The sequence below is a fragment of the Glycomyces tenuis DSM 44171 genome, from assembly GCF_000427885.1.
GTDB classification, from domain to species: domain Bacteria; phylum Actinomycetota; class Actinomycetes; order Mycobacteriales; family Micromonosporaceae; genus Glycomyces; species Glycomyces tenuis.
In genome coordinates this window covers 173,015-257,913 of sequence record NZ_ATYW01000010.1, presented here as the reverse complement: position 1 = coordinate 257,913, position 84,899 = coordinate 173,015, and the positions used below count along the sequence as shown (strand labels likewise).

Sequence of the window (84,899 nt, the reverse complement as noted above, 5' to 3'; positions counted from 1 at the left end):
CCCCGCGCACCGAGGACGACGAAGGGGTGTGGGTCTCGGCCGCGGCGTGCATGCGCAACTACCTGATCCTGCGCGAGAAGGTGCGGGCGTTCCGGGCCGATGCGGCGGTGCAGGAGGCATTGAAGGCCGCGCGGGTCGACCAGCTCGCGATCCCGACCCTGGCCGCAGGGGAGACCTGGGCCGAGGTCAAGGACGTCGAGGTCGACATCGACGGCCTCGCCGCCAAGGGCATGGCCTTCGAAGCGCTCGACCAACTCGCCCTCGAACACCTCTACGGCGTCCGCTGACAACCTGTCCCATCGAACGGCATGACGGCCTTGGAGCGCTCGCTCCAAGGCCGTCATGCCGTAAAGCGGCGCTCAACTGAAACCGGGACTGACGACCGGCAGGCCGTGCGCCGCCGCCACTTCGATCAGCCGTTTGTCATAGGTCACGAATGCCTCAAGCGCAGAGGACATCTCAAGGGCGGCGGCGAGATGGGGCGCATCGAGTGAACGCAGCCTGGGCGCGGCGGTGGGGCGCCCTGCCGAGTCGCACAGCCCCGGGGCGAGCCTGATCAGTGCCGTGTGGTCGGATCCAGAGCTCCGCACGGTGGCAGTCGTCTTCGGAGACCTCGACGGCCTGGAGCGTTCGGCGCAGCTCAGTACGCGTGAGATCGGAAGTGACCGGGCGGCCGCTGGGGTGCGCGGCCAGCCATTCGTCGAAGGACACCGAGTGATCCTCTTTCCGGAAGAGCTTTACCGCCGCGCTGGTGTCGATGTAGGTCCAGCGGATCACCGATCGTCCTCCGCTTCTCGGAGTTCCAGGAGAGCCTCGGTCAGCGACGGCCCGTCGGTACTGCGAGACTCCGGCGAGAACTCCTGGAGCATGTCCGCGTCGGTGTCGGGCTCGGTGAGCGCTCGCGGGACGAGGACGCCTGCCGCGATGGCGGCGTTGATCTGCTCCTCCGCCGGATCGGGCGGAAGGATCCGGGCGATGGTGCGGCCGTGTTTGGTGACGTAGATCTGCCCGTTAGCCTCGACTTTCTCGAGCACGTCACTGGTGTGGCGTTGCAGCTCTCGAATGGTCACCCGCTTGGTGGTGGCCTCGGGAGTCTCGGTTGTGTGGTCTGTTTCCACAAGAACCATGTTAGGAGAATGTCAGACTTATCACCAGGGAAAATGACGACACGCCGCGGGTGACTGTCGGGTAGCTGACGCTTTAAACGGCCACGGCCGCCGTCCGGCTCGACCGACGGCAGGGCCCGGGACGGTCCGTCCCGGGCCCTGCCGTTACCCCACACCCATCATTCAGACGAAGCAATGTCCCTTCGCTCGTGTCACCCCTCAGAGAGAAAGTTTTGGAGAGCGAATGTCGAGCCGGTGCCTGCCCTCGTTCGCTCTTGACGGGAACACTACGAACGCAGGGTCTGTATTCCAGGCGAAAACCATCAGAGGTTCATTGGAACCGGATGGGAGAGCCGAGGGCCGCACTTCGGCTCAAGACGCGCCCGCGGTGAAGGCCGATCCGACCTCGTCGAGATGCCCGGCCCACCAGCGGATGAGGCGCTCTCGGGGCTCCAGCAGATAGTCGCAGTTGAAGACCGCGCGGTCGTAGTGCAGCCCGAAAATCCAGAAGCCGGTGAGATGGTGCCACCACAGTCGGTGCGCCGCATCGGCCATGGCGCTCGCACTGATCGCGATGACGCCGCGGTAGCCCTTCATGAACACCGCGACCCGTTCCAAATCCATCCGTCCGTCGTCGGACTTGAAGTGCAGGACGGCGGCCCGGGCCACCTCCTCACCGAACGGGCGCACCTGCAGGCGGTCCCAGTCGAGGATGCCCGCGACGCGACCGCCGTGCCACAGCAGATTGGTGCTGTGGAAGTCGCCGTGGACCCACCCCGAAAGGCGGTCCGCGACGGCACCGTTTGGCCGCGATCCGCCGTGGGCGTCGAGCAGGACGCGGCGCTGCCGCAAGGCCTCGACCGCCGCCTCGTCGAAGGCGCTTTGAGACTCTCGGCGCTCGATCACGTCCAGGAACCGTTCGAGCTTGGCGCGGGCCTCGGAAGCGGTGACCGCCGGAAACGAGACGGGCTCGTCCCGCGGCAAGCCGAGTGAAGGCTCGTTGAGCTGCAAGTGAAGCCGCCCAAGCAGTGCGCCCAGGTCCTCGACCTGCCCCATGGTCAGCTCCGTACCGGGTATGCGGGCTCCCTCGAGCCAGGGCATGAGGTAGAAGGCCCGGCCGCCGTGCTCGACCACCGGATCGCCGTCGGCGGCGGTGACCGCAATGGGGACCGGCAGACCGGCCGCCGCCAAGGGCGCGAGGACCGCGAGGTTCCTGCGGGCCGTGGCCGCGGTGACATCCCTGAGCTCCTTGAGTGCGAACGGCCCCTCGCCGGTGTCGATCCGCCAGTTCCGGTTCATCAGACCTTCGGAGAGGTACCGGCTCTCGCAGTCCGGGCCCAGCCCGAAGGCGCGGAACACCCTCGGAAATTCCGGTGAAGTCTCCATCGCGACATCGCCTGCCTAGTACCAGGCCCAGATGGAGACGTCGAACTCTATCCACAACCAGTCGGACGAGGTCTCCGGTTCGACCGAGGTGACCTCGGCGAGCACGATCTGCTCGTAATCGGTGTAGAGGCACAGGACCATGCCGGTCTCGAACGAGGATTCCTCGGGTGCCCAGGTGTCGATGCCCCAGTCCAGCTCCGGGTAGTCGGCGTCGATCTCGTTCCAGCACTCCGCGGCAGTGAGCCAGGAGTCGTAGAAGGCGCCGTACGCGGTCGGGGAGGTGTACAGGTAGTTGGTGGAGCCGGACTGCGCCTCCATGTCGGTGCCGGTGCACGGGTCCCAGACCAGGTCCGTGTAGCTCGCGATGGATTCGCTGGTAGGGCGCTCCACGTAGATCGAGCCGCCGTCGATGTCGTCGAAGTCGACCATCTTGTACTCGCACGTGTCGCTGTCATCGGTGGAGAACCCGAAGCCGATGCCGAGCCCGCTGTGCTCCTCGTTCCACTGCGGGGCGGCCTCTTCGGTCTCCTCCTCGACCTCGTATGCGTCGGTGGTCTCCTCCTCGGTCCAGGCGTCCTCCTCTTCGGCAGTGGTCTCGGATTCCGTCGGGTCGTCGATGGTGCCCGTCGGGTCGCTCTCGTCATTGAGCATGGGCCACGCGATCGCCGCGATGATGCCGAGGCATATGAGGACGGCGACCGTCGTGGCGGCCGAGGAGCGGGGGGCGGTGGTCGGCCGCACCGGAGGCGGTGCGATCGGTCGAACGGCCGGGCCCGTGCCCGCCGCCCGCGCGTCCCGCCCCGGGGCCCCGCCGCCCGCGTCCCCCGGACTCCCCGCGGGCGGAGTCGGCGGCGGTGCCGCGGGAGGCGCGCTCACCCAGGTGGCTCGGTTCGGGTCGGTGACCATGGTCTGGCCGGTGTCGATGAGGGTGGTGTCCTCCCCGGCGCTGTCCAGAAGGCTCGCGAGTTCGCGGTGCTGCCGGTCCGCCATGGCCGACACGGCCTCGGGCCACGGCCGGGAACTCGGCGCGACCGGCCCGATGAGCGCCAGCACCTCGGCCGGGCTCGGCCGTTCGGCGGCTTCGCGGACCAGGCACCGCTCCGCGACCCGGCGGACCCGTTCGGGCACCCCGGCCAGGTCGGGTTCGGCGCGGACCACGTTGTTCAAGGTGCGCAGGGTGGAGGCGGCCGCGAACGGGCTGGACCCGGTGCAGGCCATGACGAGCACCGAGCCGAGCGAGAACATGTCCGAGGCGGCCGTGAGCGGCTCGGAGTCCGCCTGCTCGGGGGACATGAACCCCGGCGTGCCGACGACGCCGCCGGTGCGCGTGAGGTCGGTGCCGGTGCGGTCGGCGGCCCGAGCGATGCCGAAGTCGATGACGCGCGGCCCGTCGGCGGCCAGGATCACGTTTCCGGGCTTGAGGTCCCGGTGGATCACGCCGGCACGGTGAACGGACGCCAGGGCCGAGGCGAGCCCGGCCGCCAGGCGCAGGACCGTCTCTTCGGGAAGCGGACCGGCGGCGTCGACCGCCGATCGCAGGGTCGGCCCGGGGAGGAACTCGGAGGCGAGCCAGGGGACCGGGTCGTCGGGGCCGGCGTCGAGCACCGCGGCGGTGTAGGCCCCCGACACCCGCTGCGAGGCGGTCACCTCGCGGCGGAACCGGGCCCGGAACTCGTCGTCCTCGGTCAGCCACTCGCGGATCAACTTGACGGCGACCGGCCGCCCGTCCGGGCCGATGCCGAGCAGCACCCGCCCCATCGCGCCGCGGCCCAGCTCGGCGATGACCCGGTAGGGGCCGACCGATCTGGGCTCGTTGGGCGGCAAGGGCTGCATGGGGCCTCCGGGAGTGAGGGTTTCGGGGCGATTCCGGATCGGGTGATGGAGGCCATGGTATGGCCCCGCTTCCATATCGCGTCGCGGTGGGGCGGCGAACGCTTTGGCGCGCAAGCGCTCAGCTTCGCGAGTCGGTCACTCCACCGGGAGCGTCGGCCGCGGCGGGTCGTCGAGGCTCCCCAGTTCGCGCTGCCAGATGCCCACGTCGTGCCAGGCGCCGTGCTTGTAGCCCGCGTCGCGGATGGTGCCGACCCGCTCGAACCCGGAGGCGGCGTGCAAGGCCTCACTGCCCGGGTTCGGGCGCGTCACCTGCGCCATCACGCTGCGGAAACCCTGCTGCTCGAGGCGCTTGAACAGCTCGTCGTAGAGGAGCGAGCCGATCCGTTTCCCGCGGTGGCCGTCGGCGACGTACACCGTCGCCTCCGCGGTCCAGGCGTAGGCGTCCCGCGGGTTCCACGGCCCGGCGTAGGCCAGCCCGGCCACCTCGCCGCCGGATTCGGCCACCAGCCACGGGTACCGCTCGGAATGGGTCTCGAGCAGCGCCGTCCACTCATCGACGCGGTACGGCTCGGTCCGGAAGTTCGACGTGCTGTGCGCGATGTAGTGGTTGATGATCGCGCAGACGGCGGGCACGTCCTCGGGCCGGGCGATGCGCACGGTGACAGCCTCGGTGTTGCTCATGAGGAGCAAGCTTAGCGGGGCAAACGCCTGCCCGCCCGCGTCACCAGATCGTGCTGGGCCGCCACGCCACGAGCGCCGGGCGCAGCCCGCCGGTGGCCCGGAAGTCCTCGACCGCGCGAGCCAGCGTGCTCAGGGCGAGGTGGGAGTCCGAAGGGAAGACGCTGGCGGAGTCCGTGTCGCGGTAGAGCTTGACCTCGGGGTGATGCTCGACCGAGGAGTAGGAGACCCAGGCGCCCGGCCCGTAGTCCTCGCCGCCGGGGCCGTAGTAGGCCAGGGCGCCGATCTCCTTCACCGGGTCGATGGCCATCTTGAGCCCGTGGTCGGGGCGGCCGCCCGGCTCGTACCCGGGCCGGTCGCGCACGAGTACGGTGGGGACCTGCGCCAGCTCGGTGGCCATGATGGTCGCGATGGCGGCGGCGACGCCGTCGGGGTCGCACGCGAGCAGGATCTGCGGGCCTTTGCCGGTCTTCTGGAGCCTGAACTCGGCGCAATAGCTCGCGATGTGGGCGTTCGTCGGTCCAGTGCTCATCGGCGGTTCTCCTTCCTCGAGCGTGGCGATCGGCGCGAGGGAGTGGGGATCAAGTCGGACAACCATGGCGGACACCGCACCTCACCGTCTCTGGGTTTGGAGACGACAGTACGTGCGCCAACGGTCCATATGAGCGATGAGTCGGGAAATTGACACTTATGCGCAGATTCGTTGCGGCAACCTGTCGATGCAAATAGCAGATTCCAATAGGGAGCGTCTCGGCATCGGCGAGTGCCGAGAATGATCGTCATCACCATTGCGCGCCTTGCGCTTCATTCCAGTCTCGTCGAAAGGCGACTCGAGGCGAACCGCCAGAGCGCGCACTCGGCCCCTCACTCATTGTCCGATTGACGACACGGCCGCGAATCGTCCTCGGCGAATCACTGCGGCGGTGGCTTCGACCTACCGCTGAACGCCCTTCAGGCAAGATTGGAGCATGCGTGTAGACCTGCTCGGCCCCCTCCGCGTCACCGACGACGCAGGAGCAGAGGTCGCCGTGCCCGCGGGACGACAGCGCGCCCTGCTCACCCGCCTCGCCCTCGAGCCCGGCCGGCTCGTCGCCGCCTCCGCCCTCGCCGACGCCCTCTGGCCGGGCGAAGCGCCCGCCAACACCCCCGGCGCGCTCCAGACCCAGGTCTCGCGCCTCAGGCGCCTGATCGGCGACCGCCTCCGCTCCGACTCCGGCGGCTACCGCCTCACCGGCGCCGTCACTGACATCGCCGACTTCGAGCGGCTCGCGGCCGAAGCCGAGGCGGCCTCCCGGAGCGGCGCCGCCGCCACCGCCAGGCGCCACTGCGAGCAGGCCCTCGCGCTGTGGCGCGGCCCCGCGCTGACCGACACCGCCGAATCCGGCTTCGCCGACGCCGAGATCACCAGACTCACCGCCCGCCGCGAGGCCGTCGCCTCCATCCTCGTGGAGGCCCGCCTCGAACTCGAGGGCGCGGAGTCCGTCCTCGCCGAACTCGCGGCCCGTCACGCCGCCGACCCGCTCTCCGAGAGCGACGCCGGACGCTACATGCGCGCGCTGGCCGCCGGAGGCCGCCAGGCCGAGGCGCTGGCCGTGTACGAGAAGACCCGCTCCCGCCTCGCCGACGAGCTCGGCGTCGACCCCTCGCCCGCCCTGACCGCCGCCCACCTGGACGTCCTGCGCGGCGTCGACGCCGCACCGGCCCCGCCGCACGAGAGCCGCCTCCCCGAGCCGCTCACCGCCTGCATCGGGCGCGAACGCGACCTCGCCGCCGTCCTCGCGCAGATCGAATCCGGTCGGCTCGTCACCCTCACCGGCCCCGGCGGCACGGGCAAGACCCGGCTCGCCCTCGAGGCCGCCCACCGGGCCGAGGACCGCGGCGAGACGGTCCGGCTCGTCGAACTGGCGCCGCTCGGCGACTCGCACCAGCTCCCCGAGCTGGTCTACGAATCGCTGCGGATCGGCGAGTCGCTCCTCTCCCGCCGCCCCGACGACGCCCGCGACCGGCTCGTCGAAGCGCTGCGCAACCGCGAGCTGCTCCTCGTCGTCGATAACTGCGAGCACCTCATCGGGCCGGTCGCCGAGCTCATCGCCCACCTGCTGGCCCGCGTCCCCGGGCTGCGCGTGCTCGGCACCAGCCGCGAGGCCCTCGGCATCACCGGCGAGACGGTGTACCCGCTGGGCCCCCTCGCCCTTCCGGAGGCCGAGGCGGACGCCGCGGAGCTGGAGGCGTCCTCGGCGGTCCGTCTGTTCACCGACCGAGCCCGCCGGTCCGACCCGTCATTCGAGCTCACCGACGCGAACGCCGCGCTGGTCGTCCGCACCTGCGCCGCTCTCGACGGCCTGCCGCTCGCCATCGAACTCGCCGCCGCCCAGCTGCGCTCCATGACGCTCGACGACCTCGCCGCCCGCCTCGACGACCGGTTCAACCTCCTCACCAGGGGCGACCGCACCGCCGCCCCCAGGCAGCGCACGCTCCGCGGCGTGGTCGACTGGAGCTGGGACCTGCTCGAGCCCGAGGAGCGAAGCGTCCTGGCCCGCCTCTCGGTGTTCAACGGCGGAGCGGACCTCGCGGCGGTCGTCGAAGTGTGCTCGACCTCGGTCGACGTGGTCGCCGGGCTCGTCGACAAGTCGCTCGTCCAGCGGCTCCCCTCCGGCCGGTACCGGCTGCTCGAGACCGTCCGCGAGTACGCCGCCGAGCGCCTCGCCGAGGCCGGGGAGACCGCTGAGATGTACCTCGCCCACTGCGAGCACTACGCCGAGCGCGCCGTCGAGGCCGGACCGCATTTCGCGGCGGTCGAGCAGGTCGAATGGCTCGAACGCCTCGGCGTCGAGCACGGCAACGTGACCGCCGCCATCCGCCGCATGATCGCCGCGGGGAACGCCGCCGCCGCGCACCGCATCATGGCCCCCCTCGCCTGGTACTGGTGGATGCGCGGCTACCGCAAGGAAGGCCAGGAACTGGCGTTCCAGGTGCGCGCCATGGAAGGGGAGGTCGACCCCATGGACCGGGCCCTGGTCTGCATGTCGGGCACCTGGGGCCTGTGGGCCGGGGAGCTCGACCCGTCCGACATCACCGCGGGTTGGGAGGAGGCCGTGAGACTCGCCGAGGAGCACGACCTGTTCGAGGCCTTCCCGACGCTGAAGTTGGCCCCCGCGCTGCTGGGCGTCCTCGCGAGCGACGAGGAGGCCGTGCGCCGCACCCTCGACGGGCTCGACGGGGAAGGCCCGGAGGAACTCCAGGCCAGGGGCATGGCCCTGCTGTTCTGCTCCGGCTTCTCCGAGCGGGCCGGTGACCTCGACCGCTCGGCGGCCGAGCTGACCGAGTGCAACGCCATCTTCGAGGCGCTCGGGGAGCGCTTCGGCCTCCTGATGTCGCTCCAGGGCCTGGCGGGGCTCAGCGAGCGGAACGGCGACTACGACGAGGCCCGCCGCCTGCTGTCCCGCGCGCTGCGGATCGAGTCCGAGCTCGGCGCCGACCTCGCCGACTCGGTCATCGCCGAGGGCCTGTGGCGCCTCGACGCGGCGCACGGCGACGACCCGGAGGCCACACTCGCCTTCCTTCGAGGCGAGCAGGCCCGCGCGGACCGCGCGGGGAGCTCCGAGAACGTGATGGCGGCACGCGTCTCCGCCGCCGTGTGCCTGCGCCGCCTGGGACGCCTCGAGGAGGCCCGTGACGAGCTGCTCTCCGCCGCGGCCGACCGCCCGAGGTACATCCAGTTCTCCGAGGTCTCGATGTGGCTGTACCGGCAGCTCGCCAAGGTGGCGAACGAACTCGGCGACCGCGACTTGGAGCGTCGGGCCGCCGAGATGAACCGTGGCGAAGGCTGGCCGTTCAGTTCGTGAGCTTGCGCCGGTAGGCCCGCAGCGACAGCGGCACGAACACCGCCACCGCTCCGGCGCACCAGCCCAGCAGCGCCAGGAAGTAGCCTCCCGGTGCATCGCCGTTGAGCAGGTCCCGGACGGTCTCCGACAGGGCCGTCAGCGGGTTGATCTCGGCGAGCCATTGGATCGCGCCGGGCAGCGTCTCCACCTCGATGAACGCCGTCGACGTGTACGACAGCGGCATGAGCAGGGCGATCATCCACGTCTGGATCTGGTCCTCGGTCTTGGCGGTCAGGCCCACCAGCACCATCGACCACGAGACGCTGAACATGAACAGCAGCACCACGCCCACGGCGGCGAGGACGCCGAGGACGCCGCCGTCGGCCCGGTAGCCGATGGCGAAGGCGACGCCGCCGACGACGAGCAGCGCCCAGGTGTGCTTGACCATGTCGGCGCCCACGCGGCCGCCCAGCAGCGCGAAGCGGGACACCGGCATCGCGGTCAGCCGGTCGAACACCCCGGATTTGAGGTCGGCGAACAGGCTCAGGCCGGTGGAGGGGATCGCGAAGAACAGGCCCATGACGATGATCGTCGGCCCTGCGTACTGCAGGAAGTCCTGCCAGCTGCCCATCATCTGGCCGCCCATGAAGAAGGTGATGGACAGCAGGATCATCAGCGGGATCATGAAGAACTCGATGAGCGTCGCCGGGTTGTTCTTGATCGAGGCGAGCGAGCGCGCCGCCATCGACGCCGACTGCGCGAGCGTGCCGCGCCTCGTGGTCCAAGTCGTAGTCGTCATGCCGTGACCTCCTCTTCGGTCGCCGACTCGGCCCGGTGGCCGGTCAGGGTCAGGAACACCTCGTCGAGTGTGGGCTCGTCGAGCCCGAACGAGACCAGGTCGATCCCGGCCTGCGTCACGCGCGACATCACCGCCGTGGCCTCCCCGGCGTGGGCGACCGGCACGATCGCCTCGCCCTCCTCGAGCTTGGCCCGGGCCCCGATGGTCCAGTTGGCGAGGTCGGCCAGCTGCGTCATGGCCTCGGGCCGCACCGGCCGCATGCGCAGCACCAGGCCGCCGACCATCTGCTTGAGCTCGGTCGGTGCGCCGGAGGCGATGACTCGCCCGGCGTCGATGACGGCGATGGAGTCGGCCAACTGGTCGGCCTCCTCCAGGTACTGGGTGGTCAGCAGCACCGTGGTGCCCTCGGCGACCAGATCGCGGACGACGTCCCACAGCCCGTTGCGGCTCTTCGGGTCCAATCCTGTGGTCGGCTCGTCGAGGAACAGGACCTCGGGGCGGCGGACGATGGACGCGGCCAGGTCGAGGCGGCGGCGCATGCCGCCGGAGTACTTGCCCGCCGCCCGGCTCGCCGCGTGGACGAGGTCGAAGCGTTCGAGCAGCTCGGCGGCCCGCGCCTTCGCCTGGGCCCGGGAGGCGCCGAGCATGCGGGCGAGGAGCACGAGGTTCTGCTCGCCGGTCAGGTCGTGGTCCAGGCCGGCGTACTGGCCGGTCAGGCCGATGCGGTGGCGGACCTCGCCGGCCTGGGCGACCACGTCGAGTCCCAGGACGCGGGCGGTGCCGCCGTCGGGGACGGTGAGGGTGCTCAGGACGCGGACCGCGGTGGTCTTGCCGGCTCCGTTGGGTCCGAGGACCCCCAGGACGGAGCCGGCCGGGGCGGTGAGGTCCACGCCGTCGAGGGCGCGGACGTTGCCGAACGCCTTCGTCAGCCCTCTGACCTCGATCGCATGTTGCATGACATGCCTTTCTGCTTCGTCTTGCTAGGACGAGACCAGCATGCGGCGACCCTCTTGCACCGGTCTTGCAGTGGACTTGCACCGCCCCTTGCGCGGCTTTCACGGGCTTGCACGCAGACGAAAGGGCCGCATCCCCGGTCGAGGATGCGGCCCTGTGATCGAAGGCGGAGGATCAACCCTTCATGGCGACGCTTGCGAGCCGTAAATCAGCCCTTGATGGCGCCGGTGATGACGGCCTTGGTGAAGTGCTTCTGGATGAACGGGTACATGATCACGATCGGCACGATCGTGCAGACCACGACGGCCATCTTGAGGGCGGCGGTGGGGGCGGCGGCGGTCGACTGGTACTGCGCGGCGTTGGAGGCCGCCCCCGGCAGGCCCTGCGTCGACATGAGCATCCGCTGGAGGACCACCTGGATCGGCTGCGTGTCGAGGCCCGGCGTGTAGAGCACGGCCTGGAAGTAGATGTTCCAGTACATGACCGCGTAGAACAGCGCGATGACCGCCAGGATCGCCTTCGACATCGGCAGCACCAGCTTGAACAGGATCCGGAACTCCCCGGCGCCGTCCATCTTGGCCGCGTCGATGAGTTCGGTGGGCACGCTGTTCATGAAGAACGATCGCAGCACGATGAGGTTGAAGGCGTTGAGCGCCATCGGCAGGATCAGCGACCAGTAGCTGTCGAACAGGCCGAGTTTCTGCACCACCAGGAAGCTCGGGTACATGCCGGGGGCGAACAGGAAGGTGAACAGGATCAGCATCAGCAGGGGACGGTGCGCCAGCGATCCGGGACGCGAGAGCCCGTAGGCCGCGCCGATGGTGAGGACCATGCTGATCGCGGTGCCGCCGGCGGTGAGGATGATCGTCAGGATCAGCGAGTCGGTGAGGGCGCCGCCGCTGAAGATCTCCTCATAGGCCCGGAGGCTCAGCTCGGTCGGCAGAAGCAGCAGGTTCCCGCCGGCCTTGTTGAGCGCCTCCTCGCTGGCGAAGCTGGTGGCCACGACCGCCCACAGGGGGATGATGATGGCCGCCGCGTAGCAGATCAGGAAGGCGGCCTTGGTCAACTTCCCGAGGAGCGACGGTTCATCGTCCCAGGAAGGGCGCCTGTTCTTGACGCGCGGCTTTCTGGAGCGGATATCGGTGGTGCTCATGACTTCTGATAGATCCCTTGCTCTCCGAGGCGGTGCGCGACGTTGTTGGCGACGAGAACCAGGACCAGGCCGATCACGCCCTTGAACAGGCCCGCCGCCGTGCCGAAGGACTCGCCCTCGGTGCCGATGATGCTCCGGTAGTAGACGAAGGTGTCGAGCACTTCGGTGGTCTGGTAGCCGACGGCCTCACGTTGGAGCTGGTACTGCTCGAAGCCGACGGTGAGGATGGTGCCGATCTGGAGGATGAGCAGCAGCACGATGACCGGCCTGATGCCGGGGAGGGTGATGTGCCACATGCGGCGCCAGCGACTCGCCCCGTCGACGGCGGCGGCTTCGTACAGGCTGGGGTTGATCGACGAGAGCGCGGCCAGGAAGATGATCATGCCCCAGCCGGCGTCCTTCCACGACCACTGCATCCACGCCAGGAACATGAAACTGTCGGGGTCCGCGGTGACGTCGATCCTGTCGCCGCCGAAGCCCAGCAGCCAGTTGCTGACCAGGCCGTCGGAGCCGAGCATCTGGACGAACACGGTGACGACCAGGACCCAGGAGAAGAAGTACGGCAGGTAGACGATCGACTGAAAGACGCTGCGGACCCTGGTCGAGATGACACTGTGCATGACCAGGGCCAGGACGATCGACAGCGGGAAGACGAACAGCAGTTGCGCGAACGCGAACTGCAGCGTGTTGACCAGCGCGGGCATGAAGTACGGGTCGGAGAACAGCCGCTCGAACCAGGCGAAGCCCACGAAGGGGTTCTCCCAGAAGGACCGGTACGGGCTGTAGTCCATGAACGCGATGATGTTCCACGACGAGGGCCAGTAGAAGAACACCGCGAGCTGGGCCAGCGCCGGGAGGGTGAGGACCAGCAGCGGCCAGTCGTGGCGAAGCCGCTGCCGCACCGTCTGCTTTCGGCCGATGCGGGGCCGCTCCGGGGCCCGACCCGCGGCCGGGAGCGCTGAGGTCTTGAGTGCTGCCATTGCTTGTGCGAATCCAGTCGTGAGGTCCGATGCGTTGGGACGGCGGAGGCCGGGCGGTCCGCGGACCGCCCGGCCTGCCGCCTACTCGCCGTGGAGCGTGTTGTACGCGGTCGTGTAGTGCTCGCGGGCGGCCTCGCCGCCGTTGTTGAGGAACGTCTCGACCATGTCCGGGATCGACGAGAGCTCGGCGCGGCCGTAGGCGATGTCGTCCTGCTGGTCGATCAGGGTCTGCCCGGCGGTCTTGAAGTCGGCCGGGCCCTCGACCCGCATGCCCTCCCAGATGTTGACCTCGGCGTAGTCCTTGACCGACGCGTTGTAGTCGAACTTCGCCTGGACGAAGTCGGGGGCGCCGGTGAGGAAGGTCTGCACCTGGCCCGAGAAGGTCTTGAAGTTGACCGGGGCCTGGACGACGTCGGTGCCGACCTCGGTGTGGACCGGGGCGCCGTCCTCGCCGTACTCGAACTGCTCGCCCTCGACACCGAACCACAGCATCTCGTACTCCTTGGTGCCGTACGGGGCCGAGCACCAGTTGGCGACGTCGAGGATCTCCTCGACCTGCTCCTGCTCGAGGTCCTTGCTGAGGAACAGCCAGCCCTCCACGCCGATCCCGACGTGGACCAGCGGGGTCCGGCCGTTCGCGGCGAGCGCGCCGACCGGGGCGATCGCGCCCTCGACCTGGCCGCCGGCGGCCTGGGTGGCGTAGTCCTGCCACCACGACATGTTGTCCTGCTGGAACAGGATGGTGCCGGCCTTGTGCAGTTCCTTGCCGTCGAGCGTGCCGCTGGGGGCGTCGGGGTGGACGAGCTTCTCGTCCCAGGCGGTGCGGCGGAACTCCAGCCACTCGGTGTACTCGGGCCGCTCGCTGTTGTGGACGAGCTTGCCCTGCTCCTCGTCCCAGATCCAGCCGTCGCCGCTGGCGAGGCCGAACCACTGGGGGGAGATGTAGTCGAGGCCGAGGAAGGCCCAGCGGCCTCCGGCGTCGTCGGACCAGGCGCGGGCGACGTCGAGGAGCTCTTCGACCGAGGTCGGCATGGCCAGACCGTCGGCCTCGAGCAGGTCGGTGCGGGCGAGCAGGCCGTTGTTGGGCCCGCCCCAGACGCTGCCGGGGATGCCGAAGATGCGGGCGGTCTCGGGGTCCTCCGGGTCGGTGGACCACACCGATTGCCCCCAAGCGGCGGTCTCGCGCCCGGCCAGCAGCGGCCAGCGGTCGGAGATGTCGCCCGAGAGGATGTCGGTCAGGTCGTAGAAGGTGTTGACGACCGTCTCGCGGAAGTTGCTCTGCGCATCGAGCATCCAGCTGAACATGTAGATGCCGTTGCCGAACTCGCCCGCCTGGAGCCACTGCGCGGACGTCTCCGCGTAGGTGTTGCCGTCGGCCTGGCGCAGGTTGATCACGGTGCCGCCCCATGCCTCGTGGAGGGCCGCGTAGTACGGGTCGTCCGAGGAGGGGACCGTGCCCCAGACCGGCATGGTGATCTCATAGGTGCCGCTGCCCGAGGGGAGTTCGGTGACGGCCTGGACCGGCTCGGGGTAGGAGGTGAATCCCGAGGGGTGGTTCGGGGGCTCGCCGATCAGGTCGGGCTCGAACGGCAGGGGCCATTCCTTGTACGTGGGCAGGAAGTCGAAGCCTTCCGTGGCCTGGGAGGTGCCGCCGCCGGACTCGATGTCGCTGCAAGCGGAGATGAGAGGCAGTCCAGCGGCCCCCGCGGCGCCGAGACCGGCCGCCTTGAAGAGGGACCGGCGCTTGAACGGCGACCTGTCGGAGGGAGTAGCCACGTTGCTGTCCTTTCGGTCAAGTATTCGTGAGGGTTTGAGAGGTGCGAGTGCCGGGAGTTAGTTCGGCTGCTCGATAAACTAAAGTAGCGCACGGTTGACGATCACTACAAGCGAGGGGTCGGGCGAAACCATCGCGGATTGATCACGATTCGGGAAAGGGGTCGCCCGCCGGGGCCTCGTGATGACCGGTTGTCGCCATCGAAGAGAATGCAAATCTACGGCTCGCGAGCGTTGCCGTGGAGGGCCACAAGTTCAGCAGGAGGCAACACACATGGCGATGCGCATAGCGGCGAAGGCCGCCGGCCCGAGCGGCGGCGAGCCCGGCAACGGCCGGGCCAGACGCGCGGACTTCACCGACGTGCGCGCCAACAACCTGGGCTACGTCCTGCGCCAAGTCCGCGCCGAGGGGCGGTGCTCCCGCGCCGACCTGGCGGCCAAGACCGGGCTGAACAAGGCCACCGTCTCCAGCCTCGTCGCCGAGCTCATCGATCGTCGCGTCCTGCGCGAATCGGGCTCGGTCATCGGCAACATCGGACGGCCCGCCGTCCTATTGAGTGTGGACACCGGCTATTACGCCTCCCTCGGCGTTGAAGTCAATGTGGATTACATGACGCTCGTCGCGGTCGATCTGGGCGGCAACCGGCTCCTCAGCTGGCGGCGCGCCCACGACGGCGCCGGCTCCACCGCGGGCAAGTCGGTCTCGGCCCTGGCCGGCCTCGCCAAGCGCGCCGTGGACAAGATGGACTCCGAGGGCCGCCAGATCCTCGGCCTCGCCGTCGCCGTGCCCGGCATGATCGACAACGACGGCGTCGTCCAGCGCGCCCCCATGCTCGGCTGGACCGACTTCGACCTCACCGTCCGCCTCCACGCGGCCATGCGCGACCCGAAGTACGCCGTCTCGGTCGACAACGACGCCAACCTCGGCGCCGTCGCCGAGCAGCGCTTCGGCGCCTATGCCGGGGTCGGCAACATGCTCTACCTGACCGGCGAGATCGGACTCGGGAGCGGGCTCATCGTCGACGGCGCGCTGCGGCGCGGTGCCACGGGCTTCGCCGGGGAGATCGGCAACCTCCTCATCGAGATCGACGGCCGCACCGGCCGCGTCGAGGACCTCGCGAGCATCCGCACCGTCCTGGCCGAGCTCGCCGAGGCCGAGCAGATCGCCGGCACCGAGGTCGAGGCCGAGGTCGAGGACATCGTCACCCGCGCCCGCGCCGGCGAGGCCCGCGTCGTCGGGACGCTCGAGCGGATCGGCCGTGCCCTCGGCGCGGGCATCGCGCTGGCCGTGGACCTGCTCAACCCCGAGGCGGTCGTCCTGGGCGGCCATTACCAGGCCCTGAGCCCGTGGATCGTGCCCGCCGCCGAGACCGAGCTGGCCGCGCGCACCCACGCCTCGGGCGCCGGAGGCGCCGAGATCGTCGTCTCCGCCCTCGGCCACGAGGCCCCCGCCCTCGGCGCCGCGACCGGCATCCTCAACGACATCGACGCCGGCCTCATGCCCACCCCGCTCGGCTCCTTACCCCGCTTCGTTTCGCAACTGTTACATCGGCCGTCGCCGCAGCTCACGGGCTCGCGGCGGCCGCCGGGATCGCGCGCTCCCTCCTCCGGGCCGCCCTCGGCCTTGACGGGCGAGGCGGCGGCGGTGTAGAACACTTACATTCCTTAATCGAAGCGCTTCGAAAGGCGCCGAGGCGCGATGTTCCGGCAATCGAAGCGCTTCGACAAGACAGCGACGTCCAAGCTAGGAAGCCAGCATGACCCACACCGCTGACCAGCCCGCGTTCCGCGACTCCGGCCTCCCGCGCTCCGAGCGCGTCGCCGACCTGCTCGACCGCCTCACTCTCGACGAGAAGGTCGGCCTGCTCCACCAGTACCACCGCCCCGTCGAACGGCTCGGGCTCGGCGCGTTCAAGACCGGCACCGAGGCCCTCCACGGCCTCGCCTGGCTCGGCGAGGCCACCGTCTTCCCGCAGGTCGTCGCCCTCGGCGCCACCTGGAATCCCGAGCTGGTGGAGGCCGTCGGCGCCGCCGCCGCGGACGAGGTCATCGCCTACCACCACCGCGACCCGGCGAAGGCCGGCCGCAACGTGTGGGCCCCCACCGTCAACCCGCTGCGCGACCCGCGCTGGGGCCGCAACGAGGAGGGCTACTCCGAGGACGCCTGGATGACCGGCCTCATGGGCGCCGCCTACGCCCGCGGCCTCAAAGGCGGCGGCGAGGTCTGGAAGACCGCACCCACCGTCAAGCACTTCCTGGCCTACGGCAACGAGGCCGATCGCTGCACCACCTCGTCCAACATGCCTCCCCGCGTGCTGCGCGAATACGAGTTCGCCGCCCACCGCCCGGCACTGGCGAGCGGCGACGCCGTGGCGGTCATGCTGTCGTACAACCTCGTCAACGGCCGTCCCGCGCACGTCTCCCCACTGGTGAACACCGAGCTGCGCACCTGGACTCCCGGCGAGGTCCTCATCGTCTCGGACGCCTACGCCCCGAACAACCTCACCGGCCTCCAGGGCTACTTCGACGACCTGCCCACCGCCTACGCCCACGCGATCCGGGCCGGGCTGGACTCCTTCACCCAGGACGACGACAAGCCCGAGGCCGTCCTCGGCCACATCCAGGCCGCCCTCGAACGCGGCCTGCTCGACGAGGCGGACATCGACGCCGCCGTGAGCCGCAACCTCACCGTCCGCTTCGGACTCGGCGAGTTCGACTCCGAGGACCCGTACGCGGGCATCGGCGACGAGGCGGTCGACTCCGAGGCGCACCGGGCCCTCGCTCGCGAGGCCGCCGCCCAGTCCATCACCGTCCTCAAGAACGACGGCGTCCTCCCGCTGAAGAGCCCCCGGACGATCGCCGTCATCGGCCCGCTCGCCGACGTCCAGTTCGAGGACTGGTACTCCGGCACCCTGCCCTACGCCGTCACCGCCCGCGCCGGGCTCGCCGAGCGCGCCGAAGTGCGCTACAGCGAAGGCGTCGACCGCATCCGCCTGCGCCACAAGAGCGGCTACGTCACTGCCGCCGAAGACGGCTCGGCCCTGACGATCACCGACACCACCGGAGTGGCGGCCCAGTTCGACCTCTTCGACTGGGGCGGCTGGTCCTACGCGGCCCGCAACGCCGCCACCGGCAAGTTCATCGCCGGCCGGCCCGACGGCACCGTCACCGCCGACTCCAAGGGCCCCAGCGAATGGGACGTCATCGAGACCTTCAAGATCGTCGAGGTCGAGGGCGGCAAGGTCGCTCTCCGCCAGATCCACAAGGAGGAGACCGCCGAGACCGGCAAGTGGTTCGCCGTCGGCCAGGACGGCCGCCTGACGCTCAGCGCCGACGCCGCCGAGGCGGCCGCGTTCGACTTCGAATTCGTCACCAAGGGCCACGAGGCCGCCGCGGCGCTCGCCGCCGAGGCCGACATCGCCGTCGTGGTCCTGGGCGACCACCCGCTGGTCAACGGCCGCGAGACCGAGGACCGGACCGATCTCAACCTGCCAGCCGCACAGGAGCACGTCCTCCAGCGAGTCCACGAAGCGAACCCGAATACCATTCTGGTCATGTCCTCGTCCTACCCCTACAGTCCCGTCTGGGCCGGCAAGCACGCGCCCGCGGTGGTGTGGTCGGGTCACGGCGGGCAGGAGTGGGGCCACGCGCTGGCCGACGTCCTCTTCGGCGACCGCGACGCCGAGGGCCGTCTGCCGCAGACGTGGTACACCGACGCCGCCGAGCTGCCGGCGATGCTCGACTACGACATCATCGCCTCCGACGCGACCTACATGTACTACCTCGGCCAGCCGTTGTTCCCGTTCGGCCACGGCCTGTCCTACGCCGACTTCTCCTACGCGAACCTGACCGTCGACCGGGCCCTGGCCGCCGCCGGCGACGAGCTCACCGTCACCGTCGAGGTCGCCAACGTCTCCGACCGCGACGGCGTCGAAGTCGTCCAGCTCTACTCCCACCAGTGCGGCTCGCGCGTCAAGCAGCCGCTGCGCCAGCTGCGCGGCTTCGAGAAGGTCCGGCTGGCCGCCGGCGAGACGAGGACCGTGTCCTTCACCGTCGCCGTCGACGACCTCGCGCACTGGGACAACGTCACCGGCCGCATGATCGTCGAGAAGAGCCGCCAGCGGCTCATGATCGGCCGCTCGGCCACCGACATCGTCCTCTCTGCCTCGGTCCGCATCGACGGCGAGGTCGTCGGCCCCCGCGACCTCTCGGCCCCGCTCGCCGCGTCCGCCAACGACGCCTACTCCGGTGTGCTGTGGCGCGACGAGAACCGGGTCTCCGGCGACGTCATCGCCGCCGAGGAGGCCGGCGGCTGGATCATGCTCGGCGACTGCGACTTCGGCGGAGCCGAACAGAAGTACAGCGGCGGAGCCGAACAGGGACACAACAGGGAGCACACGTACACGACCGTGACCGCGCGCGTCGCCGGTCAGTCCTCTCAGCTGACGCTGCGCGTCGACGACCCGCTCGACGGCGACGTCCTCGCCAAGATCGACACCCCGGCCACGAACGGCGTCTACGACTACACCGACGTCACCGTCGAGCTCGGGCGGGTCGACGGAGTCAAAGACCTCTACGTCAGCTTCGAGAGCGGCCCGGTCCGCCTGGCGTCGCTGCGCTTCGGGCGGGCTGAGCGATGAACGCCTCCCGCGGCGTCACCATCGCCGACGTGGCGGCGCGGGCCGGGGTGGCCGCGAGCACCGTCTCGTACGTGCTGAGCGGGAAGCGGTCGATCTCGCCGGCCACCGCCCAGCGCGTCATGGACGCGGTGGCCGAGCTCGGCTACCACCCGCACGCCGGGGCCCGCTCGCTCGCGTCCCGCCGCGCCGGCGTCATCGCCATGATGCTGCCGCTGCGCGACGGCATGCACCTGCCGGTGCTGATGCAGTTCGCCTCCGGCGCGGTCACCGAGGCGCGGCGCCACGACCAGGACGTGCTGCTCATGACCGCCGACGAGGGGCCGGCCGGGCTCGCGCGCGTGGCCGCCTCCTCGATCGTCGACGGACTCATCCTCATGGACGTCGAGGTCCGCGACCCGCGCGTGGAGGCCCTGCGCAGGCTCGGCCTGCCGAGCGTCCTCATCGGCTTCCCCGCCGACGCGGCCGGCCTGACGTGCGTCGACCTCGACTTCACCGCCGCCGGCAGAGAGTGCGCGAGCTACCTGATCGGGCGCGGCTGCCGCGACATCGCGCTCCTGGGCGCCTCCGAGGTCGTCTACGAGCGGCGCACCGGCTTCGCCGAGCGCGTCCGCGGCGGCTTCCTCGCCCGCGGGGAGGCCTGCGACCACGCCGAGGCGCGACCGTGCCCCGACGACGACCCGGTCTCGGTGCAGCGCACCGTCAAGGAGCTCCTGGCCGCCCGGCCCGAGCTGACCGGTCTGGCCGTCCACAACGAGCCGGCCGTCCCGCACGTCATGCACGCGCTCGCCGACGCCGGGAAGCTCGTGGGGGAGGACTTCCACGTCGTCGTCATCGGCCCCGACGAGGTCGGGGAGCGGGTCCACCCGCGGCTGCCCTCGGTGCTGGTCCCCGCCGAGCGGCTCGCCGAGATCGCCGTGGGCCACCTGATGCGCAAGCTCGACGGCTTCGACGTCCCCGACTCGACCCTCGTCGAACCGCAGCTCACCGTGCGGTGAAGACGAACGGACGGCCCCGGAGCGAACGCTCCGGGGCCGCCGTCCTGTCGTCGCGGTTCAGTCCTCGTCGTTCTCGGCGGGCACGACGCCCTGCTCCTCCAGCCACGGAAGCGGGTCGACCTGCTCGCCGTCGATGCGCACCTCGAAGTGCAGGTGCGGGCCGGTCGAGTTGCCGGTGTTGCCGGTCAGGAGCACCTCCTCGCCGGGGTCGGTGTCCTCGCCGACGTCGACGAGGATCTCGCTGCCGTGCCCGTAGGCGGTCTCGACGCCGTTGCCGTGGTCGATCACGACGAGGTTGCCGTAGCCGGCCATCCAGCCCGCATAGGTGACCGTGCCGTCGCCGACGGCCACGATCGGCTCGCCGAGCTCGTTGGCGAAGTCGACCCCGGCGTGGAGCCGGCCCCAGCGCTGGCCGAATGTGGAGGAGATGTGGTCGTCGGAGGGGGAGACCCAGTCCGGTTTCGCCGCCTCGGCCTCGGCTTGAGCCTCGGCCGCCGCGGCCTCTTCGGCGGCCACCCGCTCGGCCTCGGCCTGCGCTTCGGCCTGGGCCTCGTCGAGCGCCTGCTTGTCGGCCTCGGCGTCCACGCCGAGGTCCAGCGCCGACTGCGCCGTGTCGCGCTGGACGGCGGTCTCCTCGACCACCGTGTCGGCCGGCCAGGAGACCTGGGTGAGGTCGAACGATTCGGTGGCCCGGTCGGCCTTGGCCTCGGAGACCTGACCGGTCACGGCCGCCAGGACCGCGCCGGTGGTGACGGCGGTGATCAGACCCGCGGTCGCGAGACGCCGGGTGTGACGTTCACGACGCATGCGCTGGATCCGGCGCATGCGCCTGATGGCCTGAACGCGGCGGCTCGAACCCTCGTGGTCGAGGTGCTTGTCAGAATGATCGTGTTTGCCCATAGCGCGGGGAAACCTACCTGGTCCGATCCGGACAACAGGCCCATGACCAGGCGATACAACGCTCGAAGTGGTCCTCTTTCGGCGCATTTAGGACTTCGCGGTCTTGCGGCGGTCCTACGAACGGACGAGGGCGTTCACGTTCGGTGACCGAGCACGTTCGAACAGTGGCATGGGCGATATCGGGATGACCGTGACGCACGCCGCCGCCTAGACTTGACGGGTCTGCCCATCGGGCAAGCCATCCAGTCTGAAGGAGTGCCATGATCACCGCCACCGGTCTCGAGCTGCGCGCCGGTTCGCGCATCCTCCTGTCCGGGGCCGATCTGCGAGTGGGGCCCGGCGACCGGATCGGCCTCGTCGGCCGCAACGGCGCGGGCAAGACCACGACGATGAACGTCCTCGCCGGTCTCGCCCAGCCCTACAGCGGCCGCATCGAGAGCAACGGGCCGTTCGGCTACCTGCCGCAGGACCCGCGCTTCGCCGACCTCGGCCAGACCGCCTCCAACCGCGTCCTGTCCGCCCGCGGCCTCGACCAGCTGCTCGCCGACCTCCAGAAGACCGAGGTCGAGCTCGCCGAGGCCGCCGACGACGCCCAGCGCGACAAGCTCGTGCGCCGCTACTCCCGCCTCGAGGAGCAGTTCGCGGCCCGCGGTGGCTACGCCGCCGAGTCCGAGGCCGCCCGCATCTGCTCGAACCTCGGGCTCGAGGACCGCATCCTCGCCCAGGCCCTGGCGACCCTCTCGGGCGGCCAGCGGCGCCGCGTCGAGCTCGCGCGCATCCTGTTCGCCGACGACGGCGACGGCATCCTCCTGCTCGACGAGCCCACCAACCACCTCGACGCCGACTCCGTGGGCTGGCTGCGCGGCTTCCTCGCCGCCCACAAGGGCGGCCTCGTGCTCATCACGCACGACGTCGAACTGCTCGACGAGGTCGTCAACAAGGTGTGGTTCCTCGACCCGACCCGCTCGGTCATCGACGCCTACAACCTCGGCTGGACGGCCTACCAGCGCCAGCGGGCCGAGGACGCCGAACGGCGCCGCCGCGAGCGGTCCAATGCCGAGAAGAAGGCCGCCACGCTCACCAAGCAGGCCGCCAAGCTCGGCGCCAAGGCCACCAAGGCCCGGGCCGCCAAGAACATGCTGCGCCGCGCCGAGGCCATGATCGACGGCCTCGAAGAGGACCTGCTGGAGGAGAAGGTCGCCGACGTGCGCCTGCCGCAGCCCGCCTCGTGCGGGAAGGTCCCCCTCACCGCCTCCGGCCTGTCGAAGCACTACGGCTCGCTGGAGGTCTTCTCCGGCGTCGACCTCGCGATCGACCGCGGCTCCCGCGTGGTCATCCTCGGCCTCAACGGCGCGGGCAAGACCACGCTGCTGCGCATCCTGGCCGGCTCGCTCGAAAGCGACACCGGCGAGGTGACCCCGGGGCACGGCCTGCGCATCGGCTACTTCGCGCAGGAGCACGACACGCTCGACCACACCGGCACCGTCCTGGAGCAGATGCAGTCGGCCGCCTCGTCCTCCGGCGCCGACCTGCCCGACTCGGAGCTGCGCAAGATCCTCGGCGCGTTCCTGTTCCCCGGCGAGGACGTCTACAAGCCCGTGCAGGTCCTCTCCGGCGGCGAGAAGACCCGACTCGCGCTGGCCAGCCTGGTCTGCTCGGGCGCGAACGTGCTGCTGCTCGACGAGCCGACGAACAACCTCGACCCGGCCAGCCGCCAGCAGGTGCTCGACGCCGTCGACGGCTTCACCGGAGCGATCGTCATGGTCACCCACGACCCGGGCGCGGTGGAGGCCCTCAGGCCCGAGCGGGCGATCCTGCTGCCCGACGGCGACGAGGACCTCTGGTCCGACGACCTGATGGAACTGGTCGAACTGGCCTGAGGCGCGCTCAGCCGGAGTACATCATGACGATCGCGGCGCACGCCCCGGCGGCGGCCGACGCCAGCGGCGCCCTGACCGACCGCCCGCGCCCGCCCCGCGCGCCCGGCCGCGGCCAGGAGGCGGTGACCGCCACGACCAGCCACGGGCACAGCGCCACCCAGCCGTACTCGGGCCGCTCGGGGTTCGCGCCGCTCAGCGGCGCCAGCAGCAGCGCCAGGAGCGGCCCGGTCATGAGCGGCCAGGCCGAACCCGAGCCGAGGCGCCGCAGGCTCTCCACGATCGCCGGGCCGCACGCCGTGCACACCAGCGCGGGCATGAGCAGCAGCCACCACAGCTGACCCGGGTTCGCCGCGACCTCGCCGATCGCCGCGTTGTACGTGTCGACCAGCCCCGCCGGCCACGAGCTGCCGAACGCCGCCGCGACCGCCAGCACGCTCAGGGCCGCCGCGGCGGAGGTGAGGATGTGCCACGGGCGGCGGCGCGCGAAGTACAGGCACAGCAGGGAGACGGCGAACCACGCCGCCCCGTAGGACAGCAGCGCCGCGACCCCGAGCAGGCCGCCGGTGGCCGCCGCGCCCCAGAACGCCTGGAAACCCTTGACGTGCCGCTCGGAGGCCATCGCGCCGGCGGCGAGGACGGCGGCGCACGCGGCGGCGGCGATGCCGTCCATGCCGAGCGTCGTCCAGGCCGCCCAGGGGCCGAGGACGAGCACCGGCGCCAGCGCTCGGGCGGCGACCGGGCCGCACACCGACTTGACCGCGACGAGCGTCAGCGGCACCGCCAGGCACGAGATCGCGGTGACGGTGATGGCCAGGCCCGCCTGTGAACCGGTGTAGTCGACCAGCAGGCCGATGGTGCCGATCGAGCCGGGCGTGTCCGTGGGGGTCGGGGTGGGGTCGACGTTGGTGTGCAGTGCGCCGGACCAGGTCAGTGATGCCAGGTAGGACAGCACCAGCAGGTTGTGCCACGGCATCCGCGCCGCCGCGGGGCGGTTCGCGGCCCACAGCACCGCCGCGGCCGTCAGCGGCGCGACCACCATGCCGACCGTGACGTGCAGCGACAGGTTCTGGGCGGGCCACCAGGGGAGCGTGGACGGGCCCACGATGTCGGAGACGGACACCGCCACCGAGGTCAGCGCCAAGGTCATGACCAGCAGGGCCAACCAGATCACGATGTCGCGCCACTGGTGGGGGCGCACCCGGCCTTCGGCCAGGGTGTCCACCGAACCGGTGAACGGAGTCTGCGGTGCGGTCACGTCACGAAACTATCGGGTATCCGACAGAAAGGACCGCCGGGCAGCGGAACTCCGGCAAACTTCACAAGACACGTTGATCACCGTCCGTGCTCAAGGAAGGACAAATGGACCCCGACGCTCCCGCACCCCGCAGTGCCCTCGACTCAGGCACTGCCTCAGGCTCCTCGAAAACCGATCCGAACCGGCAAGTGCGCGGCGAAGAACGCCGTGAGCTGACGGAGTATGTCACCGGCGAATACCTGAAAGGGCAGAGCATCCGGGACATCGCTTCAACCATAGGACGCTCCTACGGCTTCGTGCACCGCCTCCTCAACGAAGGTGGCGTCAAGCTCAGAACTCGCGGCGGCGCCCGCAAGGCCGGCGGGCGCTGACCACCGCCCGGACCCGGGCGAACGCCGCCCCGCGCCCCTCCCGCGGGGTCCGCCCGTCTCCCGGGCCGCACCGGCCGCGTCCGCGCCGTCCCGCGAGGCCGCCGCCCTCCGATCCGAGCCGCCGCTCGCGCCCGCCGCGCACGGGCCCGGCGTCGCCGCCCTGCACGCCCGTCCGGCCCACGTCACCCGCGACCGCGCCGAAATAAACGCCGCGCCTCCCCACGTTGATAATCAGCGTTCAGTCATGTTCAGCACGATGAAGCCCAAGCCCAGCCACCGCCGACTCTTGGGCGCCTGACGTTCGGGAGGCCCAGTGGCATCGATGGGAGCAGCGGGATGGGACGCCATGCGTTCCCTCCGGCGAAGCGACGACATCAAGGGCGTCACGCTCACGCGCGGCGTCAAACGCCGCATCATCCGCTTCGCCAGGCCCTACGCCCGCGACATCACCGTCTTCCTGCTCCTGGTCACCGCCATAGCCGCCATCGGCGTCGCCACGCCCGTCCTGGCCGGCGACATCGTCAACGAGCTCACCGCCGCCGGCGGCACACAGCGCGGCGTGCTGACCCTCGCCGCCGTCATCGCCGGTCTGGCCGTCGTCGAAGGCGTCATCTCGCTGATCATGCGCTGGTACGGCGCGAAACTCGGCGAAGGCATCATCCTCGACCTGCGCCGCGCCGTGTTCGACCACGTCCAGTCCATGCCGGTCGCCTTCTTCACCCGCTCCCAGACCGGCGCGCTCGTCTCCCGGCTCAACAACGACGTCATGGGCGCCCAGCGGGCCTTCACCAGCACCCTCTCGGGCCTGGTCTCCAACGGCATCGCCGTCACGCTCACCTTGGGCGTCATGTTCTTCCAGTCCTGGCAGATCACCTTGCTCTCACTGGTGCTGGTGCCGGTGTTCATCATTCCCGCCAAATGGGTCGGCAGGCGGCTCGCGGCGCTCACCAAGGAGAGCTTCGACCTCAACGCCGCCATGAACACCCAGATGACCGAGCGGTTCAACGTGGGCGGCGCGATGCTCGTCAAGCTCTTCGGCCGCCCCGAGACCGAGTCCGACGAGTTCGGCCGGAAGGCCGACCGGGTGCGCTCCATCGGCATCACCACCGCGATGTACGCCCGCACCTTCATCGTGGCGCTCACGCTCGTCGCCGGACTCTCCCAGGCCCTCGCCTACGGCCTGGGCGGCTCGCTCGTCTTCGGCGGCACACTGACGGCCGGAACGGTCGTCACCCTCGCGCTGCTGCTCACCCGCCTCTACGGGCCGCTGACGGCCCTGTCGAACGTCCGCGTCGACGTCATGAGCGCGCTGGTGAGCTTCCAGCGGGTCTTCGAGGTCCTCGACCTCAAGCCGCTGATCCAGGAGGCGGAGGACGCCAAGGAGCTGCCGGACGGCGCCTCGTCGATCGTGTTCCGCGACGTGGAGTTCCGCTACCCGGGCGCCGACGAGGTCTCGCTCGCCAGCCTGGAGGACCTGGCCCGGCCCGACCACAGCGACAACGGGCGCACCGTCCTGCACGAGGTGTCGTTCGCCGTGGCGCCGGGGGAGCTGGTGGCGCTCGTCGGGCACTCGGGGTCCGGGAAGACCACGACGGCGAGCCTGGTGCCGCGCCTGTACGACGTCACCGGCGGCGCGGTCGAGGTCGGCGGCATCGATGTGCGCGAACTCAGGCAGGCGTCACTGGCCGCGCACATCGGGATGGTCACCCAGGACGCGCACCTGTTCCACGACACGGTCCGAGAGAATCTGCGCTACGCCAGCCCAGAGGCGAGCGACGACGAGATCTGGGAGGCGCTGGACCGCGCCCAGATCGGCGACGTGGTGCGGCGCCTGGAGTCCGGCCTCGACACGGTGGTGGGGGAGCGGGGCTACCGGTTCTCCGGCGGCGAGAAGCAGCGCCTGGCGATCGCGAGGGTGCTGCTGAAGGCCCCGCCGATCGTGATCCTCGACGAGGCGACGGCGCACTTGGACTCTGAATCCGAAGCGGCCGTGCAGAACGCGCTCGACACGGCGCTGGAGGGCCGGACGTCCCTGGTGATCGCCCACCGGCTGTCGACGGTGCGGCGGGCGGACAAGATCCTGGTGCTGGAGAACGGCCGGGTGGCCGAGATGGGCGCGCACGAGGACCTCGTCGCACGTGGCGGCCTCTACGCCGAGCTCTACCGGACGCAGTTCGCGGAACGAAGTGGAGCGGACCGGGGGCCCAGTGCGGAGCGAAGTGGAGCGGACCGGGGATCCAGTGCCGAGCGAAGTGGAGCGGACCGGGGATCCAGTGCGGAGCGAAGTGGAGCGGACCGGGGATCCAGTGCGGAGCGAAGTGGAGCGGACCGGGGATCCAGTGCCGAGCGAAGCGAAGCGGGCCGAGAGCCCGGCAACGAGCCGAGCGAAGCGGATCCGGTGCCGAGCGTCTGACGGACCGCGCGGCCTGAGCGGCCGACGCCGGCGCGCCGGCCAGACGGGCCGGGCTCCCGCCACCTCTCCGCCCTCCGATCATCCCTGAGGCGGAAGGTTCGCGAGTCGTGCAGGGAGACGGGCTCGGCTCCGAGAGCCGAACCGGGCGCGGTGCAAATCACCACAAAACACTCCAGTTTCAGTGAGTTGGACCATATCAGCTGGAAGCAAACACGGATAAGCCCAGCTCAGCCCACCTGATGCGAGGATTTTTTCGCGATGCCCGGTTACATGGAGGCGAAAGTGCTGTAGGGTCCAATAGCCACCCCGGTCAGGTAACTGTCGGGTTGGTGAAGCGCCAGTAATGGCGGCACATCTCGGATCGAACAACGGCAGGTTCCATCAGGTCTTCAAACCCCTGAGACGACCGACCGTCGATCTGAAAATCAACATCGCAAGGATAGTAAGTAATGGCGCAAGGCACCGTGAAGTGGTTCAACTCTGAGAAGGGCTTCGGCTTCATCGCTCCCGATGGAAACGGCCCGGACGTTTTCGTCCACTTCTCCGCTATCAGCGGAAACGGCTACCGTTCCCTGGAAGAGAACCAGCGGGTGGAATTCGACGTCGAACAGGGCAAGAAGGGTCCGCAGGCCGCTAACCTGCGCACCATCTAGTTCTGTTTCTGAGAACACGAAGCCGCTGCCCTTCATCGCGAAGGACAGCGGCTTCTATTGTGCCCGCCGTTCGTTCCGCGCACGTACGGCCGGCGCGGGTCACACCCTGTGGTGCACGTAGCTCTCCCCGCTCGGATAGGTGAGCGTGAGGGTGTCGGCCTCGGGGTCGAAACCGAACTCCACGACGATCTCGTCCTGCGTCTCGCTCTCGACGCCTTCGAACCGGTGCGGATCCTGCGAACCGAGGATGATCTCGCCCTCATAGGGGCCGTGCTGGTTCGCGAACGACCGGAGCGTGGCAGTGCCGTCCTCCTCGATCGTCAGGCTCGAGCCGTGAGGGCCGACGTCCTCGTACTCCGCCTCCCAGGTGCCGACGATGGCCTCCAGTCGCGGATCGATGTCCGCCTCCTCGGTCTCCTGGGGCGACGTCGAGTCGTCGTCCGCAGCGGAACTCGTCTCATCACCCGGCCCCTCGGTCGCGTCGTCCTCGACGGATTCGCCCTCGGTGGGGGCGCCTTCGGTCGGATCCTCGGACGCCGTCGGCGAAGGCGAGGTCGTCACGGTCACCGGGTCGTCGATCGGCGGCGCGGGATCCTCTCGCTCGCCGGGCATCGACAACGCCGCTGCCGCCATGCCGGTGACCGCGAGTCCGGCGACGGCGCCGATCGTCCCGGCGGCGAGGCGCCGCCTGCCGATGGCACGTGACCGCTTGATCGCGCCCGCGGTCAGGTCCCCGGCGGGAACGCCCGCCTCGGACGCCCGCTGCCGCAGCAGCTCGCGAAGCGAATCAGGCATGGGACTCTCCTTTCAAAGCGTTGAACCCGAGTTCGGCCTGGGCCGAAGGGAACTCGGTGAACTCGAGTTCGGGGAAGCCCTGGCGCAACCGCCGCAGGCCCCGCCGTACGCGGGCCCGGAGCGTCGAGACCGGGCAGCCGAGCATCTCGGCGGCGGCGGGCTCGGTCAGGTCTTCGAAGTAGCGCAGCACGATCGCCGCCCGCTGCGTGGCCGGCAGCGACAGGAGCGCGGCGTGGACGGCCAGCCGCAGCGCAGTGTCCGGGGCCCTCCCCGGCCGCTCTGGCGGGGCCTCGGTCGTGATCTCGGCGATCCTGGTCCGGCGCCAGCGGCTCACGTGCAGGTGGTACATGGTGCGGCGGGTGTAGGCCTCGGCGTTCCGGGCATGGTGCAGGCGCTTCCAGGCCCGCCACGTCCGGGCCAGCGCTTCCTGGACGAGGTCCTCGGCGAGTCCGCGGTCACCGGTGAGCAGAAACGCCGAAGCGCACAACGCTCCGGACCTCGCCTTGACGAAGTCCTCGAACTCGGCGAGCGGCGGCCCGCCCGATCGGGCGGTCGGTTCGGTCACGGTCGGATTCCGTTCTGTCGATGGGGCTGCTTCATTCACCCAGACGGGCATATCGGTGCGAAAGCGCATCGGCCGAACGGTCGGCCGATGCGGGCCGTACGGGCGATCCGGAAATCCGCTTGAGCGGCGTCGCGATTTCCGACCACACTGAACACCATGCAGACAACCGAGTTCGACGCGTCCTTCCCCGGGCTGATAGCGGGATCCTTCGACGTGCTCACCGCCGCCCACACCGCCGACACACCGGAGAACCCGATCCCGGTGCGGCGCTTCTTCGAGACCACGTTCACCCATCAGTGGCCCGGCCGCCGCAGGCGGTGGTTCGCCGTCGAGCATGACGGCCGCGTCGTCGGCCACATGAACCTCACCTTCTACCTCGACTCGAATCCTCATCTCGCGCAACTCCGCGTGTTCGTCCATCCCGAGCACCGCCGGAGAGGCGTCGGCTCGGCGCTGCTCGACCGGGCCGTCGAGATCACGCTCGAAGCGGGTCGCACCACCCTCAACACCGAGGCCGCGCTCTTCTGGGAAGGCGGCCCGGCCCGCACCGAGGCGGGTGCGGGCTTCCTCGAGAAGCGAGGATTCTCGCGGGCGCTCACCTGCGTCAACCGCCGCTGCATGGTGGACGCGATCGAACCATCCGAAGAGGACCGCATGTTCGCCGAGACGCTCGCCGCCGCGGGCGACGACTACGAACTGCGCCAGTGGGTCGGACGCGTCCCCGACGATCTCGTGGTCTCCCTGTGCCGCATGGAGTCCATGATCGTCAGTGAGATCCCGCTCGGCGAACTCGACGTGGAGCCCGAGGAGTCCGACGACGAGAAACTCCGCGCCGCCGAAGCCGTCAACGAAGCCGAGGGATACATCAAGGTCACCAGCGTCGCGGTCCACAAGGCCACCGGTGAGATCGTCGCCTGGAGCGACATCGGCGTGGACGACGGCCCGTACACCGCCGCGCACCAGGGCATCACGATCGTCGACCCCGCCCACCGCGGCCACCGCCTCGGCCTGCTGACCAAGCTCGCCAACCTCCGCCAACTGCGCGAGCACTTCGGTCACGTCAAGGAGATCTGGACCGACAACGCCGACGTCAACGCCCACATGATCGCCATCAACGAGCGCCTCGGCTACGAGACCGTCGACGCCTACGGCGAGTACCAGCGCAAGCTCGAAGCCTGAGGAACGCACATGGAGATCCATCGCCTCAACCCGACCGACGCCGACCAGGTCGACCGCGCCTGGACGCTGCTGGAGCTCGCCAACCGCACCGAGACGCCCGAGCTGCCCATGGGTCCCAAACACTTCTTCACCGGCGAGTTCATCCACCCCCTGCCGCACACCGAACTGCGCGGCCACCTCGCGGTCGACGGCGATGAAACGCTCGGCTACCTGCGCCTCTACCTGCCGATGAAGAGCAACGACCACTACGCCGAAGCCGAGATCACCGTCCACCCCGGGCATCGCCGCCGCGGTGTCGGCACGGCGCTGCTCGAGCACCTGCTGGCGACCGCCCGCGCCGAGGCCCGCACCGAAATCGTCGTCCTCGCCCGCGTCACCTGGGAGGACGGTCCGGTGCGTCCGACCGCCGGACCGGAGTTCCTGGAGCAGCGCGGCTTCACCGCCGCGCTCACCGAAGTCGACCGGCGGCTGGAGGTCGCCGCCCTCGACGCCGAGACCGAGCGGCGGCTCCGATCCGAGGCCGAGGCGGGCGCCGGCGACGACTACGAGCTCGTGCAGTGGACCGGACACACCCCCGAGGAGTACCTGGAGCCGCTGGGTCGCATCGAATCCATGATCTTCGACGAGATCCCGCTCGGCGATGTGGACCTGCACCGCCGAGAGATCGACGTCGACTACATCCGCGCCAGGGACGAGCGCACCGAGACCCTCGGGGCGACGCGCCCGTGCGCCGCGGCCTTCCACAAGGGCAGCGGCGTCATGGCCGCGTACACGTCGATCCACGTCTTCGCGGACGACGCGCAAGCCCACCAGGCGATCACGATCGTCGACCCCGCGCACCGCGGCCACCGCCTCGGCCTGCTGGTCAAACTCGCCAACCTGCGGCAGCTGCGCGACCGCTTCGGGCACGTCAAGGAGATCTGGGCCGGCAACGCGGACACCAACGCCCACATGGTCGCCATCAACGAGCGCCTCGGCTTCGAAACCGTCGACGCTCGCGTCTCCTACAAGCTCACATTGGAGCGTCGACCGCCTGGAAGCGACCGGTTAATTCGATTGCCGCCGTGACTCCGACCGCCCACACTGATCCCATGGAGATCATCGAACTCGACCCAGCGGACGGCGCCCTCGTATCCGGCGCCTTCGAGGTCCTGTGCGCCGCCCACGCGGTCGACGACCCCGAGAGCCCGCCGCCCCACGAGGGCGTGTTCGTCAAGGCCCTCGCCCACCCCGCTCCCGACGAGGACGAGGTCGACTTCGTCGCCGTCGACGACGGCGCCGTCGTCGGCAGGCTGAGCATCGGCCTCCCCAAACGGGACAACCTGCACTTCGCCGGGGCCGACCTGATGGTCCACCCCGACCACCGCCGCCGCGGCATCGGCACCGCACTGCTCGACAAGTTCATCGACTACGCCCGCGCCGACAAGCGCACCGAACTGAGCCTCACCACACGCATGACCTGGGAAGACGGCCCCCAACGCAGCGAAGCGGGCCGGCGGTTCCTCGAGAAGCGCGGCTTCAAGCTGGCACTGACCTGCGTCAACCGCCGCTGCGCGAGCGACGCGATGAGCCCTGAGGCCGAGCAGGCCCTCCTCGACAAGGCCGTCGCCGCAGCCGGCGACGAGTACGAGGTCATCTCCTGGCTCGGCCGCACCCCGGCCGAACTGGTGGAGACCATGTGCCGCCTGGACTCCATGATCCTGGCGGAGGTCCCCTTGGGCGAGCTCGAACTCGAACCGGAGACCATCGACGCCGAGCTCAAGGAGGCCAAAGCCGTCCGCACCGAGGCCATCGGCATCATCCCGGTCACCACCGTGGCGCGCCACCGCGCCTCCGGCGAGGTCGTCGCCAACACCGTCATCGGCGTGTTCGAGGACCGCGACTTCCGGCACGGCTTCCAGTGGATCACCATCGTCGACCCCGACCACCGCGGCCACCGGCTCGGCACGCTCGTCAAGGTGGTCAACCTGCGCCTGCTGCGCGAGCAGTTCCCGAACGTGGAGACCATCTGGACCGACAACGCCGACGTCAACGCCCACATGATCGACATCAACGTCAAGATGGGCTACGAGACCGTCGACGCCTCAGGGGAATTCATGCTCAGACTCGACGCCTGAAGGTGTCCCCACCCACAAGCCGGCCATGACGGTGGCACGACCACCTCATGGTCGGCTATTGTCAATAGCTGGCCCGTCAAGTGGCCCGATCAGGCGCGTCCCGCCCCCATCACCGTCGGCTTATGGTGAATCAAAGCATCCGCGGAACGTGCATCGCACATGTCCTCGCGGAAGGCGAACCATGACCATTGACCCGACCCCGTCGGATGCTGCCGTAGAACAGCCCGACACCACGAACGAGACACCCGAGAACACCACCGAAGCACCCGCGGCCCACGCCGAGGAGTTCACCGTCGAGACCGACGTGGTGAACCCCGACGAGACCCAGACGGCGTTCGAGGACCTCGGGCTCCCCGAGAAGATCACCGCGGCGCTCGCCGAGAAGGGCATCGCGGTGCCCTTCCCCATCCAGGCCGCCACCATCCCCGACGCGCTCGCCGGACGCGACGTCCTCGGCCGCGCCCAGACCGGCTCGGGCAAGACCCTGGCCTTCGGCCTGCCGGCCCTGGCCCGCCTCGCCGCGGGCGGGCGCACCAAGCCGAAGCACCCGAGGGCGATCATCCTGACCCCGACCCGCGAACTCGCGATCCAGGTCGCCGACTCGCTCCAGACCTTCGGCGACGCCGTCGGCATCGAGATGAAGGTCGTATGCGGCGGCACCGCGTTCTCCCGCCAGATCGACGCGCTCCGCGCCGGGGTCGACATGCTCGTCGCCACCCCCGGGCGCCTGCGCGACCTCATCCGGCGCGGCGAGTGCTCCCTCGACTCGGTCGAGGTCGCCGTCCTCGACGAGGCCGACCAGATGGCCGACATGGGCTTCCTGCCCGAGGTCGAGGAGCTGTTCGACCAGCTGCCCGACGGCCAGCGCATGCTGTTCTCGGCCACGCTGGAGGAGGAGATCGACGTCCTCGTCAAGAAGTACCTGTCCGAGCCCGTCGAGCACTCGGTCGACCCGTCGGCCGGCGCGGTCACCACCATGACCCACCACCTGCTGCTCATCGGCCCGCGCGACAAGGCCACCATGACCGCGGCCGTCGCCGGACGCCCCGGCCTGACCATGGTCTTCGTGCGCACCCAGCTCGCCGTCGACCGCATCGCCGACGAGCTGCGCGAGGCCGGCGTCAACGCCGAGGGCCTGCACGGCGGCATGTCGCAGCAGGACCGCTCGAAGGTCCTCGACCGGTTCAAGAACGGCCGCCTCGACGCGCTCGTGTGCACCGACGTCGCCGCGCGCGGCATCCACGTCGACGGCGTCGACATGGTGCTCCACGTCGACCCGCCCAAGACCCACAAGGACTACCTGCACCGCGCCGGGCGCACCGCCCGCGCCGGCGAGTCCGGCGCCGTCGCCACCCTGGTGCTGCCGCACCAGAACCGCAGCATGTTCAGCCTCATCGAGCGCGCCGGCGTCGAGGCCAAGCGCCACTTCGTGAACGACAACTTCGACCCGGAGCTGGCCGAGCTGCTCGGGGCGCGGAACTTCACCGACCTGCGGGCCGCGCGCGCCGACCACCAGGCGGACCGGAACGAGGCCGAGGTCAAGCGCATGGAGCGCCAGATCGAGCGGCTCCGCGAGGACGTCGACGGGCTGCGAGCCGAGGCCGCGCGCCTGCGCGAGCAGGCCGAGCGCGAGCTCGTCGAGGGCCCGGCCAAGCGCGAACGCCGCGACAAGGGCTCGAGGCGCGACCGCGACGACCGCGGCGGGGGCTACCGCAGCGGTGGACGCGGCGGCTACAACCGCGGCGGCCGCGACGGCGACCGCCGAGGCGGCTACCGGGGCAGCCGCGACGACCGAGGCGACAGGGGTGACCGCGGCGGCTACCGCGGGAACCGCGACGGCGACCGCCAGCAGGGCTACCGAGGCGACCGCGACTTCCGCGGCCGCGACGACCGCGGCGGCTACCGCGGCCGCGACGGCGACCGCCAGCAGGGCTTCAAGCGCGACCGTGACGACCGAGGCGACCGCGGCGGCTACCGCGGGGACCGCCAGGGCTTCCGCGACGACCGCGGGGGTTTCCGAGGCGACCGCGACGACCGCGGGGGCCGCGGCTTCCAGGGCAACCGGGACCGCCGCGACCGCTGGGACGGCGACCGTCGCGACCGCGACGACCGCCCGCGCCGCAGCTGGTAGCGCCGACAGCCGACCACCGGGCGGCCCCGAGGAGCATCGCTCCTCGGGGCCGCCCTTCGCTTGCGGCCTACCGCGAACCATGCCGCGAGCGATGCGGCCGAGTATCCTGAGGAGGTTCCCGCCCGACACCCCTCCGAAAGCTGTGAATGGACACTCAGCGGACCGCCGCGGCCCTCGGCGTCGACTTCGGCACCCACCACACCGTCGCGACAGTCCTGCGCGTCGACGGCAGGCGCCACCAACTGCTCTTCGAGGGCAGTCCACTCCTGCCATCCGGGATATATATCGACAACGATGCATCACTTCTCGTCGGCCGCGACGCCGTCCGCGAAGGCCGCCGACACCCCGGCCGCTACGAACGCAACCCGAAGCTCCGAATCGGCTCCCCATCGATCCTCTTGGGGGATAAGGACATACCCATCCGCGAGGCCGTCTCTGCCGTGATCGGTCGCGTGCTGAGCGAGTGCGAGCGGGTCGCCGGGCCGCCGCAGCGGGTCACCGTCACCGTGCCCGCAGGCTGGGGCCCGGCCCGGCGCCACGTCATCGGGGACGCCGCCGCCTCCACCGGGGCCGCCGCGCTCACGCTCCTGCCCGAACCGGTCGCCGCCGCGAGGTACTTCGTCGAGGTCCTCGGCCACGAACTCGAGCCCGGCCGGTCCGTGGTCGTCTTCGACCTCGGCGCGGGAACCTTCGACGCCAGCGCCGTGGCGAGGACCGCCGCCGGCTACGAGGTCCTCGCCGTCGACGGCTCGGACCGCATCGGCGGCCACTACCTCGACCAGGCGATCGTGGAGTACATCGGCGGGCGCTACGAGGCGTCCGAGGAGCTGTCGGAGCGATGGCGATCGCTGATGGACCCGCACTCGGGGGCCGAGCGGCAGCGGCTGCGCTTCGCGCTCTACGACGAGGTGCGGGATGCCAAGGAGCGCCTGTCGAGGACGGTGACCGCCGACGTCGTGATCCCCGGTTTCGCCGCCGAGGAGCTGCTGACGCGTTCGGAGCTGGAACTGCTGGCCCGTCCGCTGCTGGAGCAGGCGGTGGCCATCACGAGGGCGGTCGTCCGCGAAGCCGGACTGGAGCCCGAACGGCTGGCCGGGATCTTCATGGTCGGCGGCGCGAGCCGGATGCCACTGGCGACGACGATGCTGCACCAGGAGCTCGGCGTCGCGCCGACGCTCATCGAAGAACCCGAGCTGGTGGTCAGCGAAGGGGCGGTGACCGCCGGAGCGGCGCCGGCACCGCCCGTGGCGCCTCCGGTGCCGACGCAGGTCATGCCCGCCGCGGTCTCACCGAACCAGTCCGTGCCGCCCGCGCCGTCCCCCGCGACGCCGACGATGCCTCCGGCTCCCACGCAGATCCTGCCTCCGGCCCCGCCCCCCGACCGGCGCTCACCGGCCCTGCTCATCGGCATCATCGCCTTGGCCCTCGCCGTCCTGGGCGGTATCGCCGCGGCCGTCTACGCCTACGGGAACCCGTCCGGCACGATCACCGGCATCGAGACCGACACATCGGAAGAAGGCGAGAGCGCCGAGCCGGGCGCGGACGACAGTGGAACCGACGGCGGAACGGAAGGCGACGAAGCCGCCGACTGGGATTCGGCGGAGGTCGTGGACACCGAGATCACGACCGCATCGATCACGGTCTTCACCAATGCCGAGCCGAGCATGACCGGCTGCTCGGCCGCGATCGACGGGCCGCATCAGAGCCGGTTCGTGAGCGAACTCAGCTGCACCGTGATCGTGTTCGAGGAACTGTACGCCTCCAGCCCCTACGAGATCTGGATATACGGCCCGGGGCAGGATCGCGAAGACCCGGAGTCCACACCGATCATCGAGAGGCACTCGACCACCGCGGTCACCGGCACCGTGTACTGGGACTGCCCTCAAACGCTCCACTACTGCCAGGAGCAGGGCGGCGAACCGGGCGTCAGCCCCGAACCCGAACGGGGACACGAAGCCGTGGACTACGCCGCCGTAGGCGAGGTCTTCGACCTGGTCTGCTACACGGAAGGCGACGAGATCGTCCCCCGAGGCTCGGACGAGATCGACGGCTACCACGACTACCACCCCGGCAAGAACCAATCGAACCTGTGGATCCGCCTGGAGCACGGACCCGGACGCTACGGGTACATGCCGTTCGTGTGGCTGATCGTCGATGGCGTCGACCTCAACTCCACCGGCGAGCTCCCCGCGTGCTGACGGCGCACCGGACGGCCGGTGCGAGACGCGGCACTAGTGCCGCCGCACGGCGTCCTCCACGAGCTGGAGGATCCGCGTGATGGCGAGGTCCTCGCGGCCCGCGGCCAGGTAGTGCGTCAAGCCGTCGTACACCAGGTACAGGAACCCCGCCAGGACCTCGATGTCGACGTCGGTGCGCAGCACGCCCAGCTCTCGCTGGTGCTCCAGGCGCTCCCTGCTGGCCTCGGCGATCGCCTCGCGGCGGCGCCCCCACGCCTCGGCGAACTCCGGGTCGGTGCGCAGGCGCCGCGCCACCTCGAGCTGGGTGCCGAGCCAGCCCGCGGTCTCGGGCTTGTCGGCGGCGGCGGTCAGGTCCTGCATGACGCCGACCAGGCCGCGCTCGCCGACCGTCGCGGCCATCTCGGCCGCGTCGACCGAGGCCACGGCCAGGAACAGGGCGTCCTTGTCGCGGAAGTGGTGGAAGATGGCGCCGCGCGAGAGCCCGGTGGCCTCCTCGAGACGCCGCACCGTGGCCCCCTCGTACCCGAACCGGGCGAAGCAGGAGCGGGCGCCGTCCAGGATCTGCTGGCGGCGCGAGTCGAGGTGTTCTTGGCTGACGCGAGGCACGCGGCAATCTTGCCATCCGCCTGTGTCCACGGGCCAGTGTGTCGCCTACCGTAGGGCCATGAATCGGCATCCACTCGAGTTCGCGCGGCAGGGGGCGAGGGGCTGATGAAGCTCAGTGACTTCTGGGAGCGCATGGACGAGACCTTCGGCGCCGGATACGCCCGCAGCGTCGCCTCCGACCACTCAATCGGCATGCTCGGCGGCCGCACCATCGACCAGGCGCTCGCCGAAGGCGAGAACGCCAAGGCCGTGTGGATCGCGGTGTGCCGGACCTGGCCCGACCGCGTCCCGGCCCGACTCGTCCGCTGACCTCGGAGCGCGCGGCCCGAACGGTCCGAACGCCGCCGGCGAGGGCCCGAGCTCGAAACGCGCGGATCACCCGGCCGTCGCCCCCGAGGAGCGCCGACTCCGGAACGCGCTGGTCTCTCACGACGCTGAGCTGCGTCTTCTTCGTCTTTGCAAGATGCGCCCTGTTCGAACAAGCCGTTGCCCTAGGTTGTCGGTCGAGGGGACTACCGTATTCGGCATGGCGAAGCAAACAGCATCAAGAGGGGGCGGCATGACGAACCCGCAGGACAAGGGCAAGGCGCTCGACCTCGCGCTGGCCCAGATCGACAAGCAGTTCGGCAAGGGCTCGGTCATGAGACTGGGGGAGAAGCCCAAGCAGAACATCAGGACCATTCCGACCGGTTCGATCGCGCTTGACGCCGCGCTCGGAGTCGGCGGCCTGCCTCAGGGCCGGATCGTGGAGGTCTACGGCCCGGAGAGCAGCGGCAAGACCACGATCGCGCTTCACGCCATGGCGAATGTGCAGGCCGAAGGAGGCATCGCGGCGATGATCGACGCCGAGCACGCGCTCGACCCGATCTACGCCGAGGCGCTCGGCGTCAACGTCGACGATCTGCTCGTCAGCCAGCCCGACACCGGCGAGCAGGCCCTGGAGATCGCTGACATGCTGGTCCGCTCCGGCGCGGTCGACCTCATCGTCATCGACTCCGTCGCGGCGCTCGTGCCGCGCGCCGAGATCGAGGGCGAGATGGGCGACTCCCACGTCGGCCTCCAGGCCCGACTCATGAGCCAGGCGCTCCGCAAGATCACCGGCGGTCTGAACAACACCGGTACCACCATGATCTTCATCAACCAGCTGCGCGAGAAGGTCGGCGTCATGTTCGGCTCGCCCGAGACCACCTCGGGCGGCAAGGCGCTGAAGTTCTACGCCTCGGTGCGGCTGGACATCCGGCGCATCGAGACCCTCAAGGACGGCGGCGAGGCCGTCGGCAACCGCACCCGCGTGAAGGTCGTGAAGAACAAGGTCGGCTCGCCGTTCAGGCAGGCCGAGTTCGACATCCTCTACGGGCACGGCATCTCCAAGGAGGGCTCGCTCATCGACATGGGCGTCGAGCACGGGATCGTCAAGAAGTCCGGTGCCTGGTACACCTACGAGGGCGACCAGCTCGGCCAGGGCAAGGAGAAGGTCCGGCTCAACCTCAAGGAGAACCCCGACCTCGCGCTCGAGATCGAGAAGAAGATCAAGGAGAAGCTGGGCGTCGGCGCCGAGGACGACTCCGCCGCCGCCGGTGAGGCCGAAGGTGAAGAAGCCGCAGTCGACTTCTAAGCCCGACGACCCCGAGGCCGCCCGACAGTACTGCCTCAAACTGCTGTCGGGGCGGCCGCGGACGCACTCCGAGCTCGGCGACGCCATGCGCCGCAAGGGCTTCTCCGAAGACGTCGTGGCCGACATCCTGGAGCGCTACTCCGAGGTCGGGTTGATCGACGACGCCGTGTTCGCGCGGGCCTGGGTCGACTCCAGGCACCGCGGCCGCGGCCTGTCGAAACGGGCGCTGGCGGGGGAGCTGCGCCGCAAAGGCGTGGACGCCGAGTTCGTGGAGGCCGCGGTCGAAGCGGTCAGCGACGAGGATGAGCGGGAGGCGGCACTGCAATTGGCGCGCCGCCGCTACCGCGGCCTGGCGGGGCAGCCCTCGGAGGTGGTGCTGCGCAGACTGGTGGGGATGCTGGCCCGCAAGGGCTACGGTGCCGGGATCGCGATCCCGGTGGTGAAGCAGGTCTTGAGCGAGGCCGATTCCGAGGCGGCGGACCTGCTCGACGAGGAATCCCACTACGAGTAGCGGAACGTGTCCGTTCCGATGGCGACTCGTTCCGCTTTGCTTTGTGCCGCAACAAATGAGATGAAATCGTCACCGTCGCGTCCGGCGGAGGCGGGGTCCGAGTGCCAGGATGGGTGGACGTTCTCGTTCGGAGGATTCCCGTGGCACACCAAGTCCCCGCCCAGGGGCGTCCGCACGCGCACTACTGCGTGCCGCACCGGCACCCCATGCCCTGCACGAGGTGCGCGCCCGCCGCGCCGCCCGCACCCGGTTCCCGGCTCGGCCCGCTGCCCTCGTCTCCGGTTCCGGCCCATGGGCCGCTCGCGCGGCCCGCGCCCGCCGTGGTGTCCGCACTGGCCGCACCCGGTTCCCGGCTCGGCCCGCTGCCCTCGTCTCCGGTTCCGGCCCCTGCGCCGCCCGCGGTGTCCGCGCCCGCCGTGCTGCCGGCCGCGGCACGGTCGCGCCCGCGCGAGATCGACCTCATCCGCCGACTGCTGTGGACGGCCATGGTGTTCTGCATGGTCGGCGACGCCGTCGCCGTCTACCGGCTCATCACCGACCCCGACCCCATGATGATGGGCGCCGCCGCCCTCCTGAGCTACCTCGCGATGCAGGCCATGATGTCGCCCGGCCCGCTCGGGCGCGGCGCGCGCTGGGCGTGGACGTGGACCACCGCCTCCGCGGCCCTCGGGCTCACCGGCGGAGTCTCCGTCTTCGCCATGGGCATCATGTGGTTCTCGTCTCAGCCCCTGCTCCTGCTGGTGGGCGCCGTCTGGACCGGTCTCTACTTCGCCGCGATATCGCTGCTGGTCACGCAGCGGGTCCGCGACTGGATCTTCGCCTGAACCACCCGAGACGAGAATTGGGACCGCCGTTCCACGATCTGGACCCCCGCCGGTCGGTGAGGAGCCGTTAACGCGTTCGACATACGATTGGCCGCGACGACGCAGCGCCGCGCCCGGTCCTCCGTCTCTTCTTACCTTTGCGAGGTATCCATGACCGAACCGAAACCCGTCGTGGTGGTAGCAGACCCACTCGCGCCCGCAGCGATCGAAGTGCTCTCCGGAGACTTCGACGTCCGGGAGATCGACGGAACGGACGTCGGCTCCCTCCACTCCGCCCTCGTCGACGCCGAGGCCGTCATCGTCCGCTCCGCGACCACGATCGACGCCGCCGCGCTCGAGGCCGCGCCCAAGCTCAAGGTCGTGGCGCGCGCCGGGGTCGGACTCGACAACGTCGACCTCCCGGCCGCCACCCAGCGCGGCGTCATGGTCGTCAACGCGCCGACCTCCAACATCGTCTCCGCCGCCGAGCAGGCCATCACGCTGCTGCTCGCCAGCGCCCGCCACACCGCGCGCGCCGACGCCTCGCTCCGCGAGGGCCGCTGGGACCGCAAGAAGTTCACCGGCGTGGAGATCCAGGGCAAGACCCTCGGCGTCATCGGCTTCGGCAAGATCGGCCAGCTCGTCACCACCCGCATGCAGGCCTTCGACATGGACGTCATCGCCTACGACCCGTACGCGCAGCCCTCGCAGGCCGCGAAGCTCGGTGTCAAGCTCGTCAGCCTCGACGAGCTGCTCAACGCCGCGGACTTCATCACCATCCACCTCCCGAAGACCCCCGAGACCGTCGGGCTCCTCGGCGAGGACGCGTTCAACAAGGTCAAGCCGAACGTGCGGATCATCAACGCCGCCCGCGGCGGCCTGGTCGACGAGGCCGCGCTCGTGGCCGCCCTCCAGGACGGCCGCGTCGCCGGCGCCGGCATCGACGTCTTCGACTCCGAGCCGTGCACCGACTCGCCGCTGTTCGGCCTCGACAACGTCGTTGCCACCCCGCACCTGGGCGCCTCCACCCGCGAGGCCCAGGACAACGCCGGGCTGGCCGTCGCCAGGAGCGTCAAGCTCGCACTGGCCGGCGAGTTCGTGGCCGACGCCGCGAACGTCCAGGCCGGGGGCATCGTCGCCGAGGACGTGCGCCCGCTCCTGCCGCTGGCCGAGCGCCTCGGCAAGACCTTCACCGCGCTGGCCGAGAGCGCCGTCCAGTCCCTGACGGTCGAGGTCCGCGGCGAAGTGGTCGACAACGACGTCTCGGTGCTCCAGCTGGCCGCCTCCAAGGGCCTGTTCACCGAGGTGGCCGACTCGGTCACCTACGTGAACGCGCCGCTGGTCGCCGAGCAGCGCGGCGTCGAGCTGGGCCTGTACACCTCGCGCGAGTCCGCCGAGTTCCAGACCCTGGTCACCCTGCGCGGCGCGCTCGTCGACGGCACCACGCTGACGGTGTCGGGAACGATCAGCCCCGGCCCGCACGAGGCCCGCAAGCTCACGCACGTCGACGGCTTCGAGATCGACATCGACGCCGAGGGCTCGCTGCTGTTCCTGCGCTACACCGACCGGCCCGGGGTGGTCGGCCTCATCGGCGGCGCCCTGGGAGACCTGGGCATCAACATCGCCGCGATGCAGGTGGCCCGCAAGGCCGCCGGCGGCGACGCCTTCATGGTCATGGCCACCGACGCCCCGGTCCCCGCCGAGGTGCTCGGCCGGATCAAGGAGACCGTGGGCGCCTCGGCGGCGAACGCGGTGACCCTCGAGGACTGACACGGGACCTCCGCGAAGCGGGGACCCGCCGCCCAGTTCCACCTATTGAGAGCCGTTCGTCGGAATGCGGGACGGGTGCGTTAAGGTGAACGCACCCGCCCGCATTCCGTGTCTCCGGACCAGTCGACTCGCCGTGTCACGGACCTCGGCCCGGCGCGGGAACCAGACGCGGCGCACCAGTCCATTCCAGTGCGCCGACGATCGGGACGCTCCAGCGCACGATTGCAACAGATCAGAGAGGCAGCATGAGCAGGATCGCGGTCATCCCCGGCGACGGGATCGGGCAAGAGGTCATCGCCGAGGCCCGGAAGGTGCTCGACGTGGCCCTCCCCGGCTACGAGGCCACCGAGTACGACCTCGGCGCGCGCCGCTACAACGCCACCGGGGAGGTGCTCCCCGACAGCGTGCTGTCCGAACTCGACGAACACGACGCGATCCTCCTGGGGGCCATCGGCGACCCGTCGGTCCCGCCCGGCGTGCTCGAGCGCGGCCTGCTGCTGAGGCTCCGCTTCGAGTTCGACCAGTACGTGAACCTGCGGCCCAGCCGCCTCTACCCCGGCGCGTCCACGCCGCTGGCCGACGTCAAGCCCGGCGACATCGACTTCGTGGTGGTCCGCGAGGGCACCGAGGGCCTCTACACCGGCGCCGGCGGCAACCTCCACACCGGCTCGTCCGCCGAGATCGCCACCGAGGAGAGCCTGAACACCCGCTACGGCGTCGAGCGGGTCGTCCGCGACGCCTTCGAGCGCGCCAAGCGCCGCGGCGGGCACCTCACGCTCGTCCACAAGACCAACGTCCTCGTCCACGCCGGCGGGCTGTGGCAGCGCGCCTTCACCGACGTCGCCGAGGAGTACCCGGACATCACCACCGAGTACCAGCACGTCGACGCCGCCGCCATGTTCCTGGTCAGCCGCCCCCACACCTTCGACGTGATCGTCACCGACAACCTGTTCGGCGACATCCTCACCGACATCGCCGCCGCCGTCACCGGCGGCATCGGCCTGGCCGCCTCCGGGTGCGTCAACCCCGACCACACGCACCCCTCGACATTCGAGCCCGTCCACGGCTCGGCCCCCGACATCGCCGGGCAGGGCCTCGCCGACCCGATCGCCGCGATCTCCTCGACCGCGCTGCTGCTCGAGCACCTGGGCCGCGCCGAGGCCGCCGCCGCGGTGAACGCCGCGGTCGAGCGCGAACTGGCCGGACGCGACTCCGGCACCGAGATCCGCACCGCCGAGGTGGGCGAGCGAGTAGCCGCCGACATCGCCGGACAGTTGAGCTAGCGAGCATCCAGCTCTGAGTACGCCCGGCGAGTGACACTCGCCGGGCGTTTCCGTGTCGTCCGCGACCCGAGCACGACCTGCCTGACAACCTGAACGAGCGGTAAGTTAGGCAAAACGACCAATACAGCAGGCATTCACCGAAGGAATTCCCATGACCACCGAAGGTCTTCCCGACCTGCGGCGCGAGCCGCACCCGAACCCGACCCCCGCCGCCGAGCGGGACCGCTTGATCGCCGACCCCGGATTCGGGTCCCTGTTCACCGACCACATGTTCACCATGTCGTACCACGCCGACCGCGGCTGGCACGACGCCCGCATCCGGCCCTTCGGCCCGATCACCATGTCTCCTTCGGCGGCGGTGCTGCACTACGCGCAGGAGATCTTCGAAGGGCTCAAGGCCTACCGCTACCCCGACGGCGGCATCGGCCTGTTCCGCGCCGAGGCCAACGCCAGGCGCATGAACCTCTCGGCCGAGCGGATGGCGATGCCGCACCTGCCCGAGCAGTGGTTCCTCGACTCCATCCGCGAGCTGCTCGCCGTCGACCGCGACTGGGTGCCCGGCCAGGAGGAGGCCAGCCTGTACCTGCGGCCGTTCATGTTCGCCTCCGAGCAGTTCCTCGGGGTGCGACCGGCCAAGGAGTACCAGTACATGGTCATCGCCTCGCCGGCCGCCGCCTACTTCAAGAACGGGCCGCAACCGCTGACGCTGTGGGTCTCCGAGGAGTACAACCGGGCCGGGCCCGGCGGCACCGGCGCGGCCAAGTGCGGCGGCAACTACGCCGCCAGCCTGCTGCCCCAGTCCGAGGCCATCGAGCACGGCTGCGACCAGGTGGTGTTCCTGGACGCGGTCAACTACGAGTACGTCGACGAGCTCGGCGGGATGAACCTGTTCTTCGTGTACGAGAACGAGCAGGTCGTCTACACCCCCAAGCTCGGCACGATCCTGCCCGGCATCACCCGCGACGCGATCTTCACGCTCGCCTCCGAGTCCGGCTGGGAGGTCCGCGAGACCGACTACGCGCTCACCCGGTGGAGGGACGACGCCGAGTCCGGGGCGCTCACCGAGGCGTTCGCCTGCGGCACCGCCGCCGTCATCACCCCGATCGGGACGGTCAAGACCCGGGACGGCGCGTTCACCGTCGCGGGCGGCGAGGCCGGCAAGTTCACCATGCAGCTGCGCCAGACCATCCTCGACATCCAGCACGGCCGCGCCGAGGACACCCACGGGTGGACCACGCGGATCGACTGAACCGCGGGCGGGCCCCGGTCCCCTCCCCGTAACCTGGTAGTGCACGCGCGGAAGGCAACTGCCGCTCCGCATCTCACGCACGGCGACTCGGGGAGGGGACTTGGGCGAGGCCACCATACGGTTGAACCGGCTCGGCCTGGAACGCGGCCGCGTGTGGCAGACCGTCCTCGCCGCCGTCGCCATCGTGCTGCCGATGGCGCTGTGGACCGGGCTCGAGCGCGCCGTCGGCGACACCACCGAGAAGCTCGTGCCCGGAGAGACGATCACGCTCCACTCCTACCCGGTCGACAACGCCCGGCTCCAGTTCCTGCCGCCGGGGAGCGGCTGGAGCACCGGACTGACCCTCGCGGAGTACCGGATCGAGCTCAACCGCGGCAAGGTCAGCGCCACCGTCCAGGTCGACACCGCGGTCGCCAGCCTGACCAGGCTCCTCGAGCGCCGGGCGGACCGCCTCACCGCCACCCAGCCGGGGATCGCCGCCAGCAACGTCCGCGAATACCGCAACCAGGTCAACGGACTGGAGGGCTACCGCGCCGACCTGTACGGACGCAACATAGCCGGGTCCATCGTCGTGGTCGGCACCGACGGCGGGGCCGCCGCCACCGTCATCACGATCGTGCCCTCCGGCCAGCTCGACGACAGCGCCGCCAGCGCCGACGACTTCGTCTCGAGTTTCGTGCTGGGCGGGGCATGAGCGTCCGCACCGAGCGTGTCGTCGTCGAGAGCCAGGGCGCCTTCATCCGCGTCAGGCGCCCCGCGTACTGGGTCTACGTCGCCTGCCTCAGTTTCGGGCTCATCAGCCTGGGCCGGGTCCTGTCGCCCGAGTACAGCGACATCGCCGGGGCGCTGTGGGCCTCGATCGCCATCAACGCCGCCCTGGCCGCCGTGTTCCTGTGGATCCTCGCCCGCCTCGACCTGTTCGAGCGCGAACCGGTCACCGTCAGGGCCGCCGCCATGTGCTGGGGCGGCCTGGCCGCCGTCTCGTTCTCCATGATCGCCAACGACGCCGCCCTGGTCGTCCTCGCCCAGCTCAACGACGCCGGCTGGGCCCGCACCTGGGGGCCCGCGATCGCCGGGCCGCTCAACGAGGAGTGGCTCAAGGCCGTCGGCGTGGTCATGCTCGTCCTCATCGTCCGCGAGCACTTCGACCGGTCCATCGACGGCCTCATCTACGGCGCCCTGGTCGGCCTGGGCTTCCAGGTCGTCGAGAACCTCACCTACGCGGTCAACTTCGCCGTCATCAACCCCAACTCGGACTGGGCCGGGTCGATGACCGTCACGTTCACGCGCGTCCTCGTCGCCGGCCCCTGGTCGCACCCGCTGTACTCGGGCACTGCCGGGCTCGGCATCGCCTACCTCGTCACGCAGGTCAGGAAGCCGATGCGGGTGCGTGTGCTGGTCGCCCTCGGGCTGTTCGCCCTGGCGATGGCCATGCACGGGCTGTGGAACCTGCCGGGGGTGCCGGGCCTGGACGGCTGGGTGGTGGTGCCGCTGACCTACGGCAAGGGCCTGATCATCCTGGGCCTGTTCTTCGTGCTCTACCACTTCGCGGCGCGCGCCGAATGGCGCTGGTTCGTCACCACCATGTCCGACCAGCCCGAAACGGTCGTCACCACCGAGGACCTGACGACGATGCGGTCGCTGCGCAGCCGCCGCAAGGCCCGCAACCAGGACGCGAGACGCTGGGGCAAGCGCGCCGCGCAGCTGCGCGGCCAGTTGCAGGGCGAACTGGTGCGGTTGGCGACGGTCCTGGCCCGTGAGCAGCGCCGCGCCACCGCCGTCGACGACGCGCCCGACGTCGCCTCCGTCAAACGCAACATCGCCGCGATCCGCGCCGAGCTCGCCGAGGTAGCCGGTGAGGCCGGGGACCCAGATGACGCCGGAGAGGCCGAGACCGCCGCAGTGCGCGGCTGACGCGCTAGCCGGTGGGCGTCCCGCTCGGCGTCGGCGACTGCGAAGGGCTCTTCGTGGGGCTCGGCTGCTCGCTCGGCGTCCCGCTCGGGGACGGCTCGGCCGTCGTCGGCTCCTCGCTCGGCTCGGCGCTGGACGAGTCGTTCTCCTCTGAGGCCGGACTGGTGGGCGGCTCGACCGGGGTCAGCCCCGGCGTCCCGCCCGGCGCCTCCGTCGAGGTCTCGGACCCGCCCGCCTCATCGCCCGGCTGCACCCGGCCGCTCGGCGCGGTGGCCTCCCCCGTCGGCACCGCGTCGCCGTCGGCCGACGGGTCGGTCGTCTCGGCGTCCTGCTCCTGGGTGTCGGAGTCGTAGCCGGACCAGCCGTCGGTGACGCCCGATCCGCTCTCGTCCGTCTCCATGCCGATCAGTTCGGGGACCGGCGTGCGCACCAGCACCCCGGCGGCCATCACGCCGCCGGCGACCGCGGCCACCGCCAGCACACCGAGCCGCCGGAACCGCTTCGAGTGGTGCACATCGTAATTGAGCGATCGAAACGCGCCTTTGGCCTCGCGCCCGATGACGCCGAAGAGTCCCACAGGAGTCACCCACCGTTCGTTCGAGTCTCTGCGGTGATCAACGAGCGGACCGGCGAGAGGTAACCCCGCATCACCCGTGCGAGGGGCGGGACGGACACGTTCAGGGCTGTCCGGCGCCCTCTAGAAGTCGCGCTTGACCGCGCCCACGAGCAGCCCCGAGAAAACCTCCAGCGCGGCCGGGTCGACGTCCCCGCGCGAGGCCTCCAGCGCCGCCTCGGCCTCGGCCGCGAGCACCTCGATCCGGTGCTCGGTGTCGGCCAGCGCCCCGGTGTCCATCAGGATCGCCCGCAGCCGCTCCACGCCCGCCTCGTCGAGGCCGGGGTCGCCCAGCCCCGCGTCCAGCGCGGCGCGCTGCTCGGCGTCGGCGGCGGCCCAGGCCCGCGCCACCAGGAACGTGTGCTTGCCCTCGCGCAGGTCGTCGCCGGCGGGCTTGCCCGTCTGCTCCGGGTCGCCGAAGACGCCCAGGACGTCGTCGCGCAGCTGGAACGCCTCGCCCAGCGGCAGCCCGATCCCCGAATAGCTGGCGCGGACCGCCTCGCCCGCCCCGGCCAGGGACGCGCCGATCAGCAGCGGCCGCTCGATCGTGTACTTCGCGGACTTGTAGCGGGCGACCTTCGCGGCGGTGTCCTCGGAGACGTCGCGCCGCACCTCCGAGAGCACGTCCAGGTACTGCCCGGCGCTGACCTCGGTGCGCATGAGGTCGAAATCCGCCCTGGCCGCGGCCACGGCCTCGAACGGCATCCCCGCCGAGCACAGCAGCTCGTCCGACCAGACCAGGCACAGGTCGCCCAGCAGGATCGCCGCGGCGGCGCCGAACTCCTCGGGCCGCCCCGACCAGCGCTCGCGCTCGTGCAGCGCGGCGAAGCGCCGGTGGACCGACGGGGCGCCGCGGCGGGTGTCCGAGCCGTCGATGAGGTCGTCGTGCATCAGCGCCGAGGCCTGGAGCAGCTCCAGGGAGGCCACGCACGCGACCAGCGCCTCGGAATCGGGCAGACCCGCGCCGCGCGCCCCCCAGTAGGCGAACATCGGGCGGACCCGCTTGCCGCCGCCGAGCACGAAGGAGCGGACGGCGTCGGCGTAGGCGCCGAGGCTGTCGTCGATACCGCAGATCACGGCGGCCTGCCGGTCCAGGAAGGCGGTCAGGGCGGCGTCGATGCGGTCTTTGAGCTCCACGCCCCGAACCCTAGGAGACCGGTGTGCGATCCCAACTATTGGGTGGGGCCGCATGCAGGTCAGACCACGTGTCTCCGAGTCGTTACCGTTGGCGTATGACCCTCGGAGTCGCCTCAGTGATGCCACAGCAGAGCGCCAAGATCGGCGACCTGCTCCGTTCGGGCACCCCGAGGTTCTCATTCGAGATGTTCCCGCCCCGCTCGGAGAAGGACGAGACGACCCTGTGGCGCACCGTCCGCGCACTGGAGGGCCTCGGCGCCGACTTCGTGTCGGTGACCTACGGCGCGGGCGGCTCGACCAGGGTCAAGACCGTCGAGACGACCGAGCGGATCAACGCCGAGACCACGCTGCTGACGATGGCGCACTGCACTGCCGTCGACCACTCCGTGGCCGAGCTGCGCAACCTCATCGGGCACTTCGCCAACGTCGGGGTGCGCAACATCCTCGCCGTCCGCGGCGACCCGCCGGGGAACCCCAGAGCCGAATGGGTCAAGCACCCCGAAGGGGTGCTGCACGCCCGCGAGCTGGTCGAGCTCATCAAGTCCTCCGGCGATTTCAGCGTCGGCGTGGCGGCCTTCCCCGAAGGCCACCCCAGGGACGCCGACTGGGAGACCGGCGTGCGCCACTTCGTCGCGAAATGCCGCGCCGGAGCGGACTTCGCCATCACCCAGATCTTCTTCGGCGCCGACGACTACCTGCGATTGCGCGACGCGGTGGCCGCCGCCGGATGCGACATCCCGATCGTGCCGGGCATCATGCCGGTGACCAACATCAAGCAGATCGAGCGGTTCGCCGTCCTCACCGGGATGGTCTTCCCCGCCGACCTCGCCGAGCGGCTGCGCGCGGTCGCGGACGACCGCGACGCCATCCGCGACATCGGCGTCGAGGTCGCCACCGAACTGGGCGCGAAGCTGCTGGCCGAAGGCGCGCCGGGCCTGCACTTCACCACCCTGAACCACTCCAGGTCGACCCGCCGCGTCTGGCAGAACCTCAACGGCGCCAACACCGGGCCCCATCGCAACGGCTGATGCGCGAGTGTCGGGTGCGCGACGGAACAGTTGCCGTGGCGATGCGGAGACGTAGAGTGCTCTAATATGTCCGATGCTGCGCGACCGCCTTTGATGCCGTCTGCTACAACAGGTCCCATGCGCACGCGTGTACCTGCCGACTCCCTAATGGGCAGGGCCATTCTCTCGACACGGCTCCGACCGGGGGTCGTCGTCGGCCTCGGATTGACCGCGAGCCTCCTCGTGCCGGTGGCCGCCCTGGCCGGCGGGCCGGTCATCCTGGCCGCGTTGCCGCTCATCGGCGTCACCGCCCTGTGCGACGCCTCCTATGCGCTGCTGGCCGCGCGCTCGACCAACCTGGCACGGCGCGTGCTCGTGTTCGAACCGCTCGCCGGGCGCCTCGGCGAAGCGGCCTGGCTGCTCGCCCTGTGGTTCCTCGGCGCCCCCGGTTGGATCGTCGTCGTCACCGGCGCGCTGTGCTGGATCTACGTGCAGACCCGTTCCCGCGCGCGCCAGGTCGGCCTGCGCGACCTCGGCATGACCACGCTGGGGGAGCGGTCGGTGCGGACCGTGACGGTCGCCCTCGGATTCGCGGTGGCCGGCGTCGTCGCCTTCGCGGGCGGCGCCGAGTACGTCACCTGGATCTCCGGGGCCGTGACCGTCGCGGCCATGGCCTGGCTCCTCATGGCCGCGCTCGGGCTGCTCCAGCTGGTCATCGTCGTCTCGGCGGCGCTGCGCAACGAGTGACCGGCCGCATGGAATGACCGGCGCCGCCGCGGCGTTGGACCGACAATGCGCATCGAAGTATGGGCCGATGCGGTCGCACCCGAGACCCTGTCGGCCAAGGACCAGCTCAAAGCGGCCCTCGACGGCCGCGCCTCCAGTGCCGAAGCCACGGCGCTCCCCGAGATCGAAGTGGTCTGGCGGCCCCACCCGTCGGACGACTCCGACGCCCAGCGGCTCGTCCACCTCGCCTACACCGACGGCGGACCCGCGCTGCAAGAGACCGTGCTCGCCGCGATCCTGGCGGCCCGCTACGGCGAGGGCGCGGACGTCACCGACCTCGAGGTGCTCGGGCGCCTGTCCGCCTCTGCGGGCTTCGCCCAGGGCGCGGCGATGCTGCGCACCGACGCCGGCAAGCGCGGTGTGGAGGAGCAGCGGCTGCGCGGGAAGGCGATCGGCGTGACGGCCGTCCCGACGTTCACGCAGGCCGACCGGCTGCTCGAGAGCCCGGACTCCGAGGCGTTGACGGCGTTCCTCGACGCCGAGGAGGAGCGGGCGGTGCCCGAGGAGACGCAGCGGCTGCGGCACGCCGAGGCGCTGCTGCGGCAGCGCGATCCCTTGGGGGCGCTGCGCCTGATCGAGCCGTTGCTGCGCGACCACCCGGGGCACCCGGACGTGGTGCAGCTGGCGGCGCGGGCCTACTTCAAGTCCGCCCAGCTGAACAAGGCGCTGGTGCTGGCCGAGGCGATGGTCGAGGTCAACCCGGCCGACTTCTACGCCAGGCGGCTGCTGGGCCGGACCCTGGAGCGGCTGGGACGCCGCGACGAGGCCAGAGCGCACCTGCGGCTGATCGACGAGATCACCGAGGACTGACGGCGGCCCGCTCCGCGGGCCGCCCGTCGTGCGAAACGCGCGAGCGGCGGAGCGGCGATCCGGCGACTGACGGTGGAATAAGGGCACGTGTGTTCGCACATCGCCTGATTGCCGCAGGCCAGGCCGGTTACGACCGGCATCGCGGCCGCTGCGCTGTGCGCGTGGTTTGCGACAGCGTCATTTCGGCGCGAATGCCGCGTGGCGCAGATGACACCGCAGCGTCGCGCACCGAACGGTGCGCGACGCTTTTCTTTGTGCGGCAAGACATCGACTGTCGGATTGGGGACAATCCGTAGTGCTCTGCTGATTTCGCGTAGCGATGGGGGTTCAAAATGTCGGACCCGTGTGGTTCCATAAATGTCGAACGCAAGTTCGAACAAAGTAATGGAGGCCCTCATGGCAGCTTCTCGACCCGGAGCCACCCGAACCGGTCCCCGTCTCGTGCAAGCCGGGACCGTCAAAAACGCCCGCCTGCGCATCCCTGCCAACCAACTACCCAACCGCTCGCCCCTGCAACTGCTGTCGACCGCCCGCACCGACCTCGACGATGCCGCCGAGCAGGTGCGTCCCGGTCAGCGCTACGCGGAGGCGCACATGGCCGCGCTGCGCGTCGCCGCGGCGGTGCTCGCCGTCAGAGCGGGCGACGTCGCGGGCCGCAGGCGGCCCGGACGGCCGTCGAGCACCTGGGAACTGCTGGCAGGCGCCGCTCCGGAACTGGAGGAGTGGGCCTCCCACTTCTCTCGGACGGCCCGCAAACGGGTGCTGGCACAGGCCGGGATCCCCGACATCGTGACGGCCGAGGAGGCCGACGCGCTCGTGGCCGACGCCCGCCGCTTCCTGGACGTGGTGATCCGCCTGTTGGGCTTCAGCGCGCTTGCGCGTTGAAGGATGTGTCCAGGAGCGCGCTTGCGCGTTGAAGGGTGTGACCAGCAGCGCGCTCGCGCGTTGAAGGATGTGTCCAGGAGCGCGCTCGCGCGCTGAAGGGTGTGACCAAGCGCGCTCGCGCGTTGGAGGATGACTCCAGGAGTGCGCTCACGCGTTGCAGGATGGGCACAGCAGCGCTTCGCGCGCTGAAGGGTGCGTTTGGCGGCGCGCTCGTTCCCTGCAGAACGAGTCCAGTAGCGCGTCCGCATGCGGCACAGCACGCAGGCGACGCCCTCACGCGCTGACCGACCCCGCCCCGGCCTTGACGACAGCGGGCCTTCACGGCTTGACCCCAACCCCGGCCGCATCGAGGCCACCACCCGCGACTCGGCGTTCCCCATGCACCCCTCGAACCGAGTAGTCAGCGGGCCGCGGTTCCCACCCCAGGGAACGACAGCGGGTATGAACAGGCGTCCGCGACTCGATCCGGACCCGACATCCGACTTGTGACCCCCCATCCGCGAACAGGCGATTCCGGTTCCGCGCGAAGCCGTGTATTCGGTGACCGGCGACACCGGCGTTGTGGGGTCGGTCCATGCTGCCCGGCACGCCTGCCGGAGAGGTGACACCGCGGTTATACGATTGCTGCCGGTGCTGGGCATTCGAGAGAATGGCCTATCGCGGCGAAACCCGCGAGCCATGAATCGATACCACGGCAAAGCTCGCGAGCCGTGAACCGGCACTACGGCGAAGCTCGCGAGCCGTGAGCCAACCCAGCCAGAACGATCGTCTACCTGATACTTCCGAGGAGTATTGAACCCGTGTATCGGACACACCTCGCCGGCACGCTGAGTGCCGCTGACGTCGACCAGCAAGTCACCCTCGCCGGATGGGTGGCCCGACGCCGCGATCACGGCGGGGTGGAGTTCATCGATCTTCGCGACGTCTCGGGCGTCGTCCAGGTCGTCTTCCGCGACTCCGAGGCGGCCAAGGTCGCCCACGAGCTTCGCAACGAGTTCTGCATCGAGATCACCGGCGCCGTCTCCCGCCGCCCCGCCGGTAACGAGAACCCCGAGCTCCCCACCGGCGAGATCGAGGTGACCGCCGAGTCCCTCACCGTCCTGTCCGAGGCCGCGCCGCTCCCGTTCCAGGTCGACGACCACATCGACGTCTCCGAGGACGTCCGCCTGCGCCACCGCTACCTCGACCTCCGGCGCACCGGCCCGGCCAAGGCCATCCGGCTCCGCTCCAAGGCCAACCACATCGCCCGCAACCTCCTGGCCGAGGACGGCTACGTCGAGGTCGAGACGCCGACGCTGACCCGCTCCACCCCCGAGGGCGCCCGCGACTTCCTGGTCCCGGTCCGCCTCCAGCCCGGCAACTGGTACGCCCTGCCGCAGTCTCCGCAGCTGTTCAAGCAGTTGCTCATGGTCGGCGGCTTCGAGAAGTACTACCAGATCGCCCGCTGCTACCGCGACGAGGACTTCCGCGCCGACCGCCAGCCCGAGTTCACCCAGCTCGACATCGAGGCATCCTTCGTCACCCAAGAGGACGTCATCGACCTCGGCGAGCGCATCACCGCCGCCCTCTGGAGCGAGCTGGCCGACTACGAGCTGCCGCGCCCGTTGCCGCAGCTGACCTGGCACGACGCCATGGACCGCTACGGCTCCGACAAACCCGACCTGCGCTTCGGCCAGGAGCTGTCCGAGCTCACCGACTACCTCCGCGGCACCTCCTTCCGCGTCTTCTCCGGCGCGATCGACGCCGGCGGCTATGTCGGCGCGGTCGTCATGCCCGGCGGCGCCTCCCAGACCCGCAAGGAGCTCGACGGCTGGCAGGACTGGGCCAAGGCGCGCGGTGCCAAGGGCCTCGCCTACGTCGTCCTCAACGCCGAGACCGGCGAGCCCAAGGGCCCGGTCGCCAAGAACCTCTCCGAGGAGCACCTCGCAGGGCTCGCCGACGCCGTCGGAGCCAAGGCCGGCGACGCGGTCTTCTTCGCCGCCTCGCCCGACCGCCACGAGGCCCAGGAACTGCTCGGCGCCGCCCGCCTGGAGATCGGCCGCCGCTGCGGCCTCATCGACGAGGACGCCTGGGCGTTCTGCTGGGTGGTCGACGCGCCCATGTTCGAGCCCACCGACGAGGGCGGATGGACGGCCATCCACCACCCGTTCACCTCGCCCAACCCCGACTGGATCGACAAGTTCGAGACCGACCCGGGCAGCGCGCTGACCTACGCCTACGACATCGTCTGCAACGGCAACGAGATCGCAGGCGGCTCGATCCGTATCCACGACCGCGAGGTCCAGAGCCGCGTATTCGACGTCCTCGGCATCACGCACGAAGAGGCCCAGGAGAAGTTCGGCTTCCTGCTCGAAGGCCTCAAGTACGGCGCCCCGCCGCACGGCGGTATCGCCTTCGGCTGGGACCGCGTCTGCGCCCTGCTGGCGAAGGCCGACTCGATCCGCGAGGTCATCGCCTTCCCCAAGACCGGCGGCGGCTACGACCCGCTGACCGCGGCCCCCACGCCCATCACGCCTGAACAACGCGCGGAGGCGGGCATCGACCATGTGCCCGAAACCGACGAAGACGCGGTGGACGAGTAGTCCTAGGATGCGTAGGGAGCGGCTCGAGCCTGCGGCTCGAGCCGCGCGTCATTTCCTGGAGCGCAGTGTGTGCCCGGTTGCCCCTCAAGCACTTCCAACCGGTAAGAGCCTTGTGGGCTGCGGTCGCGCCCGGCGACATGACTGATATACCTAACACCCGGCCGATGCAGCAGTAAGAGGAGCGGTTCAACGTGCAGAGCGGGACCTTGGTGGCAGGTCGCTATCGATTGGACGATCGGCTTGCCGCCGGTGGCATGGGCGAAGTCTGGAAAGGCTTCGATACCCGGTTGGGCCGCAGCGTCGCCATCAAAATACTCCACGCTGGACTCTCGAGCAACGACAAATTCCGCGCCCGCTTCCAACTCGAGGCCAGGGCCGTCGCGGCCCTGCAATCGCCGGGCATCGTCGCGCTCTACGACTACGGCGAGGAGACCGGCGACGACGGCCTCGTGTCGTACCTGGTCATGGAGCTGGTCAGGGGCCGCTCCCTGGCCGACATCCTGCGTGACCGCGGCACGCTGCCGCCCGCCGAGGTCATGAAGATCGTCGCCACCGCGGCCGACGCCCTCGAGACCGCGCACCGCGCCGACATCATCCACCGGGACATCAAGCCGGCCAACCTCCTCGTCGACGAGGACGGCACCGTCAAGATCGTCGACTTCGGGATCGCCTCGGCCCGCGGGGCCTCCGGCCTGACCGAGACCGGCACCGTCATGGGCACCCTCGCCTACGCCTCGCCCGAGCAGCTCAACGGCTCCGAACTGACCGGGGCGACCGACCTGTACTCACTGGGCATCGTCGCCTATGAGGCCCTGATGGGGCAGCCGCCGTTCGTCTCCGACACCCCGGTGGCGGTCATGAACGGCCACATGACCCAGGCTCCGCCGCCGCTCTCGCGCGACATCCCCCCGGGAGTCGCGCAGGTCGTGTTGCAGGCCCTGCAGAAGGATCCGCGCGCCCGGTACAACTCGGCCGCGGAGATGGCCCGCTCGGCCCGCGAGGGCAGGGTCGTGACCGGCGGCATCCCGGTAGCGCCGCCGTCCGCGGCCGCGGAGGGGACGACGCAGCTCATCGGCGCCGACGCGACGCAGATGCTCGGCGGTGGGGGCTCCCGGGGCGGCAACACCGCGGCCCAGCCGACCGGAATGATCGGCCCTGACGGGGACGAGAAGGGCAGCGCGGTGCCGTGGCTCATCACCGGAGCGGTCACTCTGGTGGTGATCCTCATCCTGGTGCTGATCTTCCAGCCTTGGGAGTGGGGCAGGGACGGGAACGTGAACCAGAACGGCGAGACGTCCGCGCCCGCCGAGTCCGAAAGCCCCACGGAGACCGAAGAGGTGACCACCGAGGACCAGGAGCCGACGGAAACGGACGAGGACTGGGAGGAGCCCACGACCGAGGAGCCGACCACGGAGGAGCCGACGACGGAGGAGCCGACCACGGAGGAGCCGACCACGGAGGAGCCGACGACGCCGGACGAGGAGCCGACGACGGAGGAGCCGACGACGGACGACGAGCCGACGACACCGGGCGACTCCACTACGGAAGCCGCCGGAAACCAGTGAGGAGCAGCCACGCGCGCAGGCGTGGCTGCATCGACCTCCTCTACCCTTCGAGCGGCGGGAAGCGCATCAGCACGTCGCCGCCCGAGCCGTTCGATGTCGTGACCCACAGCCAGCCGTCCGGGGCCACCTCGACGGTGCGGATCCTGCCGAGCTCTCCTTCCAGCACCGCTTCCGGCTCACCGCCGAGCTCGCCTCCCAGAACCGGCACGGTCCACAGGCGCTCACCGCGAAGCGCGGCGATGTAGGCGACGTCGTCGACGACCTCGACCCCCGAAGGCGAGGCCTCCGCGGTCGTCCAGGTGGTCAGCGGGTCGACGTACTCCGGTTCGCCGCCGGTGCCCTCGACCTCCGGCCAGCCGTAGTTCGCGCCGGCCTCGATGTGGTTGAACTCGTCCCAGGTGTTCTGGCCGAACTCGCTGGCGTACATCTCGCCGTCCGAGCCCCACGCCAGGCCCTGGACGTTCCGGTGCCCCAGCGAATAGACCAGCGAGCCCTCGAACGGGTTGTCCTCGGGCACCGAGCCGTCGGGGTTGGCGCGGAGGATCTTGCCGCCCAGGCTCTCGAGGTCCTGCGAATTGGTGGTCTCGTTGGCGTCTCCCGTGGAGATGTAGAGCTTGCCGTCGGGGCCGAAGGCGAGCCTGCCGCCGTTGTGGTTGAGCGCCGTGGGGATGCCCGTGATGATCGGTTCGGGCTCGAAGTTCTCGATGGTGAAGCGCACCACCCGGTTGTCATCTTCGGTCGAGTGGTAGGCGTAGATGTAGCCGTCCTCTTCGTAGGTGGGGGAGACGGCGAGCCCGAGCAGCCCGCGCTCGTCGAACTGCCCTTCCTGCGGTGGGACCCCGATGCCGCCGATGACCTCGGGGGCCCCGAAACCCTTGTAGAGCATGACGGCGCCGCTGTTGCGGTCGGCGACCAGGGCCTGACCGTTGGGCAGGAATGCGAGTCCCCACGGTATGGAGAGCCCCTGGGCTATCGTCTGCCCCTCTTCGAAGTCGAATCCGACCTGCTGCTGCGTCGGTTCCTCTTGGGCCACCGCGGTCCCGATACCCAGAGTCATGGCCGCGAGCGCCGCGCCCACGACCATCAGCTTCCGTCGCATGGCTGCTCCTTGTCCGTATTGGTATCGCTCCCAGGAAGCAATGCCAATAAAATCGATGTCTATCTATGCGATTGCCATAGTAGGCATGATTTGCCGGTGATGTCCATATATGAACACCCTGCAAGGGATTGCTCACGGATGGTCCACGGATCTCGGCGCGGCAATCGCCCGAGCACGACTCCGGTCTTCATCGCTTCTTCGTTCGAAGACGCCGGAATCGCCCCTGTAGGCTGTGAAAACGGAAACCCTACCCTCGACAACGGGAGGACGCTGATGTCTACCGCCACCACCCGCCGCCTCGTCGGCGCCGCAGCGATTCCGGCGCTGGCCTTCGGCCTCTTCGCCTGCAGCTCCGATGACGGCTCCGGTTCTGACGGATCCGGTGGAGACGACGGCGCAGCGCAGCTCGGCCCCCACGAGATGGTCCTGGCCTCCTATGAAGGGCTCGAAGGCGAGTCCTACACCATGGAGTCGTCGATGACGGTCAACGACCTCGACCTCATGAACATGACCAGCGTCGTCGACGGCGAGGCCTCGCAGGCCAGCCAGGACCTCTACATGAGCGCCATCATCGAGGCCATGGGCGACGACTACTCCGACGACCCCGAGATGGCCGAGATGATGGAGAGCATGTTCGCCGACACGCACACCGAGGCGATCCTGGTCGACGACATGATCTACATGCAGTTCACCGGTGGCATGTTCGACGTCATGGCCGAGGACTTCGGCGAGGACGCCTGGTTCACCCTCGACCTCACCGAGGACAGCCAGATGAGCGACATCTACCAGCAGTTCGGCAGCTTCGACCTGGCCGAGCAGACCGAGATGATGCTGAACGACCTCGCCGACGTCGAGGAGACCAGTGACGGCGTCTACACCGGCACCCTGAGCCCCGACTCGGAGTCCATGCAGACCCTCCTCGGCGCCACCGGCGGCACGGCCAACGGCGTCGAGATGGCCGAGAACACCCAGGTCACCATCACCCTCGACGACGACGGCCTGCTCAACACCATGGAGATGACCCTCCCCGAGATCGAGGGCATGGTCATGCACATGGTCAGCGAGGTCACCGAGATCGGCGGCGACTACGCGATCGCCGCTCCCGAGACCGACAACCTGCACTCCTTCGACGAGTTCGCGGGCGCGATGCAGTAGCGCCGGAGCCCGGTCGCGGCGCCGCCGCGACCGGGCGACCGGGCTACCTCGCCGCCTCGTCTTCGAGCTCTTCCGACGGCGCCGGACCGGCCGGTCCCCGCCGGTCCTTCCACGCCGAGCTCAGCGCCCGGGCGGCCTCGACGATCATCCACAGCGCCAGCAGGAAGATGACGGCGTCCAGCGGCGCGAGCACCCACTCGCCCGCCTCCACGAAGTTGCGCAGGTTGACGATCAGCGCCCACGTCGTCATCGCCACCAGGAACACCAGCGGGACGAGCAGCACGGTCGGGTTGGCCCGCCGCTTGGTCACCCACACCGCGATCACCGCCAGCGCCAGGCCGGCCAGCAGCTGGTTGGTGGTGCCGAACAGCTGCCACAGCACGCCGAAGGCGTAACCGGCGTCGTCGCCGCCGGGCAGGAGCGCCAGACCCAGCGGGACCGCCACGGCGATGATCCCGGCCAAGGTCAGGTTGTTCGCGAGCCTGCGCCATCCGGCCAGCTCGGCGATCTCCTGGACCACATAGCGCTGCAAGCGGACTCCGGTGTCCATCGTGGTGGCCGCGAAGGAGATGACGACGACGGCCGCGAAGATCACCGCGTAGTCCATCGGGATGCCGATGTTGTTGGCGAAGACCGCCACGCCGTTGACGAAGTTGCCGACCGCGCCGCCCGAAGCGGTGGCGAAGTCCGGGTAGAGCGCCTCCCAGTCGGCCTGTGTGGCGGCCACACCGGCGGTCACCGCGAGCACCGAGCACAGCGCGAGCGTGCCCTCGCCGATCGCGCCGCCGTAGCCGACGTAGCGGGCGTCGGTCTCCTTGTCGAGCTGCTTGGCCGTGGTGCCCGAGGACACCAGGCAGTGGAAGCCCGATATGGCGCCGCAGGCGACCGTGATGAACAGGAACGGCAGGATGCTCGGACTGTCCTCTGGCACCGTGTTGATCGCCGGGGCGACGACCGTGTTCCAGCCGACGCCCACGCCGAGCAGCACGACCGCCAGCGCCACGTACAGCTGGTGGGAGTTGATGTAGTCCCTGGGCTGGAGCAGCATCCACACCGGGATGCGCGAGGCGATGAAGGTGTAGACGAACAGGATCACGATCCACACGTTGCGCGGGTTGTCGACGCCGATGGCGTCGGCGAAGCCGGTGATGTCGATCGGGAACTCCTGGCCGACCCAGATGAGCAGGTACAGCAGGGCGACGCCGAGCAGGCTGGGCACCAGCGCGGCATTGCGCTTCTTGTAGACGTAGTAGCCGATCGCGATCGCGATCGGGATCTCCACGAAGATCGGGATGACCGCGCCCGGGTTGGCCACCAGGAGGTTGCCGATCACCACCGCGAACACGGCGTTGACCAGCGTCAGCAGGAAGAAGATGATGACCAGGAACAGCGTGCCGGCCCTGGGGCCGATCACGTCCTTGGTGAGGGTGCCGATGCCCCTGGCCCGGTGGCGCACCGACAGCACCAGCGAACCCATGTCGTGGACGCCGGCGGCGACGATGGTGCCGATGACGATCCAGGCCAAGGCGGGCAGCCAGCCCCAGAAGACGGCGATGGCGGGGCCGACGATGGGGGCCGCGCCCGCCACCGAGGTGAAGTGGTGCCCGAAGAGCACGTGCTTGTTGGTGGGGACGAAGTCGACGCCGTCCTCGTAGCGGTGGGCCGGTGTGACGTAGGCGGGATCGAGCCGGAAGACCTTCGAGGAGAGGTAACGGGAGTAGTAGATGAACCCGCAGGCGAACAACGCGAGAACCGTGATCGCCAGTACGAATGCAGGCATGGGCTGGCCTCCTATTAAATATTGTGGCGGGGCAAATTTATGGCTCGCAAGCTTCGCCATGAACGGTTACTCAACGGCATTCCCACCGTAAAGCCCGCGAAACAGGCGTGTCAATCCTTCAATGCCGTAAAAGCCCTCCGGGCCACGACTGGAGCGCTCCCGCCACGTTCCGGGCATGGATCTGCGGCCTGCGCATGCACATGGCTTACGCTGGTTTCAATGGACGCACCAGGGTTGTTCGAATTGGCTCAGCCGCCCGAGCCGCAGGGATCCGGTGTCCTCGGAACCGGCTCGGCCTCCGGCGACGAGCCCCTGGCCGTGCGGATGCGGCCCCAGAGCCTCGACGAGCTCGTCGGCCAGGACCACCTGCTCACGCCCGGCTCCCCGCTGCGGCAGGTCGTCGAGGGCCACCAGCCGATGTCGGTCATCCTGTGGGGGCCGCCCGGCTCTGGCAAGACCACCATCGCCCACCTCGTCGCCCAGTCCGGCGACCGGCGCTTCCGCGCCATGTCCGCCCTCAACTCCGGCGTCAAGGACGTGCGCGCCGCCATCGAGGAGGCCAGGTGGGTGCGGCGCACCGGCGGGCCGCAGACCATCCTCTTCATCGACGAGGTCCACCGCTTCACCAAGACCCAGCAGGACTCCCTGCTCGGCGCCGTCGAGGACCGCACCATCACCCTGCTGGCCGCCACCACCGAGAACCCCTACTTCTCCGTGGTCGCCCCGCTGGTCAGCCGCTGCGTCCTGCTCACGCTGCGCGAACTGGGCGACGCCGACGTCGGCGTCCTCGTCGACCGGGCCGTGGCCTCGCCGCGCGGCCTCGGCGGAGCCGTCGAGCTCACCGACGAGGCCCGCGACCACCTCGTCCGCACCGCGGGCGGCGACGCCCGCAAAGCCCTGACCGCGCTCGAAGCGGCAGCCGCCACAGCAGAGGCCGAAGGCAACCCCGAGGTCACCCTCGCCCTCGTCGAGGCCGCCATCGACACCGCCGCCGTCCGCTACGACCGGGACGGCGACGGCCACTACGACATCGCCAGCGCCTTCATCAAGAGCCTCCGCGGCTCCGACGTCGACGCCGCCATGCACTACCTCGCGCGGATGATCGTCGCGGGCGAAGACCCCCGCTTCATCGCCCGCCGCCTGGTCATCTTCGCCTCCGAGGACGTCGGCATGGCCGACCCGACCGCGCTCCAGACCGCCACGGCCGCCGCCACCGCCGTCGAGCGCATCGGCCTGCCCGAGGCCCGCATCAACCTCGCCCAGGCCGTCGTGCACCTCGCGACCGCCCCCAAGTCCAACGCCGTCATCACCGCCGTCGACGAGGCCATCGCCGACGTCCGCGGCGGCAAGATCGGCCCCGTCCCGCCCGACCTGCGCGACGCCCACTACCAGGGCGCCGCCGCGCTCGAACACGGCGTCGCCTACGTCTACCCGCACGACGACCCGCGCGGCGTGGTGCCCCAGCGCTACGCCCCCGACGCCGTCGCCGGACGCGACTACTACCGCCCCACCAGGCACGGCGCCGAAGGCGAGCTGGCCGACCGGCTCGAGAAGCTGCGCCGCATCGTGCGGAAGCCCCCCGATGACTGACGGCCGGACCACGCCGCCCGCCCGCCACCCCTCCGCGCGCCTCTCCGAAGCGCTGGCCTCCACCGGCGCGCGCATCGAACGGCTGCGCATGACCGTCCTGCTGATCGCGTGCGCGGCGGTGCTGCTGGTGTCCGCGGTGCTGTGGTTCGGCAGGGCCTTCACGCTCGACCCGACCCGCCGGGCCGTCGACGAGATCGACGTCCCCGCGTGGGCGGCCGTCGAGGTCGGCGACGAGACCTACGGGAGCCGCTGGTGCCTGGGGGAGTGCCGCGTGCGGGTGCGCACCTGGACCTCCGAGGGCACTGTGGAGGACACCGGGCGCGAGTACTGGCTGGCCCTGCTGGAGGCCGGATGGACCCCGGCCGACGAGGAGCAGTGCGTCGGCGGCGAGGGCGAGAGCGGCTGCTACGTGCGCGACGAGCTGTTCCTGGAGCTGTGGGTGGTGCCGGTGGCCTGCGCCGACCGCTACGAGCTGTGCGTAGGCTCTGAGGTGACCGCGGTGGTCGCCTCGCAGGCGGCGCTGCCCCGGCTCGCCGAGGACCGGCGGACGCCCGGCGGTGGGTGACGGCCGACGCCGGGGCGCCCCGTTGCGCTTTCTGTGCCCGTATGCAAGGTAAGGTCAGGGCTGCGTTGCTCATGCGCGAGAACCGGGAATCACCTTATAACCGCCTTAGTGCGGTCCATTCTTCGTCGAGGGGGAAGCTGTGCCGGAGGAGACGTTGGCGTTGGAGTTCGAGACGGTGAGTCTGTGGGAAATCGGCGTCCTGTTCGCAGGGGTCGGCTTCTTCATATTCTGCGTGTGGATCACGTTCAGGCTCATTCAGAAGCTCGGTGCCACGATCAACCGCGTCAACCGCACCCTCGACAAGGTCGACCGCGAGGTCGGCCCGCTCCTGCAGAACCTCAACACCACGGTCACCAGCGTCAACACCAACCTGACGCAGGTCGAGGGCGAGCTGGAGAAGGTCGGGCACATCACCGGCAACGCCGCGCACGTCTCCTCGAACGTCGCCAACATCACCAGCCTGGTCACCGCCGCCGTCGGCTCCCCGCTGGTCAAGGTCGCCGCGCTCGGCTTCGGCCTGCGCTCGGCGGTCAAGCGGCGCAACCAGGAGATGGACGAGGACCAGGTGCGCCGCATGGTCGAGGCCTCGAAGCAGTCCAAGCGCGAGCGCAAGGCCGCCCGCAAGGCCCGCAAGCGCGCGAAATAAGCATTGGCGCTGATGGCCGACATCGGCGAGGATCGAAACAGGAGAACCAGTGTTCAAGCGGATGATCTGGGTAGGCATCGGCGTGGTCGTCGGCGTCGTGGTGGTCAGGAAGCTCACCAAGGCGGCCGAGTCGGTCACTCCCGGCGGGGTCGCAGAGCGCGTGGGCGACGCCGGTGCTGAAATGAGGGCATCGTTCAAATCGTTCTGGGCCGACGTTTCCGAAGCGAAGCAGGCCAAGGAGTCCGAACTGTTCGAAGCCATCGAGCGCGGCGAGGACGTCACGCCGCTGCTCGAAACCGAAGACGACGACACCGAGGCCCGGCAGGGCCGCTGGCAGCACTGAAGGAGGTGCCCCATGGAGACCGCTGAAATCCAACGCCGGTTTCTGAAGTTCTTCGAGTCCAACGGCCATACGGTGGTCCCCAGCGCACCCCTGCCCGCGATCGAGGACCCCAACCTGCTGTTCATCAACGCGGGCATGGTCCAGTTCGTGCCCTACTTCCTCGGGCAGGCGACGCCCCCATGGAACCGCGCCACCTCGATCCAGAAGTGCCTGCGCACACCCGACATCGACGAGGTCGGCAAGACCTCCCGCCACGGCACGTTCTTCCAGATGAACGGCAACTTCTCCTTCGGGGACTACTTCAAGGAGCAGGCGATCCGCTTCGCCTGGGACCTGTCCACCGGCTCGGTCGAGTCCGGCGGCCTCGGCCTCGACGGCGACCGCATCTGGGCCACGGTCTACCTCGACGACGACGAGTCAATCGACATCTGGCACAAGCAGATCGGGCTCCCGCTCGACCGCATCGTGCGCCGCGGCCAGGTCGACAACATGTGGTCCATGGGCATCCCCGGACCCTGCGGCCCCTGCTCCGAGCTGTACTACGACCGCGGGCCCGACTACGGCCCCGAGGGCGGCCCCGAAGTCGACGAGGACCGCTACCTCGAGTTCTGGAACCTCGTGTTCATGCAGCAGGAGCGCGGCGAGGGCCCCGCCAAGGAGAACTACGAGATCCTCGGCGACCTGCCGAAGAAGAACATCGACACCGGCATGGGCATGGAGCGCCTCGCGGCCCTCCTCCAAGGCGTCGACAACATGTACGAGATCGACCAGGTCCGCCCGCTGATCGACAAGACCTCGGAGCTGACCGGCCGCCGCTACGGCGTCTCGACCTCGCACACCGCCTCCGAGTCCCACCCGGACGACGTGCGCTTCCGCATCATCGCCGACCACGTCCGCTCCTCGCTGATGCTCATCGGCGACGGCATCGTGCCCTCCAACGAGGGCCGCGGCTACGTCCTGCGCCGCATCATGCGCCGCGCGATCCGCGCCGTGCGCCTGCTCGGCTACGACAAGCCCGCGATGCCCGAGCTGCTGCCGGTCGCCCGCGACTGCATGGCCCCGGCCTATCCCGAGCTCGCCGAGGACTTCGAGCGCATCTCGTCCTACGCCTACGGCGAGGAGGAGGCGTTCCTGTCGACGCTCAAGCACGGCACGACGATCCTCGACACCGCCGTCACCGAGACCAAGCGCGAGGGCGGGAGGACCCTGTCCGGCGCGAAGGCCTTCGAGCTGCACGACACGTACGGCTTCCCGATCGACCTGACCCTCGAGATGGCCTCCGAGCAGGGCCTCCAGGTCGACGAGGACGGCTTCCGGCAGCTCATGGCCGAGCAGCGGCGCCGCGCCAAGGCCGACGCCGCCGCCCGCAAGACCAGCCACGCCGATCTCACCGCCTACTGGGACCTGCTCAGCGAGCACGGCCCCAGTGACTGGCGCGCCTACGAGACGCTCGACACCGAGTCCCGCGTCGTCGGCCTGCTCTCCGAAGGGCGGCCCGTCCCGGTCGCGGGGGCCGGCCAGATCGTGGAGGTCGTCCTCGACCGCACCCCGTTCTACGCCGAGTCCGGCGGCCAGCACGCCGACGCGGGCGTCCTCACCGGCTCGAACGTGCGCGCGGAGGTCCTCGACGTCCAGCGCCCGGTCAAGAAGCTCGTGGTCCACCAGGTCCGCGTCCTCGAAGGCGAACTCGTCCTCGACGACCAGGTCGAGGCCCGGGTCGACCCGGAGTGGCGGCTCGGCGCGCGCCAGGCGCACTCGGGCACGCACGTGGTCCACGCGGCCCTGCGCGAGGTGCTCGGCCCCTCGGCGCTCCAGTCCGGCTCGTTCAACCGGCCCGGCTACCTGCGTCTCGACTTCTCGTGGCGCTCGAAGCTCTCGGAGACGGCCAAGAGCGAGATCGAGGACGTCTCCAACCGGGCCGTCCGCGAGGACCTGCCGGTCGCCGTCAAGTACATGACGCTGCCCGAGGCCAAGGAGTTCGGCGCGCTCGCGCTGTTCGGCGAGACCTACGACGAGACCGTCCGCGTCGTCGAGATCGGCGGCCCCTGGTCCCGCGAGCTGTGCGGTGGCACCCACGTCTCCCACGCCTCGCAGATCGGCCCCCTGGTCATCACCGGCGAGTCCTCGGTCGGCTCGGGCCAGCGCCGCGTCGAGGCCGCCACCGGCATCGAGGCGTACCGCTACCTCGCGCGCGAGCGCGACCTGGTCTCCCAGATCGCCGAGGAGCTCGGGGCGCAGCGCGGCGACGTCATCGAACGCGTCAGGGCGCTCCTCCAGCGCTCCAAGGACGCCGAGCGCGAGCTGGCGAACCTCCAGGCCAAGATGACCAGCGGCCGCGCCGCCGAGTACGCCGGAGCGGCCAGGCAGCTCGGCCCGGTCAAGTTCGCGGGCGTCAAGGCGCCCGACGGCACCAAGGGCGGCGACGTCCGCCAGCTGGCGACGCAGATCCGCTCGCACCTGCCCGACGGCGAGCCGGGCGTCGCGGCGGTCGTGGCGGCCGCCGGCGGCAAGGCCAGCCTCGTCGTCGCGGTCAACGCCGCGGCGAAGGCGCGGCACGTCAGCGCCGCCGAGCTCGTCAAGGCGGCCCTGTCCGGCCGCGGCGGCGGCAACGAGGACATCGCCCAGGGCGGCGGCGTCCCCGCCGACCAGGCCGACGGACTGCTCGACGAGATCGCCCGCGCCATCACCGAATAAGGACCCCAGTGACCGAAGCGCACCGCGGCCCCGCCGCCACCGAGTGGCGGCGGGGCCGCCGTCTCGGCGTCGACCTCGGCAAGGCCCGAATCGGCCTCGCCGTATGCGATCCGGACGGCATCCTCGCCACTCCAGTCGCGACTGTCCGTCGTGACATGAGGACCGGCGGCGAGGATATTCCGAACGATATTCGTGAAATTGCAGAAATTGCCGCCGATTACGACGTGGTGGAGATTGTCGTCGGCCTACCCGTTACCCTTTCGGGTGAGGAGGGGTTGGCCGCCGAACACACCCGGACCTGGGTGCGAAGGCTTTCCGACCGTGTCTCCCCCGTACCGGTGATCATGACCGACGAGCGGCTCACCACGGCCGTCGCCACCCGAAGACTCCATGAGGGAGGCGTCCGCGGCAAGCGGAAGCGCTCCGTCGTCGACCAAGCCGCCGCGGTGGAGATCCTCCAGCAGTGGTTGGATCAGCGGCGAAGGACTTGACGCATGCTCGGCGATCTCGATTCACAGGCGGAACACGCGGACGCCCCCAGGCGGCACCGCCGCCGTGAGTCCGGCAGTTCCCTCATCGCCATGACACTGGTCGTGGTCCTGTTCGGAGTGCTCGGCGTCGGCGGCTGGTGGGCCTACAACAACGTCATCAAGGAATTCTTCATCGCGGAGGACTTCGAGGGCACCGGCAACGGCACCGAGGTCACGATCACGGTCGAAGAGGGCTGGCTCGTCGCCGACATCGCCGACCACCTCCACGAGGAGGGCGTCGTCGCCTCCGCGAGGGCTTTCGTCAACGCCTCCGAGGACGACGGCGACAGCGGCACCACGATCCAGCCCGGCACCTATCTGCTGCAGGAGGAGATGTCGGCCGCCTCCGCGTTGGAGCATCTGGTCAACCCCGAGAACCGCATCGTCAACGGCTTCACCGTCGTCGAAGGCAAGACCCACTTCGAGATCTTCGCCGAGCTCTCCGAGAAGTACGACATCCCGGTCGAGGACTTCGAGGCCGCCGCCGAGGACCCGGTCGCGCTCGGCGTCCCCGAGTACTGGTTCGAGAACTTCGAGACCGACCAGGTCGTCTCGATCGAGGGCTTCCTGTTCCCCTCCACCTACGAGTTCGAAGAGGGCGCCACCGCTGCCGACATGCTCTCCGCCATGGTCGCCAAGTTCAACACCGTGGCCGAGGAGATCGACCTGGTGGGCGCCGCCGAGGCGATGGACCTCGAACCGTGGATGGTCCTCCAGGTGGCCTCCATCATCCAGGCCGAGTCCGGCCATCCCGAGGACGACCCGAAGATCGCCCGCGTCCTCTACAACCGCCTCTACGCCGACTGGATCTACGACACCGGCGAGATCAACTGCCACTGCATGGGCTCGGAGGCCATCTGGAACTACGGCCGCGAGTTCCAGGGCCTTGAGCCGATCCCCTCCTCGGAGATGACCGGCGACGAGATGTGGAACGAGGACGACCGCTGGGCCGCCAGCATCAACGAGGGCTACTTCCCGACGCCGATCTCCAATCCCGGCCAGGCCGCCCTCGAAGGCGCTATGAACCCGACCTCCGAGGACGAGCGCTGGCTCTACTTCGTGACCGCCTACCCCGACGGCACCGCCTACTTCTCCGACACCCTCGAAGAGCACAACAGCGAGGGCATCCCCCTCGCCGAGGAGAACGGATACCTGTGAGAACCGCAGTCCTGGGCAAGCCGATCGAGCATTCGCTGTCCCCGGTGATCCACAACGCCGGCTTCGCCGCCGCCGGGCTCACCGACTGGGTGTACACCCGCCACGAATGCGACGAACCGGGCCTGGCCGCCTTCGTCGACCAGCTCGACGACAGCTGGGCCGGGCTCTCGCTCACCATGCCGCTCAAGGAGATCGCCCTCGTCGTCGCCGACGAGGTCACCGACGTCGCCGAGGCCATCGGCGCGGCGAACACGCTCGTCCTGCGCGACGGCAGGCGTCTGGCCGACAACACCGACGCGCCCGGCATGGTCGACGCCCTCGCCGAGATCGGCCTGACCGCCGCCGACGAGGTCGCCGTCCTCGGCGCCGGCGGCACCGCCCGAGGCGCCCTCGGCGCCGCGCGGCAGCTCGGAGCCGAGACCGTCACCGTCTTCGCGCGCCGCCGCGAGGCCGTGGCCGAACTCGAGCCCGTCGCCGAACGCCTCGGCCTCGAACTGCGCTCGGCCAGCTGGCATGAGGCCGTCGCCGCCGGCCGCAGCGACCTCATCGTCTCCACCGTCCCCAAAGGCGTCACCGACGGCATGCGCGTCGACTGGCGGCCGGGCGCCGTCCTGTTCGACGTCCTCTACGACCCGTGGCCCACCCCACTCGCCGCCGCGGCCGAACGCGAGGGCGCCAAGGTCCTCGACGGACTGGCGCTACTCTTGGCCCAGGCGGTCCGCCAATGGACCCTGTTCACCGGCCTCGACGAGGCCCCGGTGGCGGCGATGCGCGAGGCGCTCTACACGGCAGCGAGGCGGCGATGACGAAACCGGTCTTCCTCTACGACGGAGACTGCGCGTTCTGCACGCTGTGCGCGGACTTCCTCGAACGCCGCGTCAGGACCGGAGCCGAGGTCAAACCGTGGCAGTGGGACGACCTGGACGCGCTCGGCATCGAACAGCAGGCCGCCGAGGACGCCGTCCAGTGGATCGAACCGGGCTTCGTCAAGGCCGGACCGGACGCCATCGCGGTGCTGCTGCGCCGCGCCCAGTGGTACTGGAAGCCGCTGGGCTGGATCGCCTCCCTCAAGCCCGTCTCCTGGGTCCTGTGGCCGATCTACCGGCTCGTCTCCCGCAACCGCCACCGCATGCCCGGCGGCACCGCCGCCTGCTCGCTGCCGCAGGCCGAACGCGACCGCCTCGCCGCCGGAGAGTGACCCACTGAAGGCTCGGAGCACCGCTTCGGCGTCCTCCGTCCGCGACCGAACGTCCCCGAGCCGGCGCCGGTTGTGAAATACCGCACGCCCGGCGGGCGGACAGACCGGCACCTCCCGCCTTGGCACGGCCGTGCCATACTCTTCCGGTGGCTGTGGACCATACTCAGGATTCTCAAATCTCGCCGGTCGGTCGGGCGGTGCGCATCGCCATCACCCTCGTCGTGACCGGCCTCGTCTTCGCGACCACCTTCTGGGGCGCCGACGACTACTTCCCCTTCGCCCCGTTCAAGATGTACTCCTTCTCGCACGAACTCGACGGCTGGGCGAACTCGACCAGGGTCGAGGCGGTCAACGAGGAAGGCGAGCGGTTCACCCTGACCGAGGCCGCCACCGGCTTCCGCCGCGCCGAGGTCGAAGGGCAGATGTCGCGCTTCCGGGACGACCCCGACCTCCTCCAGTACCTCGCGGAGGCCTACGAGAACACCAATCCCGAGAAGCCCGAGATCGTGTCCGTCGAGATCGTCGTCCGCCGCTACCGGCTCGAGGACGGCCAGCGGACCGGCGAGGTCAACGAGACCGTCGAAGCGACCTGGACCAGGGAAGGGGCCGACGCATGAGCTCGAACCGGACGACGCGGCCCGCACCGGAGCCGCCCGGCGCCGCCCTCGGCCCGCTCATGAAGCGGACCTCCGGGTGGTTCTTCTCGCCCGTCCCACTCGGCCGCGTCGCCGCGATGCGCTTCCTCGCGGGCGCGTTCATCATGGTCGACTGGTGGTGGTACATGCCGTGGATCCTCGGCCACCGCCACGTCCCCGGCGAGCTGTACCAGCCGCTGTTCATCGGCCGCATCCTGCCCTTCCCGGTCCCGAACTACTGGATCGTCGTCGGCACCCTCGTCGTGCTCCTCGCCGCGACGATCCCGATGATGTTCAACAAGGCCCCGCGCCTGTTCGGCTGGATCGTCGCGCTCGCCTACTTCGAGTGGATGATCATCGCGATGTCGTACGGCAAGGTCGACCACGGCAAGTTCGCGTTCCTGCTCCTGCTGTTCCTCCTGCCCACCATGCCGAAGGCCAGGTGGGGCGACAGGCGGACCCTCTCCGAGCACGTCGGCTGGGGCTTCAACCTCGTGCAGATCGGCGTGGTCTGCACCTACTTCTTCGCCGCGTGGGCCAAGTTCCGCTACGGCGGCTTCGAATGGGTCAACTCCGCCACCATGACCTGGGCGGTCATCCGGCGCGGCACCGAGTTCAGCAACTGGATGCTCGACTTCCCGTGGATGCTGCGCCTGTCCCAGTGGGGCATCGTCGGCTTCGAACTGCTCAGCCCCATCGTGCTGTTCGTCGCGGCCAAACGGCTGCGCTACGGCATCGTCGCGTTCTTCTACTGCTTCCACCTCGTGGTCTTCCTCGCGGTCGAGATCAGCTTCCTGCCGCACATGGTCGCCATGGCCTGCTTCCTGCCGCTCGAGCGGATCGACCCGCCCGCGCTGGCCAGGCGCGGCTGGAACCGGCTGCGCAGGCGCAGCTTCGGAATGCCCGGCCGACGCCGCGACGACGAACGCGAGGAGGCTCGCGCCCCCTCTTGAGCGGGCCGGTCCGCGGCGTCCCCGTGGCTGAGAAAACCAGTGGCTCCATGTCGGAGCGTGCGCTTATCGTCTGGGGATGCCGATTCTCGAGGCCCGATCCCTCAGCAAGCGCTTCCGCCGAGCCGACAAGGCCTCGGGGTTCAAAGGCGCCCTCAAACACCTCGTGCAGCGCAAGTACAAGAACTTCACCGCCGTCGACGCCATCGATCTCGAGATCGAGCCCGGCGAATCGGTGGCCTACGTCGGCCCCAACGGGGCGGGGAAGTCGACCACGGTCAAGCTGCTGACCGGGATCCTCAAACCCACCGAGGGCACCGTCCGGGTGATGGGCCGCGACCCGCACACCGAGCGCATCGCCAACGCCCACGACATCGGCGTCCTGTTCGGGCAGCGCACGCAGCTGTGGTGGGACCTGCCGGTCGAGGAGAGCCTCAAGCTCCTCAAGCACATGTACGGCGTCCCCGAGGCCGACTACAAGGCCCGGATCGAGAAGTTCGACGAGCTGCTCGGCCTCGGCGAGTTCATGCCCGCGCTCGCCCGCACCCTCTCACTCGGCCAGCGCATGCGCGCCGACCTGGCGTGCGCGCTCATCCACGACCCGAAGATGGTCTACCTCGACGAGCCCACCATCGGCCTCGACATCTCCGTCAAGGACCGGCTCCGCGCCTTCCTGCGCCAGCTCGTCGACGACGGCACCACCCTGCTGCTCACCAGCCACGACCTGGCCGACATCGAAGAGGTCTGCGAGCGCATCGTCGTCATCGACGAGGGCAGGATCGCCTACGACGGTCCCATCGAGCAGCTCAAGGCCCACTACATCACCACCAAGGCCGTCGACCTCGTCCTCGACGGCCCGGCCGACGTCGGCTCGCTCGCCGAGAAGTTCCCCCACTACGAGTGGAGCGCCGGGGAGGCGGCCAGCGAAGTCGTCGTCACCTACGAGTCGGCGCGGTTCACCACCGCCGAAGTCCTCGGCGACGTCACCGCGCACCTGCGCCCCCGGGACCTCTCACTCTCCGAGCCGAGCATCGAGGACGTCATCCGCAGGCTGTACGCGGGGGAGCTGACCAAGTGAGCCGCCCGCACCCGTCGCCCCGCCCAACCGCTCGCTGTGCTCACTTCACCGAACCGGAGTAAACGCATGACGCATACGTGGGCCGTCGACCGCGCCCTGGCGGTCGTCTCCCTCAAACGGCGGCTGGCGTACAAGGCCAACTGGGTGTTCGCGATCGTCCTCGGCGGCGGGTCCATGCTCGCCAACCTGGCGCTGTGGCACAACCTCATCGGCGAGGGCACGCTCGGCGGCTACGACTGGGACGCCATGCGGGCGTACCTGATCATCAGCTTCTTCACCGCCACGCTCGCCTTCAGCGGCTCCGACTGGGAGATCGCCGACCGGATCCTCGACGGGCTCATCGCCGTCGACCTGACCAAACCGGTCGACTTCCAGCGCGCCCGCGCCGCCGAGTTCATCGGCTCGATGCTCTCCACCGTCCCGACCGCCGTCCTCGGCGTCGTGGGAGCGTGGCTGCTGTTCTCGCCGCCGGGGCCGGTGTCGCCGCTGGCCGGGCTGCTGACGGCCGTAAGCGTCCTGTTCGTCTTCCCGCTGGCCTTCGGGATCACCTACCTGTCGGTGCTCGTGTGCTTCTGGACCAGGCGCTACCTGGGCATCATGTGGGCGCGCGAGGCGCTGCTCGGCTTCTTCTCGGGCATGCTCGTGCCGCTGGCGCTCATGCCCGCGCCGCTCCAGGCGCTGTCCTGGGCGCTGCCGTTCCCGCACTTCACGACCACCCCCTCGCACATCTACCTCGGCAGAGTCGACACGGCCGGCGCGCTCGGCCTCCTCGCCGCCGAGCTCGCCTGGACGGTCGTGCTGTGGTTCGGCGGCAGACTGGTCTTCAAACACGCGGTCAAGAAGGTGACGGTGCACGGTGGCTGAGCTCATCGCGACGCGGACCGGCGGCGCCCGGCACGCCTTCGCCGTCTACCGACGCTCCCTGGCCGCCCACTTCCGCTCCATCGTGGAATACCCGGCGGACTTCTGGGTCATGGCCTCCGCCGGGGCGCTGTGGCAGACCCTCCAGTTCGCGTTCCTGGCGATCCTGTTCGCCAACGTCTCGGCCATCGCCGGCTGGGGCTACCACGAGATGCTCGTCCTGGTCGGCTTCCTGACCCTGGGAGGCGCCACCACGGCGGTCTTCTGGGACGGGGTCTGGAGCATCGGCTCCATGGTCATCAAGGGCGACATCGACTACCGCATCACCCGGCCCGCGCCGGTGATCGTCCAGGTCGCCTCGCTCCACGTCGGCATGCAGGCCTTCGGCGAGCTGAGCCTCGGGACCGTCATGCTCGTCTACGGCTGGGTCGGCGCCGGCCTGAGCCCGACGCTGATCCCGCTCGCGCTGCTCATGCTCGCCTGCGCCGTCGTCATCGAGACGGCGGTGCTCACCGCCCTGTGCGCGGTGAACTTCTGGGTCAAGGGCACCATGTCCGTCTTCGCGTTCCTCGTGAACGACCTCCAGCAGGACGTGCTGCGCTTCCCGCTCGGGATCTACCCGGCGGCAGTCCGCCTGGTGGCGATGTTCGTCATCCCGCTCGCGTTCGTCAGCTTCGTCCCGGTCGAGGTCCTCACCGGCCGCGCCTCGGACTGGTGGGCGTTCGGCCCGCCGATCGCCGCCGCGGCCACCGCCGCCGCGGCGATCCTCGTCGTCCGCGCGGGCCTGCGCTCCTACGACTCGGCGGGGCACTGACGTGGCCGACGCGCTCACCATCCCAAAGGGACACCGTTTCGCGGCCGACCGCGCGCTCGCGCTCATCTCGCTCAAACGCCGACTCGCCTACAAGACCACCTGGCTGTTCTCCATCACCCTCGGCGGCTGGCAGCTGCTGGTCGGCATCGTGGTGTGGCAGAACATCATCGGCGCCGGCTCCGTGGGCGGCTACGACTGGGACGCCATGCGCGCCTACCTCGTCATCGGCTTCGTCACCTCCACGATCGCCTGGGGCAGCGCCGACTGGCAGATGGCGGGCCGCATCCTCGACGGCCTCGTGTCGATCGACATGACCAAACCGGTCGACTTCCAGCGCGCCCGCGCCGCGGAGTACATCGGCGGCGCGGTGTCGGTGGTGCCGACGGCGGTCCTCGGCGCCGTGGCGGCCTGGCTTCTGTTCGACCCCCAAGACCCCGCGACGCCGCTCGCCGCCGTCCTGACCGCCGTCAGCGTGCTGCTCATCTTCCCGATGGCGTTCGGGATCGGCTACCTGTCGATCCTGCTGTGCTTCTGGACCCGCCGCTACCTCGGCATCCAGTGGGCCAAGGACGGGTTCGTCTCGTTCTTCTCGGGCATGATGGTGCCTTTGTCGCTCATGCCGGGCTGGCTCCAGGCCCTGTCCTGGTGCCTGCCGTTCCCGCACTTCACCACGACGCCCGCCTCGATCTACCTCGGCCGCGTCGACGCCCTCGAAGCGCTCGGCCTCATCGCCGCCGAGGCGGCCTGGGTCGTCGTCATGTGGTTCGGCGCGCGCCTGATCTGGCGCCGCGCGATCCAGAAGGTCACGATCCATGGAGGTTGAGCATGCGGCACGCCTTCGACGTTTACCGGCGCTCCCTCGGCGCCCACTTCCGCTCGATGCTGGAGTACCCGGCCGACTTCTGGGTCATGGCGAGCACCGGCACCGTCTGGCAGTTCATCCAGTTCGGCTTCCTGGCGATCCTGTTCGCGAACGTCAACGCGGTCGGCGGCTGGGGCTACCACGAGATGCTGGTCCTGGCCGGCTTCCTGTCGATCGCGGCCGCGATGAACGCGATCTTCTGGGACGGCATGTGGAGCCTCGGCAAGCAGGTCATCAACGGCGGCATGGACTACCTGGTCACCAGGCCGGCCCCGGTCGCCTCCCAACTGGGGGCCAGCCACGTCGGCATGCAGGCCTTCGGCGAGGTCACGCTCGGGCTGGCGATGCTCGTCTACGGCTGGGTCGGCGCCGGAGTGGGCCTCGCGATGATCCCGGTCGCGGCCGGGCTGCTCGTGGTCGCCGTGGTCATCGAGATCGCGCTGCTGACCGCGGCGAACGCGGCGAACTTCTGGGTCAAGGGCCACTCGCCGGTGGTGGCGTTCATGCTGGTGGACATGCAGGGCGAGGTGATGCGCTTTCCGCTGTCGATGTTCCCGATCGCCGTGCGCCTGCTGCTGACCTTCGGGCTGCCGTTCGCCTTCGCCAGCTTCATCCCGGTGCAGATCCTCACTGGCCGGATCTCCGCCTGGTGGCTGCTCGGCCCGCCGGTGGCGGCGGTGGCGGCCGTGGCGCTCGCGGTCTGGGTCTTCCGTGCGGGGCTGCGCGCCTACGACTCGTCCGGCCACTAGAACGCACCGAGCATGCGCATCGCATGCTATGCTCGTGGCATGGTGTTCATTCAGGTACGGAACGTCGATGAAAGACTTCGTGAATCGGCTAAGCGCCGAGCCGCGGAGCTTGGCGTGGACTTGTCCACCTATGTGCGAAATCTCATCCAGCGCGATGTCGCTCGACCCAGCGTCAACGCGTGGCTCGACGAGATCCTGGCCGACCCCATCGGCGAGCCGTTCGATGCCGCCGAGGCCGTCACCGACGCGCGCGCCGAGCGCGAATCCGAGATCCGGCGGTCGCTGGGAGATGCCAAGTGCTGATCGTCGACGCCTCTGTCATCACTGCTCTCCTCACCAGCCATCCCTCGAAAGCGTCGATCGCCGAGCACCTCCGGCGCGATCCGGAACTCACGGCACCGGCCCACCTCGACGTCGAAGTGCTTTCCGCACTCCGCGGACGCATGCTGGGACGACACCTGACCATGGCCGACATGCGGGTGGCCGCGGCGCGGCTCGCGGCCATGCCGGTGCAACGGGTTCCGTTGGGGAACACCAGGATGCTGCTGGAGACGGTGCGTTGGTTCCACAACCTCTCGGCCTATGACGCCTGCTATGCGGCCTTGGCCAAGGAGCTCGATGCGCTACTGCTGACCGGTGACAAGGGCCTGGCCGACACGGCGACCCGAGCGCAGATCGCGTGCGTGCACGTCGACTGCTCCGCCTGACTCGGTTGGTGGTGGGAGCGCCCTCATAACGGCTTGCGCGGGCGCGCGCGATCCGTTAAAGTCGCTCCCGTCGCCCGGGCGCATCCGAAAGCCCAGGGCCCTAGAGCGTTTGGAGGTGTGTACTGATGGCTGTCGTTGTCCTTCGCCTTGCCTCGATCACCAGTTCACCTCCCGTCGGCTCGCTCTGACCTGTTGCCGCGTGCCGCCGGAATTCCCGCACAGGAGCAACCCGCAGTGGTACGCAAGTCCGACAACACTTCTACCTTCGAGTCCACCCGTCGCCGCAAACGGCTCGACGAGGACGAGATCTTCTCACCCGAGGAGCAGGCCCGATTCGAGGCCATGCGCTCCGAGGACTTCGACGAGGGCCCGATCGACGACGGCCCGCCCGTCGGCGACCGCTGGTCCATCTGGGACGACTCGGAGCCGCTCCAGCGCGGCCCGAAGCCGTGGCCGGAGTGGATCGTCACCGACCTCGGCGCCGTCGACTACGAGCTCGGCGTCCTGAAGACCGGCAAAGAGGCCGACGTCTTCCTCATCGAACGCGCCGTACCGGACACCGATCGGGCGGTGCTCATGGCCTCCAAGCGCTACCGCTCGGCCGAGCACACCCAGTTCAACCGGGCCGGAGACTACACCGCCGGGCGCACGGCGAGGCGCTCGCGAGACCGCCGCGCCATGGAGAAGCGCACCAGGTTCGGCCTCGAGCAGGCGGCGGGCCGCTGGGCCGCCGCCGAGTTCGACGCGCTCAAGCGGCTGTACGCCGTCGGCGTGGCCGTGCCGTATCCGGTGCAGATCCTCGGCACCGAGGTGATCATGGAGTTCATCGGGACCGGGCGCACCGCCGCGCCGCGCCTGGCCGAGACCAAACCCGACGAGGTCGAGCTCGAGAGCCTGTGGGAGCAGGCCTGTGAGAACCTCAGGCTCATGACCGAGCAGGGCTTCGCCCACGGCGACCTCTCGCCGTACAACACCGTCGTGCACGAGGGCCGCCTGGTGGTGCTCGACCTGCCGCAGATCGTCGACATCTACGCGAATCCGAAAGGCGGCCAATTCCTGATCCGCGACATCGAGAACCTCGGTTCCTGGTTCACCGCCAAAGGACTCGAACGACACGATGTCGACGAGCTCATGAACGAGCTGCTCACCATCGCGGGGATGTCATGACGAGCGCGCCGCTCGGCGTCGCCCGAGTGGTTCTCGCTCGGGGTGAGCCGCCCTTCGGGTTCGCGCAGGTGCCGACGATCTGAGGGCCCGGGTGCGCGCCGACAGCCGAGCGGAAATGTCCGGCGCGGGAAGTAATCTGGTCGCGTGAGCGTTGATTACCGTCCCGCGCCGGGCACGATTCCCACCCAACCCGGTGTCTACCGCTTCCGGGACCGCGACCGGCGGGTCATCTACGTCGGCAAGGCCAAGAACCTCCGCAACCGCCTGAACTCCTACTTCGCCGACGAGAACCGCCTCCATGAGCGCACCCGCCGGATGGTCAACACCGCCCGCAGCGTCGAGTGGACCGTCGTCGGCACCGAGGTCGAGGCCCTCCAGCTCGAATGGACCTGGATCAAGGAGTACGACCCCCGCTTCAACGTCATGTTCAAGGACGACAAGTCCTACCCCTGGCTCGCCGTCACCGTCGGCGAGGAGTTCCCCCGCGCCCAGGTCATGCGCGGCGCCCGCCGCAAAGGCGTCCGCTACTTCGGGCCCTTCGGCAGCGCCTGGGCCATCCGCCAGACCCTCGACCTGCTCACGCGGGTCTTCCCCATCCGCACCTGCTCGGACACGGAGTTCAAGCGCTGCAACCGCATGGGCCGCCCGAACCTCCTGGCCGACATCGGCAAGTGCTCGGCGCCGTGCGTCGGACGCGTCTCCGCCGAGGACTACCGCGAACTGGTCGACGGCTTCTGCTCCTTCATGGCCGGGGACACCGCCCCGGTCCGCAGGCGGCTGATCGCCGAGATGCAGGCCGCCTCCGAGACCCTCGACTTCGAGAAGGCCGCCCGGCTCCGCGACGACCTGGCCGCCCTCGACAAGGTCCTCGAACAGCAGGTCGTCGTCCTCGCCGAGGACGTCGACTGCGACGTCATGGCCGTCGCCGACGACGAACTCCAGGCCGCCGTCCAGGTCTTCCACGTCCGCGGCGGCCGCATCCGCGGCCAGCGCGGCTGGGTCATCGAGAAGCCCGAACCGGTCGACCTCGCCGGTATCGTCGAGCGCTTCTGCACCCAGTTCTACGGCGAGCAGGGTGAAGTGGTGCCCCGCGAGGTCCTCGTCCCCGACCTGCCCGACGACGCCCCCGCCCTCACCGAGTGGCTCTGCGAGCAGCGCGGCGCCAAGGTCGACCTGCGCGTGCCCCGGCGCGGCGACAAACGCGCCCTGGCCGAGACCGTCGAGAAGAACGCCGCCGAGTCCCTCCAGCGCCACAAGCTCAAGCGCGCCGGCGACCTCACCGCCCGCTCCAAGGCCCTCGAAGAGCTCGCCGACGCCCTCGACCTGCCCGAGGCGCCGCTGCGCATCGAGTGCTACGACGTCTCCCAGTCCCAAGGCGAGGACGTCGTCGCCTCCATGGTCGTCTTCGAAGACGGCCTGCCGCGCAAGAGCGAATACCGCCGCTTCGTCATCAAGGGCGAGAAGAAGGACGACCTCTCCTCGCTCCAGGAGACCCTGCGCCGCCGCCTGTCCAAACTGGAAGAGCAGCCGACCGGCTCGCCCCTGGAGGAGGGCGACGAGCCCCGCAAGGGCTTCCACTACCCGCCTCAGCTCCTCGTCGTCGACGGCGGGCAGCCGCAGGTCGCGGCCGCCGAAGCCGTCTTCGCCGAGATGGGCGTCGACACCATCAACCTCGCCGGCCTCGCCAAGCGGCTCGAGGAGATCTGGCTGCCCGGCGAGCAGTACCCGGTGATCCTCTCGCGCACCTCAGAGGCCCTCTACCTCATGCAGCGCGTCCGCGACGAGGCCCACCGCTTCGCGATCTCCCTGCACCGCAACCGCAGGCGCAAGCGGATGCGGCTCTCCGCGCTCGACGGCGTCCCGGGCCTGGGAGAGTCCAAGCGCAAGGCCCTGCTCAAGCACTTCGGCTCGGTCAAACGCATCCGCGAGGCCGAACTCGAAGACCTCGAAGCGGTTCCGGGCATCGGGCCGAAGCTCGCGGAGACCTTGCGGACACATCTTCGCAACCCCGAGGACAACGACGATTGACACGCGCATGGTAGCTATACGGGGGTCATCGTCATAGCCGTGTCACGACGGCGTCAAGATCAAACTCGGGGATACTTGTGTTATGAGCGTGCCAACTGAGCAGTCCGCGTTCCAGGACCGAAGCGACCTGGACCTCGTCGTCGTCACCGGCATCTCCGGCGGGGGTCGGTCGACGGTGGCGCGCGCCCTGGAGAACGTCGGCTACTACGTCGTCGACAACCTTCCCGAATCACTGGTGGCGCAGACCGCCGAACTCGCCGCGGCCGGCGGCCCGGAGGTGAAGCGGACGGCGATGGTGCTCGACGTGCGCTCCAGGGCCTTCACGACCGACCTGGTCGGCGTCATCGAGGACCTCCGCAAGGCCGGGTTCAAGCCCCACCTGGTGTTCGTCGACGCCGACGACGACGTGATCATCCGCCGCTTCGAGAAGGTCCGCCGCGCCCACCCGCTCCAAGGCGACGGCCTCCTCGCCGACGGGATCGCCGCCGAGCGCCGCCTCCTGGCCCCCGCGCGCCAATCGGCCGACACTCTGTTCGACACCACCCACATGAACGAGAACCAGCTCAGGGCCAGGGTCGAGGAGACCTTCCTCGCGCCCTCGACACCGGGGCTCCAGTTCAGCTGCATGTCGTTCGGGTTCAAGTACGGCATCCCGCGCGATGCGGACTATGTGGCTGACGTACGATTCCTTCCCAACCCGTATTGGGTTCCGAGCCTGCGCGAGCTCACCGGCGCCGACAAGGACGTCTCGGACTACGTCCTGGAACAGGAAGGCGCCGCCGAGTTCGTCGAAGCCTACGCAGGGCTGCTGCTCGGCACCACCCAGGGATTCGAGCGGGAAGGCAAGCGCTACATGACGATCGCGATCGGATGCACCGGCGGCAAGCACCGCAGTGTGGCCATCGCCGAAGCGCTCGCGCACCGCCTCAACGAGGCCGGCTTCCCCGCGAACACCCATCACCGTGACCGAGGGAATGAATGACCCACTCCACAGCGGCACCGTCCGGCGCGTCGAAATTCCTCCCCGAGCGCCGACACCGCTCCGCCGCGCACGGCGGTGAACCCGCCGGAGCGCCGACCTCCCGCCCCCGACCGGAGTGACGGCCGATGACCAGCGTCGTCGCGTTCGGCGGCGGACGGGGCCTGTCGGCCTCGCTGCGCGCGCTCACCAGGCTCGACATCGACCTGACGGCCGTGGTCACCGTCGCCGATGACGGCGGCTCCTCCGGCACGATCCGCGAGTCCAGGCCGGTGCTGCCGCCCGGCGACCTGCGCAAGGCGCTGGTCGCCACCGCCGACCCGGCCCGGGCCGACGCGGCCAGCCTGTTCTCCCACCGCTTCGGCGGCGAGGACTTCCTGGCCGGACACCCCGTCGGCAACCTCGTCCTCACCTCCCTGCTCGAGCGCCGCGACAACCCCGTCGCCGCCATCGCCGAGGCCGCCGACCTGCTCGGCTGCCGCGCCCGCATCCTGCCGATGTCCTGCGAACCGCTCGACATCGAGGCCGACCTCGCCGAAGGGCCGGGGGTGCGCACCATCGTCGGCCAGCACGACGTCGCCGTCGCCGACGGCGAGGTCACCGACGTCCGCCTCCTCCCCGCCGACGCCCGCGCCTGCCCCGAGGCGCTCGAGGCCGTCGCCGCCGCGGACTGGCACGTCTTCGGCCCCGGTTCCTGGTACACCAGCGTCATCCCGCACCTGCTCCTGCCCGAGCTGCGCGAGGCCGTCGCCGCCTCCTCGGCCAAGCGGATCGTGGTGCTCAACCTCTCAGAGGAGAAGGAGACCGACGGCCTCACCCTCGCCGGGCATCTCGACGCACTGGGGCGTTACGCCGAAGGTGTCCGGTTTCACTACGTCGTCTCGGGCGACACCCGAACCCTCGACGATCCCGAATCGTTGAACACTGCGGCACAATCGTTGCAGGCCGAATTGGTGGCCGCGGACCTCGCCGCGGACGTCGTCACCCACGACGTCGCCGCACTGGCCGCGGCTTTGGGAAGACTGCTCGTCGAAGATGGTGGTTCATAAATGGCGATGACCTCGGAGGTCAAGGACGAACTCAGCCGGATCGAGGTAACGAAGTCCTGCTGTCAGCGCGCCGAGCTCGGCGCGCTGTTCCGGTTCGCCGGCGGGCTCCACCTGGTCGGCGGCAATGTCATGGTCGAGGCCGAGATCGACGCCGGCAACGTCGCCCGCCGCGCCAAGCGCATGATCAACGAGCTCTACAACTACGACTCCGAGGTCCACGTCCTCGTCGCCGCCGGACTGAGACGCACCAACCACTACCTGGTCCGCGTCATGGCCGATGGCCAGGCGCTCGCCCGCCAGATCGGCCTGACCGACCAGCGCGGCTACCCCGTGCGGGGCCTGCCCGCGCACGTCGTCGGCGCCTATCCGTGCTGCGCCGAGGCCGCCTGGAGGGGCGCCTTCCTCGCGCGCGGCTCGCTCACCGAGCCCGGCCGCTCGTCCTCGCTGGAGGTCACCTGCCCCGGCCCGGAGACCGCGCTGGCCCTGGTCGGCGCGGCCCGCCGCCTCGGCATCGGCGCCAAGTCCCGGGACGTGCGCGGCGTCGACCGCGTCGTCATCCGCGACGGCGACGCCATCGGGGAGCTGCTCACCCGCCTCGGCGCCCACTCCTCCGTCCTGACCTGGGAGGAGCGCCGCGTCCGCCGCGAGGTCCGCGCCACCGCGAACCGGCTGGCGAACTTCGACGACGCGAACCTGCGCCGCTCGGCCCGCGCCGCCGTCGCCGCCGCCGCGAAGGTCACCCGCGCCCTGGAGATCCTCGGCGACGACGTGCCCGAGCACCTCGCCGGTGCGGGCAAGCTGCGCCTGGAGCACCGCCAGGCCTCCCTGGAGGAGCTCGGCACCCTCGCGGACCCGCCGCTCACCAAGGACGCCATCGCCGGCCGGATCCGGCGGCTCATCAACATGGCCGCCAAACGCGCCGCCGAGACCGGTGTCCCAGGGCCGGACGAGGCCGTGGCCGAAGAGGAAGCACTCGTCGCCTAGGGCGGCGTGCCCACCGGTGATAGCGCTTTCTTAACCGCGATGTCATCCCGCTGTGGCGAGTGTGACATGATCGGGAAGTCCCGCCTGCGACCCGGCGGAAAACCGGGGCGGTAGGGTCGAAGAGTGCTCGGCGACGAGGCCGAACAGCGATCTGTTCCACCGTCGCTCTATGGCTGAATGGATCGCGTCCGAGACCGTCTCAGGTCTCAGTCAGATATACGATTCCTGTTCTAGCGAGGAGATGGGCACGTGACCATCCGCGTTGGCGTCAACGGCTTCGGCCGTATCGGCCGCAACTTCTTCCGGGCGATTCTCGCCTCGGATGCCGACATCGAAGTGGTCGCCTTCAACGACCTGGGCGACACCGAGACCATTGCCAACCTGCTGAAATACGACTCGATCCTGGGGCGCCTGCCCTACGAGGTCAAGGTCGGCCCCGGTGAGATCACCGTCAACGGCAAGACCATCAAGGCCTTCGCCGAACGCGACCCGGCCGCCCTCCCGTGGGGCGAGGTCGGCGCCGACGTCGTCATCGAGTCCACCGGCTTCTTCACCGACGGAACGAAGGCCGCGGCACACCTCAAGGGCGGCGCCAAGAAGGTCATCATCTCCGCCCCGGCGAAGAATGACGACATCACGATCGTGATGGGCGTCAACCAGGACAAGTACGACGCCGAGAAGCACAACATCATCTCGAACGCCTCGTGCACCACCAACTGCCTGGCCCCCATGGCCAAGGTCATCAACGACGCCATCGGCATCGAAAAAGGCCTGATGACCACCATCCACGCCTACACGCAGGACCAGAACCTGCAGGACGGCCCCCACAAGGACCCGCGCCGCGCCCGCGCCGCAGCCCTGAACGTCGTGCCCACCACGACCGGCGCCGCCAAGGCCGTCGGCCTGGTGCTGCCCGAGCTCAACGGCAAGCTCGACGGCTACTCGCTGCGCGTCCCGGTCCCGACCGGCTCGATCACCGACCTCACCTTCGAGGCCTCCCGCGAGGTCACCGCCGAAGAGGTCAACGAGGCCCTCAAGGCCGCCGCGGACGGCCCGCTCAAGGGCATCCTGGCCTACACCGAGGACCCGATCGTCTCCAAGGACATCGAGACCGACCCGCACTCGTGCATCATCGACGGCAAGCTGACCAAGGCCATCGGCAACCAGGTCAAGGTCTTCGGCTGGTACGACAACGAGTGGGGCTTCTCCAACCGCCTCGTGGACCTCGTCGAGCTGGTCGGCTGACAATCTGATGAAGACACTCGACGAACTCCTGAAGGAGGGCGTCAACGGTCGGCGCGTCCTCGTGCGCGCCGACCTCAACGTCCCTCTCGACGGCAAGAACATCACCGACGACGGCCGCATCCGCGCCGTCGCGCCCACCGTCAAGGCGCTCGCCGAGGCCGGCGCCCGCGTCGTGGTGTGCTCGCACCTGGGCCGCCCCAAGGGCGAACCGGACCCGGCGTTCTCGCTGGCCCCCGTGGCCCAGCGGCTGGGCGAGGTCCTCGGCCGTGCAGTCGCCTTCGCGAGCGACACCGTCGGCGGGGACGCCGAGACGAAAGCCGTCGCCCAAGGCGACGGCGACGTGCTGCTGCTGGAGAACCTGCGCTTCAACAAGGGCGAGACCAGCAAGGACGACACCGAGCGCGCCGAGTTCGCCGGCCAGTTGGCCGCCTTCGGCGACGTCTACGTCGACGACGCCTTCGGCGCGGTCCACCGCAAGCACGCCTCGGTCTACGACGTGGCGAAGCTCCTCCCGCACTACGCGGGCTGGCTCATCGCGAACGAGGTCGCCGTCCTCTCCAAGCTCACCGGCGACCCCGAGCGCAAGTACGTGGTGGTGCTCGGCGGCGCCAAGGTCTCCGACAAGCTCGCCGTCATCTCCAACCTGCTCGGCAAGGTCGACACGCTCGTCATCGGCGGCGGCATGGCCTTCACCTTCCTCGCCGCCCAAGGCCACGAGGTCGGCAACTCGCTGCTGGAGAAGGACCAGATCGAGACCTGCAAGAACTACCTCGCCGAAGCCGAGAAGCTCGGCGTGGAGCTCCTGCTGCCGACCGACGTCGTCACCGCGGCCGAATTCGCCGCCGACGCCGAACCGCTCGAAGTGGGCGCCGACGCGATCCCCGAAGGCCGCATGGGCCTCGACATCGGGCCCGCCTCGGCCGCCCTGTTCGCCGAGCGGATCGCCGCGGCGAAGACCGTGTTCTGGAACGGCCCGATGGGCGTCTTCGAGTTCCCCGACTACGCGAACGGCACCAAGACCGTCGCGCAGGCCCTGGTCGACTCCGAGGCGTTCACCGTCGTCGGCGGCGGCGACTCCGCCGCCGCGGTCCGCACGCTCGGCCTGCCCGAAGACGGCTTCGGCCACATCTCCACCGGCGGGGGCGCCAGCCTCGAGTACCTCGAAGGCAAGACCCTGCCCGGCCTGGACGCACTGGAGGACTAGATGTCTGAGACCCGCAAGCCGCTCATCGCCGGCAACTGGAAGATGAACCTCAACCACCTCGAAGCGATCGCGCTCGTGCAGAAGCTGGCCTTCAGCCTCGACCGCGACCAGCTCGAAGCGGTCGAGACCGTCGTCCTGCCGCCGTTCGTCGACATCCGCAGCGTGCAGACGCTCGTCGACGGCGACAAGCTGACCGTCGGCTACGGCGCCCAAGACGTGTCGGCGCACCCGTCCGGCGCGTACACCGGCGAGATCGCCGCCTCGATGCTGGCCAAGCTCGGCTGCTCGTACGTGACCGTGGGGCACTCCGAGCGCCGCCAGTACCACGACGAGTCCGACGAGCTGGTGGCCGCGAAGGTCCGCCAGGCGCTGAACAACGGGATCAGCCCGATCCTGTGCGTCGGCGAGGCCCTGGACGTCCGCGAGGCCGGGAACCACGTGCCGCACACGGTGAGCCAGCTGCTGGCCGCCGTGGACGGGCTGAACGAGGAGGAGCTCGGGAAGGTCGTCGTGGCGTACGAGCCGGTCTGGGCGATCGGGACGGGCCGCACGGCCACGCCGGAGGACGCCCAGGAGGTCATCGGGGCGCTGCGCGCGGCACTGGCCGAGAAGTTCGGCGGCGTGGCCGAGCGGGTCCGCATCCTGTACGGCGGCTCGGTGAAGTCGGCGAACGTCGCCCAGATCATGGCGAAGCCGGACATCGACGGCGCCCTGGTGGGAGGCGCGAGCCTCGACGCCGAGGACTTCGCCAAGATCGTCAGGTTCCCGGAGCACGCCAGTGCGTAGGGAACGGTTGGCACAGTCCCTGGGAGCGAAGCGACCGGAGCACGCCAGTGCGTAGGGACTGAAGACTCAGCTCGCGGGCGCGAAGCGCCCGGGAGTCGGAGACTGTGGGGCCGTCGTACAAGGGCGTACGGCGGCCCCGCGCCTCGTTCGGAGCCGCTCTGCCTGCGCGCGCGTCTCGCGCATGAGACTGTTCACGCTCGAAATACCGGGTGGAACAGGGCTTCCGCGGGCAAGAGCGGTCCGATGCATGAGACACACCGTTCGGCTGGGAATCGGCCCTGAGTTAGACTCGGGCCGGATTCACGCCCGCGTGGACGCCGAACTGTTGGAGA

At 69.9% G+C, this 84,899-nt stretch carries 76 protein-coding genes and 1 pseudogene; 57 read left to right on the top strand and 20 right to left on the bottom strand.

What is annotated here, in order from left to right; genetic code table 11:
• Both YWW_RS36465 and YWW_RS36905 read left to right on the top strand, forming a co-directional pair.
• A pseudogene (locus tag YWW_RS36465) lies at positions 1-287 on the top strand (xylose isomerase); the annotation flags it as partial.
• Positions 288-308: 21 nt separating this feature from the next.
• On the top strand, positions 309-494 hold the full coding sequence (locus tag YWW_RS36905) for a hypothetical protein (RefSeq protein WP_162145945.1): 186 nt from the start codon (positions 309-311) through the stop codon (positions 492-494).
• On the opposite strand, the gene YWW_RS38250 is transcribed toward YWW_RS36905, so the two are convergent.
• From YWW_RS38250 to YWW_RS0114010, 6 genes are all read right to left on the bottom strand, one after another.
• Positions 460-711 carry a hypothetical protein gene (locus tag YWW_RS38250; RefSeq protein WP_425402696.1) on the bottom strand — a complete coding sequence of 84 codons (252 nt, stop codon included), beginning with the start codon at positions 709-711 and terminating at the stop codon, positions 460-462. The two genes, YWW_RS36905 and YWW_RS38250, sit on opposite strands and share 35 nt — an antisense overlap.
• Before the next feature lie 62 nt (positions 712-773).
• A complete protein-coding gene (locus YWW_RS0114030; protein WP_162145952.1) occupies positions 774-1,118 on the bottom strand; it encodes a type II toxin-antitoxin system Phd/YefM family antitoxin in 345 nt (114 codons plus the stop codon).
• A gap of 360 nt (positions 1,119-1,478) precedes the next feature.
• Complete coding sequence (locus tag YWW_RS0114025) at positions 1,479-2,492, bottom strand: phosphotransferase (protein WP_026930613.1); 1,014 nt, start codon at positions 2,490-2,492, stop codon at positions 1,479-1,481.
• A gap of 15 nt (positions 2,493-2,507) precedes the next feature.
• Entirely contained in the window at positions 2,508-4,325 is a 1,818-nt protein-coding gene (locus tag YWW_RS36900) for a serine/threonine-protein kinase (RefSeq protein ID WP_051325794.1), read from the bottom strand.
• Positions 4,326-4,460: 135 nt separating this feature from the next.
• On the bottom strand, positions 4,461-5,006 hold the full coding sequence (locus tag YWW_RS0114015; protein ID WP_035698781.1) for a GNAT family N-acetyltransferase: 546 nt from the start codon (positions 5,004-5,006) through the stop codon (positions 4,461-4,463).
• 40 nt (positions 5,007-5,046) lie between these two features.
• Positions 5,047-5,535 carry an Imm1 family immunity protein gene (locus YWW_RS0114010; RefSeq protein WP_026930611.1) on the bottom strand — a complete coding sequence of 163 codons (489 nt, stop codon included), beginning with the start codon at positions 5,533-5,535 and terminating at the stop codon, positions 5,047-5,049.
• Between the two features lie 436 nt (positions 5,536-5,971).
• Here YWW_RS0114010 and YWW_RS30385 point away from each other — a divergent pair, with 436 nt between their 5' ends.
• A complete protein-coding gene (locus tag YWW_RS30385; RefSeq protein WP_051325793.1) occupies positions 5,972-8,848 on the top strand; it encodes an AfsR/SARP family transcriptional regulator in 2,877 nt (958 codons plus the stop codon).
• Here the strand turns inward: YWW_RS30385 and YWW_RS30380 are convergent.
• From YWW_RS30380 to YWW_RS0113980, 5 genes are all read right to left on the bottom strand, one after another.
• Positions 8,838-9,626, bottom strand: a complete 789-nt coding sequence (locus tag YWW_RS30380) for an ABC transporter permease (protein ID WP_081687443.1) — start codon at positions 9,624-9,626, stop codon at positions 8,838-8,840. The two genes, YWW_RS30385 and YWW_RS30380, sit on opposite strands and share 11 nt — an antisense overlap.
• The gene (locus tag YWW_RS0113995) at positions 9,623-10,582 is read right to left on the bottom strand and encodes a daunorubicin resistance protein DrrA family ABC transporter ATP-binding protein (RefSeq protein ID WP_026930610.1); all 960 of its coding nucleotides are present in this window, start codon (positions 10,580-10,582) and stop codon (positions 9,623-9,625) included. The genes YWW_RS30380 and YWW_RS0113995 overlap by 4 nt, the downstream gene beginning before the upstream one ends.
• Before the next feature lie 206 nt (positions 10,583-10,788).
• Positions 10,789-11,733 carry a carbohydrate ABC transporter permease gene (locus YWW_RS0113990; protein ID WP_051325791.1) on the bottom strand — a complete coding sequence of 315 codons (945 nt, stop codon included), beginning with the start codon at positions 11,731-11,733 and terminating at the stop codon, positions 10,789-10,791.
• Positions 11,730-12,713: an ABC transporter permease gene (locus YWW_RS0113985; protein WP_026930608.1), complete on the bottom strand. Its 984-nt coding sequence runs from the start codon at positions 12,711-12,713 to the stop codon at positions 11,730-11,732. The genes YWW_RS0113990 and YWW_RS0113985 overlap by 4 nt, the downstream gene beginning before the upstream one ends.
• Before the next feature lie 81 nt (positions 12,714-12,794).
• On the bottom strand, positions 12,795-14,489 hold the full coding sequence (locus tag YWW_RS0113980) for a type 2 periplasmic-binding domain-containing protein (RefSeq protein ID WP_026930607.1): 1,695 nt from the start codon (positions 14,487-14,489) through the stop codon (positions 12,795-12,797).
• A gap of 271 nt (positions 14,490-14,760) precedes the next feature.
• Between YWW_RS0113980 and YWW_RS30375 the strand changes: the two genes are divergently transcribed.
• The 3 genes from YWW_RS30375 (at position 14,761) to YWW_RS0113965 (ending at position 20,121) form a co-directional block, all read left to right on the top strand.
• On the top strand, positions 14,761-16,137 hold the full coding sequence (locus YWW_RS30375) for an ROK family transcriptional regulator (RefSeq protein ID WP_211228556.1): 1,377 nt from the start codon (positions 14,761-14,763) through the stop codon (positions 16,135-16,137).
• Positions 16,138-16,243: 106 nt separating this feature from the next.
• A complete protein-coding gene (locus YWW_RS0113970; protein WP_026930606.1) occupies positions 16,244-19,126 on the top strand; it encodes a glycoside hydrolase family 3 protein in 2,883 nt (960 codons plus the stop codon).
• On the top strand, positions 19,123-20,121 hold the full coding sequence (locus YWW_RS0113965) for a LacI family DNA-binding transcriptional regulator (protein WP_026930605.1): 999 nt from the start codon (positions 19,123-19,125) through the stop codon (positions 20,119-20,121). The genes YWW_RS0113970 and YWW_RS0113965 overlap by 4 nt, the downstream gene beginning before the upstream one ends.
• Before the next feature lie 57 nt (positions 20,122-20,178).
• On the opposite strand, the gene YWW_RS30370 is transcribed toward YWW_RS0113965, so the two are convergent.
• Positions 20,179-20,928 (bottom strand): M23 family metallopeptidase, encoded by a 750-nt coding sequence (locus YWW_RS30370; protein WP_155830174.1) that lies wholly within the window; start codon positions 20,926-20,928, stop codon positions 20,179-20,181.
• A 353-nt stretch (positions 20,929-21,281) separates the two neighbouring features.
• Here YWW_RS30370 and YWW_RS0113955 point away from each other — a divergent pair, with 353 nt between their 5' ends.
• On the top strand, positions 21,282-22,901 hold the full coding sequence (locus YWW_RS0113955; RefSeq protein ID WP_026930604.1) for an ABC-F family ATP-binding cassette domain-containing protein: 1,620 nt from the start codon (positions 21,282-21,284) through the stop codon (positions 22,899-22,901).
• A 7-nt stretch (positions 22,902-22,908) separates the two neighbouring features.
• On the opposite strand, the gene YWW_RS0113950 is transcribed toward YWW_RS0113955, so the two are convergent.
• Positions 22,909-24,156, bottom strand: a complete 1,248-nt coding sequence (locus YWW_RS0113950) for a hypothetical protein (RefSeq protein WP_026930603.1) — start codon at positions 24,154-24,156, stop codon at positions 22,909-22,911.
• 104 nt (positions 24,157-24,260) lie between these two features.
• Here YWW_RS0113950 and YWW_RS0113945 point away from each other — a divergent pair, with 104 nt between their 5' ends.
• From YWW_RS0113945 to YWW_RS0113935, 3 genes are all read left to right on the top strand, one after another.
• Positions 24,261-24,527 carry a helix-turn-helix domain-containing protein gene (locus YWW_RS0113945; RefSeq protein ID WP_169732262.1) on the top strand — a complete coding sequence of 89 codons (267 nt, stop codon included), beginning with the start codon at positions 24,261-24,263 and terminating at the stop codon, positions 24,525-24,527.
• A gap of 346 nt (positions 24,528-24,873) precedes the next feature.
• A complete protein-coding gene (locus YWW_RS30365; RefSeq protein WP_169732264.1) occupies positions 24,874-26,940 on the top strand; it encodes an ABC transporter ATP-binding protein in 2,067 nt (688 codons plus the stop codon).
• 449 nt (positions 26,941-27,389) lie between these two features.
• Positions 27,390-27,593: a cold-shock protein gene (locus tag YWW_RS0113935; protein ID WP_026922995.1), complete on the top strand. Its 204-nt coding sequence runs from the start codon at positions 27,390-27,392 to the stop codon at positions 27,591-27,593.
• A gap of 99 nt (positions 27,594-27,692) precedes the next feature.
• Here YWW_RS0113935 and YWW_RS0113930 read toward each other — a convergent pair whose 3' ends face one another.
• Together YWW_RS0113930 and YWW_RS30360 are read right to left on the bottom strand one after the other, a co-directional pair.
• Positions 27,693-28,388: a hypothetical protein gene (locus YWW_RS0113930; RefSeq protein ID WP_026930601.1), complete on the bottom strand. Its 696-nt coding sequence runs from the start codon at positions 28,386-28,388 to the stop codon at positions 27,693-27,695.
• On the bottom strand, positions 28,381-28,953 hold the full coding sequence (locus YWW_RS30360; RefSeq protein WP_051325789.1) for a SigE family RNA polymerase sigma factor: 573 nt from the start codon (positions 28,951-28,953) through the stop codon (positions 28,381-28,383). Before YWW_RS30360 ends, YWW_RS0113930 begins: the two co-directional genes overlap by 8 nt.
• Positions 28,954-29,109: 156 nt before the next feature.
• On the opposite strand from YWW_RS30360, the gene YWW_RS30355 reads away from it, so the two are divergent.
• From YWW_RS30355 to YWW_RS37780, 5 genes are all read left to right on the top strand, one after another.
• Positions 29,110-30,132 carry a GNAT family N-acetyltransferase gene (locus YWW_RS30355; RefSeq protein WP_051325788.1) on the top strand — a complete coding sequence of 341 codons (1,023 nt, stop codon included), beginning with the start codon at positions 29,110-29,112 and terminating at the stop codon, positions 30,130-30,132.
• 9 nt (positions 30,133-30,141) lie between these two features.
• Positions 30,142-31,200 carry a GNAT family N-acetyltransferase gene (locus YWW_RS30350; protein WP_051325787.1) on the top strand — a complete coding sequence of 353 codons (1,059 nt, stop codon included), beginning with the start codon at positions 30,142-30,144 and terminating at the stop codon, positions 31,198-31,200.
• A 23-nt stretch (positions 31,201-31,223) separates the two neighbouring features.
• Positions 31,224-32,249: a GNAT family N-acetyltransferase gene (locus tag YWW_RS30345; RefSeq protein ID WP_051325786.1), complete on the top strand. Its 1,026-nt coding sequence runs from the start codon at positions 31,224-31,226 to the stop codon at positions 32,247-32,249.
• Positions 32,250-32,430: 181 nt separating this feature from the next.
• Positions 32,431-34,380 (top strand): DEAD/DEAH box helicase, encoded by a 1,950-nt coding sequence (locus YWW_RS30340; protein WP_051325785.1) that lies wholly within the window; start codon positions 32,431-32,433, stop codon positions 34,378-34,380.
• 146 nt (positions 34,381-34,526) lie between these two features.
• The gene (locus YWW_RS37780) at positions 34,527-36,578 is read left to right on the top strand and encodes an Hsp70 family protein (protein ID WP_051325784.1); all 2,052 of its coding nucleotides are present in this window, start codon (positions 34,527-34,529) and stop codon (positions 36,576-36,578) included.
• Between the two features lie 33 nt (positions 36,579-36,611).
• On the opposite strand, the gene YWW_RS0113895 is transcribed toward YWW_RS37780, so the two are convergent.
• Positions 36,612-37,184: a TetR/AcrR family transcriptional regulator gene (locus YWW_RS0113895; RefSeq protein WP_026930600.1), complete on the bottom strand. Its 573-nt coding sequence runs from the start codon at positions 37,182-37,184 to the stop codon at positions 36,612-36,614.
• Between the two features lie 105 nt (positions 37,185-37,289).
• Here YWW_RS0113895 and YWW_RS0113890 point away from each other — a divergent pair, with 105 nt between their 5' ends.
• From YWW_RS0113890 to YWW_RS30330, 9 genes are all read left to right on the top strand, one after another.
• Positions 37,290-37,493 (top strand): DUF3046 domain-containing protein, encoded by a 204-nt coding sequence (locus YWW_RS0113890; protein ID WP_026930599.1) that lies wholly within the window; start codon positions 37,290-37,292, stop codon positions 37,491-37,493.
• A gap of 250 nt (positions 37,494-37,743) precedes the next feature.
• Positions 37,744-38,799 (top strand): recombinase RecA, encoded by a 1,056-nt coding sequence (recA, locus tag YWW_RS0113885; RefSeq protein ID WP_026930598.1) that lies wholly within the window; start codon positions 37,744-37,746, stop codon positions 38,797-38,799.
• Entirely contained in the window at positions 38,774-39,310 is a 537-nt protein-coding gene (locus YWW_RS0113880; RefSeq protein WP_026930597.1) for a regulatory protein RecX, read from the top strand. Before recA ends, YWW_RS0113880 begins: the two co-directional genes overlap by 26 nt.
• Before the next feature lie 140 nt (positions 39,311-39,450).
• Entirely contained in the window at positions 39,451-40,134 is a 684-nt protein-coding gene (locus tag YWW_RS35980) for a hypothetical protein (RefSeq protein ID WP_155830173.1), read from the top strand.
• 150 nt (positions 40,135-40,284) lie between these two features.
• The gene (gene serA / locus YWW_RS0113870; protein ID WP_026930595.1) at positions 40,285-41,883 is read left to right on the top strand and encodes a phosphoglycerate dehydrogenase; all 1,599 of its coding nucleotides are present in this window, start codon (positions 40,285-40,287) and stop codon (positions 41,881-41,883) included.
• A gap of 245 nt (positions 41,884-42,128) precedes the next feature.
• Positions 42,129-43,166 (top strand): 3-isopropylmalate dehydrogenase, encoded by a 1,038-nt coding sequence (locus tag YWW_RS0113865; protein ID WP_026930594.1) that lies wholly within the window; start codon positions 42,129-42,131, stop codon positions 43,164-43,166.
• A gap of 151 nt (positions 43,167-43,317) precedes the next feature.
• The gene (locus YWW_RS0113860; protein ID WP_035698647.1) at positions 43,318-44,415 is read left to right on the top strand and encodes a branched-chain amino acid aminotransferase; all 1,098 of its coding nucleotides are present in this window, start codon (positions 43,318-43,320) and stop codon (positions 44,413-44,415) included.
• Positions 44,416-44,515: 100 nt separating this feature from the next.
• Positions 44,516-45,109 carry a hypothetical protein gene (locus YWW_RS0113855; protein ID WP_026930592.1) on the top strand — a complete coding sequence of 198 codons (594 nt, stop codon included), beginning with the start codon at positions 44,516-44,518 and terminating at the stop codon, positions 45,107-45,109.
• On the top strand, positions 45,106-46,329 hold the full coding sequence (locus YWW_RS30330) for a PrsW family intramembrane metalloprotease (protein ID WP_035698649.1): 1,224 nt from the start codon (positions 45,106-45,108) through the stop codon (positions 46,327-46,329). The genes YWW_RS0113855 and YWW_RS30330 overlap by 4 nt, the downstream gene beginning before the upstream one ends.
• A gap of 4 nt (positions 46,330-46,333) precedes the next feature.
• Here the strand turns inward: YWW_RS30330 and YWW_RS0113845 are convergent, their stop codons facing one another.
• Entirely contained in the window at positions 46,334-46,912 is a 579-nt protein-coding gene (locus YWW_RS0113845) for a hypothetical protein (protein WP_155830172.1), read from the bottom strand.
• A 111-nt stretch (positions 46,913-47,023) separates the two neighbouring features.
• Entirely contained in the window at positions 47,024-48,130 is a 1,107-nt protein-coding gene (locus tag YWW_RS0113840) for a polyprenyl synthetase family protein (protein WP_051325783.1), read from the bottom strand.
• A gap of 41 nt (positions 48,131-48,171) precedes the next feature.
• On the opposite strand from YWW_RS0113840, the gene metF reads away from it, so the two are divergent.
• From metF to YWW_RS30310, 6 genes are all read left to right on the top strand, one after another.
• Positions 48,172-49,104, top strand: a complete 933-nt coding sequence (gene metF, locus YWW_RS30325) for a methylenetetrahydrofolate reductase [NAD(P)H] (RefSeq protein WP_051325782.1) — start codon at positions 48,172-48,174, stop codon at positions 49,102-49,104.
• 117 nt (positions 49,105-49,221) lie between these two features.
• Positions 49,222-49,830 (top strand): hypothetical protein, encoded by a 609-nt coding sequence (locus YWW_RS30320; RefSeq protein WP_155830171.1) that lies wholly within the window; start codon positions 49,222-49,224, stop codon positions 49,828-49,830.
• Between the two features lie 45 nt (positions 49,831-49,875).
• Positions 49,876-50,679: a tetratricopeptide repeat protein gene (locus tag YWW_RS30315; RefSeq protein ID WP_051325780.1), complete on the top strand. Its 804-nt coding sequence runs from the start codon at positions 49,876-49,878 to the stop codon at positions 50,677-50,679.
• Positions 50,680-51,075: 396 nt separating this feature from the next.
• Positions 51,076-51,564: an SAV_6107 family HEPN domain-containing protein gene (locus tag YWW_RS0113820; RefSeq protein ID WP_051325800.1), complete on the top strand. Its 489-nt coding sequence runs from the start codon at positions 51,076-51,078 to the stop codon at positions 51,562-51,564.
• Between the two features lie 800 nt (positions 51,565-52,364).
• Entirely contained in the window at positions 52,365-54,146 is a 1,782-nt protein-coding gene (gene aspS / locus YWW_RS0113815) for an aspartate--tRNA ligase (RefSeq protein ID WP_026930588.1), read from the top strand.
• Between the two features lie 191 nt (positions 54,147-54,337).
• A complete protein-coding gene (locus YWW_RS30310; RefSeq protein WP_081883493.1) occupies positions 54,338-55,711 on the top strand; it encodes a protein kinase domain-containing protein in 1,374 nt (457 codons plus the stop codon).
• A gap of 40 nt (positions 55,712-55,751) precedes the next feature.
• Here the strand turns inward: YWW_RS30310 and YWW_RS0113805 are convergent, their stop codons facing one another.
• The gene (locus tag YWW_RS0113805) at positions 55,752-56,810 is read right to left on the bottom strand and encodes a PQQ-dependent sugar dehydrogenase (RefSeq protein ID WP_026930587.1); all 1,059 of its coding nucleotides are present in this window, start codon (positions 56,808-56,810) and stop codon (positions 55,752-55,754) included.
• Positions 56,811-57,083: 273 nt separating this feature from the next.
• Between YWW_RS0113805 and YWW_RS0113800 the strand changes: the two genes are divergently transcribed.
• Complete coding sequence (locus tag YWW_RS0113800; RefSeq protein WP_026930586.1) at positions 57,084-57,965, top strand: hypothetical protein; 882 nt, start codon at positions 57,084-57,086, stop codon at positions 57,963-57,965.
• A gap of 43 nt (positions 57,966-58,008) precedes the next feature.
• Here the strand turns inward: YWW_RS0113800 and YWW_RS30305 are convergent, their stop codons facing one another.
• Positions 58,009-59,745: a carbon starvation CstA family protein gene (locus YWW_RS30305; RefSeq protein ID WP_051325778.1), complete on the bottom strand. Its 1,737-nt coding sequence runs from the start codon at positions 59,743-59,745 to the stop codon at positions 58,009-58,011.
• A 219-nt stretch (positions 59,746-59,964) separates the two neighbouring features.
• Between YWW_RS30305 and YWW_RS30300 the strand changes: the two genes are divergently transcribed.
• From YWW_RS30300 to tpiA, 26 genes are all read left to right on the top strand, one after another.
• Positions 59,965-61,335, top strand: a complete 1,371-nt coding sequence (locus YWW_RS30300) for a replication-associated recombination protein A (RefSeq protein WP_035704508.1) — start codon at positions 59,965-59,967, stop codon at positions 61,333-61,335.
• Complete coding sequence (locus YWW_RS30295; protein ID WP_051325777.1) at positions 61,328-61,900, top strand: hypothetical protein; 573 nt, start codon at positions 61,328-61,330, stop codon at positions 61,898-61,900. Before YWW_RS30300 ends, YWW_RS30295 begins: the two co-directional genes overlap by 8 nt.
• Positions 61,901-62,075: 175 nt before the next feature.
• On the top strand, positions 62,076-62,546 hold the full coding sequence (locus YWW_RS30290) for a DUF948 domain-containing protein (RefSeq protein ID WP_162145950.1): 471 nt from the start codon (positions 62,076-62,078) through the stop codon (positions 62,544-62,546).
• A gap of 49 nt (positions 62,547-62,595) precedes the next feature.
• Positions 62,596-62,889 carry a hypothetical protein gene (locus YWW_RS30285; RefSeq protein ID WP_051325775.1) on the top strand — a complete coding sequence of 98 codons (294 nt, stop codon included), beginning with the start codon at positions 62,596-62,598 and terminating at the stop codon, positions 62,887-62,889.
• A gap of 12 nt (positions 62,890-62,901) precedes the next feature.
• A complete protein-coding gene (gene alaS / locus YWW_RS0113770) occupies positions 62,902-65,583 on the top strand; it encodes an alanine--tRNA ligase (protein WP_026930585.1) in 2,682 nt (893 codons plus the stop codon).
• An 8-nt stretch (positions 65,584-65,591) separates the two neighbouring features.
• Positions 65,592-66,074 (top strand): Holliday junction resolvase RuvX, encoded by a 483-nt coding sequence (gene ruvX / locus YWW_RS0113765; protein WP_026930584.1) that lies wholly within the window; start codon positions 65,592-65,594, stop codon positions 66,072-66,074.
• 3 nt (positions 66,075-66,077) lie between these two features.
• Positions 66,078-67,271, top strand: coding sequence for an endolytic transglycosylase MltG (mltG, locus tag YWW_RS0113760; RefSeq protein WP_026930583.1), 1,194 nt, complete (start codon positions 66,078-66,080; stop codon positions 67,269-67,271).
• A complete protein-coding gene (locus YWW_RS0113755; RefSeq protein WP_026930582.1) occupies positions 67,268-68,077 on the top strand; it encodes a shikimate dehydrogenase in 810 nt (269 codons plus the stop codon). The genes mltG and YWW_RS0113755 overlap by 4 nt, the downstream gene beginning before the upstream one ends.
• Positions 68,074-68,469 carry a thiol-disulfide oxidoreductase DCC family protein gene (locus YWW_RS0113750; protein ID WP_026930581.1) on the top strand — a complete coding sequence of 132 codons (396 nt, stop codon included), beginning with the start codon at positions 68,074-68,076 and terminating at the stop codon, positions 68,467-68,469. The genes YWW_RS0113755 and YWW_RS0113750 overlap by 4 nt, the downstream gene beginning before the upstream one ends.
• 197 nt (positions 68,470-68,666) lie before the next feature.
• Positions 68,667-69,086, top strand: a complete 420-nt coding sequence (locus YWW_RS0113745; protein ID WP_051325774.1) for a hypothetical protein — start codon at positions 68,667-68,669, stop codon at positions 69,084-69,086.
• Positions 69,083-70,057, top strand: coding sequence for a hypothetical protein (locus YWW_RS30280; protein ID WP_051325773.1), 975 nt, complete (start codon positions 69,083-69,085; stop codon positions 70,055-70,057). Before YWW_RS0113745 ends, YWW_RS30280 begins: the two co-directional genes overlap by 4 nt.
• A 76-nt stretch (positions 70,058-70,133) precedes the next feature.
• Positions 70,134-71,132, top strand: a complete 999-nt coding sequence (locus YWW_RS0113735; protein ID WP_026930579.1) for an ABC transporter ATP-binding protein — start codon at positions 70,134-70,136, stop codon at positions 71,130-71,132.
• 66 nt (positions 71,133-71,198) lie between these two features.
• Positions 71,199-71,996, top strand: a complete 798-nt coding sequence (locus tag YWW_RS0113730; RefSeq protein WP_026930578.1) for an ABC transporter permease — start codon at positions 71,199-71,201, stop codon at positions 71,994-71,996.
• Complete coding sequence (locus YWW_RS0113725; protein WP_026930577.1) at positions 71,989-72,807, top strand: ABC transporter permease; 819 nt, start codon at positions 71,989-71,991, stop codon at positions 72,805-72,807. Before YWW_RS0113730 ends, YWW_RS0113725 begins: the two co-directional genes overlap by 8 nt.
• Before the next feature lies 1 nt (position 72,808).
• Positions 72,809-73,630 (top strand): ABC transporter permease, encoded by an 822-nt coding sequence (locus YWW_RS0113720; protein ID WP_051325772.1) that lies wholly within the window; start codon positions 72,809-72,811, stop codon positions 73,628-73,630.
• 2 nt (positions 73,631-73,632) lie between these two features.
• On the top strand, positions 73,633-74,418 hold the full coding sequence (locus tag YWW_RS0113715) for an ABC transporter permease (protein ID WP_026930575.1): 786 nt from the start codon (positions 73,633-73,635) through the stop codon (positions 74,416-74,418).
• 39 nt (positions 74,419-74,457) lie between these two features.
• Positions 74,458-74,721, top strand: a complete 264-nt coding sequence (locus tag YWW_RS36455; RefSeq protein WP_162145949.1) for a hypothetical protein — start codon at positions 74,458-74,460, stop codon at positions 74,719-74,721.
• On the top strand, positions 74,715-75,125 hold the full coding sequence (locus YWW_RS30275; protein WP_051325771.1) for a type II toxin-antitoxin system VapC family toxin: 411 nt from the start codon (positions 74,715-74,717) through the stop codon (positions 75,123-75,125). Before YWW_RS36455 ends, YWW_RS30275 begins: the two co-directional genes overlap by 7 nt.
• A gap of 234 nt (positions 75,126-75,359) precedes the next feature.
• Positions 75,360-76,292 carry a serine protein kinase RIO gene (locus tag YWW_RS0113700; RefSeq protein ID WP_035698666.1) on the top strand — a complete coding sequence of 311 codons (933 nt, stop codon included), beginning with the start codon at positions 75,360-75,362 and terminating at the stop codon, positions 76,290-76,292.
• Between the two features lie 144 nt (positions 76,293-76,436).
• Entirely contained in the window at positions 76,437-78,320 is a 1,884-nt protein-coding gene (uvrC, locus tag YWW_RS0113690) for an excinuclease ABC subunit UvrC (protein WP_026930572.1), read from the top strand.
• 82 nt (positions 78,321-78,402) lie between these two features.
• A complete protein-coding gene (gene rapZ / locus YWW_RS0113685) occupies positions 78,403-79,302 on the top strand; it encodes an RNase adapter RapZ (RefSeq protein ID WP_051325770.1) in 900 nt (299 codons plus the stop codon).
• Between the two features lie 125 nt (positions 79,303-79,427).
• Positions 79,428-80,348 carry a gluconeogenesis factor YvcK family protein gene (locus tag YWW_RS0113680; RefSeq protein WP_026930570.1) on the top strand — a complete coding sequence of 307 codons (921 nt, stop codon included), beginning with the start codon at positions 79,428-79,430 and terminating at the stop codon, positions 80,346-80,348.
• Positions 80,349-81,332, top strand: a complete 984-nt coding sequence (gene whiA, locus YWW_RS0113675) for a DNA-binding protein WhiA (RefSeq protein WP_026930569.1) — start codon at positions 80,349-80,351, stop codon at positions 81,330-81,332.
• Positions 81,333-81,581: 249 nt separating this feature from the next.
• Complete coding sequence (gene gap, locus YWW_RS0113670; RefSeq protein ID WP_026930568.1) at positions 81,582-82,577, top strand: type I glyceraldehyde-3-phosphate dehydrogenase; 996 nt, start codon at positions 81,582-81,584, stop codon at positions 82,575-82,577.
• Between the two features lie 7 nt (positions 82,578-82,584).
• Entirely contained in the window at positions 82,585-83,781 is a 1,197-nt protein-coding gene (locus YWW_RS0113665; RefSeq protein ID WP_026930567.1) for a phosphoglycerate kinase, read from the top strand.
• Positions 83,782-84,567 carry a triose-phosphate isomerase gene (gene tpiA / locus YWW_RS0113660; protein WP_026930566.1) on the top strand — a complete coding sequence of 262 codons (786 nt, stop codon included), beginning with the start codon at positions 83,782-83,784 and terminating at the stop codon, positions 84,565-84,567. It abuts the gene before it with no gap.
• Positions 84,568-84,899: the final 332 nt, after the last annotated feature.

Bases quoted from the DNA above. Each gene is read 5' to 3' on its own strand.
- YWW_RS36905 (WP_162145945.1), top strand. From the start codon at position 309: ATGACGGCCTTGGAGCGCTCGCTCCAAGGCCGTCATGCCGTAAAGCGG.
- YWW_RS0114025 (WP_026930613.1), bottom strand. From the start codon at position 2,492: ATGGAGACTTCACCGGAATTTCCGAGGGTGTTCCGCGCCTTCGGGCTG.
- YWW_RS36900 (WP_051325794.1), bottom strand. From the start codon at position 4,325: ATGCAGCCCTTGCCGCCCAACGAGCCCAGATCGGTCGGCCCCTACCGG.
- YWW_RS0114015 (WP_035698781.1), bottom strand. From the start codon at position 5,006: ATGAGCAACACCGAGGCTGTCACCGTGCGCATCGCCCGGCCCGAGGAC.
- YWW_RS0114010 (WP_026930611.1), bottom strand. From the start codon at position 5,535: ATGAGCACTGGACCGACGAACGCCCACATCGCGAGCTATTGCGCCGAG.
- YWW_RS30385 (WP_051325793.1), top strand. From the start codon at position 5,972: ATGCGTGTAGACCTGCTCGGCCCCCTCCGCGTCACCGACGACGCAGGA.
- YWW_RS30380 (WP_081687443.1), bottom strand. From the start codon at position 9,626: ATGACGACTACGACTTGGACCACGAGGCGCGGCACGCTCGCGCAGTCG.
- YWW_RS0113995 (WP_026930610.1), bottom strand. From the start codon at position 10,582: ATGCAACATGCGATCGAGGTCAGAGGGCTGACGAAGGCGTTCGGCAAC.
- YWW_RS0113990 (WP_051325791.1), bottom strand. From the start codon at position 11,733: ATGAGCACCACCGATATCCGCTCCAGAAAGCCGCGCGTCAAGAACAGG.
- YWW_RS0113985 (WP_026930608.1), bottom strand. From the start codon at position 12,713: ATGGCAGCACTCAAGACCTCAGCGCTCCCGGCCGCGGGTCGGGCCCCG.
- YWW_RS30375 (WP_211228556.1), top strand. From the start codon at position 14,761: ATGGCGATGCGCATAGCGGCGAAGGCCGCCGGCCCGAGCGGCGGCGAG.
- YWW_RS0113970 (WP_026930606.1), top strand. From the start codon at position 16,244: ATGACCCACACCGCTGACCAGCCCGCGTTCCGCGACTCCGGCCTCCCG.
- YWW_RS0113965 (WP_026930605.1), top strand. From the start codon at position 19,123: ATGAACGCCTCCCGCGGCGTCACCATCGCCGACGTGGCGGCGCGGGCC.
- YWW_RS30370 (WP_155830174.1), bottom strand. From the start codon at position 20,928: ATGCGTCGTGAACGTCACACCCGGCGTCTCGCGACCGCGGGTCTGATC.
- YWW_RS0113955 (WP_026930604.1), top strand. From the start codon at position 21,282: ATGATCACCGCCACCGGTCTCGAGCTGCGCGCCGGTTCGCGCATCCTC.
- YWW_RS0113945 (WP_169732262.1), top strand. From the start codon at position 24,261: ATGGACCCCGACGCTCCCGCACCCCGCAGTGCCCTCGACTCAGGCACT.
- YWW_RS30365 (WP_169732264.1), top strand. From the start codon at position 24,874: ATGCGTTCCCTCCGGCGAAGCGACGACATCAAGGGCGTCACGCTCACG.
- YWW_RS0113935 (WP_026922995.1), top strand. From the start codon at position 27,390: ATGGCGCAAGGCACCGTGAAGTGGTTCAACTCTGAGAAGGGCTTCGGC.
- YWW_RS0113930 (WP_026930601.1), bottom strand. From the start codon at position 28,388: ATGCCTGATTCGCTTCGCGAGCTGCTGCGGCAGCGGGCGTCCGAGGCG.
- YWW_RS30355 (WP_051325788.1), top strand. From the start codon at position 29,110: ATGCAGACAACCGAGTTCGACGCGTCCTTCCCCGGGCTGATAGCGGGA.
- YWW_RS30350 (WP_051325787.1), top strand. From the start codon at position 30,142: ATGGAGATCCATCGCCTCAACCCGACCGACGCCGACCAGGTCGACCGC.
- YWW_RS30345 (WP_051325786.1), top strand. From the start codon at position 31,224: ATGGAGATCATCGAACTCGACCCAGCGGACGGCGCCCTCGTATCCGGC.
- YWW_RS30340 (WP_051325785.1), top strand. From the start codon at position 32,431: ATGACCATTGACCCGACCCCGTCGGATGCTGCCGTAGAACAGCCCGAC.
- YWW_RS37780 (WP_051325784.1), top strand. From the start codon at position 34,527: ATGGACACTCAGCGGACCGCCGCGGCCCTCGGCGTCGACTTCGGCACC.
- YWW_RS0113890 (WP_026930599.1), top strand. From the start codon at position 37,290: ATGAAGCTCAGTGACTTCTGGGAGCGCATGGACGAGACCTTCGGCGCC.
- recA (WP_026930598.1), top strand. From the start codon at position 37,744: ATGACGAACCCGCAGGACAAGGGCAAGGCGCTCGACCTCGCGCTGGCC.
- serA (WP_026930595.1), top strand. From the start codon at position 40,285: ATGACCGAACCGAAACCCGTCGTGGTGGTAGCAGACCCACTCGCGCCC.
- YWW_RS0113865 (WP_026930594.1), top strand. From the start codon at position 42,129: ATGAGCAGGATCGCGGTCATCCCCGGCGACGGGATCGGGCAAGAGGTC.
- YWW_RS0113860 (WP_035698647.1), top strand. From the start codon at position 43,318: ATGACCACCGAAGGTCTTCCCGACCTGCGGCGCGAGCCGCACCCGAAC.
- YWW_RS30330 (WP_035698649.1), top strand. From the start codon at position 45,106: ATGAGCGTCCGCACCGAGCGTGTCGTCGTCGAGAGCCAGGGCGCCTTC.
- YWW_RS0113840 (WP_051325783.1), bottom strand. From the start codon at position 48,130: ATGCGGCCCCACCCAATAGTTGGGATCGCACACCGGTCTCCTAGGGTT.
- metF (WP_051325782.1), top strand. From the start codon at position 48,172: ATGACCCTCGGAGTCGCCTCAGTGATGCCACAGCAGAGCGCCAAGATC.
- YWW_RS30320 (WP_155830171.1), top strand. From the start codon at position 49,222: ATGCGCACGCGTGTACCTGCCGACTCCCTAATGGGCAGGGCCATTCTC.
- YWW_RS30315 (WP_051325780.1), top strand. From the start codon at position 49,876: ATGCGCATCGAAGTATGGGCCGATGCGGTCGCACCCGAGACCCTGTCG.
- YWW_RS0113820 (WP_051325800.1), top strand. From the start codon at position 51,076: ATGGCAGCTTCTCGACCCGGAGCCACCCGAACCGGTCCCCGTCTCGTG.
- YWW_RS0113805 (WP_026930587.1), bottom strand. From the start codon at position 56,810: ATGCGACGGAAGCTGATGGTCGTGGGCGCGGCGCTCGCGGCCATGACT.
- YWW_RS0113800 (WP_026930586.1), top strand. From the start codon at position 57,084: ATGTCTACCGCCACCACCCGCCGCCTCGTCGGCGCCGCAGCGATTCCG.
- YWW_RS30305 (WP_051325778.1), bottom strand. From the start codon at position 59,745: ATGCCTGCATTCGTACTGGCGATCACGGTTCTCGCGTTGTTCGCCTGC.
- YWW_RS30300 (WP_035704508.1), top strand. From the start codon at position 59,965: ATGGACGCACCAGGGTTGTTCGAATTGGCTCAGCCGCCCGAGCCGCAG.
- YWW_RS30295 (WP_051325777.1), top strand. From the start codon at position 61,328: ATGACTGACGGCCGGACCACGCCGCCCGCCCGCCACCCCTCCGCGCGC.
- alaS (WP_026930585.1), top strand. From the start codon at position 62,902: ATGGAGACCGCTGAAATCCAACGCCGGTTTCTGAAGTTCTTCGAGTCC.
- mltG (WP_026930583.1), top strand. From the start codon at position 66,078: ATGCTCGGCGATCTCGATTCACAGGCGGAACACGCGGACGCCCCCAGG.
- YWW_RS0113750 (WP_026930581.1), top strand. From the start codon at position 68,074: ATGACGAAACCGGTCTTCCTCTACGACGGAGACTGCGCGTTCTGCACG.
- YWW_RS30280 (WP_051325773.1), top strand. From the start codon at position 69,083: ATGAGCTCGAACCGGACGACGCGGCCCGCACCGGAGCCGCCCGGCGCC.
- YWW_RS0113735 (WP_026930579.1), top strand. From the start codon at position 70,134: ATGCCGATTCTCGAGGCCCGATCCCTCAGCAAGCGCTTCCGCCGAGCC.
- YWW_RS0113730 (WP_026930578.1), top strand. From the start codon at position 71,199: ATGACGCATACGTGGGCCGTCGACCGCGCCCTGGCGGTCGTCTCCCTC.
- YWW_RS0113715 (WP_026930575.1), top strand. From the start codon at position 73,633: ATGCGGCACGCCTTCGACGTTTACCGGCGCTCCCTCGGCGCCCACTTC.
- YWW_RS36455 (WP_162145949.1), top strand. From the start codon at position 74,458: ATGGTGTTCATTCAGGTACGGAACGTCGATGAAAGACTTCGTGAATCG.
- rapZ (WP_051325770.1), top strand. From the start codon at position 78,403: ATGAGCGTGCCAACTGAGCAGTCCGCGTTCCAGGACCGAAGCGACCTG.
- YWW_RS0113680 (WP_026930570.1), top strand. From the start codon at position 79,428: ATGACCAGCGTCGTCGCGTTCGGCGGCGGACGGGGCCTGTCGGCCTCG.
- whiA (WP_026930569.1), top strand. From the start codon at position 80,349: ATGGCGATGACCTCGGAGGTCAAGGACGAACTCAGCCGGATCGAGGTA.
- YWW_RS0113665 (WP_026930567.1), top strand. From the start codon at position 82,585: ATGAAGACACTCGACGAACTCCTGAAGGAGGGCGTCAACGGTCGGCGC.
- tpiA (WP_026930566.1), top strand. From the start codon at position 83,782: ATGTCTGAGACCCGCAAGCCGCTCATCGCCGGCAACTGGAAGATGAAC.